Origin of the sequence: Novosphingobium sp. PC22D, assembly GCF_002556635.1 — a bacterium.
Classification (GTDB): domain Bacteria; phylum Pseudomonadota; class Alphaproteobacteria; order Sphingomonadales; family Sphingomonadaceae; genus Novosphingobium.
In genome coordinates this window covers 114,530-212,400 of the sequence record NZ_MWMO01000006.1, presented here as the reverse complement: position 1 = coordinate 212,400, position 97,871 = coordinate 114,530, and the positions used below count along the sequence as shown (strand labels likewise).

Genomic DNA, 97,871 nt, shown 5'->3' with positions numbered 1-97,871 from the left:
TTCCGCGCCGCCGGGAGAAGTCGACGAACCACACCGCAATCGGCACGGCGACGAAAAGTGAGATAAACAGCGAGCCCCATATCGCGCGCATCATCCTCTCCCAGGCGACGACGACATCGGGGTGCGAGGCGACCATACCGATGGGTGCGGGAATGACCTCTCCCGAGGGCAGGGTGAGGTTGATCACCTTGGCATTGGAGAACTCCATGAACTGCCATCCGGCAGCATAGATCCGCATGCCAATCATCTGAATTTCGTGTTCGTGAAGCCGCAGCGCCAGGACCACCGAAAGCACTGCGAGGAAGGTGAAGAACCAGACGAGAAACGGCAGCCGCGCGGAGGCGAACCACATCAGGAATTCGTGGGTGATGAGCTGCGATCCGCGCGTGAAATCACCGGCATTGCGCGGCATGTTGCCGCGCGCCGAATGGTGCTGAAGCTTGCCCGGGCGGCGGCGGTCGGACCAGGTGTCAGGCCGCGCCACAAAGCGCCTCCATCCGGGCCTCGGCTTCGGCGAGTAGTTCGCCATGTACATCGGCGTATTGGCGCTGGATGATGAGGTCGAGCGCGAGGAAGAGATACTCGAGCGAGAACTGCCGCCGCCGGTCGAGTTCGGAAGCTCCCGCGACGCCTTCGAGAAAATGCTCAAGAGCGATTCGCACGAGATTGGATCGGGAAGTCTTTTGCGCTTCGGCGACGGCCTTTGCCGCCTCGGCAATCGGCTGCGGCAGCCGCACCGAAATCAGAACCGTATCTGTCATCGCCAACCCCTTCGAAAAGGGCCTGGCGGGAATTGCGCGAGGAGGAATCTAGGCTATCGCCGGGAGGGTGGCAAGCGAAAGGTCAGGGGCCTTTCACGTATCACACCGTATGACGTCCGAAATGACGCAGATCTGCCGATCCGGATGCTTAGGGCCAAAATGTAATACGGACGAATACAAGATGCACCTGGCGTAAACATACCGGTTTCTGCCAATCATCAGACTGCACCGCAGTGTACGGTCTGCTACTTTCCCAATCAATCCCACCCATGCCGTCGCTCGCGGAGTTGTCTGGATTTACGAGGGTATGGGGAAGGGCCTTCATGGCACGATATGGCGCTGACGCCGGTGTATTTTACTTCGCCAATTGGTTACGAATTTGCACCTGGCGATGCGAGAAGGCTTGCCAGGGGCGCATGCCCGGGCAAGGTTCGCGCGCGGGAGGTTTCAGCACCACCCAGGAGTATGATCATGGCCAGAAAAGGAAGCCTTGAAGCCGAACGTCGAGCCATCGCAAAGGATCGCGACGCGCTGGCGGCGCGCGAAGCGAAACTGCGCGATAACGAGCAAAAGGCGAGCATCGAGCTGATGCGCAAGAGCCCGCTTGGCAAGGCGCCGTTCGAGCGGGTCGAAGCGTTCTTTGCAGCGCTCGGCAAGCTCGGGCTCGACGAGGCGGAAAAGCGCTTGTCGGCAAGCTGAAACCGGTCTCGGCAAGAGACCAGCGTCGCCGGGTACTCCCAAATTTCGCTGCCTGCCACTGCAGGCAGAAGGGGGTGCCCGGCGGCGCTTAGCATCCTGCAAAAGAAGAGGCCGGAGAGACCCACATCGGATCCCTCCGGCCCGTTGGAATAATGGCCCGTCAGAACGGACAGTCATCGTCCCAGTCGGCGTCCATCAGAACGCTCATGAAGCTGGCGGCGCGAGCAATGTTCTCCTCGTCGAAGTCGTCGGCCATCTGGCCCTGGACCGTATGGACGATCCGGTCGATGAGGTGCATCGGCAGCGCGTTGTAGTCGCCTTCCTCGATGACGCGGAACGACCCGTCTTCGTCCTCGATCACGTGGCAGTCGAAGAAGCTGTGCGCGGCGCGCATGGTTGCGGTGCGAATGGCAGCGTCGTAACCAAAGTGATCGAATTCCGGAATTTCGAAACGGGAAACGAGAGCGTTCATGAAAACCTCCTCTTGAGAGACGTTGAAAAGAGGTCTCGAGGCAGGATGATCGCGCTTGGCGCGGGTCACGGAACGGGCCGCAGGACCGCCGCGCCAGCGGGGGTGGGGGAGCCGATTTTTTCGGGTTCAAGGCGTAGCCGCAGGGGCCCGTGAAAATTGGGGGAACCGCCCTTCTTGACGCGTGCCAATGGCGGTCATCATGCTTGGAAGTCTGCGAGAAGGAATACCCCCTATCCATCCAGCCCGGCCGATGCGAGCCATGCCGTCCCGCCAGCAGGCCATGGGCCGTCACTGGCGGGGCCAGCATGCGAGCGAGCCGGGCAGGGGAGAGCTTCCAGCGGGCAGAAAAAAAGGGCATCCGGCGGTGAAGCCGGACACCCTTTTGCGAGAACCGTTGGTGCAATTCCGGGCCGCTCAGAACGGCGGGAGATCGTCTCCATTGGCGACCCGCTTTGCGGCTTGCTGGCCGCCGTGCGCTGCAGCCTTTGCCTGGCGCTGAACGGGTTCATTATCGGCACCCGCCTCGCGCACGATGTGCAAGGGAATACGTGCCTCGCGCAGCCGGTCGGCAAGGTTCGCCTGGATGCCGCCGCCGCTGCAGACGATCGCCTCGACCGGCTTGAACGCGAGCATCCGTGCATTACGCTGATAGGGTGCGGAAGCGCCGCGCGATGCATCGGGCTTGCACAGGATCACAGGCACGCCCTGACGCGATGCCCAGGAGGCGGCGATGACATCGGCGCCCTTGTTCTGCGCGGTGGTCGCCAGCACCATCGAGGGTATGCGTTCGTGCACCGCATCGAGATAATCGTGCACCTGGCCGATGTCGGCAAATTGCTGTCCGCCCGAGAACACCACGACCGGCCCCGAAGGCGCGAACTGCTCGCGGCGTTGTGCGCGCTGCGAGGCAAGGTAATCGCGCGCTTCGATCATCGAGGCATTGCTCTTGCATGAGACCCGCGAACCGCGCACCGGCGAGAAGGGACGGCCGGTTTCGACAAGATAGATCGAGGCGGCATGGTCGCGCATGCACTCCATCGCGTCGCGGCATTCGGCAAGGCTCCTGGCCTGCATGGTGAGGTCCTCGACGTCGGTGGCGTAGACCTCGGACGGATCGTATTCGCGAAGCTTCTCCTGGAGCTTTTTCGCCATGGCATCCTCGCGATCATCGAGGCGCTTGGCCACCACATGAAAGCTGTTGGCCACGCCCCAGGCGACTTCGCTGGCGAAGTCCTCCATGCGGGTGTCGCGAAACAGGTCGAAGACCGTTGCCAGCATCATCTCGATTGCGGCCTGTGCGGCATCCGGATCGGGCATTTCAGCCGAGCTGGGTTCGTCTGCGACCGAGAGCCGGGAGAGCTCGGTCTGTTCCATGAAGGCGCGGGCATAGTCGGGCGTTGCGATCTCTCGCGCATAGTGTTCGGCAAGGTCTGAAAAGTTCGAGAAACGTGTCGTCATGATGTCCTCCGAAGGATCTGTCTCTCTCATCACCGCGATGAAAGATGAGCCTTGAAGGACGCCGGAGTCAGGCAGTCACAGGACGGCGGGGCTTGGGCCACGCCGCCGCGAGCAGCGGGCGTGGGGGGAGCCGGTTTTGTGGCGCACAAGGCGCATGCCGCAGGGCACGCAAAATCGGGGGGCACCCGCGATCCTTGACGGCCGCCAGCTCCCAGGCGTCATGCTTTGGCGATGCCGATTTCGCTCGGCCACCGAGATGAGAGAGTGGGAAGGTTTTGCCCCCGAACCGCGCGCGCGTTCGGGGTGAACGGCAAAACACCGCATCGACTGCGACCCGCATTTCAGGCCTCCCCGCAGGGCACCTATGTGCCCGCTCGGGGAAGGCAGGCGGGATCGCCCTGGCCAGCGCCGACGACGGCGCGGCCAGCAACAAGGGACGGACCCCTTGCCGGAGCAAGTCAGTCGTCGCGCGGGCCCCGTGCTTGTCACGGGTGCGGGACGGCGACGGTGCCGGAGGCAAGAGTGCCGGCGGCCCAATGCGGGAAGCACCGCACCCGCAGGAGCGCGGCGACAGGCGCGCGGGACCGAGTGCGTCCGTATTGACAGGGCCGCTCCACTTTGACGAAGCAGACGCATGGAATTTGACGATCAGATGCGGCGGTTCTTCGGGACAGACGACCTCGGGAATGTTTCCCCCGAAGCGATGGCAAGCGGCATCGAGCGCATGCAGGTCGAGTTCGGGCTGGAGACCGACAAGGGCCGCAGGTTCGCAATGTGGTCGCTGCTCTACATGCTGGGTGCTGCACCGGACCTCGATACGGCCTTCGAGGACGCTGGCGACCGCGATGCGGCACGCCGGTTCATGGATCTGCTCGATGAGGTAAATGCCGGCGAGGACAATTGATTGCATACGGTGCAGATCGCGTTTGACGCGGATTTACCCTGCATTCGAAGGATTGTCGGGTTTAGCAGGGTAAACGCCGTATTCCAGGTGGGTCACCAATGCGACGTGGTCAGCATAACGGCATAATTGCGATATCTAGGCAGCTACACCAAGGATGAAGCGGGCATGCTCGCGGCGCAGCATCTCATATGGTGAAACGCAGGTTATCCCGAGCCCAATACACGCATTCGGGATCTTTATCTTGCGTACCGACTCCGAAGGCACCTCGTGGGTCACCACGATAAATTCGTGAGCCTTTGCGTGGGCGATAAGCCAGTAGTCTGCAACCTGGAGGAAGGTGGCGATTGCAGCTGGTTCGTAATTCTGTCCCGTCGCCCAGGCTGACACTTCGCCCAGGGCAGGCAAGACCGCATCATCCGGGGCGAGAAAGAACGGCCGGCCTCGCGCGGTTGCCCAGTCGGCAAGTTCGTCGCCCGCGCCTACCAATTCGTCACTGACTTTCTCGATGCTTGCGACAACGCCCGCTTGATTTTGCTCGACGAGCCAGTCCCAGAAGGCCGGGCAGAAGTCGAAACCGTAGTGAAGGTTCTTGCCCTGGATGAAGACATTGGCGTCCAGGAGGTAGCGGCTCAAGGCAACACCCCCACTTCTTGGCCGATATTGTTGAATGTCTCAGTCTTGGCGACACCCAGCATACGAAAGGCATCGCGATAGAGGGTTTGTCCTTCAAGTGTGCTTTCAACGAGCGCGCGCGCAAAGCGCCGACTGACGCGCGAAAGGGTTGTGCGATAGAAATTGCCGCCGCCGCCCCGCTCCGCAATAGCGCGCAACCGCGCTCGCTCTGCCGCCCAGGCAGCATCGAACGCGTCCCGCGTCAACCAATTCGCATCAAGCAGACGTCGCAGGATGACGAGACTGCTAACCTTGTATCGGCGTGTAAGACGGGAGATTGCATTCTCGAGCGGTTCGTCTGCAACCAGATCGGCGCGCAGCACAGCCAGCGGAACGAGAAGTTCTGCGGCAACGGCATTACACCAGACTTCCTCGCGTCGAAATCCAGCGACCGGTGCGGCACTGGCATTGGAGATGGCAGAAGCGCCGAGCCAGAGGTGCGCCAACTCGTGGGCAAGCGTGAACATCTGCGCAGACTTGCTGTCAGAGCCGTTGATGAAAACAAGCGGTGCCTGGGGATCGGCGAGGGCAAAGCCTCGGAATTCCTCAGGGTCGAGTCGCCGGTTGTTGTTGCTCAGAACAACTCCGCTAACCATGACCAACGCCCCGATGCTATCAGCGTGCCCGATGAACAGGCGCAAGGCGTCTTCCCAGGTTCGGCAAGCCGCTCGCGCTTCAAGATCGAATGCCAGTGCCTCGGCCATGCGAGCGGCGACTGCAGCGGGTCGCTCGTTCAGCTTGGCGCTGCCGACGAACGCCAGTTCAGGCAGACGCACCGTCCGGGCATAGTCCTTGAACCAACCCTGCCGTTCCTGGCACACGTAGACCATGTCGATGAGGTTTGGGCTCGGGCGGTGCACACCGCGACCGTCAATGGTCCGAAAATCCGGAATAGGCAGTTGTTCCTGTGGGGGAGCAGGCAAAAAGAGGTAACCTACCGGGACATGTACTGCAGCAGCGAAGGATTGCAGCTGCTTGATCGTGGGTTGAGCCTCACCAGATTCCCACAATGCCAGTTTTGGGAAGCGGTGATCCAGATCCTCAACGCTCAAGCCGGCACGCTCTCGCGCCCATGTGAAAAGCACTGGATGAACTGGCGCCCGCGTCATAGTGACTTAGTAGTCCTGCATCGGAGGCCACCGCAAGGCGGCATCGGATTGCATCGGATCACCTGATGACCGCGACGGTTACGCCGGCAGCGTCGGCGACCGTGCGCCACTGCTTGTCGGCAGTGAGGGCGGGAAGTGCGTCACGATGCGCGAGCGCCAGGCAAAAGCGATCGCCAAGCGACAGGCCTGCCTCAGCCGTCGCCGCGCGTAGCCGTCCGGCAATCGTGGCAAGCGCCTGATCGGCTTCGACGATCGCCATCGGCAAAGGCCTCAGCATGTCGTCGACCTGATCGGCTGGCATGCCTACGTGAATGAAGTGGCTGACGACCTCGGCGTAATTGACGCTCGACATCCGCGCGTCTGCGATGGTTTCAGCAACCTTGCCCGCGCCCGGCTCGTCACGGAGCAGGGCGAGCAAAGCCGATGCGTCGAGCACGACATCGCTCATTCGCCCGATTCCTCACGCCGACGGGCGAGAAAAGCGTCGACCGAAGCTTCGGCATTTTCTCCGGCATATTTCTTCGCCAGAGCCTGTGCGTGCGCGATCGACTGCGCGACAGTTCTCAAGATCACACCGTCTTCGGTTTCCTCGACGAGCAACGCGCCGCCGCCAGCAAGGCCGAGGCGCTTGCGGATATCGGCCGGAAGGCTCATCCGGCCATTGGGAGTGATCGTCACTTGCACCGTCATGGCGCTGCTCCTTATCAGCCCGCAAACGGTGCCAGATTGCACTCATAGGGCATTTTGCGAGATCTATGCCATAAAATCACCCCTGTGTCACGATCTTGCCGGCGCGCCACAACAGTCCGAATTGATAACATATCTTATGTTAAATAATACCAATGGGTTAGGTGATCGCCTGCGATGTTTCGCTGCGAGCACGGATGCGTTCTTTGAGCCCATCGAGTGGCTGAACCCGTCCTGCGGACATATCGTTGCGCGCCATTGCGAGAAGCTTGAGGAGCGCAGATGTTTCGATCGGGCGTGAGTTCCGCGGCGCCTTTGTCATCGATTTCCTGGCCTTCCTGTTCGCCATTTCAACACGTGGCCGCACCGCCTTGCTCGGCTCGGCACAAATTGCGCTTAAGCGCTTATCCTGTTATACGCCTATCTCTTCAAGAGGACCAAACCATGGGCGAAGAAGTCACACGATGGACCGTCAATGTCGATAGCCGCACGGATATCGACCTGCGCACATACCTTGCCCAGCGCGGCATGAAGAAGGGCGACTTGTCGAAGTTCATCGAAGATGCCGTGAAATGGCGTCTGTTCGATCTCACGGTCAACGAGGCCCGCGCAGCCTTTGCGGACACCGACCCCGCAGAACTCGACGTTTTGATCGACGAGGCCGTGGCGGCCGCGCGCTCCAACTGATCCTCAGCAACCTGATCGCCTGGGATCACCAGATTGCGCGTCATCATCGATACCAACGTTCTAGTGAGCGCACTGCTTTCCGAAAGCGCGCCGCCTGGCCGGTTGCTGGGGCATTGGCGGCAAGCACGCTTCCGGCTGCTGTCCAGCGCCGATCAGCTCGAAGAATTGCGGCGGGTCACTCGCTATCCGAAGATTCGCGCACGCCTTTCCCCTGCCCTGGCCGGGCGGCTCGTCAATGAGCTGAGCGGGCTTGCGGAAATGATCGAGAACCTGCCGAGCGTTGATGTCTCACGCGATCCCTGGGACAACTACTTGCTGGCAATGGCGCAAGTCGGCGAAGCAGATTACCTCGTGACGGGCGACAAGGCGGACCTGTTGAGCCTGCAACGCCATGGGCGAACGCACATCGTCACGGTGCGAAACCTTCTTGGTCTTTTGGGTCAGGCAATTGGTTGAACGGCTCAGGCGTTAAGCCGCAAACAGCTCACCCTGGCGCGGCATCCGCGACGCCGAAACCGCCGGCGCCGCTGCGGGCCTGCGCAGCAGGCGCAGCACTGCGGGCTTGACCACATAGACCGCATGGCGCCCGCCGCCGCGGTTCTTGTGATTGGTGGCGTAGCCCGCGTAGTGGCGCGTGACGAGCCCGGCGCGCACGAGATCGGACGTCGCCCGGCTGACATTGGCGCGGCCGACCGAGAGCACCTGTTCCTCGACCGCGGCCTCGATATGCGGATCGTCGATCTCCGGCCTGCCGGTCAACTCATCCTTGAGGCCCGCCTCGACGCGCTCGCGCAGCGCGGCGCGTCGCGCGGGTTGCTCGCTCATCGGCAGGAGCTGGGTGCACAGCCAGTCGCGTAGCAGGACCGGCTCCCCTTCCCCGGCGCTCGGCGGGCCGGCCACGAACGGACCCGCCTGCCCTCGCCCGTCGGCAATTTCAGCGATGAGTTGAAGAACCAGGAAGGCATAGCGCGGCCGGTTCGATGCCTCGGCCAGGACCGCGTAGATGCCTCCGACGCCTGAGATCTGTGCCAGTCGTTCCATGGATCAGTATTGAGCACAAAAGGTGAATCCTGTGAATCCCCCTTGAACCGGAATATGTCGTTTGTCGCTTGTGACACTTTGCCCGGGGCTGCGCATGGCGGCTGGATGAGCCATCCCCGCCCTCGCCCAGTCTATCCCGAATAACCGACAGAATTGGCCAAAAAGGGGTTCATCCGTCAGGAATGCCCGCCAGCCCCTCGCGAACCTGACACTCTATCCGCGGGCAAAGTGTCACGAATGACAGCGCTGGTCTCGCCGGGCCCGCTGGCCAAGAAAAAAGGGGCCAGCTTGCGCCAGCCCCCGTGGAAAGTTTGGGAGAGGATGCCTGAAAGGCACCGCCAATATGGGTTGCACCCTGCAATGCTGCAAGTGCGAAAACGTCGCGCGGCGTTGACTATTGCGCACAGAGGTGAAGCGGCGCTGCCCGATGGACAGCGCCGCCTCGCGGCCCGGCGTCAGAGGAACAGGACTTCCTCGGCGACGATCTCGACCGCGTAGCGCTCGATGCCTTCCTTGTCGGTCCACTTCGAGTAGTGGAGGCGGCCCTGGACTTCGACCAGATCGCCTTTCTTCTTGTGCCTGGCGACCGAGGCCCCGAGCCCGTTGAAGGCGGTGATGCGGTGAAATTCTGCGAGGGTTTCGGTGTAGCCCGCTTCGTTCTTGACCGTCTTGCCATCGACCAGCTTCGGGCGATCGGTGACCAGCGTGAAGCCGGTGATTTCGGTCTCGCCGGCACGGCGGGTTTCGGGCTGGCTGGCGATGCGGCCGATCAGGATGACGAGGTTCTTCATGGGTTTTCTCCTGCTTGAATTCGGCGGAACCGCCCGCCGATGAACACGATCGGCGGCGCGCAAAGGCCCGGGCTGCACCGAGCGCCAAGAATCACGCGGGCGTGAGGGAAACCGGCAAAAGCGAGGAGTGGTGCGGCAAGCCCGCCAGGGCTTCACGGTCCGCTGCTTTTCCGGTTGCCGGCCGGGACGGGCGCCGCAGGGTTCATCGGCATGCAAAGGGCGGGTTGCGCCAGTTCAGGCAGGTTGGATGACAGACATGCAGTTTCGTTTCTGATCGGGCACGCTCTTGCCTGCCCCTGCCCCCATGTGGACAGGATGATTCATGGCAGCGTGGTCGCTTGTATCGGCCTGGCGAGGCGCACGGGAGTAATGATCGGTGCGGCCAAAGCCCTCACCACTTCCCGTCGACTTTGCACGGGCGGCAGGCCGATGTCGCATCGAAGGACTGACTGGGCGGTCCGACCAGAAGCCTGCATGCCGACAAATCGACAGCGGAACAGTTCGAAGAAGCATCACGCCGTAGGGGTACTCGTCAGAGGCACTCCCATGAAGCCAGTAACGGCGGCATAGCTCCCGGCAGCACCGCTGCTGAAAGCAGGCCCCCTCCCCGGCATCAAACCAGCGAGACAAAGGGTCACGACTGCCCCACGCCCCCCTGGCCCCGATCGTAACCCGCAGGGCCGGCATCCATGCCGGCGAGCTTGGGCGGGCGGCGGCGCGCCAGCGTCGACGCGCGCCCTAGCGAGTAGAGCGGGTCGCCCCAAGCCCGCGCGGGGCGCGGGCTTGGGGTGCCCCTCCCCCTGCCCTGTCTTGATCCACATCCACGACATCAGCAGCCAGACCACAATATCTCCCGCTTCGCATTCCGCTCCTGCGGAGCCGCTGCACCGCAGGAGCCCCAGGAAGTGCCCCCGCGTCAGGCTCGACGCCCTGGCGGGCAAGGGATAGATTGCTGCAGACTGGGAAGTACCCCGGTGGCGATTCCCCGCATTGGGGCCCGACTGGAGTGAAACTGATGGCAAGCGATCCTTCCATGCCCAGCGCTCTTCAGGTCGCCGAGGCCGTAGCCAGGGTGCTCGGCGCAAAGCTCGTCGATCTATCGGCGGAGCGCATTGAACTGGACCGCGACGAAGCTGCGCTGTGTTTGGGGCTCGCCGAAGGCGTGATCGACAGCCTCAAGGCCGAAGGCGGTGACGCGGACAACGCGTGAACCGGCAGTCACCGAATCCCTCAATGGCACTGCCGCAGGCGCGGTTCACCGGGCTTGCCGGCAGGCCAGGGCGGGCATAGACTGAACCCTGCGGGTCCATGCGGGGCCTCGCATAACCGACAAAGGAGATGCGCGAGAGGTCGAACGGGCAGCGTCGATCGCGAGGAATTGGAGACACCACCCATGATCCAGCGATACCGTGTGCTCGGGCAAGTCATTCCCGAGGGAGAACGCCTGCAGCCCCTTCTGGCCGAAGCCTACGCACGCAAGATGCCGGTCCTGTGCGAATGCCGGCCGGGATGCGAACTGCCGCTCTACATAGCCCATCGCAATGACCGCTACGTGCTCGCGCGCTGGCCGGGCTCGGGCGCGCGCCATGCAACGGCCTGCGATCACTACGAGGCCCCCGATCACCTCACCGGCATGGGCCAGGTGCGCGGAAGCGCCGTGATCGACGACGAGAAGAGCGGCGAGACCAGCCTCAAGCTTGGGTTCCCGCTCTCGCGCGGTGCGGCACGGCTTGCGCCCGCTGCGCTCACCAACGACAAGCCGACGGTCAAATCGACCGGGCAGAAGCTCACCATGCGCGGGCTGCTGCATGTGCTGTGGGACCGCGCTGAGCTCACCCACTGGCATCCGAAGATGGCGGGCAAGCGTAGCTGGTTCGTCGTGCGCCGCGCGCTTGTCGAAGCCGCCACCGGCTGCAAGACGAAGCAGGAGGCGCTGCCCCATATGCTGTTCGTCCCTGAGACCTTCCGGCTCGAGGACAAGGAGGACATCCGCGCCCGCCGCCGCGCGGCGCTCGAGCGGGTCTACCGCTCACCCGACGAAATGATGGTGGTGATCGGCGAGATCAAGGAGATCGTGCCCGCCCATGGCGCCGAGCGCATCGTGCTGCGCCACGTGGGCGACATGCCCTTCGTAATGAACCCGGACATGGCCCGGCGGTTCCACAAGCGGTTCGCGGGCGAACTGGCGCTGTGGCAGGCACAGGACCGCGCCAGAGGCAGCGATGGCCATCTCGTCATTGCAGGCTCGTTCGCGCGCCGCCGACAGGGCACTTTCGATCTGGTCGAGGTCGCACTGATGCCGGTGACCGGCGAATGGATGCCCTACGAGACCAGCGACGAGCGCTACCTCATTGCCCGCGCGGTCACCGACAAGCGCCGGTTCGTGAAGGGCCTGCGCGTCAATCTCGATGCCGAGGCGCCAATCGCGAGCCTGGTGCTCAAGGACACCGGCGAGCAGGCCACCGCGATCCATATCCATGACCGCGACACCGAGGCCGGCGAACCGCTCGAGGCGCTGCTCGCGAGTGAGGGTGTGGCCCATGTGTTCTGGAAGGAAGGCGAAGCCCTGCCCCAACGCGTCGCCCGGCCACGCCGGGAGCCAGCGCCAAGGCGGGAGCAGGCGCTCGCCTGAGGCGCAATCAGTCGGGCTTGCCGCCCGGTCCGCGGCGCGGATGGAGGTCGAAACGGCGTCCGCCTGGCGGAGCGGCCCGAAGGGCGGCGAGCCGCGCTTCGACCCGGGCGGGATCGACGAGAACCTCGATGCGGTCGAGACTGACGATGGTCCAGACCGCCTCGTCGGGATGTCCATCCATATGGACCGACCATGCCAGCGGCAGCTTGTCGGGATAGAGCCAGAGCAGCAGCACCGGCAATGCCGCAAGGTTTGGCGCACCCTCCTCGTCGGCGATGACAAGCTGGCCTGCGGCATGATCGTAGCGGGCATTGAGCCCGAGCGGCAGCGGGTGGCCGACGATCCCGAGGATCGTGTCGCGCGCCTGAGGGCCGAACAGACCGTCGAGCTCGGGATCCGGCTGCGCTGCGGGGTCGGTGGCAAGGTCATGGAGGAAGACGAGCACGGCGACGAAGCGTGCGGCTTCCTCGCGGGTGCAGGCAAGCTCGAGCGTGAGCCGGACAGGAGGCATGGCAATGTCCTCGTGGCAAAGCCGGACGGCCCCCTGCTCCGCAGCAGGAAGTGCGAGGATCAAGGGAGCCAGCGGTCCGGATGGGAGGAAATGCGGCGGCGTGGCGGTGCCAGCCGCGAGCGGTCAGCAGCGCGTGCCGGTCAGGCGATGACCAGCGGCGGGACCGTGATCTCGGCGCGCGCCATCGCGCGCTTCAGCTCGCGCAGCCGCGTAAAGCTCCTGATCCAGGACGGCGGGAAGAGGAGGTATTCATCCTCGCTTGCCGTGTAATCGCGCATGGGTCCCGATCCGTCGAAGACGACAATCTCGGGCAGGAATGCGCCCAAACATCCTCCTGACCAGCGACGGAACACGAGGCCGTGCCGAATGCAGAAATCGTCAATGTCAGGAATCAGCCCGCCGTTGAGCTCGGTGCCATAAAGCTCGAGCGGTTCACCCGCGCCGATCGCCGCCGGATCGAACGGCTCGCCGTCCCATTCGACCCGCAGGTCGTAGCTGTCGGCAATGCCTGCGAATTCGGCAAGGGCCTCGCGCGGCATCGTGCCACCGATGGTGATGTGAACTGGGGCTCTGTCGCCCATGGCCGGGTCCTTTCACGTTCGGTTGATCCGACCGAGAAGACCCCCCTCCCCCTCCTTGTCCGGTTCAGGGAGGGGATGGCCGATGGCTAGCCTCTCCGGCATGCGGCGCCAGCCGCAGGACACGGCGCCCCGAAAGGTCAGTGCTGCGTGATGGGGTTCAGATGCACATCGGTGTCGAGCTTCAAGGCGTCGGGCCAGACTGCGGTCTTGAAGAAGTGCTCCTCGCGCTCAAACCCCTCGCCTGAGCGAACCTCTTCGAGCAGGCCCATCCAGCACAACGGGCGCAGCACGTGGATGAACAAGGCGGCCCTTGTGCGGACCGCGTCATGCAGGCCATCGGACTTGTCGGGCCCATAGAGCACCTCGCACAACCGATCCTTGTTCAATCCGCCCTGCGCCTCGACGTTGATGACATTGAGGAAGATGTCCCAGTTACCAAAGGGCCGGTCGCCGAAACGGGTGTAGCCGGTGTGATCGGTGGCGAAGAGCAATTGCGGGGCGGGCAGTGTCCACAATGCGGAAGTGTCTAAGCGCAATTGTCGCGCAAGCCGGGTCATGTGCAAAGCGCCCTGTCTGTGCCGCGCGAGCCTGGTGCTCAGCAACAGCTCGTGCATGATCGCCAGCGGCGGGAAGTCGTCTTCGTTGAGGACCTTGTTGACGGCGTAGAGGTCTTCGGTCGTGTACCCCGGCCATGCGAACGTCTCCGCCGCCCATTCGACGAAATAGCGCTTGAAGGCGCGCGATGGCGTCAAGCCGATCGGGCCGCTTGCTTCGATGTAGTCGAGGGTCAGGCACACCGCCCTCAACATCGGCGACAGGCGCTTCAAGGCCGCGGGATCAGATGGCTTGTGAAGGGGAGTCATCCGGGGAGTTATCAGGTAATTCAGCGGAATTTGGAATGGAAGGTTACGCCAACATTGTAGCCATTGACTGCCCGGGATCAATCTGTCGGAAGCGGTCGTAGGTTCAGCCTTTGCGAATGGCCGAGATCGGGTCGAATGCGAGTCATCAATCTGATTCGACTCCGAACCTGGAGAAATTGCTAGAGCCCTCTATAAGAACAGTTGGGGTACGGTCATCCCACAACTCTTCAGCCAAGATGGCTGCTCTTTATAGCGTTGCGCGCAACGGTCCGCTAGAAAGCCGCTCCACGGCGGCGCTAACGATCCGCGCGGCCTGCACCGCTTCATCGGCAGTGGTCGAGCGACCGAGGCTGAATCGGATCGAGCAGTCGGCTTCCTCGCTCGTGAGGCCGATTGCCCGGAGCACATGTGACGGCTCAGGGATTCCCGAGGCACAGGCCGATCCGGAAGAGGCGGCGAGCGTCGGCTGCAACGCCGCCAGAAGGTCGGCCGCTGTAACGGAGCGCAACAGCAGGTTGGCATTGCCGGGATGGCGAAGGCGAGTGTCGGGGCCGTTCGACACGGCCTCGCACCCCTCGGCGAGCAGCGTCTCGACGAACAAGTCGCGACAGGCGCGAACCCGATCCCTTTCCTCGCGCGCAGAAGTGCCGGACAGGAGTTCGGCGGCAGCGCCGAACCCCACGCACAGCGGAAGCGGGAGCGTGCCCGATCTCAGGCCATTTTGCTGACCGCCGCCATGAATGAGCGGAGTGAGACAAGGTTGAACGCCTCTGTGGACGACGAGCGCGCCGATACCACCCGGGCCATATATCTTGTGCGAGGAGAGCGAAATCAGATCTGCGTGATGCGCCAGGTCGCCGATGTCGATCGCGCACGGCGCTTGTGCGGCATCGCAATGAACCAAGGCGCCGGCCGCGCGTGCCAACGCCCCGATCCGATCCACGGCTTGGATCGTGCCGATCTCGTTGTTCACAGCCATGATCGAGACAAGCAGGACGTCCCCGTCCAGTTGCGCCGCAAGCGCGGCCTCATCGACACGGCCTTGCCGATCGACCTCGATGACGGCGACCTCCAAGCCGTGCCGCTGCGCCAGAACTCGTCCCGCCGCGAGGACGCTCTTATGCTCGATGGCGCTCAGTAGGACCCGGTGGCGGCCGCTGCGTTCGGCGTAGTCGGCGAGGCCGAGGAGCGCGAGATTGTTGGCTTCCGTCGCGCCGGAGGTGAAGATCACTTCGTCCGGATCGGCGCCGACGAGCGAGGCCACTTGCCGCGCCGCCGCTGCGATCGCCTCGGTGGCGCGCCAACCGATGACATGCTCGGATGCGTGCGGATTGCCGAAAGCATTGGTGAACGCAGCCGCCATTTTGACGAAAACCCGCGGATCGACCGGGGTCGTCGCCTGATGATCCAGATAGATAGTTTCGCCAACTTTCATAATATTTCAATACCTTAGCGTTTACACCCGATGCCGAAGGGCCGCGTCGCGCACAAGCCATCGTCTGGATGATGGCTCCAGCAGCAATTGACGCTACCACAAATATTGCGCTATCGTCACCTGGATGATCAATCCAGGCGGGGGCAATGGCAAGAGGGCCGCTATATCAGGACAGCTATACGCCGCAACTTTCGGGGCATGAGACCTTTCCGCTCCGGTACGGTTGGCTGAAGAAGGCCTATGACGCCGTCGCCGCCGCGGGCGGCGAGGCTGAGATTCGCAATGTCTTCGGGGACGATGCCATCGCCCGCTTCGGCGTCGGCAAGAACATGGTCGCTTCGATCCGGCATTGGGCGCAAGTCGCGGGAATATTGGTAGAATCGGCGGCCGCGAAAGCGGTGCGCGCCACGGCCCTCGGAGACCGCCTGTTCGGAATGCAAGGGCTTGATCCCTATATGGAAGACCCCGCGACGCTGTGGTTGATCCATTGGCAGCTCGCGGCGCAACCGACCAAGACGACCTGGTTCTGGGCGTTTAATCACTATCCGGGCGTCACGTTCGAGCGCGAGCAGCTCGTCAAAGGTGTCGAGCGGCTTGCGAAGGACCGGCAATGGGCGCGCGTCGCTGTCGCCACGGTCAAGAACGACGTGGCCTGTTTCATCCGGACCTACGTGGCGCAGCAACCGAGCACGCGCTCGGGCAATGACGATGCGCTGGAATGTCCGCTTTCCGAGCTCGGGCTGATACGCGCGCTCGGCAAACGGGACGGCTTTCGCTTTGTGCGTGGTGCCAAATCGTCGCTCGGCGACGGCGTGTTCGCTTATGCCCTTCTGGATTTCTGGTCGCGCCATACGACGGCTGCGACCCTTTCGCTCGAGGCAATCACGCACGAGCCCGGCAGTCCTGGGCGCGTCTTCCTGCTCGACGAGAACGACGTGGCCGACCGCCTGGCCGAACTCGCCGAGGTCACTGGCGGCAATTTCCGGTGGTCGGAGACCGCCGGACTGAAGCAGGTGGTCCGCGATCGGGAAATCGCACCGGAACTTGCACTCGCCTTCGCCGAGGCCGACTTCAGCGCGTCCCGCCGGAAGGAGGCGGCGTGATGTCGCTGCTCGAGCGCGTCAGGATCGGCCGGCGCTATCTGCGCTCGATCCGGATCGACACCGATCTTACCGATCCAAAGGCGCTGGAAGGTTTCATTTGCCCCCAAACATCGGCCGATGTGCTGATGACGATGGCCCGGCATGTCGCCGAGACTGGCCAGGGCGCGTTCACCTGGACAGGGCCCTACGGCAGCGGAAAATCCAGTCTCGTTGTGGCGTTGAGCGCCCTGCTCAATGGCAACGCGGCGCGGCGGCGCCAAGCCTCCTCGATTTTCAGCGGCGATGTCGCCGACAAGGTTCGTGCCGCGCTGCCGCCGGGGGCCAACGGGTGGCGCATTGTGCCTGTCGTTGGTCGGCGCGACGATCCCGTCGTCGTGATCGGTGAGGCGCTTCATGCCGCGGGTCTGGTCGCGCGTCAGCCAAGAGGAGGGTGGCGCGAGGGCGACGTCGTGCGTGCGCTGAAGGAGGCGGCCGCCGATCGCCGTGAGAAGCATGGCGGCGTGATCCTGTTCATCGACGAGATGGGCAAATTTCTCGAAGCAGCCGCCCAAGACGGCGCCGACCTCTATGTCTTCCAGCAACTCGCCGAGCTGGCGTCGCGCAGCGAGCGCCGCCTGCTCGTCGTCGGTATCCTGCACCAGGCCTTCGAGGAATATGCCAACCGGCTCTCGCAAGAGGGACGCGACGAATGGGCGAAGATCCAGGGCCGTTTCGTCGATCTCGCGATCAACACCGCCGGCGAGGAGCAGATTGATCTGATCTCGCGCGCGGTCGAGACCGATCGGGAGGCCTCGGAACCGGGCGCGTTTGCCACGACGGTCGCGGCCATGCTGCATCGGTCCCGCGCCGCTGATGCCGCGTCCCTGGCGCAGATGCTAGAAGGATGCTGGCCGCTCCATCCGGTCGTGGCCTGCTTGCTCGGTCCGATTTCACGCCGCCGCTTCGGCCAGAATCAGCGGAGCATCTTCGGTTTCCTCAATTCCGCCGAGCCGCACGGCTTTCAGGATTTCCTGAAAGGCGCAGAGGTAGGCGATCTCTACGAGCCGGCGCGGCTATGGGACTATCTCAGGGCCAATCTCGAACCCTCGATCCTGGCATCGCCCGATGGCCATCGCTGGGCGCTCGCCGCCGAGGCGCTCGAACGCTGCGAAGCGATCGGCGGCAGCGAACTGCATATCCGGCTGCTGAAAACGATCGCCGTCGTCGATCTGTTCAAAGAGCGGTCGGCCCTCGTGCCGAGCTTCGAGCTGCTTCGTACCTGCTTTGCTGACCTCGCCGAGCCGGTGCTGCGCACGGCGCTTGGTGAGCTCGAGCGCTGGTCGTTCACGATCTTCCGGAAATTCGTCGACGCGCACGCGATATTCGCCGGAAGCGATTTCGACGTCGACCAGGCCGTGCGCGCGGCGATGGAGGAAGAGCCCGAACTCGATTTTGCCGTTCTACGCGCGCTGGCCGGTCTGCAACCAGTGCTCGCCAAGAAGCACTATCACGAGACCGGCACGATGCGCTGGTTCGATCTGACGATCGCGCCCGTCAGCCAGCTCGTCGATCTCGCCTCCGCCTATCAGCCGGGTCCGGGAACGATCGGCAAGTTCGTTCTCGCCATCCCGACCGAGGGCGAGAACGAGGACTATGTCGCTGAGGGGTGCCGCGAAGCCGCGCGCCAGCGCGACGATTGCGACATCATCGCCGGGCTTTCGAAGCGGGCGTGGGCGGTTGTCACCTTGGCGCGCGAGCTGCTCGCTCTGGAGACGGTCCGCAGCACGCGGGCAGAGCTCGCCGGCGACTCCGTGGCCCGGCGCGAAGTGAATGCCCGCCTCACCGTGTTGCAAGGCCAGCTTGAGAATGAGCTGCACAATGCGTTCGACAGCGCGCTTTGGTATCGCAAGCATCACCAGCCCAAGTCGCTGCGTCAGCCGGATCTCAACGGGCTCGCCTCCGAGCTTGCCGATCGCCGCTTTTCGGAATGTCCGATCCTGCACAGCGAGCTGCTTAACCGGCACAAGCCTTCGGGAAGCGCGATTGCGGCCCAGAACATCCTCTTGCGTCGGATGGTCCTGAACGAAGGCGAGCCGCGTCTCGGCATCGTCGACTTCCCGGCCGAAGGCGGACTGTTGGCCTCACTGCTCGAAGGCACTGGTCTGTACCGGAGGGAATCCGACGTTTGGGCCTTCCACGCACCAGACGACGACCCGAGCCGGCTTGCGCCGATGTGGAAGGCGGCGATGCAGCGGATCAAGCGGCAGCGCAAGCGCCCGATCTCGATGGTCGAGGTCTATGACGTCTGGCGCGCGCCGCCCTATGGGGTGAAGGACGGGCTCATGCCCATCCTGGGCGTCGCTTTCGTCCTTTCTCAGCGCGAGAGCCTCGCCATCTACCGCGAGGGCGTGTTCTGCGCGCGCTTCGACGATGTCGATGTCGAGTATCTGGCCAAGGATGCCGCGACGATCCAGCTACGCTGGATGGATCTATCAGCCGTGTCGCGGCGGCTGCTGTCGGGCATGGCCGACGTGGTCCGCGCGCTCGACGAGGGCAATACGCTCGCCCATCTGCAACCGATCGACGTTGGACGCGGCCTCATCGGGATCTACGAAAAGCTGCCAGCCTGGACCAAGCGGACCGGGCGCTTGTCGGCCAATGCGATCAGGGTGCGCGATCTGTTCAAGCGCGCGCACGATCCCAACCAGTTCCTGTTCGACGATATTCCGGCGCTGGTCTCGGCGGACGGCAATGAATTGGTCGAAAAAGAGCTCGGCCCGATCGTCAACGGCTTGCGCGAGGGGCTGGAGGAGCTCGTCGGCGCCTATCCGTCCTTGATGCGCCGGTTGGCCGACATGATGCTCGCCGAACTTCAGGTTCCCAACACCTCGCCCCAAGCGCTCGCCGAGCTTCGGGACCGGGCGGAGAACATCCGGCAGGTCGCGGGGGACTTTCATGTCGAGGCGTTCGTCGGCCGGCTGTCGCAGTTCGACGGCCGTGACGAAGCGTTCGAGGCGATCGCCAGCCTCGCGGCAAGCAAGCCGCCACGCGACTGGGTCGATCCAGATCTGGATCGGGCCGCGGTCGAATTGGCCGACCTGGCGCAGCGCTTCCTGCGGTGCGAGACCTTCGCGCGCGTCAAGGGACGGCCCGAGAAACGGCACGCGATGGCGATCGTCATCGGCGTGAATGGGCGACCTGCCCCGCTCCTGGAGGAATTTCAGATTGCGGACGGCGACCGGGCGCAGGTGGATGCCATTATCCATCAAGTCGAAGTGGCGCTCGACGACGCTGACGAGAAGCGGCGCAATGTCATTCTGGCCGCGCTCGCGGAGCTCTCGGCGCGATACATGAGCGGCGAGACCGAGCAGCGACAGCCCGCCCGGGCTCTGGGAGGCGGCTGATGTGCGATACGGACGCCAAGAAGGCGGCGATCTGCTATTCGGAAAACTTCCAGCAGTTTCGCGCGCTCAACACGCAGATGAACCAGATCCCGGCGCTCGCCATGACGCTGACCGGCGGCCTCTGGTTCGGCGCTGGCGTTAGCGAGAATCTCGATACCGAGATTCGCTTCGCGCTGCTGATGCTCGCCGGGCTGAGCAATATGGCCCTGACCCTGGTCGTTGTGCGCATCCGCGACGTGCTCCAGAGCTATCTCGACCAGATCGAGGCGTTTCATCCGCCGAGCTTTGCCGGCGGCACGCCCAAGACGCCCCGCGCGCCGTGGCTCGGCAGCTACAGCATGATCACGATCTTCTGCGCGCTGATGCTGCTGGCCGCGGCATTCTCGTTCTTCGGGGCATTCTGGAAATATTGGCCGCTCGCTCTGTCGAGATGGTGGGGCGTGGCGGGTTTCGCCGCGTTGCTGCTCGGTCTCTATGTGATCATTTTCAGCCGGGCGCGCCGAAACGCAGGAGGATCGAGTGCCTAGTCGCGCGGCAGCGTTCCGGCACGAGGGCGACGGCACGATCGCCTACTATGATCGCACGGCCGAAGCCTACGCAAAGGCAACGCTCGATGTCGACATGGCGCCGATCTACCGGCGCTTCCTCGCCCATGTTCCGCCTGCCGGCGAGATATTGGACGCCGGCTCGGGCTCAGGACGCGATACGCTGGCCTTCCTCGATCTCGGCTATCGGGTGCAGGCGTTCGATGCCTCTGCCGAGCTTTGCGCGCTTTCGAGCGCGCTGACCGGCGTAGCGACCCGCCATCTTCGTTTCCAGGATCTGGACGACGAGAATGCGTTCGATGGCGTTTGGGCATGCGCATCGCTGCTCCATGTCGCCGAGGTAGAGCTCGACGATGCGATCGACCGCTTGATCAGGGCGCTACGCCCGGGCGGCGCGCTCTATATGTCGTTCAAGCTCGGGCGGGGCGAGCGCGTCACCGATGATGGCCGGATGTTCACCGATATGGACGAGCCGCGGCTGCGGGCGATTTTCCGCGAGTTGCCACAGGCCCGTCTCGACGATGTCTGGATCTCGGGCGGCGAGGGAACCTTGAAAGGACGCGCGGACTGGCTGAACGCCATCGCGATCAAGTGGGAAGGCGACGGCGGGTTGTGAGCGGGGAGGTAAAGCACGTTCTGGGGCTTTCCGGCGGCAGGGACAGCGCTGCCCTTGCTGTCTATATGCGCCAGCACCATCCCGAGCTCGAAATCGAGTATTTCTTTACCGATACGGGCAAGGAGCTCCCTGAGGTCTATGAATATCTCGGCCGGCTCGAAGGCTTTCTCGGCAAGGCCATCCTGCGGCTCAACCCCGACCGCGACTTCGACTTCTGGCTCAAGCAGTACAATGATTTCCTGCCGTCGCCGCAGACCCGCTGGTGTACCCGGCAGCTCAAGCTTCGCCCCTTCGAGCGCTGGCTGAAGCCCATGCTCGAGGAGGGGCAAACGATCTACAGCTATGTCGCGATCCGCTCGGACGAGGAATATCGCGAGGGCTATAGCTCGAAACATGAGCGCCTGCTGGTCCGGCTCCCGTTCCGGGAGGCCGGTATCGACAAGGCCGGCGTGCTGGAGCTGCTCGAGGCCGCGGGACTGGGACTGCCCAAATATTACGAATGGCGCACGCGCAGCGGGTGCTCCTTCTGCTTCTATCAGCAGAAGATCGAATGGGTGCGGCTGATGGAACAGCACCCCGACCGCTTCGAGGAAGCCAAAGCTTATGAGAAGAACGCCATCGAGCATGGATCGCCTTTCACCTGGAGTCATGGCGAATCGCTCGATGAGTTGCAGCGACCCGAGCGTATCGAGGAGATCAGGCGAGACCATGCGGCGCGCATTGCCCGGCAGCGCGCGAAGCTGAGGCCGAACCCCTTGCGGCCCGACTATGAGCCGATCGACATCGACGATCTCTACGGGCAGGCGAAAGTCTGTGTGGCCTGCCACAAATGAGCGGGGCCGCGGCCATGAGCGGCATGGCGGCAACGCGATTGCGCGACGCTCTTGAGCCGGCACGGCCGCTCTATGTCCAGCCTGCCGACCCGATGGCGAGCGAAGTCCTGATGCCCGCCCTTCGGGCGACGCGGTCGCTGGATATGATGATGGGCTATTTCGCCAGCGCGTCCTTCGCCGAGATTGCGCCTGGGCTTGCCGTGTTCCTACGCAACGAGACCGCGCCCTTGCGCCTCATCGTCAGTCCGTTCCTGACAGCTGGCGACTTCGATACGCTGACGCAGGACCAGGAAGCGCTGGCGGCATTTGCGCAACGGATCCTGGTCGACGAGGTGCCCGACGAGAATCTGTTGGTCCGGCACACGCTCGAATGCCTCGCTTGGTTGATCTCGCAGGAGCGCCTAGTGCTGCAGATCGCAGTGATGCGCGATGCGCTGTTTCATCCGAAGGTCTGGCTGTTCCAGGATGGCGACGATCGCGCTGCGCTGCACGGTTCGACCAATCTCACGGGACGTGCGCTCACCAAGAATAAGGAGCAATTGACGCTCAGCCGTGACTGGAAGGGTGAGGAACCGCGATTTCATGTCGACCGCTTGCGGCAGGAATTCGATGAGATGTGGGCCGGCGGCGACGCCGATTGTCTGGTGCTCTCGCTGCCCGACGCCGTGCAGCGCAAGATCGTCAAGAACTACAAGACCGAGACGATGCCCGACGAGCTGGAACTCTCGCATCTCTGGCGCAAGGCGCAGGGCATCGAAAAGCCTGTGGACCTCGACCAGCCCGTCAAGGGCAACGCGCTCTCGATCCCGTCCTATCTCAACTATGAGACGGGCGATTTCGCGCACCAAGGCGCGGCCGTCAAAGCCTGGGAGGGCGCCGGTCGCCGCGGCATCCTCGAAATGGCAACGGGCGCAGGCAAGACCATCACATCGATGATTTGCGCCTCGCGGCTTCAGGACGAGGTCGGGAAGCTGCTCGTCGTCGTTTCCGCCCCTTATCGGCCGCTCATCGAACAATGGTGCGGCGAGATTCGGGAATTCGGGGTTGAACCGATCAACCTCCCGGCGGCGGGTGGACCGCTCGCGCGCGATCGCGAGATCAAGCAGGCCGGTCGGCGGCTGCGCCGTGGCGGCTCATGCGCGGAAATCCTGGTGGTCAGCAACGATACGCTTTGCACCGAGGAGTTCATCGCGGCGATCTCGGGGCTGTCCGTGCCCAAGCTGTTCATCGCCGACGAGTGCCACAATCTCGGGGCCGAATCCTTCACCCAAAACCCGCCGGAATGCTTCGACTATCGCCTCGGCCTCTCGGCGACGCCGGTGCGGCAGTATGACGACGAAGGCACGGCCGCGCTCATCGCGTATTTTGGGGAGATTTGCTACGCATTCACGCTGGAGCAGGCGATCGGCAAATGCCTGACCGAATATGACTACCATGTCCATTTCGTCGAGCTGACCGACGCCGAGATGGCGGAATGGTACGATCTGACGGCGAAGATTTCCGCGCAGGCCTGGAAGATCAAGAGAGGGGAGAGCGACCCCTATTTGGATAATCTGCTCCGGCAGCGGCGCCTGATCCTCGAGACCGCGGATGACAAGATCGACCTTCTCGCCCGTCTGCTCGACGCCGAGGTGCCTCGTTCGTTGCAGTACACGCTGATCTACGCGACGGATAAGCAGCCGGCGCAGCTCGGGGCCGTGAATGCGCTGCTCGAGAAGCGCGGCGTGCTGTTCCACCAATTGACGCAGGAGGAGACGCAGAGTCGTGAGAAGACGGCGCGAATCCTTGCCGATTTTCAGGAAGGAACGACACAAGTCCTGACTGCCAAGCGCGTTCTCGACGAAGGCGTTAATATACCTCAAATCAAATTGGCCTATATCTTGGCCAGTACTACAGTGAAACGGCAATGGGTGCAGAGACGGGGGCGCTTGCTCAGGACCTGTAAGGCGATCGGCAAGACTCACGCCGTCATCCACGATTTTGTTGTCCTTCCCCCGGGAATGGCGACGACATCGGACGGAGAGTCGCTTGATCAGGACGCGAGGAAGCTAGTACGCTCCGAGCTCGAGCGGGTTTGGGAGTTTGCGCGCCTTAGCCGAAACGGGCCGGCCACCGACGGTCCTTATGAGGCGGTAGAGCATCTCCAGGCCATCGCTAACGTATGGGGGGTCGAAGATGGCCTATAATGACAAGAAGATCTTGGAGGTCTTGCTCGGCGAGCTGAAAGCCGTGCCTGATCGCTGCGACGGCTACCAGGACGAGTTGGCCGAACTGCTCGGAGACGTTCTCCAAGCCGAACGGGACCATGCCATCGCGCGCACGAACGTCGTCAAGAAAATTGGCGACCAGGTCAACACCGTGGCCATGTTTCTGCATCGCACACGGGCGAAAGAGGGCGGAGATCAGGCAGAATGAAGCTACTCCGCGTTCGGGTCGAGAATTTCCGGCTCCTCAAGGACATCCAGATCGAATTCGCGGTCGAAACGGAGTCCAATCTCACCGTCATCCGGGCCGCGAACGAAAGCGGCAAGACCACCTTGCTCATGGCGTTGCAATGGGGGCTATTCGGCGATGAAGCGCTCCCAGATCGGGGACGGAACTTCCGGCTCAGCCCGATGGACGCGGCGACGGGCACGCGAACCAGCGTGAATGTGTCGGTCGAAGTCGATTACGAGGTTCCTACGAAGACCGGACCGCGCCGCTACCGCCTGCTGCGCTATGTCACCGAGACAGTGAAAGGCGGCGAATTCGAGCGAGGATCAGCGAACGTCAAGTTGTTCCAGTTGAACGCAACCGGAACGCCGCCGGTCGACAATCCCGAGGCCCATATCCGGCCCCATCTGCCGCGCGAGCTACGCGAGGTCTTCTTCACCGACGGCGATCGCGCGCTCAGCTTCATCGAGGGAAACCGCGGCGATCAGATGAAGCGGGTCGAGGGCGCGATCCGGTCGCTGCTCGGCCTCGGGGTCGTCGAGGAAGCGCTAGCGCATACGCGCAAGGTCAGCGCCGAGCTCAATCAGAAGGTCCGCGCCGACGCCGGCGCGCAACGCGAGCTGAAGACCGTCTCGGAGAAACTCACGGCCTTGCAGGAGCAAACGCCCGAACTCGAACGCCAGCATAAGGAGGCGAAAGAGGCACGCCTCAAATTGGAGGATCTTGCCGAGGCGGGCGGATCGCCGGCTGTCGGACGCGCTGCGCAAGGGCAATCGCGAAGAACTCGAAGCCGAACGGAAAAAGGCTGCGGCGGGCAAGATCGCGGCCGAGAAAGATGCGGGCCAAGCGGCGCGTGATCATGCCAATTTGTTCAAGAGCATTCTGCTAGGAAAGGCGCTCCTCGCCGAGCCGTTCGAGAAGGCGAAGGCGGTGCTCGACAAGCTGCATGAGCAGGGTAAGATTCCCGGTGAGACGATCCCTGTCCTCGATGATCGGCTGAATCAACCCCGCTGTATCTGCGGCGAGAGCCTCGATCCGAACGATCCCGAGGGCCAGCAGCGACGCGCAAACATTCAGAAGCTGATCGACGACAGCCGGGCCTCGGACGCCATCCAGGAAAAGGTGACGGCGCTCTATTATGGCGCACAAGATCTGCTGCGGCCGATCGAGGGCGATGGCTGGTCGGGCGAGTTCAGCGCTGTGTTCGAGCGGCGGCAGCGCGCCAACAAGCGCCACCGTGATCTGGGCGAGCAGGAGGCGGCTATCGATGCCAAGATCGCCGCGCTTCCAGACGTCGATATCCAGCAGCTTAAGGCGACCCGTGATCGTTATCGGGAGCAGGCGAAGGACGCTCACGGCAAGGAAGTCAAATATGACGGCTTCCTCGATACCAATCGCAAGGACATCGAGGCGGCCGAGGAGCTGCGGAAGAAGCTGCTCCAGCATGACGAACGCGGCGCGAAGATCAGCGCCGAACTGGAGGTCGCGCACGACCTGCAACAGATATTGACCAACGCGCTCGAGACGATGAAGACGACCGAGCTGCACAAGGTCGGTGAGCGAATGAACACGCTGTTCCTCGACATGATCGGCGCCGATCCCTCGCAGCGCTCGATCATCGCCCGGGCGGAGATCACGCCGGATTTCCGGATCGTCGTATTCGGTCGCTTCGATAATCCGTTGGACCCGTCCCAGGATCTCAACGGAGCGTCACGGCGTGCCTTGACCATCGCCTTCATTCTGGCGCTGACCAAGGTCAGCGAAGTGGAGGCGCCCAACGTCATCGACACGCCGCTCGGCATGATGAGCGGCTATGTGAAACGCGAGGTGCTGCGCTTAGCGGCTGAGCAGAGCTCGCAGCTCATCCTCTTCCTCACCCATTCGGAGATCACCGGCTGCGAGGACATTCTCGATGAACGCGCCGGACGCATCTACACGCTGACCAATCCGGCGCACTATCCCAAGATCCTCGTCAACGACCCGGGCGTGAACGACATCGGCGTGCTGCTGTGCGACTGCGACCACCGCGATCATTGTGAGCAGTGCGAGCGCCGCGAGGAGCGGCGCGAGTCCGAAGCCGTAGCGGTGGAGGCCTGAAATGAACGCTTTTGCGCCTGTAGACGTCTATCTGCCCGAGAAGTACCAGGACTATTTCCACACTTATTGCCTGACCCGGACGGAAGGTTCCAGGAACAATCCTGAGGACAGCCCCTTCCCGCGCATGGTCGATATGTGGTTCATGGCCCTCTGCCTGGCCGTGAAAGAGAAGATCAAGCCGGACTTTGATCACAAGGGGCCGACTTACAAGGCCATCAATGGTGACGTCTTCGGGAGCGATCTCTGGCGCTCCAACGCACTCATGCTGCTTGCCATCGCCCATACCGATGATGTCCAGGTGACAGATAAGCCGCACGAGATGATGCGCGTGGCCAACGCCTATGCGATCGCCGGCCTGCCGCGCCTGATCACGATCCTGGAAGAACGTGGCGGCGACACCGCCCTCGATTTTCTCTCGGACGTCATAGAGGATATGCTCGATGATTGAGCGCCCTGATTGCCCCTATGCGTTAGCGGGGCTTCCCGGATCGACTGTCCTGCTCGACGAGCGGCAGCGCGACGTCCCATGAAGGTCCAGCAACGGCTCTGGACGATCGAGAAACTCATCGGCCTGAAAGATCGAATAAACCTCAACCCGATTTGGCAGCGCGGTCCTGCGTGGAAGACCTCGCGCCGTGTTCTGCTCATCGATTCCATTCTCCGTGAGATGGATGTTCCCAAGATTTATCTTCGCAAGCTGCCTGCCGGTAGCCTCTACGGTCATGAGGCCGTGGATGGGCAACAGCGGCTGCGCGCAATCTGGGACTTCGCGGCCCCTGCCGACGGTGAAGCCGGATTCGCACTGAGCGGCGCCGGCGCGCTGGAGCCGATCAACGGGCATGTCATCAACGGCAAGACTTTCGCGGAGCTCGATGCCTTCCTCCAGCAGCAGTTTCGCGGCTTCAAAATCGGCGTGGGGGAAATTGTCAGCGCAACCAATGACGAAATTACTACCCTGTTCGCGCGACTGCAGATGGGCATGCCGCTCAATCCTGCGGAGCTGCGCAACGCCGCTCTGGGGCCGATGCGCAACATCATCCAGCTTACCGCGACGTCGCATGAGTTCTTTGGCAACGCTAAAATCAACAACGATCGTTCCAAGTATTTCGACTACGCCGGCCATGCGTTCGCGGTGGCGGCCTGGAACGGATCGCGCGACATCAAGTCGACCGATTTGCGAGCATTGCAGACCGAATATGCTGTAGCGGATATGGAGGACATCCTCGCCTTGTCCTCGAAGGTCGGCGACGCCCTGAATGTCCTGGCTGAGATCGATCAACACACGCGATTCCGCATCACGCGCAAATGGATCTACGTCGACCTGCTTTGGGTAATCATGCAACTCCACGAGCAGGGGAAGTCAATCGACGTGGAGAAGATCACCGCCAAATATAACTATTTCGAAGAGCGGCGCAGAAAATATACCTCCGAACCCGACTTGCTGCTCAACTCGCGGCGGCGGGATGCCGCGCCGAATGACCGCGCGCTCTACGAATATATCTATGCCTTCCGCGCCGACGGCGCGTCCAAGACCAACTTGCAGAAGCGCAACAAGGCGTTGAGAAAGTTCCTCCGGAACGTGGAGGTTGATTGATGTCGTTCGATCCCAGAGATCTGCCGCCAGCGCTGGTCGACGAATATCGGAAGAACCGGTGCGGGCTCCTCGTGGGCGCTGGGGCGTCAGTGGGAGCAAACCTGCCGCAATGGGCGGACCTCTTGCGTGAGATGATCGCCACCGCAAAGTCCAATGTGCCGATCTCCGATGCGAAGGCCGCGGAATATGAAACCCTGATTGACACGGGAAAATATTTGATGGCGGCCTCGGGCCTGAAGGCGGATCTCGGAAGCTTTTTTGGAGACTTCATCCGACGCGTATTCGTGGAGTCGAAACCCGTCCCCACCAAGTTACACGACGCATTTCTCAGGCTCAATCGTCTTCAGTTCGTCCTGACGACCAACTATGATACGCTGTTGGAGCGGGCTTGGCGGACCATTGATGCCGACGTCACGGTCTGCACCTTTCGCGATATTGGCGAGGTTCGGCGAAGCCTGTCCCGACGCGAGTTCTTCATTCTCAAGGCGCATGGCGATGCCACGCGCGCTGGCGATGGCATCATCCTGACAGAACAGGATTACCGGCAGATCCTGTTTAAGGAGCCCGCTTATCAGAACATGCTCGCGACGATGTTCTCCATGTACACGGTGATCTTCGTTGGCGCATCCATGAGCGACCCTGAAATCAATCTAATGCTCAACTATATCGCCGGTACCTTTGCGCCAGACGCGGGGCCGACACACTATGCCCTCCTGACCAAGGAGAAGATCACCGAGGTCGAGAAGGAACGGTGGTTCAAGGATTTCAAGATCCGGGTGATCCCAGTCAGTTCCGCCAGCGAATATGCCGAGATCGAGGAATTTGTGGAACTGCTCGCCGTAGAAGGTGCCGCAGGCGCCGCCTAGAATAGGGTTGATCCACTCGACTAGACGCATTTGGGAAGAGGCCGATCGCAGTAGCAACCAAGTCAAGCTTCATACTTCGCGGTGCGCCTGACCGGCGTCGATGAACCTACGTCAGCTTAGGCCTGCATAGATTCGATAGGAGCCATTCCGGATCGTCTGAAATGCAAACCCCTCGCCCCATCGGAATTCTCCAAAGCCTTCTCTGCAAATGAAGAGGCGGAACGCCGGGCGGGGGGTGCGCCGACGTTCCGCCTCGGGCCGCGTGGGGCGGGTGCGGCCTTTGCATGGGGACGGGGACCCGCAGTTGGGTCCCCGTCCTTTCGGAGGAGCGGTTAACGCTTAAGCGTCGACCATCGGCGGCAGGGTGCCTTCGTCTTCGCTGGTGCCGCTGTCCTTGGCGCTGCCACGACCGCGCTTCGCCGGGGGCGTCGCGGTGCTGTCGCCGAGACCGTCGCCGGAGCTGTCGGCATCGGAACCGGCATCATCGCCAGCGAACATGTCGCCTTCGCCGTATTCGGCGGTGCCGAGCTGGTTATTGCGGCGACGCGGGCGCTGCCAGGCGACCGCCATGGTGCCGTCCTCGCGAGGGAACACGGCGATGTAGAGCGGCTGCGTCATCGACGGATCGTCGATCTTGCCCTGGTAGAAGATCTCGCCGGTCGCGTTCGAGGCAAGTTCGAACAGGGCGCCGACGATGACCCAGCGACGCTGGTCGTTGAGCGCGACGATTTCGTACTTGGGCGCGCGCGGGTTGGTGGAGCTCACCGGCCGCAGGCCGATGGTGCGGGTGATGGTGAGCGTTTCGACGGAGCCGATCAGCTGGCCATTCGCGTTCTTGCGGATTTCACCGATATTCATGGGGACGTTCTCCTTGAAGGATTGATTGCGACCGGACCCCTTGTCCGATCACCCTTCTTCCATCCCCCTTCCCTCCCGGCCGTCAGGCCGAGACCTGCGGGCCTTGCCCGCAGCACTTCCTGGGAGAGGCACGGAGAGATCACCGGGAACCGCCCCGCCCTGCCCCCAGCAATCCGGCAATCAGCGTGCTGATTGGCCGGGTCTGATCGTGAGGGTTGCGGAGCCGGTCGATCTCGAGGCGCGAAGCAAGCCCCTCGGGCACCTCGGCATAGTCCCGGACGATCGACAGCAACGCGGAAGCGCTCGGGATTTCCCGGAAGGTGGTGCCGCGCCACAGGCGCACGTCGGGATCGGGCTCGCCGTCACTTGCGGCGAACATGGTGACGAAGAAGGTATCGAGCCCGGGGTCCCAGCCCAGGGCAACCTCGAAGAGGTCGGCGTGGTGGGAAAGCGGCTTGAGCGAATAGCGCGACATCCGGATCAGTAATCGGTTGCGAGCATCACTGTGACCACACGGTAGCTGGTCTGCGCATCCCACGGTGTTTCGGCACCCCACTGGAACGTGCCGTCGTTCTCATAGACATCGACTTTCCAGAAGATCTTGCGATCGAGGAAGGTCACGACGCCGAAGTCCCTCTCGCCGTTGGGGTCGTTGCCAGGGTCGATCGGGGTTTCACGAACGAGGCGAAGCAGGGCGGCCTGGTTCTGGAACTGGCGCACCTGTGCGACGGCGGGATCGTCCGCGTCGCCGGCAAGCAGGTCGACGAGATTGCGGGTGAACACCATGCGGGAGTTCGCAAGCGTTCCGGCGCGCGCGGCATCGTTGAGTCGGGCGATCTCTTCGGCGCGGGACTGTTCGGCGGAAAGGCAGGATGCCTGGGCAGGCTGGGCCATTGAAAAATGCTCCTCTTGCGATTGATCGCACAGCCCGATCCCCCTCCCCTCCTTGCCGGCGCTTGCCGGGTCAGGCGGGAACGGGCTCGTCATCGTTGCTGGAGATGACGACGCGGGTGACAATGCGCGCAGGCGAAGCGCGGCTTGCGAGGACAACGCGGAACGGCTGCAGGGGATTGCCGGTCTTCACCACGGCTGTGTCGGCAGCCATGCGTTCGGCGACCTGGCTCGCGACACGGTTGGCGTTCTCGATACTGCACAGCCGCGCGCGCTTGGGCGAGCGGGTGGTCACGGCGGGTTCGCTCATGACACGTAAGGATCTGCTGGAGGCGGGACGATAGTCCAGGCACGGCTCATCAGGTTCGTGATCCGCACGCCCACGCCATCACTCATGCGGCACAGCCGCGTCTTCTTGCCTGAAGCAACCACGCGGAATGTTCGTTCGCTGTGTCCATCGGTGAACGTCAGTGCTTCTGCGAGTACCAGCGTGTCGCCAGGCCGGGGCTTGCGGCGCGAGGTCAGCGCCAGACGCTGGCGGCAATGCTCGCGCCACTGCGCGGCGTGTTCGTTCCGTGGCGGATCGAGCAGATCGAGGATCGAGGCCGGACAGTCGTACCGATAAGGGCCCATGGATTCTTCCATGTCCTTGTAGGCGAAGACGTAACCGTCACGCGCCTTCGGGTTCCAGCGGATGAGGCAGATCGCCGCGAAGACGAGTGAGGTGCCATCGGCCTCATAGCTCTGGCAGGCAGCATACCATGCGCCCGAACGGACCGAGGACTTGAGGACCCGCAGACCCGTGGTCCGCCCCTTGTCCAGGTCAGGCGGGAATGTGAACTGGGCATCGAGATATGCCTTGGGCGTGGCATGGGGCGCCATGCCCGATGCGGTCATCGAGAGCCAACCCATCGGGGCCTCCTATACGAGTTCGGTTTGTCGGGGTTCGAGTTCGAGGCGGGTCTCGCGAACCACGGTCGCGCGGAAGCGGACCGGATCGGCCAGCACCGCGACGTCGCAATAATGGTTGCGCTCGCCGATATAGTCCTGCCGTCCCTTGCAGCGGCGGAACATCACCTCACGGCCTGCGCCCATGCAGTAGAGCGCGACCTGGACATAGATTGTGTCGGCGTGAAGCGTGATCTCGCCCGAGACGGCGATGCCGCCCGGATTGGCGCGCAGATCATAATCGTCGGGACCAAGCCCCAGCTGCCGTGCGGCAATCCTGAGCGCCGAACGGGCTTCGCGCTGGAACACGCGTTTGGCTTCCGGGTCGTAGCCCACGCCCCGCCGGGCGAGCGCCACCAGCGCGGGCTTCGACTTCAGCTCGTCGATCCGCTCGATGCACTGGCGGCGCAGCGGCGCATCTTCGGCGAAGGTCGCATCGGGCGCGTGCCCAAGCGCAATGCGACCGACATGGCGGGCAAGCAGAATGGTCGCCGGATCACGCGCCGGGTCAATCCCGGCATTGCGCGCGTCCTGCATTGCATCGATCACTGCCTGGGTCGCGGTCGGTATCGTTGCCAGCCCATCGGGCTGGAGCGCCCGGCGGTAGCGGAAATCGAGATCGTAGTTCATCGCATGGCTCCCTTGCGCCGGAAAGGCGCATGGGTTGCCCACCCCCTCTCCTTCCCGCTCGCCGTGCGAGCGAAGCTGGTGAGAGGAGCGATGTGCTCGCTGCGCTCAGGCCGCCTTGCGCTCGGGTTCGGCAAGCGCGGGATCGAACTGGCGCAGCCACTGGACCGCCTGCTCGGCCTTGGCCGCGGCGTGGAGGATCGCGGTCTTGTCGCCGCGCATGATCCTGACCCAGTGATCGATGTATGAAGCGTGGCTGTCGTGCAGCTCGTTCGGCAGGCCGTATTCGGCGCAAAGGATCGCCTGCGCCAGGCTCGCCACAACTTCCTCGAAAGCATACGCCTGATCGCCGAAGCGCTTGCCGAACTGGCGATTGAGCCGCTTGGCGTGGCCTGAGGCGTGAGATAGCTCATGGCATCGGGTCGAGAAATACGCCTCGATCGAATGGAACGCCTGTGGCTGCGGCAGCGTCACCGTGTCGGTCGCAGGCGTGTAATGCGCGCTGCCGCCTCCATGGACGACCCGGATCGGAATTGCATCGAGGAAGTCACGCACGCCGGCAGACAGTTCGCCGATGGCTTTGGGGTCCGGTGGCTCCGGGTAGTAATGCGCGGGCAAACTATCGATCTGGCTCGCATTGAACACGTGGTTCCACTTCATGAACCTGATGGTCTTTTCGGTGGTCTCGCCGGTCTGCCGGTCGGTGTCCGTCTTGTGAGCGGTGCTGTAGAAGACGCTGTAGGAACCGCTCTCGCCCTTCCGAACCTGCCCGCCAAGTTCGGCGGCTTGTCTATATGTCATCCAGTAGGGACTGGCGTAACCGCAAGCCTCGGCCACCGCCCATAGGAAAAACGTGTTGATCCCCGTGTAGGGAACCCCGTTGTGGCGCAGTGGGCGGGTACTGGTCGCCGACCAGGGCTTGAGCCAAGGCGCGGTGCCCGCGGCGATCTTCTCGAGGATTAGGTCGGTGATGACCTGCGCGACATCGGGCCGGGGTTTGCGGGTCATGGCCGTGCCTCCCCGGCAGTGGCAAGCAGTTTGAGGTCGGTCCCTTCGCCTGACCATGTAAGCTGCAGCGTGCGCCCTTTGGGTATCCGCCAGGCCACGCGGTCGGCAAAGGCCATGCGGATTCCGGCGAGGGTTGCGGCGTCCTCGCCTTCAAGAATGCCATGCGCGCGCACGGCAGCATCGTGACGGAAGCGTGTTTCCTGAGTGTCGTAGCTGTCCGCATCGGAGTCGTCCGAAGGGCTGAATGCCGCATCGATGATGAGTTCGGTAAGATCGCCCGGGTCGAGCGAGGATGTGCAGGTGAGCGCGATCCGCGTATAGTCGGGATCGCTCCAGGCATCGTCGTTTTCGAGGATGGCAAAGTCGCTCGGCACCGCAAGACGGCGGTCATGCTGATCGGCAAGCTCGAGCGTGATCCTGTCGGGACGGAAGGTCAGCCCGTCATCGTCCGAGCGGGTCTGGAAGCCATCGTCCTGGCTGAAGGACTCCCCGGTGCGGATGTAGCACGAAAGCGCATCGTACCAGTGATAGCCGGCGAACTGGCGCAGGGGCGTGTAGAAGGTCAGCGGCTGGGCGCCCGCCAGACAATGCGGCTCGCCGTCGACACCGCCGCGCGAGAAGGCGAGCGCGCGTTCAAAGGTGACCGAATCGTAGGAGTCCGCTTCGTCGTAGATCGCCGCATTGGCCGCGAGCGGCTCGAACTTCGGAATATCGCGATAGGTGTCACGCGCATGGACCGTGTGCAGCGGCGGCAACTCGCGGGAGGCTTCGGGATAGTCTTCGTCGTTGACCTTCGCTTCCAGCCAGTCCTCGAAACTGAGACGATGGAAGGGCTCGGCGCGGATGGTTGCGAAGATCGCCTCGCGGCACTGGGTCACAAGGCGTTCGAGCGCGGCGTTGCGGTAGATTTCCTTGCGCGCGGGCAGCACCAGCACGAGGTCGGGTGCATCGAGAATATCGACCCGGGCGCTCCACTGCGCGTGATGGACCTCCTTAATCTGTGGCAGTACGTGGATCAGCGTCACACCGTGGAAATTGACCGTCGGCATTTGGCCTACATGGCGTTGCCGGAACACACCGATCCGCACACGGTCGCGCTCGATGACCGAATGCGCGCCTTCAAGGAAGTCCGCGCTTGGCAGGCCCTCGCCGTTGTAGCTGACAGGCAGCGGATAGAATCGTGCAGCTGCGGCTACTGCGCGTTCGAGCTTGCCATCGGGGAACGCTGCGAAGTGGAACGCGATCTGCGTTCCGGGCGGGCCATCCCAGGGCAGGACATCTATGTCTGCCTCGCCGGTCCAGGCGTCGCCTGATATGGCCAGCGAGAAGGCGCCCGCTGCGCTGGTAGAACTGACCACCGTGTCCAGCCCTGCCAGGCTGAAGAAGCCCATGCCGGCCGGATCCTCACGGGTCTGGCATTCATCCGACCAGTCTGACTGGCCGAGTGAGACGAGATCGGCAGGATTGGCGATGCCGGCCCCGTCATCGGTGACGGTGATAATGCAGGCGTCGCCGATATGCTCGGTGGTGACGGCAACAAAAGTGGCACCGGCGCGGCGGGCATTCTGGAACAGCTCGTTGAAGATGTCGTCGAGGGTTCCGTTGAATATGCGAGTAACCTTGGAAATCACTTGCGGCGAAACGCGTGCCCGCAGCTTTGTCTGAATGGTCATGGGAAGAAGTCCTGTTGTGGCGCGACAGGCATGACGCCGCAGGCCCCGAAAGGCCTGCGGCGGCGTTGCGTGAAGGGATGGGATCAGGCGTCGACGGTCTCGCGCGGCGCGGCTGCGTCGGGTTCGCCGTGGTCTTCCGAAGCGGCGTCTGGTGCCGCTTCCGGCTCAGTGGGATCGGACACATCGTCCTGCGGTTTGGCTTCGCCATCTTCGGGCTCCGCCTCCCCTTCCTCGGATTCTCCGAGCACCCGGAAGCGCATCGCTTCGGGCACCCAGGCCAGCGCCGCCTGCTTGACCTCGGGCGCGACGATGGTCTCACCGGCGAACAGCTTCTCGCAGGATGCCGATAGGTCGCCCTTCTTCGCGCCCATGAAGCTTGCGGCCATGGTCGGCCCGCCCACTTCGGTGACGTGCGCGAGCAGTGTCTGCTTGCTCACCCGGTCAAAGTAGTTGGCCGAGGTGGGCCGCCAGTGATTGGCAACGTTGATCTCCATCAGCGATGCCAGGTGATCATGGAGTTCGATCGGTTCGGGGCCGGACTGACCGGGTTTGCGCGCCACGCCCATGCTCGCTTCGAGCGTGCGGGCAACGCACCAGGCCAGCCATGCGGCCTTGGCTTCGTCATCGAGCGCGCTGAATGCGGTGAACCTCTCGACGGTACGCTCGTGTTCGGTCCAGGCGGTATCGAGCGTCTCACGCATGTCAGCCATCAGCGTGTGCGCGGGGGACTCCGGATAGCTGGCAAGGTAGAGCGAGGGCGAAGGCGCGCGGATCGTGGTGCCGAGCGCCTGTGCGCCGTAGGTCAGCCCGGCATCGGCAATCGCGAAGATCATGTAGTCGAGCGCGATCGCCGGGTTGGCGGCGAGGTTGACCGAGAGGATATCGCGGCGCTGCACGGCTAGCTCCTCGACCAGCTTCTGCGACAGCGGCTTGGGGGCCGATCCGGCATCGCCGCTCTCGCCGGGCGAACCGCCGTCGCCAGTGGCATCGCTGCCGCGCGCCTTGCGCTTTTCGAGCGGCTTGTCGCTGTAGAGGCCGTGGGCGATGGCGGGGTCGCCATTCTCGCGCACGATGACGAAGCAGCCGAGATTGGCCTTCATCTCCTCGGGGATCACCGGGGGTTTGTCGTGAAGAGCATCGTATGCTTCGGTCGCTGCTTCCCAGCGTGACTGGAAGTCTGCAGCCGCGGTCTCGTCGTCTTCGTCGAGTCCCTCGCTTTCGGCTTCGAGGGCGGAGATCGTCTCGAGCAGGCGGTCGGCTTCGGCCTGTTCTTCTTCGGTCAGCGGTGCGGGTTCGAGATGGACCTGGTGGAGATCTTCGGTCGCCGCGTAAGGGACCCGGCTTTCAAGTACTGGCCGCACCCAGGCATAGCCCGAGGTCTCGGCGACCTCAGTGGCAAAGGCCTGGAGTTTCTCGCCGGCGATGCGTTGGGCAATCTCGGCATCGATCCAGGTCTCGTTCGAATCCTCGGTGAAGAGGTCGCGTTCGATCCGGCCACCGGCAGCGAGGTATTCGGTTTCGCCAGCCAGCCTTGCCATTGGCGAGGACGAGCGCACCGCGCTGTGGGTGATCATGCGCCGGATCGAATCGGGCTGGTTGCCCTGCCAGGAATCGGCCAGTTCGTTCCACACCATCATCTGGCGCTCGTGATTGGGCGTAGTCGCGTAGGCCTTGGCGACATCGAGCGTGATCTGGCCTTCCTCGAGCGCAGCGAAGATCGGATCGGCAAGGTCAGCCAGGCGCAGACGGCCTTCGATGAACCGGCGGGTCCGGCCGAACCGCTTGGCGATCGCGTCGAGGTCGCTGCCCTCGTTGACGAAGTGTTTGTAGGCGCGGATCTCGTCGGTCGGGGTCATATCGAGGCGGATGACGTTCTCGATCAGCGAGAGTTCGGATTGCTCGGCGCTGTCGGTGTCGATGACCTTGCACGGAACTTCGTGGGTCTTGGCCACTTTGCCCGCTTCGAGGAGCGCGTTCAGCGCGCGGAGCCGCCGACCGCCGGCGGTGACGTCGAAGAACCCGCGCCTTTTGGCGGGCACCACGATCAGGTTCTGCAGCAGGCCCTTGGCCTCGATGTTGGCGGCAAGCTCCTCGATGAAGAGGTTGCTGTCGTTCTTGCGGACATTTGCCTCGGACAAGCGCAGCTTGCCGAGCGGGATCATCTGGATATCGTTCACGGGAGGGCTCCTCATGGCCGGAATGGATCGAGCCGAACGGCTCAACCCCTTCAATCCCCCTCCCCTTTCGACACTTCAGGAACGAAATGGACGCCCGGGTGGAAGCAACGCGGGCGGTGCAGGTGATTTTCAGGTTGTGCGGTGGATAGCCCCCGATAGCGCAGTCGTCACATCGTCAGGGAAGTTCGAAAAGCCGGAAGGTCCCGTCCGGGAAGACCTCAAGGACATGATTGACCATCACATCTGCAGGGACCCCGCATTTTGTGAGGTATCCAAGGGCTTCCTGCAAAAGGCGAAGGGCCTCATCTCGGCGAACGCTAGGCAGGATGATAAGACCGGGGTGTATCTCCTCGCGTGACACCAGCTTGCGGAAATCGATGGCGTTCTCGGTGACGATGACCCGCTCTTCGGCAAGGCAGCGGGAAAGGACAACGTGATCAGGCTCGCCGAGGCGGCCCATGTCTCTTGGATGCATTGCACTATGCTCGCCCGTTTCGTTGAGAACGCGGGCGAGCAGTGGAGACAGGCACTCGTCGATAAAAAGGTTCAAGCCGCTTTCGCCCAGGGCCGCCCGCCGGGCCGCCCCACCAGCGGATGGGTCCGGGCATAGAGCGCGGCAGTCTCAATTGCCTCGCGGCTCAGGTGTTGATTGTCATCGAGAATATCCTCGACGCTATCACCCCCTTCGAGCCTGCCAAGAACCGAATAGACTGTCATGCGCGTGCCGCGCAGCACCGGAGTGCCGCCCATGATTTCTGGGTCGGTGACAATGTGGTCTTCGCGCGCCTTGCTGTAGCGCTCGGCACGTTCGGCGAGATCGGAACCGACGAGCGCGGGAATATCGACGACGACTGCGGGCGCGATTTCGAGCGGCTCGCTCGTCATGCTCGCCACCGGACGTTCGGAGAGCCTGCGAACAAGATCGCGCTTGGTGGCAAGCGAAAGCGTGACCGGCAGGCGCGTGACAATCGCCGCGTAGGGCACCGCGTGGAGCGGCAGCATACGCCGCCGCCCGCGTGCCTTAGCGCGAACCCCGGCAAGGACCCGCTCTTCGATCGCCTTGTCAACAGACCGCACGGATACATCGGCAAGAGCCGCCACTTCCCGGGAAGAAAACTGGCCAGTCATTTAATTACTCCCTAGCTAGGGGATAGATATATGCATTAGGCGAAGTTTGCAAGGGGCAAGGACGCAGGGCTTTGCTTTGGTCGTGGCCATTTCAGCAAGGAGGTTCCCCACCCAATCGGCCAACGACAGCCGCCAGCACCGCCTCCGCCTTCTCTAACGGCACGAACACGCGCGTCTTGTAGGCGATGATCTCGGTGAAGCAGCCGATGGCCTTGAGCCCGGCGATCCGGCCGGGTTCGACATCGGCGATCTCGATCCGCCGCGCGCCGTTTACGCGTGAGGTGCGAATCGTGAAATTCTTCGGATGCGGCGCTTTCCAGCTGCAACCACCAAGGATAGCCTGAACGATCTTGCCGGGATCGACCTGGGCCTTGCGAGAAACTCCAAGCCGCTCGAGCGTGGCATCGACGAACAGGTCGTGGACGTGGCGGCCGAGCCAGGAGGCGCCGGTCTGATCGACGATGCGGTTGACCGTGAGGTCTTCCTTGGGAAGCGCCCCCCAGATCGGCAGCAGCAGGCCGGTTGCGAGAAAGACCGTCTCGGTAACCAGCTGGTTCTCGTCGGCGGCGTATTGGTCCTGCCAGCGCGCTTCGAAGTCGTCCCGGGCAATGTCTTCCCACGCGGATTCGGCGAGCCGCTCGGCGAGGATATATTCGCTGCGCAAGGGGCGGACGAGCTCGAAGCGGCGGATGTAATTGCCCTCCTCGTCCATGTGCGAGGGCGCGGAAACGCACAGCGCGACCTTGTCCGAACGCGCGTTGTGCAGGAACCGCGGTTTGTCGTGGTGCGCCGCGATCGCCATGACGCGTTCGAGCGAGGTGAGCTTGCGGCGCTGGGTGAGCGAGAGTTCAAGCAGGTGCGAAGTCGCCCCGGTGACCGGATCGGTACGGATCACCGTGTCGGACAGGACCCCGCAGCCTTCGACCGCGATGGACTCGACGCCGATGTCGAAGGTACCCGCCTCGCGGGCCGCAGCGACCCGGGTTTCGACAAGGGTGAGAAACTCGTCGAAGATCGCATTCTGCACTGCGATCTTCATCGCGAGGATGCGGTTAAGCCAGCGCTGGATCGGCGGCAGGTCTTCGCGCAGCACGCCGTCGCGGTCGGTCAATTCGAGCCCGCTGATTGTCTCGAACTCCTGCAGGCTGGTGCTCTTGAGCTTGCCCGTGGCGAGGAGGCCATACCAGTCGTGCAAGGCGTGCTTGGCGTAGATGCTTTCGAGGTTGTCGGAAGCATCGAACATGCCCTGCCCTCCGGTCTGTCGCTGACCGCGCGTCAGCGCGCCAAGCGCGTCGAGGCGCCTGGCGATGGTGCTGGTAAACCGCGCCTCGCCCTTGCAGTCGGTGGTGACCGGGCGGAACAGCGGCGGACAGGCCTGATGAGTACGATGCGTGCGCCCGAGACCCTGGATCGCCCGGTCTGCGCGCCATCCCGGTTCAAGCAGGAAGTGGACACGGCGCTGCTGATTCTTGACGTCAAGACTGGCGTGATAGCTGCGCCCGGTGCCGCCAGCGTCGGAGAACACGAGGATGCGCTTGGCTCCGGTCATGAATGCACTGGTCTCGGCAAGGTTGGTGCGCGGCGAGCGGCTTTCGAGGCGCTGCTGACCGGAGCCGTCGCGAACCAGACGTTTGCTGCGCCCGGTTACTTCGGCGACCGCCGTGACGCCGTAGTGCTCAAGCAAGGCATCAAGCGCGGTCGGGATCGGCGGCATGGCGCAGATATATTCGAGCAGTTCGTCGCGTTTCGCCTCGGCCTCAGGATTGATGACGAGGTTGCCAGCGTCGTCATACATCGGGCGTGAGCGAACATCGCCGAGTTCGTCCACATATTCCTCCATCTGCCGGGTCGGAAAGGCGCGGTTCAAATAATCGCAAATCGCCTCCCTCGGAGACAAATCGAGGTCGAGGGCTTCGCGGTCGTCAGGATCGAGTTCGTTCAGCCGCCGGTTGAGGATCGATTCCGCCGTGCTGACCAGCTGCACGACCACGCTCTCATCCTGTGCCAGATGCTCGTCGATCGCAGGATAGATCGAAGGCAGCTTCATCGAGAGCAGCACCTGGCTGAAGAAGCGCTGCTTGGTGCCTTCGAACCGGCTGCGCGCCGCCGCCTTGGCGCCGCTGTTCAAGGTGCGGTCTTCGAGCCCATCGACAATTCCGGTGAGTTCGAGCGCGACTTCGAGATTCTGGTGAATGATCGTCCAGGCTTGCGAATAGGTATCGTATATCGCGATCTGCTCGGGGGTGAGTTCGTGGCGCAGGATGTCGTATTCGATGCCAGCAAAGCTCAGTGCCCGGGCCAAATAAAGCCCCGAAGCCTTGAGGTCGCGCGCCACCAGCTCCATTGCAGCAATGCCGCCGTCGCGAATCTCGCTGATGAATTGCTCGCGGGTGGCAAAGGCCGTCCCCGGCCCCCACAGGCCGAGCCGCACGGCATAGGCAAGGTTGTTGACGTCCGAAGCGCCGGTCGCCGAAGCGTAGAGCACGCGGGCGCGCGGCAGGATGTTTTGCAGCAGCACTCCGGCGATCCCCTGGAGCGAGCCCTCCTTCTGGCCAAGCGCCCCTTCCCCACCGGCAACGCCGCCCATTTCATGGGCCTCGTCGAAGACGATCACGCCTTCGAAGTCCGCCCCTGCCCAGTGCACGATCTGGTCAAGACGCGTGTCCTCGACGCGCGATGAGCGCAGCGTACCATAAGGCACGAACAGGATACCTTCGGGCGCGGTGATTTCTTTGCCGATCTTCCAGCGCGAGATGTCGAGGATGTCGGCAGGCAGCCCGCCGATCGCCGACCAGTCGCGCTGCGCGTCCTCGAGCAAGGGTGCATTCTTCGAAATCCAGATATGACGGCGATTGCCCTTGAGCCACTGATCGAGAATGCAGGCTGCCGCTTGCCTGCCCTTCCCCGCCCCGGTGCCATCGCCGAGGAAGAAACCAGTGCGATAGAGCTGGCCGTCGGGATCTTCCTTGAGCGCCACCTCGCCGGCGGGATGGCTGAACCGGCCCTGCAGGTCGCGCGACCAGGCCTCGCCTGCATAGATCACGGTTTCGAGTTGGGCTGCCGAAAGCAAGCGCGCTGTGACCGTTCGTTCGGGCAACTGCGGCACATATCGGGGCTTTGGCGCGGCGATCGAGGCCATGGCAGCAGATTCGACGAGATGGGTGGGGTGTTCGCCCGCTTCGGGAAGCACGATGCGAGAGGGCCGGTAATCGGCATAGACCCCGCGCTGCTCGCCCATCGGCGCTGGGTCGCCCAGCACCTCGTAGGCGACTGGCCTCACTTCGTTGGTCTGGGCAGCACGAATAACGACGGGGCGCGCCGGTCCGGACTTCACCGAACGGAAGAATCCGAGTTTGTTCGCACGGGGCACAGTGGATTGCTGAGCTTCGCGCAGCGGCATGCGCGGGGGAACCGTAGCGATCGCCGCAAGCAGCTCGCCCGCTGACTGGCGGTTGATCGTCGAGACCGCGCCATCGCCCACTACCTTGTCGATCACTAGCATACGCACCGCGATACCGGTGCCGTGTTTGGCATAGCCACCCTTGTCGAGGCGAAGCGAAAGCGCGACGCGCGCGCCTTGCAGCGTATGACGGAATGCCTCGCACCCTCGCGCGGTTGGCGCGAACCAGTCGGGCATGATCGCGACGATCCGGCCGCCGGGGCGCAGGAAGTCGAGCGCCGAGCGCAGGTGCCGGGCTGCCGTGTTCGGATCTTCGCCTCGCGACTGCGAGACTGAGAACGGTGGGTTCATGAGTATGACGCTGGGACGTTGCGCTCCGACGAGCAACGCCGTCAGCTTCGCGCAATCGTGGCGGGTAACCGGAACGCCCGGGAACAGGCCTTCGAGCAGGTCGGCTCGGGTCGGTTCGAGCTCGTTGAGCAGAAGCCTATCGACATGAGAATTGGCCAGCATCGCCAGGATGCCGGTCCCCGCGCTCGGTTCGAGCAGGACATCGTCCGGTGAAAGCTGCGCGAGGTGAACCGCGAGCATGGCCAGCGCCGGCGGGGTCGAGAACTGCTGGAAGGCGATCTGGTTCTCGCTGCGAACGGTATGGGTCGGAAGCTCGCGTGACAGGGCTTCGAGCGCGCGGATGGCAGCGAGAGCGTCACAGCCGCGGATCAGCTCCGGCACGGCGAGCACCACAGCCGCTTCAAGCGCCTCGAAACTGTCGCGTTGCTGCCAGAATCCGTCTGCGTCGGAGCCACCGCTGGCCTCGCTCATCGCTTCGCTGAGCGCAGCGCGGTCGATGGGAATGGCCAACAACAGTTTGGCGGCAAGCGTGCGGGCGGCGGAAAGGATGGCATCGGCGCGCGAGATCGTGATGGTCATGGAGCGGGTCCCCTCAAGGCAATGGGCCGGACTGGCCCATTCCTTCCGCCCCCCTCCCCTCACCGCTTCAGCAGATCGGCCCAGTCGTTCGCGGCGTGCGGAGGCCAGCGGGTCTCGATGGCAAGACCGGGGCGAGAATAGGCCACAAGGGCGCGGATCGCTGCGCGATGCCCTTCCGCATCGTTGTCGGCGAGCAGGATCAGGCGTTCGACTTGTCGCGGAATGGTGAGTTGATGAAACCGCTTGGCGCCCATGCTTGCCCAGGCCTTGATGCCGACAAGAGCGGTGAAGGCCGCCGCGGTCTCGAAGCCCTCGCATAGCCCGAGAACATTTCCATGTATGCCGTTGGTCCATGCGGATCCGATGGCTCGGCCAAGGCAGAGTTTGGCAGTACTGCTGCGAGTTCTTGGATCGAGGAATATCCGCTGGATCGCAGCAAGGTCACCGTCGCGGCGCATCCCGACCAGCAACGCCGGTTCGAATCGAGCCAAGGCCCCCTGCCCTCTCGGACACCGTGGATGGAAACGCAGGTCCTGGAGTACGCCGCCGATGCCACGAACTTGGCGGACATAGCATTCGGCCAGCGAGCCCTCGATGGGACGACCCTCGCGCCAGATTTTGAGGAAGGCGTTTCCCGACCTTGCAGGAGCTCGCTCGATCTTGGCCGGATTAAAATGCGGTATGCGTGTGATTCGGCCAATGGCCCGCAACACGTCCGAGCGGTCGCAACCTGCATGGCAAGTGACGAGAATTGCGCGATCACCCTGCCGAATCGACAGCGAAGGCGTTCGGTCGGCATGGGCCGGACAAAGACACATGGCGGTGTTCCCGGACCAGGTGCCGCCAAGTCGGCTAACCAGCGCTTTCAGCTCGGATGTGGGTCTGTTGCAAACGAGGGTCATGCAATCGAAGCACGATCCCCCTCCCCTCACCCCGCTTCAGGATCGAATCCCGGCTGGACTGAATGAGATTATGGCTATAGGAGAAAGAAAACGTTCAAGTCTATTTGCTGGGACCAAAATGCATTCAGAAGTCGAGCGCATAGCAGAAATGGCGCAAACTGGCGAACGCATGATCGAAAGACTGCGACGCCAAGCATTCCTGCCCGAATCGCGCAAGGAGCTTACCGTTCGATTCGGGATCGCAGAAGCCGCGAGCCTGCTTGGCTGTTCAACGAATCGTATCCGCATGGCCGAAGACGATGGGCGACTGCCTCCTCCCCCGCCAACAGAGAATGGGCGGCGCCCCGGATACGGGATCAATGATCTGCTTAACATGCGCGAAGTCCTTGGCGCATCTCCGGCGCGCGCTCCGCTCGATAACCCGGCGATTATTGCTGTCCAGAATTTCAAGGGCGGTGTCGGCAAATCCACGGTAACGACCCACCTTGCGCATTATTTCGCGGTCCAGGGATATCGCGTCCTCGTGGTTGATTGTGACAGCCAGGCGACGACAACGACGTTGTTCGGCTTCAATCCGCATTTCAATATCACGCGAGAGCAGACGCTCTATCCATACCTCTCAATCGATCCTACCCAGACCGACCTTCTCTATGCCGTGCAGAAGACGCCCTGGCCCAACGTTGATCTGATCCCGTCCAATCTCGAACTCTTCGACGTCGAGTATGAACTGGCCGCATCGGGTGCCGATGGTGGCAGTGTGCTAGCCTCTCGCTTCCGCAAGTTGAAACAGGGCTTGCAGGACCTCGCTAGGGATTACGATGTCGTGATCCTCGACCCGCCTCCGGCACTTGGGACCATTTCGCTCGCGGTAATGCAGGCGGCCAATTCACTGATCGTGCCGCTGGCAGCCACGACGCCAGATTTCTGCTCTACCGTGCAGTTCCTTTCGATGATGGATCAGGTGACCGGGCAACTGGCGGAAGCGGGAATCGTCGTCGATTACGATTTCGTCCGGCTCCTGTGCTCAAAGTTCGACAGCAACGATCCGAGCCACGCGATGGTAAGGCAGATCATGGAGCAGACCTTCGGCCCTGCCCTGCTCCCCGTTCCAATACTCGAAAGCGCGGAAATCAGCCATGCCGCATTGCGCATGATGACGGTTTACGAACTTGAGCGCCCAATCGGCACGGCACGAACGCACAAGCGCTGCAAAGGCAATCTCGATGAAGCCCTCGCCCAGGTCGAAGTTCTCGTGCGTAAAGGCTGGGGTGTTGCCTCACCTGCCAGCGAGCAGGAGGTGATCAATGCATAAGCCGATATCTGTTCCATGCTGCAATGTTCATGATTTGTTCGCTGCAGTGGCACTCGGCGAAGGAGCGATCTGATGGCGAAAAAGCAAAGCGACTACCTCGCCAGTCTTCTGGCTGAGGATGAGGCGGAAGCGGAAGCGCCAAAGAGCGACACGCAGGATGCAGCGATCCCCCTTCCCTCTCGCGGTGAGCCGACGCGCGCCAGTGCGCGTGCAGGCCTTTCGCTCCTCGGACGCGAGAATGCGCTGTCGCGGGTTGCAACGGGCGAAGTCCGGCAAGTCACACAACTGCTTTTGGATCCGGCGCGTGTGCGGGTCTGGGTTGGAAATGCGCGAATTCAAGCGAAGCTCACTGAGGAGAATTGCCGCGATCTCATCGATTCGATCGTAGCAGAAGGTGGGCAGAAGGTTCCCGCCGTTGTTCGCCACATCAAGGATGATCCGGCCCACGACTATGAGCTGATCGCAGGAACCCGGCGCCACTTCGCCATCTCCTGGCTTCGGGCACATTCGTACCCGGACATGAGGTTGCTCGCGCAGGTTGCCGAACTCGACGATGAGGCAGCTTTCCGCCTCGCCGATATCGAGAACAGGGCCCGCAAGGACATCTCGGACATCGAGAGGGCGCGGAACTACGCTGCAGCACTCGAATTGCACTATGGCGGCAAGGCCGTCCGCATGGCTGAGCGGCTCAATCTCTCAAAGGGCTGGCTTTCGAAGATGTTGAAAGCAGCCACGATCTCTGACGATGTGCTTGTTGCATTTGCCAACCTGCACGAGCTGACGCTCAATCCTGCTTACAAGCTGGCCGCCGCTCTTGACGACAGTGCGCGCGCGACCGCCATTCGAAAGGAGGCCAAGGCAATCGCTAGCGAGAACCAGGCGGCAGTAGACATTGGCACCCCTCCCCTCCCCGGCGCAGCAACCTTGCGTCGGCTCATGGCTGCAAATGCCGTGAAGGCTCCAGCACCGGTCGATTTGCGTATGGAGATTGCCGGACCGCACGGTAGGCCTGTGGTGGCCGTGAAGGCGGTCAACCGGCAGGGGATCACCCTGCACCTGCCGATGGCAAGCGGTGCAAGCGACGATGCTGTCGCCGAGGCAGTTCTGAAGGTTCTGGAAAGCCTTCGAGAGAACGGGATTTCGGTGAAATAGTGGACGGCGCGTCTGCTTTGGTCGGCGCAAGTGCCCGGAAGTTTCCTCGAGGAAACTTCTCGTGAGTCGCGCCCGCAAGCAAGCCGTGGGCGAGCAGTTCGATTTGTTTCTGCCGTATATCGCCGATCTCAACTTCCGCGATCAGCGGGAGATGATGGAGCGTCCGTTCTTCAGCCTGGCAAAGTCGAAGCGCATCAAGCCAATTGACTATAACAGCCCGGATGGGAAGCTGTGGGTCCATGTCAGCGCCAATCCTGATTATGGCATGGCCACGATCTGGGATGCGGACATCCTGATCTATTGCGCAAGCATGCTGGCCGACATGGCAAGGCGAGGGCAGAACGATATACCTCGTAAGCTCCATATCATGCCTTATGATTTGCTCCGGGCTATCGGGCGGCCAACGACTGGGCGAGCATATGAGCTGCTTGGCCAGGCTCTCGACAGGCTCGTATCCACAACGATCAAGACCAACATCCGCGCTGAGAATCGTCGCGAGGCAACGTTCAGCTGGCTCGATGGCTGGACGCAGCTAGTCGACGAACGCACCGAACGTTCCAAAGGCATGACGCTTGAGCTCTCGAACTGGTTCTATGAAGGCGTGCTCATGAAAGGCGGCGTGCTTGCCATCGACCGTGCCTATTTCAGCATCAGTGGCGGGCGTGAGCGCTGGCTTTACAAGGTAGCGCGCAAACATGCCGGCGGGGCAGGGGGGGGAGGCTTTGCCATCTCCATGCCGGTACTGTTCGAAAAGAGCGGCGCGGAAGGGGCCTACCGTCGGTTCAAGTTTGAGCTGCTGAAGCTTGCCGAGAAGAACGCCTTGCCAGGCTACGAATTGGTCGTCGAACAGTCCGCAAGAGGAGAACCACTCCTCCGGATGCTCCGTAACGACGCGAAAGGTGAAGGGTTGACGGTATCTGCCGAAGACATCGCCGAGGGTCGATCCGCGTTCGAACAGCTCGCAGGCAATGCAATGGCAGGGGAGGGCGCGACAACCGAACAGGCCGAGAAAGTTTCCTCAAGGAAACCTCCCGAGCCGGTGAAGCCTCCGAGAGATGAAGAAGAGGTTCTGGTCGACGCTCGCTCGTTGATCAAAAGCACCGTCGCCGGGCTCTCCGACGCCGCCACACGCGGCTTCATGACGGATGATACGATTGAGCTCCTCCGCCGCGAATGCCCGGGCTGGGACCTCTATAATCTGCATGCCGAGTTCGAAGCCTGGGTGAACGCTTCAGCCGAGCGAAGCCCGGTCAATTGGCAAAAAGCCTTCATAGGTTGGGTGAAGCGACATCACGAAAAGCACCGGCACGAATTGCGCGGCTGAGGCACTCGGGCCGCCGAGCGGAGCCAACGCAGCAGTGTCGATTGCCCCAGCAAACCGGTCAAATTTCAGGTCATCGCCAGTCTGCGTTCCCGAAGTGTCGTGTCGAGAGAACCTGGCGCTAAACCCGGAGTAGACCATTCAGCTCCCAAGCACCCAATTGAATCACTTTGTGACGACCTCCGGCAAAACTGATTCAAAAATTCGTGCAAGCCTGCGGCATTGCGTAGCCTTTCGACACTTCAGGAACACAAAGCAGTCTATCAACGACACTCCGGGAACCAACAACCGACACATCGGGAACAGCACTCCCGACACAACGGGAACGGATTGTCGATACAACAGGAACGGTTCGATGCGACCGACTCGCGGATTTCTGGGGCAAACGCGCCAATTCCGCGCCATCTAACCTTCTAACAGTAAGATTTAACCCCTCTAACCCATCAGAGAAGTTCAATTTCATTGATTTGATCAGTGGAAAGGCGGGAGCGGCCAGGACATACTAACAAACCACGCAAACTGCCTACCGCGTGCGATCGAGCAAACGGTCGATCTCATCCATTGCCGCATCGAACTCGGAAAGCAGAGGGGAGGGCAGGGCACTCGACTTCTCACCGCTCACTTGGCTCGCTCTTTCATGCTCGCCAGTGGCTTCCAGCAAGACCTTACCCTTGACCGTCTCGACCCGGGCCATCCCCGCATCGACCAAGGCGTCACGGACCGCATACGTGCCTCGCCGCGTAATCCCGAATGCCACACCCATCTGCTCGAGCCCCAGCGGAGCAAACCCCGCAAGCAACATCCAGACCTGCGGAGCGCGCGCCGACGAACGCAGATGGCCAAGACTGTCGTGCATGCGCATCGCCTGCCTGCGGGCGGTCTCGGCAACCTCAATCAGCCCCTGAACACTTGCTGCCAGCCTCTCGGCCATCGCGATCCGCCGCGAGCAGGAGCCAAGCTGCGGCCCAAGCGCTTCCGCGGTCACCGCACCGGGGCAGGGGAGGGGGACCCGCCAGGTGCAACAGGACGCCAACAGACGGCCCAGAAGCGCATCCAATGCCCAGAGCGGAGTGCGGATACCCGCACGCTCGATCGCGACGTCACGGCCCAGCAGCGGGAGCACAGCGGCACCGCGTTCAACCGGCGCGAACAGCGCCGATTTCCGTAGACGCCGGTTAAGCTGCTCGAGCGAGGCGAACGGCAAGGACGAGGCAGAGGGGAGGGGGCACTCGCCGATCAACGTGCGCGCGGCCTCAAGCGCCTTGGTGGGAAGCCCTGCAGCGTCATTGTCGCTGCCGTCGGCCGTAAACTTCGCGGCGGCAGATACCGTCCGGGCTGCATTGCTCAACGGCTTCCAGGGATGATGGCCCAATTCGGCGAGCAGGGTGCGGACGATGGCATGCGCGGGGCAGGCGGTGAGGGGGGTCTCCTGCGGGGCGCGACTGAGCCCTGCGAACCAGTGATCGAAGCGCATTTCGGCATCGGTGAACCCCGATTGCAGCAGCGCGGTGATCAGTGTCTTGCGGAGCAAGTGCATGCAAAACAACGTCTTTTCGTCATCTGAGAGGCCCGCGACCAGTCCGTCGAGCCGTCCCAGAACAAGCGCGCAGGACGCCTCGGCCAGCGCGGCCTCTTCGCCGGAAGCGTCGTCATCAAGAGCAAATTCTGCGAGCGGATCCATGCCTGATGTGTAGTGAAGTGCCAAACGCTGCACAAGTGCTGGGACGTCCTGCAAATGCACATGTGATAATTGCACTTATCGCATGTTGCTTATCTATAAGAAAGACGGCAGAATCACTTGGCGATGGCCCCCGAAACCGCCCTTGATGACGATGACCAGCAAACGGGCGAAGCGCTGGCGCTCTCGCGCGAACTGGCGCTTGTGGCGCGCCAGCCGGGCACTGGCCCCAGCCCGGACCTGCTTGCCGCCTATGCCCGTGCTGCCGCGCCCAACACCTTGCGCGCGTTTCGGTCCGACGTGATGGCGTTCGACGCATGGTGTCGGGGCAGGGGAGAGAAGACCGTTCCCGCCACGCCCCAAGCAATCGCCGATTGGCTTACGGTGCGGGCAGGCGAGGGGGCGGCGCCTGCCTCGCTGTCGCGTTACAAGGCCTCGGTCGCAAGGCTGCATCGCCTCTGCGGCCTTGCCGATCCCACTGCTGACGAACTGGTGCGGCTCACGCTTGCTGCGCACCGGCGCGAGAATGGGATAACCCAGAAGCAGGCACGCCCACTGCGGTTTCGGGGGGCGGTCAAGGATCCGCTCGCGGACAGCCCACGCGGGCTCAACGTCAAGGCAGTACTGGCATCGCTCGGCGAGAGTCTCACCGACCTGCGCGACAAAGCGTTGCTCAGCCTCGCCTATGACACGGGCCTTCGCGCCAGTGAGCTGGTCGCGGTGCGAGTAGATGACATAGGCGAGGCAATCGATGTTGATGCACGGCTGCTCAGGGTTCTCCGCTCGAAGGGCGACCAGGAAGGCGAGGGGGCCACTGCCTATCTGTCTCCACGGACCGTACGTGCTCTTGCAGACTGGCTCCAGGCTGCCGGGATAGGCGAGGGGCCGGTGTTCCGGCGGGTGATCGTGCGGCGCTATGCGGCCAAGCCGGCGCGCAAGGCCGGCAATTGTGCGAACCGGGGATGGAACGCACGCTGGGAGCCCGAACGGTTTGCAGCGAAAGCCGCAATGGGCGCGCGAGTCGAATACAATGTGGGGGAGGGCGCGCTCCATCCGGGATCGGTCACGCCGCTGCTGCGCGCCATGTTGCGCCGGGCATTCGAGGCTGGCGCGTTCGCCGATTTGGATGCGACGACGTTCGAAAAGCAGGTACACGAGGTCAGCGCGCACTCGACGCGTGTGGGGGTCAACCAAGACTACTTTGCGGCCGGCGAAGACCTCGCTGGGATCATGGACGCGATGCGCTGGAAAAGCCCGAGGATGCCATTGCTCTACAACCGCAACCTCGCCGCCGAACAGGGTGCGGCGGGGCGATTGCTGAAGCGCATGAACTGAGGATGGGGTTGTAAGCCGAGCCTCGATACGTGAATGTTCTGACGAGACTGGGCCGTGCCCCGGGCGATGCGATTTCGGCGGCGTTTTGGAGTCGCCGACGGTCGGCCTCTGCAGTGCGGAGCAGGGGTTAATTTTCTTCGATCCTATGCCGACAGATATCGTCTGTGCTGCCGGAGGTTCAATCTCGCAAGAGCATTGGCCGTGGAATTGCTAGCAAGTGCACATCTCGCAATCGTTTACGGAATCGTCCGGCTGGCACCTTGGTGCAAAAAAGTTCTATGCACGGATGCGAGCGATTGTGGATATTCGCGCGGCAGTGACCGGCAGTAGCAAGGCTGATAGCATGGTGAAACTCCGTGTCGCATTCCGTGAGAAATCCCATGCGCCTTCATTTCGTGGCTGCAATCTTCACCTTAGTGTTTCTGATCTCATGTAGCCAGCATGAGCGGCGAGGCAGTGCGACCTCAACCGGTACCGACGAAGCGGAGACCATCTCTCACGACCTTGGCCCGTTCTTTTATGCTGAGACCGAAATGTATGACAATATGAGAGCGGCTATCGGGACCAGTTCAGGGGACAATTGGGTAAGGATGATGATCGCGCATCATGAGGGAGGTGCGGCGCTGTCGCGCATTGTTCTTAGGGAGAATCCTTCTTCATGCATTGCTGATCTGGCTAGAGAGACCATGAGAGTTCAAGTGGATGCTGTCGGCGTCCTCCGGGCGTTGGAGCGCGAAGGCCCGCTTGACATGGAAAGTGCCTTCATCTTTCTAAAGCCAATTCAAGCAATGCACGACGCGACAATGAGCGTGAATGGTGCCAATGCTTCGGAAATCTGGTTGCGAAAGATGATCGCACATCATCGTGGAGCGATTGCAATGTCCGAGGTTCTTTTGAAGCAGCCCGCTGTTCCCCGGGAGACGGTCAATGCTGTCCGAAGGGTCCGCAGCGCGCAACTGAATGACCTGGTGGTTCTTGAGCGGGCACTTGCCGAGCCGGAACTAATTGACAAATCAGATGGCAGGGACGCTACCACGACTGTTCATGTGCGGACTTGCCCCAGCAAGGCGCGCGGATGACGCGAATAGGCATGACCCCGACCGAAACTCGTACCGGGCTGGCGCCCTCGGTGGGGGCGCAAGCGGAGTTCTCGCGCGATCGGGGAAGCGATTGATGCGTCCGGCGAGCGCCTTGGTAGCCTACCTGGTCCACGAGACCCGTTGATCGACAATGGGCTGTCATGTGCAGTCCGGTCGCCAACTGAAGATCGCAGGCAATGGGAAGTCACCACGGCGATGCCCATTCTGCCCGAGCGGGAGGCAGCGTAACTTGTTTGCATACCGCCATGATCGTGCCCGATCTCGGAATTAAGGGTGTCCTGATCGAGGGGAGTGCGAGACTCGGATCTTATTCAAGGGCGGTGTGATCCGAAACGGCAACCGCAACGACGAGCGCCAGCGCGGCGTCTTCGATGCGCCTTTGCGCTTTGATTACGCGTTCGCCCGTATGGTGCGGCCAAAGCGCAGCTTCATGCTCGAGGCTGCAGAGAGGCACCGCCGGGGGCTTCGACTAATGGGCATCACCTGATGCCGCCCGTTTCACCGCTGGAGAGTTTCAATGTACCAGAAAATTCTGGTGGCTTATGATGGATTGAAGTTCAGTCAGACTGCCTTAAGACACGGGTCCGACCTCGCAAGTCTCTGTAAGTCGGAATTGCATCTGCTGGGAATAATCGCGACAACGGGCAGTAGCGGGCTTGCCGAGGCATATGGAGAAATCGATGTCTGGGGGATGGAGCGTGAAGAGCTCGAACAAGCCCTCGACATGGCCGCCTTGGAATCTGACAGGCAGGGGGTGAACGCCATCATCCGCATACGGCAAGGCGATCCCGGGCGTGAGATTATTGCCTATGCCCATGAAATACATGCTGACCTTGTCGTTCTGGGCCATTCAGAGAAGGGCATGATCGAGCGTTGGTTTGACGGATCGGTTGGCGGCGACTTACTCAGACACCTTCCAGGCAACCTGCTCATCGCGAAGACATAGCATTGGCGCCGGTTGCGAGGGTCACTGTGCGCGGCCAACGTTACAGTATCATCACCATCCGGCCATCGACTTTCCCCGCCTTGAGGTCACCGAACACCTGGTTGATGTCATCGAGTTGCGTCTTGTGTATGTGGGCGCGGACCTTTCCCTCCACCGCAAACTCAATGGCTTCGGCGAGATCCTTGCGCGTGCCAACGATCGAGCCGCGGATCGTGATGCGCTTCAACACCACATCGAAGATCGGCGTCGGGAATGTCCCTGGCGGGAGGCCGGTCAGGCTCACGGTTCCCTTGCGGCGCACCATCTGCAGTGCCTGCGCGAAGGCGGGAACCGAGACGGCCGTCACCAGGACGCCATGCGCGCCGCCGCCGGTCTCCTTGACGATCCTGGCAGGCGTATCGGGCGCTTGCGCGTTCACGGCCAACTCGGCGCCGAGCGAACGGGCGAGGGCGAGCTTCTCTTCGGTCACGTCGAGGGCGACGACATGCAGACCCATTGCCTTGGCATACTGGATCGCAATATGACCAAGCCCGCCGACGCCGGAAATGGCGATCCACTCGCCCGGCTTCGCTTCGGTCTCCTTGATGCCCTTATACGTTGTCACGCCTGCGCAGAGAATGGGTGCCAGCTCTGCAAAGTCGGCATTATCTGGCAGCCGTCCCACAAACGGTGCCGCGCCGATGACATATTCGGCAAAACTGCCATTCACCGTGTAGCCGCTCATATGCTGCGATTCGCAGAGCGTCTCCCAGCCGATCTCGCAGTACTCGCACTGACGGCAGGCATCGTGGAGCCAAGCCACACCGACCGCATCGCCTTCCTTCAACCCAACGACGCCAGGTCCGAGCGCTGCCACGATCCCGGCACCCTCGTGTCCTGGGATGAAAGGCGGAGTCGGCTTCACCGGCCAGTCGCCGTTTGCTGCATGAAGGTCGGTATGACACACGCCCGTGGCGATTACCTTCACCAGCACTTCGCCGGGTCCGGGCGTCGGAATGGGGATTTCCTCGATCTTCAGAGGCTCACCGAAGGCGTGTACCACAGCCGCTCTCATTGTCTTCACCATGGTCGTGTCTCCATATCTGGTACTGATCGGAGCCGCAGGTCGAGACGTCCCTTGCCTTTGGCATTCTTACCCTTTGCGATTCGGTTGAAGTCGGCGAACCTCATTGAGCCACTCCCACACTTGCCGCGAGTGCCGCGACACCCGGCAATTTCCGTCCCTCAAGCCATTCCAGAAAGGCGCCGCCGGCGGTTGAAACGTAGCTGAAGTCGCCTGCGACGCCGGCATGTGTCAGCGCCGAAACCGTATCGCCGCCGCCGGCGACGGAAAGCAGGTCACCTGCTTTGGTGCGCGCCGCGACAAGCCTCGCGATGGTCGTCGTGCCATGGTCGAAGGGGGGCGTCTCGAATGCGCCGACCGGGCCGTTCCAAACCAGCGTGTTCACCGTGTGCAGATGCTGTTCGAAATCGGCGATCGTGTCAGGACCGACGTCGAGGATCATGTCGTCGGCTGCCACCTCACGCGCCGGAACCGTGCGATGCGGCGCCCCCGCTTCGAATACCTTCGCCACCACGACATCAGTTGGCAGAATCAGAAACGAGCCGGTTTTGGTCACGAGACTAACGATGCGCTTGGCCGTTTCGAGCTGATCAGCTTCATAAAGCGATTTGCCGACATCGATACCTTCTGCCGCCAGGAAAGTATTGGCCATCGCCCCGCCTATGACCAGGATGTCGACCTTTTTTAGCAGGTTTTCGATCAGGGCGATCTTGGTCGACACCTTAGCGCCACCGATGATGGCCAAGACTGGCCGGTTGGGCTGGTCCAGCGCCCTATGCAGATGGAGGAGTTCGTCCTGCATCGCTCGTCCGGCCGCCGAAGGCAGAATGTGTGCCACACCTTCGGTCGAACCATGTGCACGGTGCGCAGCCGAAAAGGCATCGTTCACATAGAGATCGCCGAGTTCGGCCAGCGCTCGCGCAAAATCCGGATCATTCGCTTCCTCGCCAGCATGGAAGCGGGTATTTTCGAGCAGGACGACATCGCCATCTTTCAGCTTCGATACGGCGGCCTTCGCCACATCGCCGATGCAATCATTACCGAATGCCACGGTGCGGCCGATGGCTCGGGAGAGCGCGGGGGCAATGGGCTTCAGCGACAGCTCCGGCACGGGTCTGCCCCTGGGGCGGCCGAAATGGGACAGTACGATGACGCGTGCACCCCTTTCGGCAAGCTCCCGGATTGTGGGCACCTGCCGGTCGATCCGGGCCGTGTCGGTGATCCTGCCGTCGTGGACCGGTACATTCAGATCGGCGCGCACAAGTACACGCTTGCCCTTCACATCAAGGTCGTCGAGAGTGGGGTACTGATCGGCCATGTTCGGTGATCGCTCTGGTTATCTTGGCGGTGACGGGAGTCGTCCGTGAATAGGCATCCAATAATGGACAGTGGTCCTCTCGCGTCTTTGACGAAGGTTAAAGAAGAGCGGGCGCTGTCCCATCCCGGCAGGTCGCGCCGAATAGATCCAGGGGCGGTACCTGTTTTTGCGGCAAGCAGCCCTTGTTGTGTCTCACAGGCCAGTGACGCCGTGTCCGGTATGCCGACAAGGGTTTGCCGACAAGGGTTTCAAAGAAGCAAAGCCGTGGTTTGGTGGGCACGCACGAGTACTCCGGAATCTTCCAGCCGATCGGCGGACATGCGCCCGCGAACTTCCGCGACCGAAGTGGCCCCATGCCCCTGCGTCCACTCGGTGAGCCCCTTGACCAGCCGGGCCAGATGTTCCGGTCCGTGGCGCAGCAGCGCCGAGGTTGTCTGAACCGCATCCGCGCCCGCGAGCAGGTATTTTAGAATCTCTTGAACTCCCTCGACGCCTCCGCTCGCAACGAGACTGAGCGGCGTCTTGCCGGCCAGCAAGGCAATCCACCTGAGTCGAAGACGAATCTCCCTTTTTTGCGACAGCTCCAGATTCGGCTGGAACGTCATTGTCTCGAGATCGATGTCGGGCTCATAGAGCCGGTTGAACAGGACGATGCCGTTTGCTCCGGCCTCGGCCAGGCTGGCGGCCAGGTGAGGCAATGCGGTGAAGTAGGGACTGAGCTTCACGGCGATGGGAATGTGGACTGCAGCACGGACGTCGCGCACGGTCTCGATCAATCGCCCCTCGACATCGGCCGAGGTTTCAGTGGGATCGGTCGGAACATGGTGGAAATTGAACTCGAGCGCCGCAGCCCCCGCCGCCTGCAGATCCGCTGCGATGCCGACCCAGCCCTCCCGCGTCGTGGCGCTCAGGCTGGCGACCAGCGGCACTGCCACGGCCTCTGCACCGCGCCGGATTGTCTCTACATGTGCCGCCAACGGATTGCGGCATCCGCACCGGGGCGGGAGATAGCTTGTGACCTCCGGATGGCTTTCCGCGCCGACCACGGCGATGGCCTCCAGCGCCTCTTCCTCGCCGACGAGTTCTTCCTCGTACAGCGAGGCGGTCACGATCGCTGCCGCCCCGGCATCCTCGAGGCGCTTGATGCCGTCGAGCGTCGCTGACAAGGGCGACGCGCCGGCGATCACAGGGTGCGCGAGGTCGAGGCTGAGATAGGTCGTCCCGAGCGTCATTGCGCCGCCTCCCCGGTCTTGTTTCCATTGTGGGGAGCGACGCTTTCCTCCTGCCAGAAGGGATGGAACCGCGTCCCATCTCGCGCGGCGATGTCCTCGTAGAGCCGGTAGCGCTCGTCGACCGCCGCCTGGGCCTGGCGCAGCAACAGCCGGGCCTCTTCGGGCCGGGTCTGCGTCAGGATCCGGTAGCGGAGCTCCTGGTAAGCGAAGTCCTCGAGCGGCAACCGGGGCCGGGTACTGTCGAGGCGGAAGGGGTTCATGCCCGCCTGGCGCATGCGCGGGTCATAGCGGAACAGCGGCCAGTATCCGCTGGCGACCGCCCGCCGCTGCTGCTTCATGCCGTCGCGCAAATTGAGCTTCAGCCCATGCGCGATGCATTGGCTGTAGGCGAGGATGAGCGACGGCCCTTCGTATTCCTCCGCGTCACGCAGGGCCTGGATGGTCTGCTCCGGGCTGCCGGCAAGCGCGATCTGGGCGACGTAGACGTAGCCGGACGCGATCGCCTGCAACGCCAGGTCCTTGCGCGGCGTGCGCTTGCCGGCCGCGGCGAACTTGGCGGCGGCCCCGACCGGGGTCGCCTTTGAGGCCTGGCCGCCGGTGTTGGAATAGACCTCTGTGTCCAGCACCAGGACATTGACGTCGCGCGGCTGGGCGAGGACGTGGTCGAGGCCGCCCGCGCCGATGTCGTAGGCCCAGCCGTCGCCGCCGACGATCCACAGGCTGCGGCGCACGAGGTACTCGGACAGGGCAAGGAGGTTGCGCGCCAGGCCATCGGTCGCGTCGGCCAGCGCACGGCGAAGCTTCTCGACCCGCGTCCGCTGCGCCACGATCTCGCTGTCTGTGCGCTGAGGAGCGTTAAGGATCTCTTCCGCGAGGCGGGTACCAATGCGGTCGGCGAGCGTGCGGACCAAGGAGCGCGCCATCTCCACCTGCTGATCGACAGCGAGCCGCATGCCATATCCGAACTCGGCATTGTCCTCGAACAGGCTGTTGTTCCACGCCGGGCCGCGCCCGTCGGGGGCGGACCGCCAGGGCAGCGCCGGCAGGTTGCCGCCATAGATCGACGTGCAGCCCGTCGCGTTGGCGATCTGCAGGCGGTCGCCGAACAGCTGCGACAAGAGCTTGAGATAGGGCGTCTCGCCGCAGCCGGCGCAGGCGCCGGAGAACTCGAACAGCGGCCGCACGAACTGCAGCCCCCGTGAGAGATGCAGGTCCACGTCCTGGCGGGCGTGCTCCGGCAGGGTATCGAAGAAGGCGAGGTTGCGCCGGCCCGGCTCGATCTGCGGCTGCCGCTCACTGAGATTGATGGCCTTGACGCTCGCGTCGAGCGGGTCGTGGGCCGGGCAGTGGTCGACACAGAGGCCGCAGCCAGTGCAGTCCTCAACCGCGATCTGCAGGGTGAAATTCTTGTCCGGGTAGCCGCGCGCATTGACGGGCGCGGAGAGAAAGCCCTCCGGGGCGCCCTCCAGCAGGGCGCCGTCATAGGACTTGGCGCGAATGACGCTGTGCGGGCAGACGATGCTGCACTGCCCGCACTGGATGCAGAGGTCCGGATTCCAAACCGGCACCTCGAAGGCGATGTTCCGCTTCTCGTACTGCGTCGTACCGCCTTCGTAGCTGCCGTCCACCGGGATGGCGCTGACCGGTATTTCGTCGCCGCGGCCAGCGAACTGCAGCGCTGCGATGCGTCTCATCTGGTCCGGCGCATCGGGTGGCACGAAGACATGCAGTTCTTCGGTCGAGGTCACTGAGCTGGGGACAGTCACTTCGTGAAGGTGATCGAGCCCCGAGTCGACGGCAGCGAAGTTCTTCTCCAGGATCGCGCGGCCCTTGTCGCCATACGTCTTTTCGATCGCAGCGCGGATGCGGCGGACGCCTTCCTCACGCGGCAGCACGCCGCTGATCGCGAAGAAGCATGTCTGCAGGATGGTGTTGACCCGCGGGCCCAGCCCCAGGCGCTGCGCGACCCCGCTCGCATCGATGACGAAGAGCCTCAGGTGTTTATCGAGGATGTGCTGCTGCACCGGCCGGCGCAAATGGTCCCAGAGCTCGGCCGGATCGTAAGGTGCGTTGATGAGGAGTGTCGCTCCCTCGCGGGCATGGCGCAGGACATTGAGCTTGTCGAGGAACTCGAACTTGTGCACGCCGATGAAGTCGGCCGATGAGAGCAGATAGGGCGCCGCGATCGGCGTGTTGCCGAAGCGCAGGTGGCTAACGGTCTCGGCGCCGGATTTGTGGCTGTCATAGACAAAATACCCTTGCGCGTAGCGCTCCGGGTCCTCCGCGAGGATCTTCACGCTGTTCTTGTTGGCTCCGACCGTTCCGTCCGCGCCGAGACCGAAGAACAGCGCTCGGGTCGTGCCCGGGGGCTCGATCTCGAAGCCTGTCTCAACCGGGAGGCTGGTGCCGCAGACGTCGTCGTTGATGCCGATGGTGAAGCCGGTGCGAGGGTCATTGCTCTCGAGGTGGTCGAACACGGCCTTGGCCATCGCCGGGGTGAAATCTTTGGAGGAGAGGCCGTAGCGCCCGCCGACCACCAGCGGCAGGTCCTTGCGGGCGCCGCGGGCGAAAGCGTCGGCCAGGGTTTGCGCCACATCGAGGCAGAGCGGCTCCGCCGGCGCGCCCGGCTCCTTGGTGCGGTCGAGCACGGCGACCTTGCGCACGCTCGCCGGTAGCGCGTCCAGAAAGTCCCCGGCAGCCCATGGCCGGTAGAGCAGAACCTGCAGTACGCCGACCCGCTCGCCCTGGGCGGTCAGGTGGGCGACGGTTGCGCGCAGGGTCTCGGCCGCCGAACCCATCACCACGACCGCACGCTCGGCCTCGGGATGGCCGTCATAGCGGAAAATGCGATAGTGCCGGCCGGTGAGGTTGGCGAAACGGTCCATGGCGCGCTGAACGATGGCAGGCGTTGCCAGGTAGAACGGGTTCACCGTCTCGCGGGCCTGGAAGAAGGTGTCCGGGTTGTGGGCGGTGCCGCGCGTTACCGGCCGCTCCGGGCTCAGCGCCCGCTGGCGGTGCGCGCGCACCAGTTCGTCGTCGATCATTGCCCGGATATCATCGTCCGACAGCATCGTGACCGTGTTGACCTCGTGCGAGGTGCGGAACCCGTCCATGAAATGAAGGAAGGGAACGCGGGATTCGAGCGTGGCCGCCTGCGCCACCAGCGCCAGGTCATGCGCCTCCTGCACCGATGCGGCGCCGAGCACGGCAAAGCCGGTGCCACGCACGGCCATGACGTCGGAATGGTCGCCGAAAATCGAGAGCGCCTGGGTGGCGACCGACCGCGCCGCCACATGGAAGACGGTGGGCGTGAGCTCGCCCGCGATCTTGAACATGTTCGGCATCATCAGGAGCAGGCCCTGTGAAGCGGTGAACGTCGTGGTCAGTGCGCCCGCCTGGAGCGAACCATGCACGGCGCCGGCAGCGCCACCTTCTGCCTGCATCTCCTGCACGATCGGCACCGCGCTCCAGAGGTTTTTCCGCCCTTCCGCCGACCATTCGTCGGCGAGTTCGGCCATCGGCGAGGCTGGTGTGATCGGGAAGATCGCGCAGACGTCATTGACGCGATAGGCGACATGCGCGACCGCCGCATTGCCGTCCAAAGTCATCCGTTCCATGGGCGCTTCCTCTTTCCAGGGCCCTATACACGTAGGCGGAAGCGATGCGGTGCGAGCGGCTCGTCGGTCGGCCCAAGTGGCGCATCCGCCGGCACGGGTTCGGGCTGCATCTCGATGGCGTGGCAGGGGCACTGCTCGAAGCAGATCCCGCAGCCGGTGCAGAGATCGGGCTCGACACGGTAGCCGTGCCCGCGGCCGAGACGCAGGATCGCCTGCTCCGGACAAGCCGCGAAGCAGTTGTCGCATTCGAAGCAATTGCCGCAGGAGAGGCACCGACCCGCTTCGAACCGCGCCTCCGGTTCGCTCAACCCCTGTACGACCTCGTCGAAGGTTGTCCGTGCCGCCAAGGGTCGTTGCGCCTCGCTGCTCCGGGCCGCCTCCAGAAACACGGGCAAGTCGAGCATATCGAAGGTCACGGTCGGATGTTTTGCCGGCCGCTCATGGCGGACGCCTTGCAGCCAGGCGTCGATGTGGCGTGCCGCGCGCTTGCCATGGCCAACCGAAATGGTGACCGATTGCTCGCCTGGCACCATGTCGCCACCGGCGAAGATGCCCGGGTGGCCGGTCATCATGTCGGGACCGACCTTGACCGCACCATTCGCCGTGAACTCGATGCCAGGCACCCGGCCAAGAAAGCCGCTGTCAGTTTCCTGGCCAAGCGCCAGCACGATGGCGTCGGCGGTGAGCGTCTCGAACCGCCCCGTCGGCTGTGGCCGACCGTTCTCGTCGAGCTCCATCGTCTCGACGGTCAGGTCGGGGCCGACGATCTCCTTGATCGTTGTCAGCCACTTGATCTTGACGCCTTCCTCGACAGCTTCGTCGGCCTCGAAGGCGTGTGCCGGCATGTGGGCGCGGTCGCGCCGGTAGACGATCAGCGCCTCCTCGGCGCCGAGGCGCTTCACCGTGCGCGCCGCATCCATGGCTGTGTTGCCACCGCCATAGACGACGACGCGGCGTCCGAGACGCGGCGCCTCGCCGGCGGCAACGTTGTGCAGGAGCGAGACGGCGTCGAGCACCCGAACCGCGTCACGAGCAGGAATATCGACATGCTTGCCGATGCCGGCGCCAATCGCGATGAAGACCGCATCGAAGCCGCCGGCCGTCTTCTCGGCCAGCACGTCCTCGACCCTGTGATTGAGTACGATCTTGACGCCCATGGCCTCGATCCGCCCGATCTCGCGCAGAAGGTCGGCGCGCGGCAGCCGATAGGCCGGGATGCCGAAATGCATCATGCCGCCGGGAAGGGGCCCTGCTTCGTAGATCTCTACTGTGTGGCCGAGGCGGGCGAGGTGATAGGCAGCCGAAAGCCCGCTGGGGCCCGCGCCGATGACGAGCACCCGCTTGCCGCTCGATTCCGCATCGACGGGATAAGGCCAGCCCTCGGCGGTCGCCCGATCGCCGAGAAAGCGCTCAACCGCGTGAATGCCGACGGCCCCATCGAGCTCGACGCGGTTGCAGCTCGTCTCACACGGGTGGTAGCAGACCCGTCCGTGGACTGCCGGCAGCGGGTTGTCCCGCACCAGCGCCTCCCACGCCGCACGGTATTTGCCCGCTTGCGCCAGATCGAGCCAGGCTTGGATGTTCTCGCCGGCGGGGCAAGCCGCGTTGCAGGGCGGCAGATGGTCGATCCATTGCGGGAGCTGTTGTCGCGTCGCTCCTGTCCCGACGGCCACGGCGTGCGTGCGGGTTGCGTCGGGTTGCCTCAACATTGATGCATCCTCCACTCTCTATGACGCGCCATTTTCCATTCGCTCCTCATCGATCCGCTTGGCAGCCGATGCCGAAGCATATGGGGATGAGGATGAACCCGTATCTTCGAGCCCACACTAAATTTCCGCGGCGGACGCCTTCAAATGCACTCCGACAGAATCAAGCCAAGCGCGGCGGTGTTGTCTTTGATCCGCGTTAAAGACCCACGTCGCAAACAGTGGAAATCTTAATTCGGTAACTGGAGAAACATTCGAGAGGTTAAAATGGATCTTTTTCGCGTCGAGGCCGAAGAGGAAAAACAAGGCGAGCAAAAAAGCACGGGCACGTGGCTTATCGCGGCGGGCAGCTTGTTTGGGGCTATGTCTCTCGTACCGGAGAGCTGTGCCGTCAAATCGGTCAATGTGCAGCTCGACACGGCTTGGGGGCCTGAACGGGTTATCGGGTGGATGCCGAGCCGGCCCGTCTTGAACAGAAGCGGCGGGCTGCCCTGTTAGGTGACAGTCCATGGGCAGGGCGTGGTCTAATTACCAGTCCGGATGAAACAAGCGCTCACGTCCGACCGCCCTGCCAATACAGGAAGCGCGTGCCAACGCTGCAAGTCCGGCATGTTGTGACGATTGACGGGAACACGCGAGGTGCACGAGTGGTCAATCCGGCTATCTCTGACCCGAGATCGATCGGATCGGAAAATCTAGAGCGGCGTTTCGCGGAGAAGTGCGCTTGTTCCCGGACGACTCGGGGCGTCACTGCCAAGCGTCTTCCAAGAGATCTTGTGGAGCACAGATGCAGCTCTTCCCATGTGCAGCGGCTACCGCCGCCCACAGTCGAAATTGGCATCGCTTGGCGCAAAGTGTCCTTGACTGAGGTTAAACATCGACACTTCGGCATCCGGGTCGCGGCGTCCGAGACTAGGTAGCGCAGTTGACTCCGCAGCCCATCTTCTTTTGCGAAGGGGATCGGCCTCTGTGAGCGGAGGTCCATCTCTGAGACAGAGCGCGCCAGCACGCCTTGGCGCTTCAGTTCCCCGCGAGACGCCAGCCCCTTAACATTCATCAAAGACCGCCCCATCTGGCGACTGCTAAATTCGCTTCAGGTTATGCATGGCAGCGACTCTACGCGTCGGAGAACTTTGGTGGGCAAGCAGCATTGGCAGGACTGGATCAATGGGCTGCTCGGCTTGTGGATCTTCGGCTCGCCCTGGCTCCTGTCGCACTCGATGGTCACCGAGGTACCGGTGGCAGGCGGGATTCTCGGCATGTGGAATCTTTCGGTTGTCGGTCTCGCGGTTGTCGTGATCTGCGCGATCGCGCTTTACCGGTTCAACACTTTGGCTGAATGGATAAACCTTCTCTCGGGCGCGTGGCTGGTGGTGTCACCATTGGCTTTAGGCTTTAGCGCGTCGGCCGCTCTCACCTGGAATTCGGTGGTCTCCGGCTCGCTGATCGTAATCTTCGCTGGGTGGTGCCTTTACGATGCGCGAAATTCCAGACTGTAGATGTACCCCATGGTTCAATCAGGAAGCTATCCGAGTAGCGGATTGTCCGGATTTTGGTGGGGTGCCCAAGGTTTTGGGGCTGATGATGGGCGCTATCTTCACGCATCATAGCGAGCCTCGCGCGACCGACCAGAGCGATATTCGGCTTCCACTGGGAGCGCTTCGGGCCACGCCGTCAGGCCGCTTGTCGACATCCCCCGGCCAGGTCGCCTTGGGCGCGCGCTTCGCTTCGTCCGGATCCCGTCCACGATTGCAGCAATTCCTGATCGATTCCCGCTAGGTCCATCAGCTTGTCGGGTTCCAGGATGCTGAGGCGCCGGTAACTGAATTTGAGGATTCCCTCCTTCCCGAGATCCCGCAGCACCCGGTTGACGTGAACGCCGGTCAAGCCTGTCGCATCCCCGATATGCTCCTGCGTCACTGGCAAATGCATTTCCTCGATCTGGTACCCAGGCCATCCTGCCCGGGAACGGACAAACAACTCAAGCAGTAGGCGGGCAATCCGTTCGTGTGCCGAACGCCGGCCGACACTGGTGAGGTGATCGAATGACAGGCTGCGTTCCCGCGCCATCAGCAAGGCGAGCCGCAGACCTAGGTCTGGTTGGCGCTGCGACAAATGGCCCAGAGCATTGTGCGGAATGACGCAGACCACCGCATCCGTCAGCGCTTGCGCACCGAAGGATATTGTCGCGCCGAGCGGTGAATGAAAACCGAGTACGGCACCGGGTAATGCGAAATCGAGAATCTGCCGCCGTCCATCGGCCAGGATTGTGTAGCGGAACATCCACCCATCGACGAGATTGAAGATCGCGTCACAAGGTTCGCCGAGGTTGAGGAGATCCTGACCCGCCTTGAGGTGTCGGTCATTGGTCCGGTACCCGGAAATAAACTCCACCGTGCTATCGCTGTAGCCGGAGCAAAGACCGTCAACGCGGGCCTGGCACGTTTCGCAATCGACGCGAGCGCTTCTGGGCGCCTTCATGATATTCGCCATTGCTGCGTCTCCCCGCATTGAATCCAACCCGAATATTGGCATAGCCGATGCGTCTCATTGAGAGGGCCGGTCACCCCTCGAGGTAGAGAGGGGCTCGCGCCCAATGTTGACCACCTTCAGGCAACCCAACATCCAAAGACGCAGTGACGGCAGAACGATTACAGTGATTCTTTAGCGAGTTCGCCAAGGGGGGGGTACGCAAAGAGCGGTCAATAGATTGCATCCATGGCCGCATCTGACACCGCCACAGTCACGAGAATGAGTCTGCCATCCCGGTCCGAACCGAGGGTCCTCATCGTCATCCCCGGTCTCGCCGAGGGCATCGCGCGGTTACCCTGTTGACGCATCAAAAGCGAAGTAGCCGAGCCCTTGAGCCCGTCCGCACCCGCTTCCAAGATCTTGATCGACACACGGAAGTTTAACCCAAGGCAAAGATTTGGTCCGACGTCGCGGGCATATTTTAGTTAATCAATTGGGGACAGCGCGTGCTGGCGAAGGCATCCGTGGGTCGGGCAGAAACACAGGTCCGAAGCATGATCGTGGACCGATCGAAACGGACGTGGCGTTTTCACACGAAGAAGACTGAGATGCGGCAGATGGAGCATCAGTCCGGACCTTTGGGTGCCGCTTGCATGACCGATGAAGGGCAGTGGCAATGGAATGGCTTTTACAGAACTGGTTTTGGGTACTAGTCGGTGTCGCCTTTGTTGCCTTGCATATGTTCGGGCATGGTGGTCACGGCGGTCACGGCGGTCACGGAGGGCATCGCGGCGACCGCTCTGACGGTCGGAGTACCGATCACGGATCAGCGGAACGGCGCGACGCGGATGGATCTTCGGCGCATCGGCATTAGGAGACGCGCGCCGGACGCAGGTCTTCGCCCCCCGAGGAACTAATTGGAGCGCGCGATGTTGAACACGAAACTGGTCGCTTGGTCATTGGGCATCTGGACAACCATCACGTTTTTGGTTTGCGTGATTTACGGACTGGTCACGCCGCAAAGCCTGCGCATGAGCGGATTTCTGGAAATGATGCTGCCCGCCTTCAAATGGCTCACCTGGTGGGGTTTTCTGCTCGGCCTGGTCGAGGCCTTCCTCTATGGTGTCTACGCCGGTCTCGTCTTTTGTCCGATTTACAATTTTCTGCACAGAAGATGGGGCCCGCGGCCAACAATGATGCCGCTTGGTGCATCGTCCAAAAATTGAGCCTGTTGGGACGCCCTGTTCTTCCCGGTCGCGATTGCGTCATATGGTAATTCCACCAGCAAATTTCCGACCTGCGAGGCCGATGACGTTGGCGCTGTTCAATTGGGGCTGGTTCAAACGGCTCCGAATACAGCGGGGGACGGGGGCTCTGTTGCGGCGAGGACTAAGTATAGTTCACATGAACCAAGCTCGATTTCGAGCATATGTCGATGAACTCCGGGATCGCACTGACCAGAGTTCGGAGAGCATCACCGAGATTGAACAAGTAAAGCTGGTCGAGACGATCCGCGCAAGCAGCCAAAAATCAATCTGTTCGACGTCGGGATTGCAGCGCGTTGCGTGTATGGTCTGGCGCGACCGCCTTGAATCCGCATCAATACGAAGAGTTCTGCGATAGGAGAATGAATTATGGCATCACAGCAAGGAAAGATCCGGGTCGCGCTGAACGGTTACGGTGTAATCGGCAAGCGAGTCGCTGACGCCGTTGCGAGCCAGCACGACATGGAACTTGTCGGCATCGCCGACATCGAGACAGACTGGCGGATGAGGACGGCTCTTAGGAAGGGATTCAGGCTCTTTGCGTCGCTCGAGGATCGCGGCGAAGCCATGAAGAGGGCGGGCTTGGACGTGTCCGGCACGCTCGACGACCTCCTGAACGAGACCGACGTGGTGGTCGACTGCACTCCGAAGCCGATCGGAGCGCAGAATGCCGAGCATTACCGTACGCGGGGAGTGAAGTTCATCGTACAGGGCGGCGAGAAGCACGAGGTGACCGGGCATTCGTTCGTAGCGGAGGCGAGCTATGAAAGCGCACTGGGGCAGAGAGCCACCCGGGTTGTCTCCTGCAATACCACCTCTATCGTGCGCACCTTGACGGCTCTCAAGCACGCCGGCCTCCTGAAAAGGGCAAGGGGTACCGTCATGCGGCGCGCGACAGACCCATGGGAAAGCCACAAAGGCGGGATAATGAACACTCTCGTTCCAGAAAATGAAATACCGAGCCATCAAGGCCCGGATGCCCGGACGGTCGACCCCGAGCTTGATGTCGTGACGATCGCCGTGAAGGTGCCCGAAACCATCGCGCATCTGCACAGCTGGTCCGTGCAGTTGACGCGCAACGCGTCAAAGGAAGAGATTATCGACGCATTCCGCCAGTCTTCGCGCATTGCGCTCATTCGGATGAGCGATGGTTTGACGGCGCTTAACACAGTCAAGGAATTGATGGCCGACGTCGGACGGCCGCGCGAAAACCTCTACGAAGTTGCGCTATGGGAAGACCTGGTGACGGTGCAGGGCGATGAGGTCTTCTATGCCTACATGGTCGATAATCAGGCGATCGTAATTCCCGAGACCATCGACGCGATCCGTGCACTTACCGGTCGTGAACGCGACGCAAGCGCTTCAATCGCCTTGACCAACGCCGCGCTGGGTATCGGCGCACTGTTGTCCTGAGACCTCACGCTTCGCACATTGCAAGGCTGCACTTCCCATGGGCCTTGCAGGCGTTGCGCCAGAAACTTTCTGGTGCGCTTCTGGCACCCTTCGATAGGGCAACTGCCAGGTGGCCAGTTCAGCGCCCGGCCTGGTGTCTATCTCAATGTGGCGCAGCCTTGTCAATTCCTTCGCGGAGACGGCGATAAGGACCAAGATGCAGATCTACGCCATTTGGGGATGAAAGGTAATTCGATTCAAGCCGGCTGAACCAGCATCTGCCCGGCGGTCGTCGAAGACGGTGGCAAACCGCAAATTTTTGACCAACATGCCTCGGCCCTCAGTCCAGACACCAAAGTGCGGGCATCAAGGATCAAACTGAGCGTTTCACGCTACTGGTCAGCGCAGGTGCCATCCGGCTGCGCCTATGCCGCAGGAAGATCATCAAAGCCGATCACAAGCTCGTCGACCGCGAGCGCGCCGGAGCCCAACCTGATGTCGATCCCCGCCGCCCGGAGTTTCTGGGCTGCGGGACCGCCGATGAAACCCAGGATGAGCCGATGAACACCGGTTTTCAGGATCTGATCACACATTGCGTCGGGCGTGTCATCCTCCCTTGCGCGGAACTCGCGAGAGCCGTTATCGGGATCGATGATGAGGAGGCCGTCGCATTTGCTAAAGAACGGGCACAGCACGGTTCCTTCATGCGAATGCGTGACCAACAATGCCGTCCGGGCCGACGGTTCTGGACGAGTCAAAGCCGAGCGTGACATCCCTTCCTCGCTTGCCAAATATTCCCGGTTTGGAAGAACAGAGATGAGACGAGTCTCAAGCTGCAATCCTTAATCCCGATCAAATTGGATCATGGGTGCCGTGGCAGCGACGTACAGGCCTCCAGGATCGGCCATTGCCGGCATGGTGGCTGGCACCTTCTCTCGAGCGAATGTGCCGGCGGGTCGTACCGGCAGGCCTCAACTTGGTCGTTCGCGCCGTTCGGGCAGCCGCTATTCCTGCGCCTTGCCGACCCTGAGCAAATCCTTGAACTCCATCGGGAATGGAAAGACGATCGTGGAACTGCGCTCACCTGCGATGACGTTGAGCGTGGAGAGATAGCGTAGTTGCATTGCTTCGGGCTGGCGTCCAAGGATCTCTGCCGCCTCAAGCAGTTTCTGCGCGGCTTGATGCTCGCCTTCGGCATTAATGACCTTGGCGCGCCGCTCGCGCTCCGCTTCGGCCTGGCGCGCGATCGCACGAACCATCGATTCGTCGATGTCGACGTGCTTGATCTCGACATTCGAGACCTTGATGCCCCAGGCATCGGTCTGGCCATCGAGTATTGCCCGGATGTCCGTGTTCAGTTTGTCGCGCTCAGCGAGCATCTCATCAAGATCGTGCTTGCCGAGGACAGAGCGCAGCGTGGTCTGAGCGAGTTGGCTCATGGCGTAGATATACTGCTCCACCTGGATGATGGCGCGCTCCGCGTCGACCACATGGAAATAGATGACGGCATTGACGTGAATTGAGACATTGTCACGCGAAATAAGGTCCTGGGTTGGCACGTCGAGGACAATTGTCCGCAAGTCAACGCGGGCCAACGTCTGTATGAACGGAAAGACGAGGATCAGCCCCGGGCCTTTGACGCCGGTGAAGCGGCCGAGGGTAAAGACCACAGCTCGTTCATATTCGCGCAGGATACGGATCGCGCTCGCCAAATACACTGCGACGATGGCGATTCCCACGATCCAGACGATAGAGTTGCCTGTCAGGGCGATCGAATCGGCTGTCATCATTTGCTCCTTCTGCAAATTGCCCAGGGGGCGGTCAGTGCCGTATGGGGCCATGTGAGCTAATGCCGGTACGGGGAGGAATCTTTGATGGAGGTTGAACTCCGGAACTTTGCGCGATCACTTTCTGAGCCTGTCTCCCCTTTGGTTTTGGTGGCGAATTTGGCCGAGCAGCAAGGGAGGCCTTCCCTTTCGTCCCGCATTTTCACATAGATCACATCAGTGGATTGGAGGCGCCGAGACCCGGTCGGGAGATGTGCCATCCGATGGGCAAGGCCACTGCTTTGATCTGCTGCGGGAAAATCTTCGATTGGTGCGCCGTGAGGTTCCCGCAAGGTTCGCTGCGCGGCAGCTTGGGGCAGCTCGGAGTGCAAGTTGTGGTCAGCGCTGCCGATCCATACGAGTTGGCGGCGATACAATAACCTCTGTCCGGTTCGCGCACATTTGGCATGCTGCTGAAAGACCCGCTGTCGTTGTCAGCAAGACAGGCGCAAAGCCGCCCCCGATCGTCCGCATATTCGTCGTCTGTCCTTGGTACAGCCTCGCTGCAACCAGGAGAATACGCCCTTCGTAAGTGTAGAGGCGCACATCGATCTTGCGCCGCTGCTTCTCGCCGTCGAATTCGATAAGGCGCTCGCTTGGAGCGACATAGGCCTGCGCCACATAGTCGCCCTGGCAAATCTCCTGCCAGACCGTTCTCGTCAGTTTGTCTCCGCGATAGGCGGCCCGGCTGCCGAAACCCGACGAGGGCTTGAAAAAGAATTGCTTTCGATTGCTCCAGAAGCGATCGGTGCGATCGGGCGTGACACGTTCGGTGGCTGGAACGCCTGCGGATAGAATCCGGATCAGGGCCGGATCTACCCCCCATTCAGCAAGCAAGGTTGAATCGGAAAGGAGCGTCAAATTGCGTTTGTCGGCAAACAAAGCGTGGTTGTGGGGATTGGGCGTCACGACAACCGAAGCATCATCATAAGCTGCGCGCAGCGCCGCATGTTCGGGTTGTTCGAGCGAAAAATCCGTCAATCGGTTGTAAACGAGATCGATACGCGTACCGCTTCGCCGAAGGCAGCCGTCGCGATATTCCAGTTCTGACGGGTCGGCGATCCAAACCTCGTGGCCATGACGCTGCAGTAACCGCTGCATCAGGAGAAATTCCGGGTAGAGATATTGTTCTCCCGGACGATCATCGACGATCGCGATCGTCGCGGGAGATCCGGTCTCGTGCTGGTGACGCCATTCTTTTGCGAACATCTCGGCAATATCCGTGTCGAAAGCCGTCATATCCATAAATTCCGGGGTGATAGCATCACTACAGCAAGAACGTTGGGCGCGCGCGAGCGCGGCATTCAGGATGGCCCCGCCGGCATTGGTGTTGATTTCAATGAGCGCCGGCCCGTTGCGTCCGAGGTGAAAATCATATCCCATGAAAACCCCTCTCGGTCCGAAGTCGCGCACAGCGCCCGCCGGCGTCCAGGCAAGTACCGCCGCGCCATAGGCGGGATGACGAATAACGGCCTCGATCGCCTCGACAATGCGCTGCATTTGGACGAGTTCGGCCGCGTCAAGAAATACTGCGACATCGGCGAAAAGATGGGGGCGCGACTCGATCAACCTGCTGTAAAACGCGGCATCGCCCGTCTCCTGTATCAGAGCCGCGGCTAAGGCTGCTCGATCCAGCGTCATGCAAACGCAGCCGACGTTCAGCGGCGCGGATGGCACAAGCGAGGGTTCCGAGTTCCTTGTCATTCTTATAAGATCCTCTGTCCGGGATGAACTGATGCCAGATCAGTCCCTTCGGGTTAAGTTGCCATGGCGGCTTCTCCCCGGCCAGCGGAGGCGGCCTGTTTGTCCTGGTGGGACTCCTGCCCGAAACGTGGTAGTTTGTTGATCAGTCCGCCATCTCCGCTTCGTGTGCGACTGACGTTTTTTTGCAGTATGTGCATCGGTGCCGTTCCTCAGCTGTCGCCGTCCGCCGGGGATACCCGGTCAGGCCAGTCCCGATGCCGACGAGATGTTCGCGGGCATGGCGGGTATCTGCCGGCTAACGCCACCGGGAAGACTGCAGCAGCCGAACTGTAATTTTAATGTGAGCTGCGCGTCTATTCATAGGCTTCTGGTCATGCCCTTCGTCTCGTGCTTTGGATTGGAGCATCATCGGAGGACATGTCAGGTACCGAGGAGGTTAGGTGATCTCGCGTATATCATTGCCGCCCAGGCGATGGTTGCTGCTTGGACGTCTGAAATCGACATTTTCCTGCCCGGAAGGAGGTTCCGATGCCACATTTCCAAACCAATGGCAGCTCAGGCCGCGCACCGATCCGAGCCTTCTTTCCCGATAGTTTGCCACCCATGAGAAGGGCTGAAAAGCAGCGCTCCGAGATTCTGGCCTGCCTCGACGATGATCCAAACTGCCACGTCGTTGCCCGACATGCGCTGGCGCTGGCGGCCATCTTCGGTTTGCCGGTAACATTTGCGCACGTTTCAGAATCGAAGCGCAACGCCGAATTGCCTGCCGATCCTCTTGATTGGCGCCTTCACCTGAACGAATGCGGCGAGCGGCTTGACCGGATCATCACTGAGGTACGCGGCCCGGAGATGGACATCGGCCGGTTGCTGCTAACCGGGTCCCCCGCACAGCAGCTCAACGGCTGGGCGCAGGACCATGCCGGGGCACTGCTCGCATTGGCGACGCGCAGCTATGAGACAGAGGGCTCCACGGGACTGGGTAGCACCGTGCAGAAAATTCTCGATCGGGCCTTGGCTTCGCTGCTGCTGATTCCCGGCGAGGCTGATGGCGCCGAGACGGTAGCCTATCGAAGGCTGGTCCTTCCGCTCGATGGTTCTCCGCAAGCGGAAAGCGTGCTGCCGGTCGCCGTAAGCATAGCGCGCGCGCAAGGAGCCGAACTGATCCTGACCCATGTCGTTGCCAAAGCCGAAACCATCGACCATGGTCTGCCTCATGCGGGTTCTGGCGAGCTATGCAGCAGGCTCAAGGATCATAATGAGGCGCGTGCGCGCAGCTATCTGGAAAGACTGCGGACACGGCTCTTGAACGAAGGCCTTGCCGTCCGGGCCGTCGTGGAATCAGATGGTGATCCCCGTAATCGGCTGCGTCGTCTTGCCATTCAGCACGATGCGGACCTGCTCGTCGTCTCATCGCATGGCCACAGCAACCTCAGCGATGTCGCATGCGGCAGTGTCACTGAATATCTCGCGAAACACGCTCCGTGCCCGGTGCTGATCATTCGCCCAAATTTCCATATAAACGCGGCAGAACGTATTCTTGAGGGCCCGAGTCTCGTGTCTTCGGGACGCAGTCAACTCGCGCAATAGTGGCAGACGTTTCACCGGAATCCGTGGCGCTCCTTCACGCGGCTGAGGAACTTAGCCAGACACACCGCATCTCGACTGCCAGCCCGCGACCGATTCCGGCCTGGTCCCAGGTTGGCGCGGTCGCTCAATGGCTGCATGATGCGCGTCTGGCATGCACGACCGCTGCTCCCGAAGCGAGCAAGGCTGCCGAATGGCTGTTGGACAACGACTATCAGGTGCACCGTGCGCTGCGGCAGATAGAACAGGATCTCCCCGCAAGCTTCTACGAGCGGTTGCCTGCTTTGGCTGACGATGGGGGCGCAGCCTCGCCACGTGTGTTTGTCCTCGCGCATCACCTGCTGCGTCTCACACGAATGCAGATCTCCTCGGGGACTCTGGTCCGATTTCTGCAGAGCTATCAGCGAAAGTCACCGCTATCGATTGCCGAACTGTGGGCCTTTCCCACGATGCTTCGTATCGCCTGCGTCGAGATTCTCGTTTCCACGCTCACGCAAATATTTTGCGATTGCCTGACCGTGCCGTTTCGCCCGTCACACTGGGCGACCGAACCGCATGCGCTCGAGGCGACGGAGCAGGTCGGGCGCGCGATCGCCAATCTTGGGCTCATCGAAGCGATTTCCTGGGAGGATTTCTTCGATCAGGTCAGCTGCGTCGAAGACATTCTCCGAACCGATCCGTCAGGCTTCTATGAGCGAATGGATTTCGAGAGCCGCGACCGGTATCGGCGCGTCGTCGAGGAACTTGCGCGCTATGCTGCGAAGGGTGAAGCCGAGGTTGCGCGGGGCGCAGTCGATGCGGCGAAGTCGGCGCAAGCCGAGCTGCCGCAACGTCACGTCGGCTATTGGCTTGTCGGGGACGGGCGCGCTGTGTTCCGGCGCCAACTTGGCGCGCGTCTCCCCTTGGCTAAGCGCTGGCGAAATGCAGCGCTTCAAAATCCCGGCCTGTTTTACTTCTCGGCGCTCGTCGTTTTCTGGGCTGGCGCCCTGTTTCTGCCCGCGTCTTACCTGTGGTGGATCGATTCCAGACTTCCTGGCTGGCTCGGCGGTCTCTCCCTGACGCTCATTCCGGCGTCGGTGCTGGCAATCACTCTGCTTCACTGGGCGATCACGCGGATTTTCCCGCCGCGCGTGCTCAACAAGCTCGATTGCAGCGAGGGGTTGCCGGGAGATTGTCCGACCTTGATCGTCATTCCGACGATTGTTGCGCGTGCGTCCGAGGTGCCAGTCTTCATTGAACAGATGGAGACTCATTGGCTCTCTAATCTTGATCCGATGCTGCAAATTGTTCTGCTGGCCGATCTCGCTGACGCTGATACGGAGCACACCCCCCTCGATGACGACATCGAACAGGCGCTCAGCGAGGGGGTCCGCGCGCTCAACGCGCGATACGCGGGCACTGGCGGCGGTCCGTTCCACCTGCTGCTGCGACCCAGGCGCTATAATCCGGCCGAGGGCTGCTGGCTCGCCTGGGAGCGGAAGCGCGGGAAGCTCGAACAGTTCAACCGCATGCTGGTGGACGGCGACTCTTCGGCTTTTTCCCTTCATGTTGGCGATCGTCCCGTTCCCACGGGCGTGCGGTTCGTCGTTACCGTCGATGGTGACACGATCCTGCCGGCCGGATCGGTGTCCAAGCTGGTCGGCGCGCTTGCGCACCCGCTCAACCGGGCGCAGATAGACCCCGCAACCGGTGCGATCACCAGCGGCTATTCGATCATCCAGCCGCGGGTGGAAATATCGCCGCAGAGTGGCTCGCGAACGCTGTTTGCGCGTCTGTTCACGGGTGATACGTCGATCGATATCTACAGCCGCGCGGTCTCGGACGTCTATCAGGATCTGTTCGGGGCCGGAATCTTTGTCGGGAAAGGTATATACGATGTAGAGGCCTTTCACCGTAGCGTTGACGCTCGCGTTCCCGAGAATGCCATTCTCAGCCATGATCTGTTTGAGGGTGCGCACGGCCGGGTTGCGCTTGCGACCGATATCGTTCTCTACGAAGGGTTCCCGCGCAGCTATCTTGAATATGCGCGCCGGCTGCACCGTTGGATTCGCGGAGACTGGCAGCTCTTGCCATGGCTTGCTCCCAAGGTTCCAACGGCTGAGGGGACAAAGGTCGCAAACCGCCTCTCGGGCATTGATCGCTGGAAGATCGCCGACAATCTTCGCCGTAGCCTTGTGGCACCAGCCACATTTCTTCTTGCCCTGGCGGGGTGGCTGGTGCTTCCGGGGCAAGCCTGGTTCTGGACATTGCTTGTCTTCTTCACACCGGCCGGACAGCTATTCGCCGATCTGGTCAGCGGGCTCGCGCGCGGACAGCGGCGCGGGTCGGCGCACGGGCTGCTTCCGCAACTTCGTGACCAGGCGGGGCGCTGGCTTCTGGCCATCGTCTATCTGCCTCACGAAGCTCTCTTGTCGCTACGGGCGATCGGGCTCACGCTCTGGCGGCTGCTTGTCACCCGTCGCAAACTGCTCGAATGGACGACTGCAGCCCATGAGGCGGCGCGTCTGCGCGCGCACCGCACCCGGGCGCGAATTTGGCGCCAGATGTGGCTCGGCCCGACGGTCAGCGTTGGACTTGCCATGGGATTGGTGGTGATGCGGCCGGACACACTCCTGTCGGCACTCCCGCTCCTCATCATCTGGATAGTTGCGCCCGAAATCACCTGGTTCATTGGACAGCAGCGCCAGGAGGAGCGCGAGCCGATTTCACCTGGCGACACAATCTTTCTTCGGATGCTCGCGCGCAGGACCTGGTTTTATTTCGAGACTTTTGCCGGTCCCGAGGACAATTGGCTGCCGCCTGACAATTATCAAGGCGCTCCTCACGAGGAGCTAGCCCATCGCACATCTCCGACCAATATCGGGATGCTGCTTCTTTCGACTGCAACGGCCTGGGATCTCGGTTACCTGGGACGAACAGAACTGGCTGCCAGGACCGCGAACCTGTTTGGATCGCTCGCCCGCATGGAGCGCTATCGCGGTCATTTCTATAACTGGTATGATACCAGAACGTTGGCGCCGCTGGAGCCACGCTACGTCTCGACCGTCGACAGCGGAAATCTCGCAGTTTGCCTAGTTGCCTATGCGGAGGCGCTGCATAATGCGTGCGAGGGAAACCGCCTCGAAGCCCAACGCTGGGACGGCCTCGTCGATGTGCTCGACCTGCTCGACGAAACGGCCGCGGGATGGAACGGCGAGGCTTTGCGGCAATGGACAAGTGACATCCGCGCCCGCATCATGTCACTGAAACAGGCGCCGGAAAGCTGGACCAACGGGCTTCGCGAACTTTGCGAGACTCGCATTCCGCAACTCGAGCACGCCCTGGCCAAAGTGATCGAGGCTGCGTCTTCACCGCCAATGGATGTGTTGCGCGACATGCACGGATTTCTCGACAGGCTTCGCTATCAGTCACGCTCTATGTGGAACGATGCTGAAACAAGCGCGCCCCCTGCCAATGACCTGATTCATCTCGCAGACCAGGCGCGCGAATTGGCCTATGCCATGGAATTCAAGCCTCTTTTTGACGAAGATCGGCGCCTCTTCCGGATCGGATATAATGCGAGTTCCGGCCGAGCCGATCTACATTATTACGATCTCCTTGCATCGGAAGCCCGTCTTGCCAGCTTTTTCGCGATCGCCAAGGGTGATGTGCCCGTTGAACACTGGTTTCATCTTGGTCGTGCCCTGACGCGGGCAGACGGCGGACTTCTGCTGATCTCCTGGAACGGCTCGATGTTCGAATATCTGATGCCGCGCATGTTGCTCAGTTCGAGAACACACACGCTGCTCGGCGAGAGTGAACGGCGCGCCGTTGAAATCCAGCGACGCTATGGGGAGAGCCACCGACTTCCTTGGGGCATTTCCGAGTCCGCATATTCCGCGCGAGATCCCGAGCATCACTATCGGTACCAGGCCTTCGGAGTGCCCGCGCTTGGTCTGAAGCGGGGACTTGGTCGCGATATGGTAATTGCTCCTTATGCGTCGGCTCTTGGGTTGCCCGTCGCGCCAACTCAAGCTGTGGCCAATCTGAAAGAGCTCGTCCGGCTTGGCGCCAGCGGCCGCTACGGTCTTTTCGAAGCGCTCGATTTCACGTCTGATCGAGTGTCGCAGGGCAAATTCACCGCTGTCCATGCCTACATGGCACACCACCAGGGAATGATTCTGAGTTCCATTGGCAATGTGTTGCTCGACGATATTCTTGTGCACCGCTTCACTGCGGATCCGAGAATGCGGACGGTCTCGCTGCTGCTCAGCGAGCGCGTTCCGCACGAAATTTCTGCGGAGATGGAGCGGCTCGAGGAACGCGACCGTCCCCTTGGACGAGGGGCGCCGCTGCGGATTCCCGCAGCCTGGACGTCACCGCCGGCCAGTGCCTTTCCGCAGGTCCACCTGCTGGGGAATGGTCCCCTGTCGAGCTGGATCTCGGAAGCCGGCGGCGGGGGCCTGCGCTGGCACCACAACGCGCTCACGCGTTTCGTCGCCGATGGCACGCGGGATGCCAACGGCTATTGGATCTATCTGGCCGACGATGAGAGCGGGGCCTTGTGGTCGGCGGCGCGACAGCCCACGGGCGCGCTGCCCGAGGAGTACCGCGTCACCTTTCATCCCCATATGGCGGAATTTCACCGACGCGATCACGGGATTGCGCTAAACCTCGAGGTGGCGGTCATCGCGGGCGACGACATCGAGGTTCGGCGCCTCACGCTTGTCAATGAAAGTCCCCAAGCGCGAGGATTGCGTGTGACGAGCTACGGCGAAGTCGTCCTCGGTGCGCCAATGGATGACGAGCGGCACCCCGCCTTCAGCAAGCTATTCGTTGGCAGCGAATATCTCGCCCACTTGGGCGGTTTGTTGTTCCGCCGGCGCGCCCGTGCGCCACATGAGACACCGCCCCTGCTTCTGCACTTCGCGGTCGATGCTCAAGGTCCGGTCCAGCCGTTGGGCTATGAATCGGACCGCAATCGGTTTATTGGCCGAAACGGAGATATGCGCTTCCCGCCGGGCGCGCGGATGGCTCTTTCGAACAGTTCGGGTTGGACTTTGGACCCGATCATGGCGCTGCAACTCGGGGTTAAACTACAGCCCTATGAGACGCGCGAACTCTGCTTCCTGACTGTGGCAGCCGCAACCAGAGAGGGCGCGGTTGACCTGGCGGAACGCTATTCGACCCTGGCAGCGGTCAACTGGGCATTGCACGACGCCCTTGGAGCGAACGCGCGCGCCCTTGAGCGTGTCCAGATTGAGTCCGCCAGCCTGCCGGCGCTACAGGCGCTCGCGTCGCTCCTTGTCTATCCGCATGGAGCGCTGCGCGGTGATGCCGCCACGCTCAACGCCAACCGCTTTGGGCAATCACACCTGTGGGGAATGGCTCTGTCCGGCGACCTCCCGATCTTGTTGTTGCGAACCACAGGGACCGGCGGCTTGCTGGCGCAACAACTGATCGGCGGCCATCAGCTATGGCGACGCCATGGGCTTCAGGTCGATCTTGTGATCCTTCAGACTGGTGGGTCGGCTTATGTCGAGCCGATCCGGGACGACGTTGTTGCTCTGCTCCGGCAGATCGGTGCAACGGAAATGCTTGGCCGCAAAGGCGGCATTCACCTTCTCTTTCGTGACCAGATCGGACCGGACCAAGTGAAACTGCTGGAGAGCGCTGCCTGCGTTATCCTTGATGAGGAGAGGGGGGCACTGGAGGACCAGCTGTTTCCGGCGTTTGAGGCGCCCCCATCGCTGCCGCGCTTTTCGGCAGCGCTTCCGTTCGATCGGACTGCCGTTGATGTGCTGGAACGCCCTAAGGATCTTCGCTTCGACAATGGGTTCGGCGGTTTCACGCCGGATGGACGAGAATATGTCATCCACCTCGATCCTGGTGAAGCCACGCCCGCACCTTGGTGCAATGTCCTCGCCAACGATGAGTTCGGCACACTGGTCAGCGAAGCCGGTGGGGGCTTCAGTTGGGCGATCAACAGCGGTGAGAACCGCCTGACGCCCTGGACAAACGATCCCGTGTCGGACCCGCCTGTCGAGACCCTCTATCTGCGTGATGAAGAAACCGCCTCGGTCTGGACCGTGACGCCTGCGCCCGCAGGGCATTCGTCGGCTTGTCAGGTGCGGCATGGAGCCGGCTACACGCGATGGACGCAGAAGTCGCACGGGCTGGACCAGGAAATGCTGGTGTTCGTTCCCTTGGAGGCTCCGGTGAAAATCGTCCGGTTGCGGCTCTGCAACCTTGAGAACCGGCACCGGCGTCTGACCTCGACCTACTATGCCGAATGGCTGCTGGGAGCGCTCCCAAGCATCGCACGGCCCCATATCGTGTGTGATTATGATCCAGCCGCGCAGGCGCTTCTGGCCATGAATCGCTGGAATGAGGATTTCGCGGAACGGGTTGCGTTTCTCACCTCAAGCCGGCCTCCCCATGGGTACACATGCGATCGTCGCGAATTTCTCGGGCCGGAGGGCGACCCATCTGACCCGGACGCACTGCGACGCTGGGGCTTGAGCGGCAAGCTCGTGGCGGGAGGCGATCCGTGTGGCGCCTATCAGGTTCATCTGGAGCTCGCTCCTGGCGCGAGCGAGGAAGTCATCTTCGTCCTGGGGCAAGGAGCAGATCACGCCTCGGCAAGACAACTGGCACGGCGCTGGAGCTCGTCTCATGCGGCCGAGCAGGCCCTGCAAACGCTTGAGCGTCACTGGAACGGCATCCTGGGTGCTGTCGAAGTGTCCACGCCCGACCCAGCCTTCGATCTCATGGTCAATCGCTGGCTTATTTATCAGAGCCTGTCGTCGCGTGTGCTCGCCCGAACCGGTTTCTATCAGTCCAGCGGTGCAATCGGCTTTCGCGATCAGCTGCAGGACGTGCTGGCGCTGCTCCACATCGAGCCAGAACGAACCCGCGCGCATATCCTCCAATGCGCCGGGCATCAGTTCACGCAGGGCGACGTCCTCCATTGGTGGCACCCGCCCTCGGATCGAGGGGTGCGGACACGTTGTTCTGACGACCTCATTTGGCTGCCCTATGCGGTCGGCACCTATGTGCAGGCCACGGGCGATCTCACCATCCTCGATGAAGAGATTCCCTTCCTGGATGCGCCGCCGCTCAAACCTGAGGAGGAAAACCGCTACGCTCGCTTTGATGCAGCGGGCACCCTGCGGCCGCTGATTGATCATTGCGAACGGGCCCTGGAGCATGGGTTGACTGCAGGTTCCAACGGGTTGCCGCTCATGGGCGCCGGTGATTGGAATGACGGAATGGACAGATTGGGTCGCGAGGGCCGTGGCGAGAGCATCTGGCTCGCTTGGTTCGGCTCGGTCACTGCGGACCTGTTTGCCGATGTCAGCAGGCGCGCCGGACGAGGAATGAGCGCATTGCGTTGGGCCGAGCGGGCGCGGGAACTGCGAGAACGTGCCGAAGAAGCTGGATGGGACGGCGCATGGTATCGGCGCGCCTATGATGACGAAGGACATCCGCTCGGTTCGGCGACCAATGACGAGTGCCGGATTGATTCCATTTCTCAGTCCTGGGCGGCCTTTGCGGGTGCTGAACCAGAGCGCGTGCGGCAGGCATTGGACGCTGCGTGGCGGGAACTGGTGAGTTCGGAACACAAGCTGGCGCGCCTCCTCTGGCCGGCTTTCGACAAGGGCGCGCGCGATCCGGGTTATATCAAGGCCTATCCGCCGGGCATTCGCGAAAACGGGGGGCAATATTCGCATGCCGCCGCCTGGCTTGGCATGGCGTTTGCCGAACAAGGGGAGTCCGACAAGGCGTTCGCCATCTTCGATATGATCAATCCCGTTCGACGCTCCGACGAGAAGGCAAAGGCGGAACGCTATGCGCTCGAGCCCTATGTCGTCGCGGGCGATATCTCTGCCGCCGATCCCCATAGCGGGCGCGGCGGCTGGAGCTGGTATACCGGGGCGGCAGGATGGGCGTGGCGTCTAGCTGTCGAGGGCATTCTGGGCTTGAGACTTGTCGATGGCCACCTGACGATTGCACCGTCCATTCCTCCCTCGTGGGGCGGCTTCCGAGCCGTTTTGCGCGGTCCCGCCGGCACGATTTCGGTGCACGTCGACGATCCCGATCATCTGGGGCGTGGAAACGTGGAACTCACCGTCAATGGCGTGCGCCGGGGGACAGACGGTATCCCATTCCCGACAGATGGCGCTGAGATCGAAGTCAGGGCGCGACTGGCGACTTGAGAATACCGCGCCGGCCGATCCTGTGACCGCGCCTTTGTCGTGCAGCGCGGAGCAGGTGCAATCTGTTGGAGTCAGCAACGGGAAGTCCTGGCGACAAGGAAGGCAAGAGGCTTCACCGGATCGCAGGAGACAAATGGAGACAACAAATGAAAGCAGCCAGTGAACAGCGCCCGCCACTCACGATCTCGGCCTCGCCGAGGTGCTATTGCGGCGTTGTTTCGATCGAAGTCAAAGCGGGGCAAACATGAGTATTGCCGCGCAACTGCTGCTCGGCGCACTGGTGGTGGCGGTGACGATGATCGCGCAGGCGGGCTTTGTTGCCGCGGCCTTCGCCGCATCAGACCACCTCGTGCCCCCGCGCCTTCGGAGTAGCCGGCTGGCAAGCATGCTGATGCTCGCGGCCGCAACGATCTGGATGCTGGCCGCACTGACCTTCGCGGCATGGTTGTGGGCCGGTCTGTTCCTGTGGCTCGGCGCTTTCGGCTCGCTTGAGCCGGCGCTCTATTTCGCCACCGTGTCACTCACGACATTGGGTTTTGGAGACGTCGTTCTTGCTGAGGATGTCCGGCTCCTGTCTGCGGTTGTCGCCGCCAACGGCCTGATCATGTTCGGCCTCAGTACGGCGTTCCTGATCGAATTTGTCAGCGATGTGCGCGAGGAGGAGGAAGAGCGGATCATTGAAAAGGGTCCGTAGAGGGAGGAGGGTCCGAATTTCGGAACGCCCTCACAGAACAGAATAATTTTCGCGTCACCAACACCTTTCCTCACACTGGAGAGCCGACAGCCGCCACGGGACAAAATGCGGAGGCTCTCGAGGCGAAGCCGTCACAGGCGCCCGGATCGGGCAATCGCGCGCGAGAGGCGCAGCGTATACCATAGCGCGAGGAAATAGCCGACCAGAGCGAGCAGGGGCATGCCCAGGATGCGCGGGCCGATGCTATGCTGCATGAGCAGCGACGAGGCAATGTATAGTCCGAGGGTTACGAGAGCCAGCGCAAGCCGGTTGCCCGTGCGTTCCAGACCGGCTTCGGTTCGCTCGATCTGCGGCAGATGAATCTGAAGCGCGGGATGAAACCCCTCCCGCCGGACCTCGGAAAGCCACGCCGCAGCGGCGCCTGGCAGGTCATAAACCGCAAGGCCAGCCTCAAATCTCAGTCGCGAAAGCGCTGCATGTGACGGACCCTCGGCCAGGGCCATGATTGCAGCGTTGCCCCTTTCAATGAGGGTATCGAGAACATTCATCGCCGGGTCGAGCGTATGCAATGCATGCTCGACAAGAAACAGGGCTCGCATGAGGACAATCAGATAATGGGGCAACAGTACAGACTCCCTGTTACCCAGCCGCGAAATACGAAGGAACAGGTCCGCCATCGACCATTGCCGCATCGGAAGCGACGCGTATTCGGTCAGGAGCTCCTCTAAGCCGTGGACGATTGCCTGCCGTTCACCGGAGATCCGTAGCAGTCCGAGTTCGACTGCCGCATCTAGCATCCAGTCGGCATCCTGATGAATAAAGGCTTGAACGAACAGCGCCAGCCGCCGCCGCGTCGCATGGTCGAGCTGGCCGGTCAGTCCGAAATCATGAAAGCAGATTGTTCCAGCGTCCATGAAGAAGAGGTTCCCGGGATGGGGATCGCCATGGAAGAAACCCAATACGAAGATCTGGTGCAGATAGATTTCTACGAGGTTGGCGGCGTAGCGAGGCCCAGAGCCGGCCAGGGCCGCATCGGAGAGCAGGCGGCCTGAGGAGAATTCCTGGACAAGCACGGTTTCGGAGATGAGGTCATCGATAACTTCGGGGACGTGGACCGTTTCCCAATCCGCAAATGCATCGGCGAAACGGCGAACGGCTCGTGCTTCGAGCCGGAAGTCGGTCTCGCGGCGCAGATTTGTCCAGATCTCATGCGCCAGGCGCACTGGCTCGAAGCGCGCGATTCTGGAGGACAGGGCGCACAGCAGGCGCAGCAGCCCTATCAGCGCGCGCATGTCACGATCGATCTGCGACCTTATCCGCGGGCGTCGCACCTTGATGATCGCTTCGCGGCCGTCCGGCATTTGGGCACGGTGCACCTGCGCGATCGATGCGGCGGCGAGCGGGGTCTCGTCAAATGAACTGAACAGGTCGTGGATTGGCTTGCCGAGGCCAGTCTCGATCTCATGCCTGGCGGCGGCCTGCGGGAATGGCCTGGCGTCCGCCTGAAGCTTGCTCAGCGCCGCAATGTACCGGTCGGGCAAAAGGTCGCGGCGCAGGCTGAGCCCCTGGCCGACCTTGATAAAGGTCGGGCCCAGGCGCTCAAGGGTCGCGCGCAGCCGATCAGGCAGCGTCGAACGGTTGTCCGTGCCGCTTCGGAGTCGTTCGTAAACAGCAACGATCAGGAGACCGAACACCGCTCCGCCGATGCGCAAGAACCTTGCAGCTAGCATTATCGATGCCCGCCTCTTCGTTCGCCACCATGGCCGCCTAAACGCGCCCCTTCAAATCGGTGCGCGCAAATCCATGCTTTGCTCGGGGCAAAGGTCGCGTCCAGGTCAAGTGCTCATAGACACTCGCCCAGTAGAGGCCGAATGCGCCGCCGAACAACAATTCCTCGAGCGGTATTCCGACAGGCAGCAGCCCCGAAAGTGCCGGCAAGTTCCAGACATGTTCGATGTAGCCCTGTGCGCTGAACCGAAGGCCAATCATGAAGATTGCGTAGAAGGCGAGGAAAAGCAGACCGCCATAGAGCGTCTTGGCACCAAGATCCGGGCGGCACAGAACTGCGGCTCCAGCCCCGGCCGCCATGGCGATCACAGCCGGGTAGATTGGATTCCACCCCAGCGTGAGCAGCGGCAGGAAGACCACAACCGGCACTGCCAGCGCGAAGCGATGGAACCGGTGCGGGCCATGCGGCGAAACCGGGCGTGTGACCCGCCGTGCCGCCAGATTATAGAGCACCGCGCCGATCCCGCCGATGCTGAATGAAAAGATGATGCTCTCCAGATCAAAGCCGGTCCTTTGTGCGAGATCGAAGAGGCTCGGTGGAGACCAATAGGCCGGCACGAACAGCGGCTCGCTCAAACCGAAGGGCGCGGTACCGAGCGCAGCCCGCAGCATCAGCGTCCTGTGCTCACGAAATGAGCCGTAGATGACGATAAATGCCAGGAGAAAGGCCAGTGCCCAAAATAGCCAGATGTAGTGATAGCCGGTCACGCGCGTTGCCGGAATTGCAACGGTGCGTCTACCGGTTCGCTGCGATCGTAATCGGTGATGTAGTCGCGGGTCAGGGGGACCGCGTCCCGGCGATGGGCCAGTTGCAGCTGGAACACCATCAGCGGCCCGTGGCGGAACAGCATTTCGCAGGCCGCAAGGTAAAATTCCCACATACGGCAGAAACGTTCGTCATAGAGTTCAGCCGCTTCGGCGCGCCGTGCCTGGAACCGTTCGTGCCAGTGCCTCAGCGTATCGGCATAATGCACCCGCAGGATCTCGATGTCGGTGATCCACAAGCCCGACTTTTCGACGGCTGCCACCACCTCCGACAATGCCGGGATATACCCGCCGGGGAAGATATATTTGCTTATCCAGGGATCGGCGCCTCCGGGCGGCTCCATGCGCCCGATCGAGTGGATGAGCGCAACGCCATCGGGTTTGAGTGTGCGTGCCACCGATTTGAAGAAGGTGGAATAATCCGGCGGTCCGACATGTTCGAACATTCCGACCGAGACGACCCGGTCGTAAAGACCCATCTCCTCACGATAATCCCGGAGTTCGAACCGGACCTGGCGGGAGAGGCCCGCCGCCTCGGCGCGCGCGCGTGCAGCCGCGAGCTGTTCGGTCGAGAGCGTGACGCCCGTTACATTCGCCTTCGCCGCCTGCGCAAGCTCAAGCGCGAGCCCGCCCCAGCCCGAACCGATATCGAGCACCTCGCATCCGGGCTCGAGCAGCAGCTTTGCGGCCAGATGCCGTTTCTTGGCCGCCTGTGCTTCCTCGAGCGTCTCGTCCCCGGAGGGGAAATAGGCGCAGGAATATTGGCGATCGGAATCGAGAAACAGATCATAGAGCGCGCCCGAGAGATCATAGTGATGCGCGACGTTGGCGCGCGCGCGGCGGTGATGGTTGCGCGGGCCTCGGTTGCGGCCGGTCCTCGCCCGCAGGCGCTGGATCGGATGGCGATCGAACGCCTCCAGCCCGTCGATCGCCAGATGGAGAAGGTCGTGAAGCGAGCCACGCTCCAGCGTCAGCGCGCCCTCCATATAGGCCTCTCCGAACGCGAGCGAGGGATTGAGCGCGAGGCGCAGAGGCAGCTTCGGGTCGCGCAGGCGCACGGCCACTTGGGGGCCGGGACGATGGCCGAGGAATTCATGCGATCGTCCACGATGATCGATGACGGTCAACTGCCCCGTTCGGATCATGGAGTGAAGCAACCGCGAAAGTAACGGAAAGGAACGCGCTGTTCCCGGTGACGAAACGAAGTTCTGCATCAGTGATCATCCTTCCCAGCCAAGACGAGGCCTAGTCACAGACGGCGGACGAGAGGATTCCTTACACATTCGCCGCGGCAGATCGTCAGGGGGCTTCGCGCAGCTGGCGCAATCGCTGGGCATCGCTGCACTGGCAATCCAGGAACCCGTGGATGACACAGATGTGGCACATCTGTTCGAGCCGCTGTTTGAGCGCCTGGCGCGCGCGATGCAGCCGGACCGTGACATTGTTGAGCGTGATCCCGAGACTAACGGCAACCCTGTCCCGGGGCTCGCCGAGCAAATCGACACGCCAGATGACCGCGGCATATTCCGCCTTGAGTGTCGGCAGCAGCTTGTAGAGGCATTGACAGACCGCGTCGTCGATCTCCTCGTCGGGTTCGATCAGCGTTTCGGCCATATTGGCGAGCACAACGGGATCCACGCCATGCTCGCGCCGCCGCCGTGTTGCCGCCGCGCGCTGATGGTCGACGATCGTTGTCGCAAGCACCCGTCCGAGCCAGCCGCGAACCGTGCGGACATCGCGCAGATCGCCCGAGCGTTCGAGCGCTTTCAGGATGAAACGCTGCAACACTTCCTCAGCCTCGTCATGACTGTGGAGACGACGGCGCAGGAACTTGAGGAGATCGCGGCGGCTTTCCACCAGTGCCCTTCTGACCGCCGCGACCATTTCGGACGGCTCTGCTGCTTTGTGTCGTGCGTCTTTTGCGGGGTCATCAACCATCAAGAACCTCCATTTGTTAGACGGCGGAGCGCGCCAAACATTACGCACAAATGCGAGAAGCTGTTCGCTGTAATGTTAGGCGCGAGCCATCGTCCTAACCAACGCAGGCCGGTATTTTACCGGCGGCGGGCGAGCGGCCTCGGGATCCGCTCGCCACACGGCAAGATCCCCGATGCAAAGAGGCCTTCGATGAAGTTTCTACCCGCCATCCTCACGGCCATGGCCGTTACCCTCGTCCCGGTGGGCGCCTACGCCCAATCCACACAGAGCCATACGCCAGGTATCGGCCACAGCGTCTTCATGCGCGGGACCGTTGTGCGCGCGGCGGGCAACGACCTTGTCGTCTGCATCGGTAGCGCCGATGGTGCCGAGCCCGGTCAGGAGCTGACAGTCTATCGCGTATCCGAGCATCCGCATGGGCCCAAAGGGCCACCGAGCTATCGGCGGACCGAGGTCGGTACTGTGCGGATACAGCAGATCATCGACGAGCATTTTGCAAATGCCACTGTGACGTCGGGAACGGTCGAGCGCCACGATATCGTCGAATTGCGGCGGCCCTGACACCGCCTCGGACGGTTGCGAAGCCGGCTTGGAGAGCAGGGTCGCGATCGCGCTAAATTGACAAAGGTTGATACTGGCAAGGAGACAATCATGAACGCGGAGCCCGTCTATATTCTCGGTTTTGACGACCCGGCGGCCGGCGATGTCGCCACGGTCGGGGGCAAGAATGCGTCTCTTTCGAATATGGTGCGGACCATGCGCAGCGCCGGCCTTGCTGTCCCCGACGGGTTCGCCACGACAGCGCACGCCTTTCGCGACTATATTGATGCCAACGGCATCGAATCGTCTTTGCGAGCGCAGATTGCCGCCTTCAAGTCGGGAAGGTCGCCACTGCATGAAACAGGCGAGGCGATTCGTCGCCTGTTCCTGGAAGGCGAGTTTCCGACAGCGATGGCCGAGGCGATTCGCGAGGCCTATCAGGGTCTCTCACGCGCCGCAGGCGTCCATGAGCTGGGCGTGGCTGTGCGCAGCAGCGCGACGGCCGAAGACCTGCCGGATGCCAGCTTCGCCGGCCAGCAGGAGACATTCCTCAATGTTCGCGGCGAACGCGAACTCCTCGATGCCTGCCGCCGCTGCTTTGCATCGCTGTTTACCGATCGCGCGATCAGCTACCGTGAGGCGAAGAACTTCGATCATTTGAAGGTCGCTTTGTCGATCGGCGTGCAGCGCATGGTCCGTTCCGACCTCGCCGGATCCGGTGTCATGTTCTCGATCGACACGGAGACGGGCTTTCCGAGAACGGTCGTGGTCAGCGCCGCCTGGGGGCTGGGCGAGACCGTCGTTCAGGGAAGCGTGAATCCCGACAAATATCTGGTCTTCAAACCGCTGCTCGATGAGCTGCGGGTGCGCCCGATCATCGAGCGCACATTGGGCGAGAAAGAACGCAAGCTTGTCTATGCACGGGGCGGCAGCGCGCGCACCGTGCTTCGCGATACGACGAGGCGGGAGCGCGAGTCCTTTGTACTCGACGATGAAGAAGTGCTCCAGCTGGCGCGTTGGGCCATGCTCATCGAAGATCATTACGGCCGGCCAATGGACATGGAATGGGCCAAGGACGGCGAGACGGACGAATTGTTCATTGTCCAGGCGCGTCCCGAGACGGTGCAGTCCAGCCGCCAGACCGCCAGGTTGAGAACCTATCGCCTGAAGGAGAAGGGCAAGACGTTGCTCACCGGCTCGGCGATCGGTGAGGCGATCGCGACCGGTGCGGTATGCATCATTCGCAGCCCTGCCGATATCGACCGTTTCAGGGACGGTGCGATCCTCGTGACCGAGATGACCGATCCCGACTGGGTGCCGGTCATGAAGCGCGCTGCGGGCATTGTCACCGATCATGGCGGTACGACGAGCCACGCGGCGATCGTCAGCCGCGAACTCGGTGTGCCGGCGATCGTTGGCACCGGTAACGGCACCGATGTGCTGAGCGAAGGCCAGGCGATAACCTTGTCCTGCGCAGAAGGCGATCGTGGCCACGTTTACGAGGGCGCGCTCGCCTTCGATGCCGAAGATATTGATCTTGCCGCGATACCCGATACCCGCACCGCGATCATGGTGAACCTTGCAAGTCCGGCGGCCGCATTGCGCTGGTGGCGTCTGCCGGCAAAGGGCGTCGGGCTAGCCCGTATGGAGTTCATCGTCAGCAATGCGATCAAGGCGCATCCGATGGCCTTGCTGCACCCCGAGCGCGTCACCGACGCTTCCGAGCTGCGCCAGATTCGCGCGCTGACCTCGGGGTTTGCCAATCCGGCCGAATTCTTCATCGAGACGCTCGCACTTGGCATCGCCAAGATCGCCGCGGTTTACCACCCATATCCCGTGATCGTGCGGTTGAGCGACTTCAAGACGAATGAGTATGCCCATCTCCTGGGCGGAGCCGCCTTCGAGCCGAGCGAAGAAAATCCGATGCTTGGGTTCCGGGGCGCCTCGCGCTATTATGATGAACGCTATCGCGAAGGCTTTGCGCTTGAATGTCGCGCGCTGAAACGTGTTCGCGAGGACATCGGCTTTCGCAATGTCATCGTCATGGTGCCTTTCTGCCGGACACCCGCAGAGGCGGATCGTGTGCTGGAAGTGATGGCGGAAAATGGGCTCGCTCGGGGCGCCGCAGACCTCGAAGTCTACATGATGTGCGAGATCCCGTCGAACGTCATCCTTGCCGAGCAGTTCGCGACGCGTTTCGACGGGTTTTCGATCGGCAGCAACGATCTGACCCAGTTGACGCTTGGCGTCGACCGCGACTCGGGCGATCTTGCACCGTTGTTCGATGAACGAAGTGAAGCAGTCACCCGCTTGATCGACGAGGCCATCGTCAAGGCCCATGATGCCGGAATCAAGGTCGGCATCTGCGGACAGGCTCCCAGCAACTATCCCGAGTTCGCGGCTTTTCTCGTGCAGGAGGGTATCGATTCAATCTCGCTCAATCCGGACAGCTTCGTGGCGACGATCCGCCATGTCGCCGAGGTCGAGCGAGCACTCGCGTCCGGAAGCCGAACCGACACTGCGACCCGCAGCACTGAAACCGCGCAATAGAATGAGGCCATGACCCTCTGCGGGCGAACTCACCCTGCGCTGCCCAACGACAGCGTGGCGATCTGGATCGTGCAGCAGTTTGCGGATCGAATCCCACAGACGCGGGTGTCTGGGGAGCAAGCGTCCGCCATGCCGACGATGAAGGTATATTGACGTGAATCGCACACGAGCTCGACCGCGCAGGATTCCCGGCAAGCAATACAGCCGGTGGAGCGACGGTGCGAACCATGCTGTGGAGGCGTTGCGGTCCCGGATTTTCGATTTCGCGTGGGCGCTATGGACAGCGCTGTTCGCGCCAGTGATTCCGCTCTTGTGGTTTGCTGGCTCGCCGCCACGGCTTGTCCGCAAGTTCACGCGGATCTGGGCGCGGGGCGTGCTTGTCGAACTCGCCTGGATCGTCGGGCTCAACTGTGTCGAACAAGGGCGCGGCCACATTCCGCATGAACCCTGCCTCATCATCTGCAACCATCAGTCGACCTGGGAGACGCTGGCGGCGCTCGTGCTGTTTCCCGATGTCGCGATTATCGCAAAACGAGAGCTGTTGCGAATCCCGGTGCTGGGTTGGTTCCTGCGCCGGTCGCCGATGATCATCATAGATCGGTCCGATGGCGCGGCGGCGCTTCGGACAATGATAGAGGAGGGCGCTGCCGCGCTCGCCGCCGGGCGATCGGTGCTGATCTTTCCGGAAGGAACGCGCAGATGTCCGAGCGAACCGATCCAATTCAAGCGCGGCGTCGATCTGCTCTACAAGAGGTTGGGCGCGCCGGCTTTGCCTGTCGTAGTCGATTCGGGGAAGTTCTGGGGTGTCGCTTCTCGTCGCAAACGGCGGGGCACGATTACGGTGACCTATCTTTCCGTCATCCCGGCCGGGTTGAGCCTGGCCGATTTCGCTCGCTACGGCGAGCAGCAGATGCAGGCGGTGCATGCGGCTGCAACGCCGGTCGAATAGGGTCGATGCATGTTACTCTTTCTTCGCTGGGAGCGGTCCGCCGATTTAGAGAAGCGGACTGAGCAAACGGGCGACATTCTCGACAGTCTTCGCGAGCAACGGACGCTGACTCCATTGCTCCGGTGCCAGGCGCTCGCCTCTCGCGATATTGAGCGCCTGTTCCGCCTGAAGGCCCGCAGTCGCGGTCCTATCGTAGATGATCAAGCTGGCTTCACCGTTCAACAGGAAGGAACGTATATCGATATTGCTTGAACCGATAACGGCGATTTCGTCGTCGATCGTGAGGTGCTTGGCATGGAGAAAGCCATCATCGAATAGGTGAATGGCGACTCCGGCCCGCAGCAGTTCATCATAATAGGAACGCTGCGCAAGACCGACCAAGGGGTGATCGGCAATACGCGATAATATAAGTCTAACCTCGACGCCGCGCAGGACTGCTGTTTGCAGCGCCTTCAACAAGGCCTCGTCGGGAATGAAATAGGGTGTGGTGATCGCGATGCGGTGACGAGCGCCATGGACGAGCGCGACGATCAGCCGTTCTGCACCGGATATGGGGTAATCGGGACCGCTGGGTAACAGTTGGGCAACGGCTCCGGCGCGTGGATGGTGATGGGGGAAGAGCGCTGGACTGTCCAGTACGCGCCCTGTCTCGAGAAACCAGTCGGCGACAAACACGGCCTGGAATTCGAGTACGACCGGCCCGCTGGTTCGCGCTACAAGTTCGCTGTTGACGAGACCCGGAGAGAACTCCGCCGCTATCAGATTCTGAGAGCCGATGTAGCCGTAGCGCCCGTCGATGATGACGATCTTGCGGTGATTGCGCAGGTCGACCCGCGTTGAGCGCCGCTGGAAGAAGGTGACGGGAAGTGCACGTTCAATCTCGACGCCGCCCGATGCGAGGCGCCGTCTCAGGCGGCGCGCCCAGGGACGCGAGCCCAGAGCGTCGATCAATACCCGGCATGCGACGCCGCGTTCAGCCGCCCGCAGCAGCGCATCGACTACTCGCCCGCCGGTGAGATCGTCGGCAAACATATACATCAGGATGTGAATATGGTCGGCGGCGTTCTCGATGTCGGCGACCAGTCGGTCTACCATGCCGTCATAGTCCGATAGAAATTCAACACTATTGCTACCGAGCGTCGGGAACTGGCCAAGCTGTTCGATCAGAAGCGCGGCCGGCAAGAATCGTTCCGGCAAGTCCGGCCGACAGCAATGCTGTGAATGTTTGATTTCGCGCGAGGCTCTGGCGAGGAGATCTTGGGCAGCGTCGAAGCGCCGCCTCCGCCACCGTGGATAGGTGGGGCGTCCGATTATCAGATAGAGAACGAGCGCCGGGATCGGCAGGAAGAAGACGAGAAGCAGCCAGCCGCGCGCGGCTTCGGGCGAGCGCCGGAACGGCACGACCACCAGCATTATAATCCGAATTGCCCATTCGACCGCGAAGTAGCCAAGGCCGAGAGGGTCGATAGCACCGAGATTTGTCACGGTCAGTTCCCTTTCATCGGGGCCCATGCCAAACGGCTCTGGTCAAATCTCCCTCGGGCGATGTTACGCAATTCGTCAATCTGGAGCGAGATTCTCGCCGGCAGCGGCGCCCTGCGGGAAAGCTCGACGGATACGCGACATCGTCAGAGCGCGGAAGTTGGTTGCTCGGCGACGGAACGCCAGCTGCGTTGACGATAACGCCATAGGTAAGGAGAGCGTCGAGCGCCCTCCCTTGGTTCAGCGTTATCGCTGGCGCGGCCACGGACCTCTCCTGTGTTCCGACGGCGGCGGCCAGTCGAACCGCGAGAGGCCGGTCTCCCTCTTTGACCGCGATAATGGCGCCTTCCCGGCCAAGCATGACGGCCACGCCACAAGCCGCGTCGCCGGCACTCGGGCTGGGAGGCATAGTCACAATCGAATTCACAAGCGCGGTCTCAGTTGTCTTTGCCACGTTATCCGGCAGACTTCTCCGCTACGGGCCCATCGGTTACGTTGGTGGCCGTATCGGTGCCTGGCTCGCGAGCTTTCCACCAGATCATCGCCAAAAGATAGAGGGACATCAGCGCGCCGCCAAAGCAAAAGACCGAAATATAAGCAAAACGGAAAAAGAGATTGGTCACCAAAAATACGAATGCGACCAGAAGTCCAAATATCCGAACCTCGGGGCGCGAAGCGAGAAGCAGAGGCAAAATGACCGCGGTGAAATAGATGACGACGGTAAGCTCGCGGGCGACAAGAAAATCGAACAGCATGATTCCGCCATAGGAAATCGCATGCGGAAGAAATGTCACGGACATCCAGTCTTCATGCACAAAATAGGGCAGGTATTGTCCACCGCCGAGGACCGCGCCCAAGACGGTAAAGCCGAGATAAAGCGGTTTGCGGTGGCCCGGTTCGAGAAAGAAGATTGCCGAGGGCACCCAGACCGGCCAGGCCAGCCAGGAGAAGAACATGTACGCAAGCGTGAAACGTTGGACCGCCGCGAGATCGCTTGCAGAGCCGGACGTCCAGACCAGGCCTTCGAACAACTGCTGGATGCCGAACAGGAAGGGCAGGGCGCAGATTCCGAGATAACGGCGATCTGTCCGGAATGCGATATAGCTGCTCGCGAGCCCGGCTGGCAGGAGCACGGCAGCGGCTGCAAAGCTGGCTTCGGCTGAGAAGCACATGTCAGCCCTGCTTCGCTGTCGGCGGGAAGGCCAAACTGGAGCAAGCCCTTGCGGCGGGGATCGCCATTGCCGGGAGAAGATGGTCGACCGCGTTCGTGGCGAGACCATTGTGAGGTGGCCACGACGCATGGCTTCGGTCTTGCCGGGCTACAACGCTCCCGCTGGTCGGAACCAGCCGGCGAACGTGCGCGCTGCCCCGACAGAGCCAGGTCAATCGGATCGCCCTCATCACGGCGCGATAAGACCCTGTCCCAGCGCAGCATTGTCATAGAGGAAGACGGCGTTCGGATCCGGCAGGCCATGATCGGCGTGTGACGCTTCGCCGAGACGGCTCAGCAAATCGCTGATCAGCGAAAGTCGCGTGTGATGTTTGTCGTCGGCTCGAACCACGGTCCACGGTGCGGCGATGCTGTGCGTGCGCGCAAGCATTTCGTTGCGAGCCGTGCTGTAAGCGTCCCAGCGCTTTGTGGCTTCATCGTCAACCGGGCTGATCTTCCACTGCTTGAGGGGATCCTTCCGTCTTGCCGCAAGGCGCTTTTTCTGCTCCGACTTCGAGATATCGAGATAATATTTGACCAATGTGATGCCGCAATGAGCTAGAAGCTGCTCGAACATCGGCACGGTCGCCATGAATTCCTCATACTCGGCGTCTGTACAATATCCCATTACCCGCTCGACGCCAGCGCGGTTATACCAGCTGCGGTTGAACAGAACGATCTCTCCTGCAGCCGGGAGATGACTCGTCCAGCGCTGGAAATACCAGGATCTGCGATCATGGTCCGAAGGTGGACCCAGCGCGACCACGCGCGTTTCGCGTGGGCTGAGATGCTTGACGATTCGTTTGATCGTCCCGTCTTTGCCTGCCGCATCCCTTCCTTCGAAAATGATCAGCAATTTGCGGCCATCGGCGATGATCTGCCGCTGCAGGGCGCTGAGCCCGACCTGGAGCGCACGAAGCTGCTCGGCATAGGAGTGCTTCTCCTTTTCATTCGTGCTCATCTGCACCTCTTCACTTTCAGGCTCTGCGCGGACTTCTTCGGTCCGTCCTTCGCGATAACAAGTCGACCCATAACAATCGTCCCCGCCAAGGGCATTCGTGCTCTCAGGATGGCGGGTTGGAATGATGGGTGGACGAGAACTTCGACCATCGCGGGATAAAGCCGGGAACCCGTTTCATGTACGCGCGGTATTCTTCGCCGAAAGTCGCGAGCGCTTCGCGCTCTTCGTTTCGCGCCAAGCGGACATACATGAAGGTGAGGACCGGGAACATCGCGAGGGTCAGCACGGTCGGCCATTGGAACAGGAACCCGAGCATGATGAGAATGAACCCGTCATATTGCGGATGCCGCACATAGGAATAAATGCCTTCTGTCGCGAGGAGATTGTTCTTTTGCGCGCGGTAGAGGCGGGCCCACCCGCTCGAAATAAGCCAGAAGCCGCCTCCGATCAGAACGAAGCTCGCAATATGAAATGGCCCGAAATGGGGGTTGGCCTGCCACCCGAACAGTTCTTCGAGGAGGTGTCCGGCGTCATGCGAGAACCAGTTCACCTCCGGATAGCGGCTCTGGAGCCACCCCGAGAGCAGATAGATGGTCAGCGGGAAGCCATACATTTCCGCGAACAGAGCAACGAGAAAGGCGCTGAAGGCGCTGAACGAGCGCCAGTCACGCTTTGTTTGCGGCTTGAAGAAGCTGAATGCGAAAAAGATGAAGATCGCGGCATTCACGAATGCCAGACCCCAGAGCCCATATGCGGGTGCTTCGCTGTGCATGGTCTGGTCTCCGGATCAGTGGCGGTGGGAGCCGGAACCGGCTGGCGGGTCATTTGCCGTGTCGGTGCCGGGCCGGCTCCTTCCATGATCGAGGTGGTCGTGTCCGCCATGCCCGCCATGCATGAACATATGCAACAGCGGACAGGCCAGCAGTAGTAGCGCCCACGGAAGAATTCCGAGCATATGCGCCCGGTGTTCGGCCAGAAGGAAGAATGCCGCGATTCCGGCAAAGGCGACAAAGGCGAGCGCGATGCGCCAGGTCGAACCGTTGGTCCTCGCGCCCATTGACCGATCATGTCTCTCGTAGTCCATATCTTGCACCCCATTCAGGCCATCAGTTGATGATCCGCTTCAACCAAAAAGACGCATGATTCACGTCCCCATTACAGTAGTCGTCGGTATGCGGTTCAGATTTCGAGCGCACTAGCAATTGTGGGGCCACCGCCATCGATCGGACCGGCTTCATTCCTGGCCCGGGTTGTCGGGAACGCCTGTCAAACATTAGGATTATCATTCGAATTCCAAGATTCGCACCATCTCGCCCCTTTCCTATTGTAGTCTCTCCTCGTTCGGCCGGCCACAGGGGTCACTTGGCTTGGGCCTGTGACTGGCACGCTGCACGAGAAGGATGCCGCCGAGGATCAGAATGGCGCCTCCGGCCTGTGTCCATGTCAGCCGTTCGCCGAACAGAGCCGTGCCGATCGCCAGGCCGATGATCGGCACCAGGAAGGTGAAGGCATTTGCCTGGGTGAGGCCAACCTGTTCCAGGGCTGTGAACCACAGCCAAAATGCGGCGGACGTGCCCAAAATGGCCAGGGTGAATAATATGGCGGCAAACTGTGCTGTCCAGGAAATCGAAGTCCAATCTTCGCTCGCTGATGATAGGAGCGCCAGAGGAATTGCCCCGATCGCCAGTTGGAAGCCCATTGCCATGACCGCGTCGGTTTGACCCGTGAGACGCTTGATGCCGATATTGCCTAGCGCAACCCCTGTCGCCGCGAGGCCGACATAGGCGATGCCAAAACGGTAATTGGGCATATTGTTTGAAGCGACTGCAGGCCAGGCGATAGCGACAACGCCAAGCAGGCCCAGGACAAGTCCCGCCTTGCCCCAAGAGCTAAGCCGTTCCTGCAAGATGCTGTGGGCGAGAAGCGCGGTCAAAAGCGGCTGCGTATTCGCGATGACAGTAGCAATACCGGGTGAAACATATTCGGCGGCATGGAACATTCCCAGGAACCCAAGGGAAGTTGCACCTAGACCCGAAGCAACGATCAAGATCCAGATACGAATATCGTGGGGGAGGGGCCGGCCCAGGAAAATGCCCAGCAGAATGAGGCTCAGTCCCGCGATTGCAGCGCGCATGGCCGCAAAGGCAACATGAGGCGCCAGGTCAAGACCAATGGTGATGAGCGGGAAGCACCCCGCCCAGAGCAGCATCACGGCAAGGAGTCTGGTGATCGAACCGGCAGTCAAATTTCGTCTGCCCAGGGCGCTTCACGCTCCGGCGAACTCCAGCGTAAAATCATGCGATTGGCAAGTTGCCGCGAGCATGTGGGATGGCGAATGGTCCCAAGCCTCACACCGATGGACTCTTTTCCCGGTCCGGTTCGCGCTCGCGGTTCCCATCGGACAGGCTTTGAATCTGACCTTCGCCTCCATCCATCCGCCGTGGCCTCGATGTGGTCAACGCCTCGAAGCCGGAAATTACATCGAAAAGTTCCTCGTCGATGCCCGTCTGGCGCAACTGCTGGAACGCGCTATTCAACTGCGCCAGCATCTCACTGATGTTCTTGTCGGCTCGCTCCATGGCCGCCAGTCTGCTCGCATTCTCGCTAGCGAGGGATTCGGCACAGGCCCGAAAGAGCGAGATGAACAAATATTCGCGGATGAGTGCGCCGGTAGTCTCAGGTCCGGTGCCCACGATCTGGGGCAAGTTTCCTGTTGGCCAGCGCATACTTGCGACATCGTCTTGCCACTGGGCGTCGAGTGGCAGCAAACGCTGACCAACCGGTTCGAATAGGGCTCCGGCCATGGGCCGGTTATGGAACACCCAAAGGCTGGTTTGCGCAGAGTCAGCCTGAAGCCCTTCGCTTTCAAACAGAAGCTGTGCGACAAAGGCAGTGATACCCTGGACAGAATTGGGAACAGCAAGAAGGCCAACCGGCGGTAGGCCCGCATCCGCGAGACGAGCATGAACACGCTCGCCTATAGCCCAGACCTGAGCTTTGCCAGTCAGAGCATCAAGTGTCTTGATCGCATGATCGGCGACAATATCGTTAAACCTCCCGACCAGTCCTTGGTCAGATCCGAATACGACAGCGCCAACCGCATCGGCCTGATCGGTTTCATTTCTCTCCGCTATCGGGGACGCTACCCGGTTTTCCCGAAACCAGGCGCCCAATCCCAATTCCACGGTTCGATTATAGTCGGCCAGCGCATGGACCGATCTTTCATATTGGCCAATGTTCGACGCGGCCAAGGCTTTCATTGTCCGGACGACGGATTGGAGATCGCTGGCATTGTTGATTTTTCGCCGCAGGCTCTCGATGGTATCGCTCATGATCGTTCTCGTCCGCCTGCCACAGGCCGCGATGAAGTGTTCTGCAGTTCTAGGGTGCCGGGCGATCCTGCGGTAATCTGGGCCTTCGGCGCGGCTTGGAAAGGCGCGACGGCCGCTCTGGCAATTTCAACGATAGTCGAGCGATCCTCGTCGCTGAGCTTGCCGGCGCTTTCAAATCGTTCGCGCACTTGAGCGGGTATGTGCACGGCCGCCTTCTGGACGGCGAGCTCGGCATCGGGCATCTGCTCGAGCGCGACGGTATCGAAGAGCTTGGCGGTTGCCGCAAGCAAGACAGCGATTTGCGCCGGCACCGGCACTGGCGCGCCTTCCCCCTGCTGCAGGCACGCGCGGATACGCTGTCCATGTTCGATCGTCTTGCGGGTGGCTTCATCCAATCGGGCACCAAAGCGGGCAAAGGTCTCGAGTTCCTCGAACTGCGCATAGGCAAGCTTGAGATCGCCTGCGACGGCGCGGTAGGCGGAACGCTGTGCCTTGCCGCCGACGCGCGAAACCGATTTGCCGACGTCGACAGCGGGCAGGATGCCCAATTCGAACAGCGACGGCGAGAGATATATCTGCCCATCGGTGATCGAAATGAGATTGGTCGGAATGTAGGCGGAGATGTTCTGTGCTTCGGTTTCAATGATGGGCAGGGCGGTGATCGACCCGCCTCCGAGTTCTTCGCGCAAATGGGTTGCTCGTTCGAGCAATCGTGCGTGAATGTAGAAGATGTCGCCGGGAAAGGCCTCGCGGCCGGGCGGGCGCCGCAACAGAAGGGACAATTCGCGATAGGCGCGCGCATGTTGCGTGAGATCGTCATAAACGATGAGAACATCGCGGCCCTGCTCCATGAAATGCTCTGCGATACTGGTCGCGGCATATGGGGCGATAAAGGCGAGACCGGGCGGGTCATTGCCTTCGGTGACGACAACGACAGTGTAGTCGAGCGCGCCCGCTTCACGCAGGGTCGCTACCGCTTTGGCGACGGCGGACGCGCGCTGGCCAATCGCACAATAGACGCACAGCACGTTCTGGTCGCGCTGGTTGAGGATAGTGTCGATAGCGATGGCGGTCTTGCCGGTCTGGCGGTCGCCGAGAATCAACTCGCGCTGGCCGCGCCCTATCGGAATGAGCGCATCGATGACCTTGATCCCGGTTTGCAGAGGGATCGTCACAGCTGCGCGATCCATGATGTGCGGTGCCGTGCGCTCAATAGGCAAACGGTCGCTGGCGACGACCGGTCCGTTGCCATCGAGTGGCCGGCCAAGGGGGTCGATAACGCGGCCCAGCAGGCCTTCGCCCACGGCAACATCCATGACTCGGCTTGTTCGCTCGACCTCATCGCCCGCGTTCAAATGAGAATACGCGCCGAGCAGAACGACGCCGGTTTCACTGTCATCAACATTGAATGCCATGCCGAGCACGTCGCCGGGAAAGCGTATCAGCTCCTCGAAGCCGACTTCGGGGAGCCCGGAGACCTTGGCGACCCCGGTCGCAATACTGGTGATGGTTCCCACCTCTCTTGGTGCCAGCTGCGGTGCGAATACCTTCCGCGTCTGACCGATTCCTGCAAATGCAGAGTCGAATGCACTTTGTAGGGTTTCGGACCTGGCTGTCATTGGCGTTGCGTTTCGGGTTTTGGTTTATCGGCCTTTGATCCGGCTTTGGGCGTTGTCGGCGGTCCGGTTGCGGTATCAACCAGATCCTTGTCTTGATGAAGGCTGGCAACCACCTTTTCCATCGCAGTGAGGTAGTCCGCGATGGACCAGGCTATCTTTTGTCCATTCGTGATTAATTCGATTCCGCTCACCAGGCTTGGCGCGGTCTCGAACCGCAAGGGAATATCGGCCGAGAACGTCTCCGTGAGCGCTTGCTCAATCGTAGCACGTTGCTCGCCCGACAAGCCGTAGGCGCTGCGGACGAGCACGGGCTCGGACGCAGCTTCGAGCGTCTGAGCGAGGGTCTCTTTTGTTCCGCCTTTCATCGTGCGCACCTGTTGGACGAACATTTCGGTCATACGCTCTTCAAGGCTGACCGCGGCGAGATCTTTCAGCGTCTTCCGCGCGATGGCGAACACTTCCTGTTGGGTTTTACGGCGTATGGCGTCATTGAGATTGTCGGCTTCG

The 97,871-nt window shown here is 62.0% G+C and carries 82 protein-coding genes and 1 pseudogene (1 of these 83 cut by a window edge); 33 read left to right on the top strand and 50 right to left on the bottom strand.

Annotated elements, in window-relative coordinates; translation table 11 throughout:
• Together B2G71_RS11975 and B2G71_RS11970 are read right to left on the bottom strand one after the other, a co-directional pair.
• Positions 1-484: pseudogene (locus B2G71_RS11975) on the bottom strand (conjugal transfer protein TraD); the annotation flags it as partial.
• Positions 471-761: a ribbon-helix-helix protein, CopG family gene (locus B2G71_RS11970; RefSeq protein WP_098105993.1), complete on the bottom strand. Its 291-nt coding sequence runs from the start codon at positions 759-761 to the stop codon at positions 471-473. The pseudogene B2G71_RS11975 and the gene B2G71_RS11970, both read right to left, overlap by 14 nt.
• A gap of 333 nt (positions 762-1,094) precedes the next feature.
• On the opposite strand from B2G71_RS11970, the gene B2G71_RS24510 reads away from it, so the two are divergent.
• A complete protein-coding gene (locus B2G71_RS24510) occupies positions 1,095-1,460 on the top strand; it encodes a hypothetical protein (RefSeq protein ID WP_240530129.1) in 366 nt (121 codons plus the stop codon).
• Between the two features lie 160 nt (positions 1,461-1,620).
• Here the strand turns inward: B2G71_RS24510 and B2G71_RS11960 are convergent, their stop codons facing one another.
• Together B2G71_RS11960 and B2G71_RS11955 are read right to left on the bottom strand one after the other, a co-directional pair.
• Positions 1,621-1,932: a hypothetical protein gene (locus B2G71_RS11960; RefSeq protein ID WP_098105992.1), complete on the bottom strand. Its 312-nt coding sequence runs from the start codon at positions 1,930-1,932 to the stop codon at positions 1,621-1,623.
• Positions 1,933-2,346: 414 nt separating this feature from the next.
• Positions 2,347-3,390, bottom strand: a complete 1,044-nt coding sequence (locus B2G71_RS11955; RefSeq protein ID WP_098105991.1) for a DUF2493 domain-containing protein — start codon at positions 3,388-3,390, stop codon at positions 2,347-2,349.
• 634 nt (positions 3,391-4,024) lie between these two features.
• Between B2G71_RS11955 and B2G71_RS11950 the strand changes: the two genes are divergently transcribed.
• A complete protein-coding gene (locus B2G71_RS11950; protein WP_098105990.1) occupies positions 4,025-4,294 on the top strand; it encodes a hypothetical protein in 270 nt (89 codons plus the stop codon).
• A 135-nt stretch (positions 4,295-4,429) separates the two neighbouring features.
• Here B2G71_RS11950 and B2G71_RS11945 read toward each other — a convergent pair whose 3' ends face one another.
• The 4 genes from B2G71_RS11945 to B2G71_RS11930 all read right to left on the bottom strand — a co-directional run bounded on the left by B2G71_RS11945 (position 4,430) and on the right by B2G71_RS11930 (position 6,765).
• Positions 4,430-4,927 (bottom strand): DUF4411 family protein, encoded by a 498-nt coding sequence (locus tag B2G71_RS11945; protein ID WP_098105989.1) that lies wholly within the window; start codon positions 4,925-4,927, stop codon positions 4,430-4,432.
• Positions 4,924-6,018 carry an ImmA/IrrE family metallo-endopeptidase gene (locus B2G71_RS11940; protein ID WP_240530128.1) on the bottom strand — a complete coding sequence of 365 codons (1,095 nt, stop codon included), beginning with the start codon at positions 6,016-6,018 and terminating at the stop codon, positions 4,924-4,926. The genes B2G71_RS11945 and B2G71_RS11940 overlap by 4 nt, the downstream gene beginning before the upstream one ends.
• Before the next feature lie 115 nt (positions 6,019-6,133).
• Positions 6,134-6,523 carry a type II toxin-antitoxin system VapC family toxin gene (locus tag B2G71_RS11935; RefSeq protein ID WP_098105987.1) on the bottom strand — a complete coding sequence of 130 codons (390 nt, stop codon included), beginning with the start codon at positions 6,521-6,523 and terminating at the stop codon, positions 6,134-6,136.
• On the bottom strand, positions 6,520-6,765 hold the full coding sequence (locus B2G71_RS11930) for an AbrB/MazE/SpoVT family DNA-binding domain-containing protein (RefSeq protein ID WP_098105986.1): 246 nt from the start codon (positions 6,763-6,765) through the stop codon (positions 6,520-6,522). The genes B2G71_RS11935 and B2G71_RS11930 overlap by 4 nt, the downstream gene beginning before the upstream one ends.
• A 441-nt stretch (positions 6,766-7,206) precedes the next feature.
• On the opposite strand from B2G71_RS11930, the gene B2G71_RS11925 reads away from it, so the two are divergent.
• Positions 7,207-7,449 (top strand): ribbon-helix-helix domain-containing protein, encoded by a 243-nt coding sequence (locus B2G71_RS11925; RefSeq protein ID WP_098105985.1) that lies wholly within the window; start codon positions 7,207-7,209, stop codon positions 7,447-7,449.
• A gap of 33 nt (positions 7,450-7,482) precedes the next feature.
• A complete protein-coding gene (locus B2G71_RS11920; RefSeq protein ID WP_098105984.1) occupies positions 7,483-7,905 on the top strand; it encodes a putative toxin-antitoxin system toxin component, PIN family in 423 nt (140 codons plus the stop codon).
• A 12-nt stretch (positions 7,906-7,917) separates the two neighbouring features.
• On the opposite strand, the gene B2G71_RS11915 is transcribed toward B2G71_RS11920, so the two are convergent.
• Positions 7,918-8,490 (bottom strand): hypothetical protein, encoded by a 573-nt coding sequence (locus B2G71_RS11915; RefSeq protein ID WP_098105983.1) that lies wholly within the window; start codon positions 8,488-8,490, stop codon positions 7,918-7,920.
• A 455-nt stretch (positions 8,491-8,945) separates the two neighbouring features.
• Positions 8,946-9,281: a single-stranded DNA-binding protein gene (locus B2G71_RS11910; RefSeq protein WP_098105982.1), complete on the bottom strand. Its 336-nt coding sequence runs from the start codon at positions 9,279-9,281 to the stop codon at positions 8,946-8,948.
• A gap of 1,015 nt (positions 9,282-10,296) precedes the next feature.
• Here B2G71_RS11910 and B2G71_RS11905 point away from each other — a divergent pair.
• Together B2G71_RS11905 and B2G71_RS11900 are read left to right on the top strand one after the other, a co-directional pair.
• Complete coding sequence (locus B2G71_RS11905; protein ID WP_098105981.1) at positions 10,297-10,491, top strand: hypothetical protein; 195 nt, start codon at positions 10,297-10,299, stop codon at positions 10,489-10,491.
• Positions 10,492-10,674: 183 nt separating this feature from the next.
• Positions 10,675-11,913 carry a DUF1173 domain-containing protein gene (locus B2G71_RS11900; protein WP_098105980.1) on the top strand — a complete coding sequence of 413 codons (1,239 nt, stop codon included), beginning with the start codon at positions 10,675-10,677 and terminating at the stop codon, positions 11,911-11,913.
• 7 nt (positions 11,914-11,920) lie between these two features.
• Here the strand turns inward: B2G71_RS11900 and B2G71_RS11895 are convergent, their stop codons facing one another.
• From B2G71_RS11895 to B2G71_RS11880, 4 genes are all read right to left on the bottom strand, one after another.
• Positions 11,921-12,424, bottom strand: coding sequence for a hypothetical protein (locus B2G71_RS11895; RefSeq protein ID WP_098105979.1), 504 nt, complete (start codon positions 12,422-12,424; stop codon positions 11,921-11,923).
• A 140-nt stretch (positions 12,425-12,564) separates the two neighbouring features.
• Positions 12,565-13,005 carry a hypothetical protein gene (locus B2G71_RS11890; protein ID WP_098105978.1) on the bottom strand — a complete coding sequence of 147 codons (441 nt, stop codon included), beginning with the start codon at positions 13,003-13,005 and terminating at the stop codon, positions 12,565-12,567.
• A 137-nt stretch (positions 13,006-13,142) separates the two neighbouring features.
• Positions 13,143-13,832, bottom strand: coding sequence for a hypothetical protein (locus B2G71_RS11885; RefSeq protein ID WP_206049385.1), 690 nt, complete (start codon positions 13,830-13,832; stop codon positions 13,143-13,145).
• A 283-nt stretch (positions 13,833-14,115) separates the two neighbouring features.
• A complete protein-coding gene (locus tag B2G71_RS11880; RefSeq protein ID WP_098105976.1) occupies positions 14,116-15,303 on the bottom strand; it encodes a cysteine desulfurase family protein in 1,188 nt (395 codons plus the stop codon).
• 146 nt (positions 15,304-15,449) lie between these two features.
• Here B2G71_RS11880 and B2G71_RS11875 point away from each other — a divergent pair, with 146 nt between their 5' ends.
• From B2G71_RS11875 to B2G71_RS11825, 11 genes are all read left to right on the top strand, one after another.
• Complete coding sequence (locus tag B2G71_RS11875; RefSeq protein WP_098105975.1) at positions 15,450-16,406, top strand: DUF4007 family protein; 957 nt, start codon at positions 15,450-15,452, stop codon at positions 16,404-16,406.
• Positions 16,406-19,789 (top strand): ATP-binding protein, encoded by a 3,384-nt coding sequence (locus B2G71_RS11870; protein WP_098105974.1) that lies wholly within the window; start codon positions 16,406-16,408, stop codon positions 19,787-19,789. The genes B2G71_RS11875 and B2G71_RS11870 overlap by 1 nt, the downstream gene beginning before the upstream one ends.
• Complete coding sequence (locus B2G71_RS11865; protein WP_098105973.1) at positions 19,789-20,316, top strand: hypothetical protein; 528 nt, start codon at positions 19,789-19,791, stop codon at positions 20,314-20,316. Before B2G71_RS11870 ends, B2G71_RS11865 begins: the two co-directional genes overlap by 1 nt.
• Before the next feature lie 94 nt (positions 20,317-20,410).
• Positions 20,411-20,950, top strand: a complete 540-nt coding sequence (locus B2G71_RS11860) for a class I SAM-dependent methyltransferase (protein WP_098106012.1) — start codon at positions 20,411-20,413, stop codon at positions 20,948-20,950.
• On the top strand, positions 20,947-21,783 hold the full coding sequence (locus tag B2G71_RS11855; protein WP_098105972.1) for a phosphoadenosine phosphosulfate reductase family protein: 837 nt from the start codon (positions 20,947-20,949) through the stop codon (positions 21,781-21,783). The genes B2G71_RS11860 and B2G71_RS11855 overlap by 4 nt, the downstream gene beginning before the upstream one ends.
• 14 nt (positions 21,784-21,797) lie before the next feature.
• Positions 21,798-23,969: a DEAD/DEAH box helicase family protein gene (locus B2G71_RS11850; RefSeq protein ID WP_168176348.1), complete on the top strand. Its 2,172-nt coding sequence runs from the start codon at positions 21,798-21,800 to the stop codon at positions 23,967-23,969.
• A complete protein-coding gene (locus tag B2G71_RS11845; RefSeq protein ID WP_098105970.1) occupies positions 23,959-24,198 on the top strand; it encodes a hypothetical protein in 240 nt (79 codons plus the stop codon). Before B2G71_RS11850 ends, B2G71_RS11845 begins: the two co-directional genes overlap by 11 nt.
• Entirely contained in the window at positions 24,195-25,073 is an 879-nt protein-coding gene (locus tag B2G71_RS11840) for an ATP-binding protein (protein WP_098105969.1), read from the top strand. Before B2G71_RS11845 ends, B2G71_RS11840 begins: the two co-directional genes overlap by 4 nt.
• A 1,241-nt stretch (positions 25,074-26,314) precedes the next feature.
• On the top strand, positions 26,315-26,761 hold the full coding sequence (locus B2G71_RS11835; RefSeq protein WP_141521561.1) for a hypothetical protein: 447 nt from the start codon (positions 26,315-26,317) through the stop codon (positions 26,759-26,761).
• Between the two features lie 78 nt (positions 26,762-26,839).
• A complete protein-coding gene (locus tag B2G71_RS11830) occupies positions 26,840-27,907 on the top strand; it encodes a DUF262 domain-containing protein (protein WP_098105967.1) in 1,068 nt (355 codons plus the stop codon).
• A complete protein-coding gene (locus B2G71_RS11825; protein ID WP_098105966.1) occupies positions 27,907-28,773 on the top strand; it encodes an SIR2 family protein in 867 nt (288 codons plus the stop codon). The genes B2G71_RS11830 and B2G71_RS11825 overlap by 1 nt, the downstream gene beginning before the upstream one ends.
• 339 nt (positions 28,774-29,112) lie before the next feature.
• Here B2G71_RS11825 and B2G71_RS11820 read toward each other — a convergent pair whose 3' ends face one another.
• The 13 genes from B2G71_RS11820 to B2G71_RS11760 form a co-directional block, all read right to left on the bottom strand.
• Positions 29,113-29,631 carry a DUF736 domain-containing protein gene (locus tag B2G71_RS11820; RefSeq protein ID WP_098105965.1) on the bottom strand — a complete coding sequence of 173 codons (519 nt, stop codon included), beginning with the start codon at positions 29,629-29,631 and terminating at the stop codon, positions 29,113-29,115.
• Positions 29,632-29,770: 139 nt separating this feature from the next.
• Positions 29,771-30,106 carry a hypothetical protein gene (locus tag B2G71_RS11815; protein WP_206049383.1) on the bottom strand — a complete coding sequence of 112 codons (336 nt, stop codon included), beginning with the start codon at positions 30,104-30,106 and terminating at the stop codon, positions 29,771-29,773.
• A gap of 5 nt (positions 30,107-30,111) precedes the next feature.
• Complete coding sequence (locus B2G71_RS11810; protein WP_240530127.1) at positions 30,112-30,618, bottom strand: DUF3768 domain-containing protein; 507 nt, start codon at positions 30,616-30,618, stop codon at positions 30,112-30,114.
• On the bottom strand, positions 30,596-30,832 hold the full coding sequence (locus B2G71_RS11805; RefSeq protein WP_098105963.1) for a hypothetical protein: 237 nt from the start codon (positions 30,830-30,832) through the stop codon (positions 30,596-30,598). The genes B2G71_RS11810 and B2G71_RS11805 overlap by 23 nt, the downstream gene beginning before the upstream one ends.
• Positions 30,829-31,434 carry a hypothetical protein gene (locus tag B2G71_RS24505; protein ID WP_240530126.1) on the bottom strand — a complete coding sequence of 202 codons (606 nt, stop codon included), beginning with the start codon at positions 31,432-31,434 and terminating at the stop codon, positions 30,829-30,831. Before B2G71_RS24505 ends, B2G71_RS11805 begins: the two co-directional genes overlap by 4 nt.
• A 9-nt stretch (positions 31,435-31,443) precedes the next feature.
• Positions 31,444-32,100: a hypothetical protein gene (locus B2G71_RS11795; protein WP_098105962.1), complete on the bottom strand. Its 657-nt coding sequence runs from the start codon at positions 32,098-32,100 to the stop codon at positions 31,444-31,446.
• A gap of 105 nt (positions 32,101-32,205) precedes the next feature.
• The gene (locus B2G71_RS11790; RefSeq protein ID WP_098105961.1) at positions 32,206-33,105 is read right to left on the bottom strand and encodes a zincin-like metallopeptidase domain-containing protein; all 900 of its coding nucleotides are present in this window, start codon (positions 33,103-33,105) and stop codon (positions 32,206-32,208) included.
• A complete protein-coding gene (locus B2G71_RS11785; protein WP_098105960.1) occupies positions 33,102-34,778 on the bottom strand; it encodes an ATP-binding protein in 1,677 nt (558 codons plus the stop codon). The genes B2G71_RS11790 and B2G71_RS11785 overlap by 4 nt, the downstream gene beginning before the upstream one ends.
• Before the next feature lie 83 nt (positions 34,779-34,861).
• Complete coding sequence (locus B2G71_RS11780; RefSeq protein WP_098105959.1) at positions 34,862-36,955, bottom strand: ParB/RepB/Spo0J family partition protein; 2,094 nt, start codon at positions 36,953-36,955, stop codon at positions 34,862-34,864.
• A 175-nt stretch (positions 36,956-37,130) separates the two neighbouring features.
• Positions 37,131-37,505 carry a DUF5615 family PIN-like protein gene (locus tag B2G71_RS11775; RefSeq protein WP_098105958.1) on the bottom strand — a complete coding sequence of 125 codons (375 nt, stop codon included), beginning with the start codon at positions 37,503-37,505 and terminating at the stop codon, positions 37,131-37,133.
• Complete coding sequence (locus B2G71_RS11770) at positions 37,502-37,957, bottom strand: DUF433 domain-containing protein (RefSeq protein WP_168176347.1); 456 nt, start codon at positions 37,955-37,957, stop codon at positions 37,502-37,504. Before B2G71_RS11770 ends, B2G71_RS11775 begins: the two co-directional genes overlap by 4 nt.
• Before the next feature lie 217 nt (positions 37,958-38,174).
• Positions 38,175-42,413 carry a strawberry notch family protein gene (locus tag B2G71_RS11765; protein WP_098105956.1) on the bottom strand — a complete coding sequence of 1,413 codons (4,239 nt, stop codon included), beginning with the start codon at positions 42,411-42,413 and terminating at the stop codon, positions 38,175-38,177.
• A gap of 59 nt (positions 42,414-42,472) precedes the next feature.
• The gene (locus B2G71_RS11760; protein ID WP_098105955.1) at positions 42,473-43,315 is read right to left on the bottom strand and encodes a toprim domain-containing protein; all 843 of its coding nucleotides are present in this window, start codon (positions 43,313-43,315) and stop codon (positions 42,473-42,475) included.
• A 118-nt stretch (positions 43,316-43,433) separates the two neighbouring features.
• On the opposite strand from B2G71_RS11760, the gene B2G71_RS11755 reads away from it, so the two are divergent.
• The 3 genes from B2G71_RS11755 to B2G71_RS11745 all read left to right on the top strand — a co-directional run bounded on the left by B2G71_RS11755 (position 43,434) and on the right by B2G71_RS11745 (position 47,103).
• Positions 43,434-44,627: an AAA family ATPase gene (locus B2G71_RS11755; protein WP_047824590.1), complete on the top strand. Its 1,194-nt coding sequence runs from the start codon at positions 43,434-43,436 to the stop codon at positions 44,625-44,627.
• Between the two features lie 72 nt (positions 44,628-44,699).
• Positions 44,700-45,779: a ParB/RepB/Spo0J family partition protein gene (locus B2G71_RS11750; RefSeq protein ID WP_098105954.1), complete on the top strand. Its 1,080-nt coding sequence runs from the start codon at positions 44,700-44,702 to the stop codon at positions 45,777-45,779.
• Positions 45,780-45,840: 61 nt separating this feature from the next.
• Entirely contained in the window at positions 45,841-47,103 is a 1,263-nt protein-coding gene (locus B2G71_RS11745) for a replication initiator protein A (RefSeq protein WP_206049381.1), read from the top strand.
• A 520-nt stretch (positions 47,104-47,623) separates the two neighbouring features.
• Here the strand turns inward: B2G71_RS11745 and B2G71_RS11740 are convergent.
• Positions 47,624-48,781, bottom strand: a complete 1,158-nt coding sequence (locus B2G71_RS11740; RefSeq protein WP_098105953.1) for a hypothetical protein — start codon at positions 48,779-48,781, stop codon at positions 47,624-47,626.
• A gap of 123 nt (positions 48,782-48,904) precedes the next feature.
• On the opposite strand from B2G71_RS11740, the gene B2G71_RS11735 reads away from it, so the two are divergent.
• The 3 genes from B2G71_RS11735 to B2G71_RS11725 all read left to right on the top strand — a co-directional run bounded on the left by B2G71_RS11735 (position 48,905) and on the right by B2G71_RS11725 (position 52,159).
• On the top strand, positions 48,905-50,113 hold the full coding sequence (locus B2G71_RS11735; protein WP_098106009.1) for a tyrosine-type recombinase/integrase: 1,209 nt from the start codon (positions 48,905-48,907) through the stop codon (positions 50,111-50,113).
• A gap of 380 nt (positions 50,114-50,493) precedes the next feature.
• Positions 50,494-51,192, top strand: a complete 699-nt coding sequence (locus B2G71_RS24105) for a DUF305 domain-containing protein (RefSeq protein WP_168176346.1) — start codon at positions 50,494-50,496, stop codon at positions 51,190-51,192.
• 538 nt (positions 51,193-51,730) lie between these two features.
• A complete protein-coding gene (locus B2G71_RS11725) occupies positions 51,731-52,159 on the top strand; it encodes a universal stress protein (protein WP_098105952.1) in 429 nt (142 codons plus the stop codon).
• A gap of 40 nt (positions 52,160-52,199) precedes the next feature.
• Here the strand turns inward: B2G71_RS11725 and adhP are convergent, their stop codons facing one another.
• From adhP to B2G71_RS11700, 5 genes are all read right to left on the bottom strand, one after another.
• Positions 52,200-53,225 (bottom strand): alcohol dehydrogenase AdhP, encoded by a 1,026-nt coding sequence (gene adhP / locus B2G71_RS11720; protein WP_098105951.1) that lies wholly within the window; start codon positions 53,223-53,225, stop codon positions 52,200-52,202.
• Between the two features lie 100 nt (positions 53,226-53,325).
• Complete coding sequence (locus tag B2G71_RS11715; RefSeq protein ID WP_098105950.1) at positions 53,326-54,540, bottom strand: phosphoglycerate kinase; 1,215 nt, start codon at positions 54,538-54,540, stop codon at positions 53,326-53,328.
• Between the two features lie 248 nt (positions 54,541-54,788).
• The gene (locus B2G71_RS11710) at positions 54,789-55,772 is read right to left on the bottom strand and encodes a dihydroorotate dehydrogenase-like protein (RefSeq protein ID WP_098105949.1); all 984 of its coding nucleotides are present in this window, start codon (positions 55,770-55,772) and stop codon (positions 54,789-54,791) included.
• Entirely contained in the window at positions 55,769-59,389 is a 3,621-nt protein-coding gene (gene nifJ / locus B2G71_RS11705) for a pyruvate:ferredoxin (flavodoxin) oxidoreductase (protein WP_098105948.1), read from the bottom strand. Before nifJ ends, B2G71_RS11710 begins: the two co-directional genes overlap by 4 nt.
• Positions 59,390-59,412: 23 nt before the next feature.
• The gene (locus tag B2G71_RS11700; RefSeq protein WP_168176345.1) at positions 59,413-61,098 is read right to left on the bottom strand and encodes an NAD(P)-binding protein; all 1,686 of its coding nucleotides are present in this window, start codon (positions 61,096-61,098) and stop codon (positions 59,413-59,415) included.
• A 264-nt stretch (positions 61,099-61,362) separates the two neighbouring features.
• Here B2G71_RS11700 and B2G71_RS11695 point away from each other — a divergent pair, with 264 nt between their 5' ends.
• A complete protein-coding gene (locus B2G71_RS11695; protein ID WP_098105947.1) occupies positions 61,363-61,593 on the top strand; it encodes a hypothetical protein in 231 nt (76 codons plus the stop codon).
• A gap of 638 nt (positions 61,594-62,231) precedes the next feature.
• On the top strand, positions 62,232-62,594 hold the full coding sequence (locus B2G71_RS11690) for an SPW repeat protein (RefSeq protein WP_168176344.1): 363 nt from the start codon (positions 62,232-62,234) through the stop codon (positions 62,592-62,594).
• A gap of 175 nt (positions 62,595-62,769) precedes the next feature.
• Here B2G71_RS11690 and B2G71_RS11685 read toward each other — a convergent pair whose 3' ends face one another.
• Complete coding sequence (locus tag B2G71_RS11685) at positions 62,770-63,588, bottom strand: Crp/Fnr family transcriptional regulator (protein ID WP_240530125.1); 819 nt, start codon at positions 63,586-63,588, stop codon at positions 62,770-62,772.
• A 908-nt stretch (positions 63,589-64,496) separates the two neighbouring features.
• Here B2G71_RS11685 and B2G71_RS11670 point away from each other — a divergent pair.
• Positions 64,497-64,793, top strand: a complete 297-nt coding sequence (locus B2G71_RS11670) for a DUF5676 family membrane protein (protein WP_098105943.1) — start codon at positions 64,497-64,499, stop codon at positions 64,791-64,793.
• A gap of 408 nt (positions 64,794-65,201) precedes the next feature.
• The gene (locus B2G71_RS11665; protein WP_098105942.1) at positions 65,202-66,245 is read left to right on the top strand and encodes a type II glyceraldehyde-3-phosphate dehydrogenase; all 1,044 of its coding nucleotides are present in this window, start codon (positions 65,202-65,204) and stop codon (positions 66,243-66,245) included.
• A gap of 404 nt (positions 66,246-66,649) precedes the next feature.
• Here the strand turns inward: B2G71_RS11665 and B2G71_RS11660 are convergent, their stop codons facing one another.
• The 3 genes from B2G71_RS11660 to B2G71_RS11650 form a co-directional block, all read right to left on the bottom strand.
• Entirely contained in the window at positions 66,650-67,063 is a 414-nt protein-coding gene (locus B2G71_RS11660; protein ID WP_141521560.1) for a NifB/NifX family molybdenum-iron cluster-binding protein, read from the bottom strand.
• A 165-nt stretch (positions 67,064-67,228) separates the two neighbouring features.
• Positions 67,229-68,011, bottom strand: coding sequence for a slipin family protein (locus B2G71_RS11655; RefSeq protein ID WP_098106006.1), 783 nt, complete (start codon positions 68,009-68,011; stop codon positions 67,229-67,231).
• A gap of 378 nt (positions 68,012-68,389) precedes the next feature.
• On the bottom strand, positions 68,390-69,754 hold the full coding sequence (locus B2G71_RS11650) for a hypothetical protein (protein ID WP_206049379.1): 1,365 nt from the start codon (positions 69,752-69,754) through the stop codon (positions 68,390-68,392).
• A gap of 528 nt (positions 69,755-70,282) precedes the next feature.
• Between B2G71_RS11650 and B2G71_RS11645 the strand changes: the two genes are divergently transcribed.
• The 3 genes from B2G71_RS11645 (at position 70,283) to B2G71_RS11635 (ending at position 80,230) form a co-directional block, all read left to right on the top strand.
• Positions 70,283-71,341: a universal stress protein gene (locus tag B2G71_RS11645; RefSeq protein WP_098105940.1), complete on the top strand. Its 1,059-nt coding sequence runs from the start codon at positions 70,283-70,285 to the stop codon at positions 71,339-71,341.
• 197 nt (positions 71,342-71,538) lie between these two features.
• A complete protein-coding gene (locus B2G71_RS11640) occupies positions 71,539-79,536 on the top strand; it encodes a glucoamylase family protein (protein ID WP_240530124.1) in 7,998 nt (2,665 codons plus the stop codon).
• Positions 79,537-79,780: 244 nt separating this feature from the next.
• A complete protein-coding gene (locus B2G71_RS11635) occupies positions 79,781-80,230 on the top strand; it encodes an ion channel (RefSeq protein WP_098105939.1) in 450 nt (149 codons plus the stop codon).
• Between the two features lie 131 nt (positions 80,231-80,361).
• Here B2G71_RS11635 and B2G71_RS11630 read toward each other — a convergent pair whose 3' ends face one another.
• From B2G71_RS11630 to B2G71_RS11615, 4 genes are all read right to left on the bottom strand, one after another.
• Positions 80,362-81,960 (bottom strand): AarF/UbiB family protein, encoded by a 1,599-nt coding sequence (locus tag B2G71_RS11630; RefSeq protein ID WP_098105938.1) that lies wholly within the window; start codon positions 81,958-81,960, stop codon positions 80,362-80,364.
• A 37-nt stretch (positions 81,961-81,997) separates the two neighbouring features.
• Positions 81,998-82,726: a lycopene cyclase domain-containing protein gene (locus B2G71_RS11625; RefSeq protein WP_098105937.1), complete on the bottom strand. Its 729-nt coding sequence runs from the start codon at positions 82,724-82,726 to the stop codon at positions 81,998-82,000.
• Positions 82,723-83,928 (bottom strand): cyclopropane-fatty-acyl-phospholipid synthase family protein, encoded by a 1,206-nt coding sequence (locus B2G71_RS11620; RefSeq protein ID WP_098105936.1) that lies wholly within the window; start codon positions 83,926-83,928, stop codon positions 82,723-82,725. The genes B2G71_RS11625 and B2G71_RS11620 overlap by 4 nt, the downstream gene beginning before the upstream one ends.
• A 154-nt stretch (positions 83,929-84,082) precedes the next feature.
• Complete coding sequence (locus B2G71_RS11615) at positions 84,083-84,721, bottom strand: RNA polymerase sigma factor (RefSeq protein ID WP_098105935.1); 639 nt, start codon at positions 84,719-84,721, stop codon at positions 84,083-84,085.
• 189 nt (positions 84,722-84,910) lie between these two features.
• Here B2G71_RS11615 and B2G71_RS11610 point away from each other — a divergent pair, with 189 nt between their 5' ends.
• The 3 genes from B2G71_RS11610 to B2G71_RS11600 all read left to right on the top strand — a co-directional run bounded on the left by B2G71_RS11610 (position 84,911) and on the right by B2G71_RS11600 (position 88,760).
• Positions 84,911-85,282 (top strand): hypothetical protein, encoded by a 372-nt coding sequence (locus tag B2G71_RS11610; RefSeq protein WP_229710113.1) that lies wholly within the window; start codon positions 84,911-84,913, stop codon positions 85,280-85,282.
• A 90-nt stretch (positions 85,283-85,372) separates the two neighbouring features.
• Entirely contained in the window at positions 85,373-87,811 is a 2,439-nt protein-coding gene (gene ppsA, locus B2G71_RS11605) for a phosphoenolpyruvate synthase (protein WP_098105934.1), read from the top strand.
• A 154-nt stretch (positions 87,812-87,965) separates the two neighbouring features.
• Positions 87,966-88,760: a lysophospholipid acyltransferase family protein gene (locus B2G71_RS11600; protein ID WP_240530123.1), complete on the top strand. Its 795-nt coding sequence runs from the start codon at positions 87,966-87,968 to the stop codon at positions 88,758-88,760.
• 45 nt (positions 88,761-88,805) lie between these two features.
• Here B2G71_RS11600 and cls read toward each other — a convergent pair whose 3' ends face one another.
• From cls to B2G71_RS11555, 9 genes are all read right to left on the bottom strand, one after another.
• Positions 88,806-90,272, bottom strand: coding sequence for a cardiolipin synthase (cls, locus tag B2G71_RS11595; protein ID WP_098105932.1), 1,467 nt, complete (start codon positions 90,270-90,272; stop codon positions 88,806-88,808).
• A gap of 425 nt (positions 90,273-90,697) precedes the next feature.
• Positions 90,698-91,414: a DUF6629 family protein gene (locus tag B2G71_RS11590; RefSeq protein WP_098105931.1), complete on the bottom strand. Its 717-nt coding sequence runs from the start codon at positions 91,412-91,414 to the stop codon at positions 90,698-90,700.
• Between the two features lie 228 nt (positions 91,415-91,642).
• Positions 91,643-92,413, bottom strand: a complete 771-nt coding sequence (gene ppk2 / locus B2G71_RS11585; protein WP_098105930.1) for a polyphosphate kinase 2 — start codon at positions 92,411-92,413, stop codon at positions 91,643-91,645.
• A 103-nt stretch (positions 92,414-92,516) separates the two neighbouring features.
• Positions 92,517-93,185: an isoprenylcysteine carboxylmethyltransferase family protein gene (locus B2G71_RS11580; protein ID WP_098105929.1), complete on the bottom strand. Its 669-nt coding sequence runs from the start codon at positions 93,183-93,185 to the stop codon at positions 92,517-92,519.
• 15 nt (positions 93,186-93,200) lie between these two features.
• Complete coding sequence (locus tag B2G71_RS11575; protein WP_206049389.1) at positions 93,201-93,470, bottom strand: DUF2933 domain-containing protein; 270 nt, start codon at positions 93,468-93,470, stop codon at positions 93,201-93,203.
• Positions 93,471-93,734: 264 nt separating this feature from the next.
• Positions 93,735-94,622, bottom strand: a complete 888-nt coding sequence (locus tag B2G71_RS11570; RefSeq protein ID WP_098105927.1) for a DMT family transporter — start codon at positions 94,620-94,622, stop codon at positions 93,735-93,737.
• Between the two features lie 139 nt (positions 94,623-94,761).
• On the bottom strand, positions 94,762-95,745 hold the full coding sequence (locus tag B2G71_RS11565) for a F0F1 ATP synthase subunit gamma (RefSeq protein ID WP_098105926.1): 984 nt from the start codon (positions 95,743-95,745) through the stop codon (positions 94,762-94,764).
• A complete protein-coding gene (locus tag B2G71_RS11560; protein ID WP_098105925.1) occupies positions 95,742-97,364 on the bottom strand; it encodes an alternate F1F0 ATPase, F1 subunit alpha in 1,623 nt (540 codons plus the stop codon). Before B2G71_RS11560 ends, B2G71_RS11565 begins: the two co-directional genes overlap by 4 nt.
• Positions 97,361-97,871 carry the 3' portion of a F0F1 ATP synthase subunit delta gene (locus tag B2G71_RS11555; protein WP_098105924.1) on the bottom strand. 335 nt of this gene lie beyond the right edge of the window, so 511 of the gene's 846 nt are visible here — the last part of the coding sequence; its start codon lies beyond the right edge, outside the window; it ends in the stop codon at positions 97,361-97,363. Before B2G71_RS11555 ends, B2G71_RS11560 begins: the two co-directional genes overlap by 4 nt.

Coding starts and splice junctions, on each gene's coding strand:
- B2G71_RS11845 (WP_098105970.1), top strand. CDS start 23,959: ATGGCCTATAATGACAAGAAGATCTTGGAGGTCTTGCTCGGCGAGCTG.
- B2G71_RS11890 (WP_098105978.1), bottom strand. CDS start 13,005: ATGGGCGACAGAGCCCCAGTTCACATCACCATCGGTGGCACGATGCCG.
- B2G71_RS11930 (WP_098105986.1), bottom strand. CDS start 6,765: ATGACGGTGCAAGTGACGATCACTCCCAATGGCCGGATGAGCCTTCCG.
- B2G71_RS11565 (WP_098105926.1), bottom strand. CDS start 95,745: ATGAGCGATACCATCGAGAGCCTGCGGCGAAAAATCAACAATGCCAGC.
- B2G71_RS11875 (WP_098105975.1), top strand. CDS start 15,450: ATGGCAAGAGGGCCGCTATATCAGGACAGCTATACGCCGCAACTTTCG.
- B2G71_RS11915 (WP_098105983.1), bottom strand. CDS start 8,490: ATGGAACGACTGGCACAGATCTCAGGCGTCGGAGGCATCTACGCGGTC.
- B2G71_RS11575 (WP_206049389.1), bottom strand. CDS start 93,470: ATGGGCGCGAGGACCAACGGTTCGACCTGGCGCATCGCGCTCGCCTTT.
- B2G71_RS11710 (WP_098105949.1), bottom strand. CDS start 55,772: ATGACGCTCGGGACGACCTATCTCAGCCTCGACCTCGCGCACCCTGTG.
- B2G71_RS11715 (WP_098105950.1), bottom strand. CDS start 54,540: ATGGCCGATCAGTACCCCACTCTCGACGACCTTGATGTGAAGGGCAAG.
- B2G71_RS11900 (WP_098105980.1), top strand. CDS start 10,675: ATGATCCAGCGATACCGTGTGCTCGGGCAAGTCATTCCCGAGGGAGAA.
- B2G71_RS11805 (WP_098105963.1), bottom strand. CDS start 30,832: ATGAGCGAACCCGCCGTGACCACCCGCTCGCCCAAGCGCGCGCGGCTG.
- B2G71_RS11635 (WP_098105939.1), top strand. CDS start 79,781: ATGAGTATTGCCGCGCAACTGCTGCTCGGCGCACTGGTGGTGGCGGTG.
- B2G71_RS11865 (WP_098105973.1), top strand. CDS start 19,789: ATGTGCGATACGGACGCCAAGAAGGCGGCGATCTGCTATTCGGAAAAC.
- B2G71_RS11665 (WP_098105942.1), top strand. CDS start 65,202: ATGGCATCACAGCAAGGAAAGATCCGGGTCGCGCTGAACGGTTACGGT.
- B2G71_RS11670 (WP_098105943.1), top strand. CDS start 64,497: ATGTTGAACACGAAACTGGTCGCTTGGTCATTGGGCATCTGGACAACC.
- B2G71_RS11925 (WP_098105985.1), top strand. CDS start 7,207: ATGGGCGAAGAAGTCACACGATGGACCGTCAATGTCGATAGCCGCACG.
- B2G71_RS11905 (WP_098105981.1), top strand. CDS start 10,297: ATGGCAAGCGATCCTTCCATGCCCAGCGCTCTTCAGGTCGCCGAGGCC.
- B2G71_RS11570 (WP_098105927.1), bottom strand. CDS start 94,622: ATGCTGCTCTGGGCGGGGTGCTTCCCGCTCATCACCATTGGTCTTGAC.
- B2G71_RS11650 (WP_206049379.1), bottom strand. CDS start 69,754: ATGACAAGGAACTCGGAACCCTCGCTTGTGCCATCCGCGCCGCTGAAC.
- B2G71_RS11770 (WP_168176347.1), bottom strand. CDS start 37,957: ATGCTGCCGCTCCACGCGGTGCCCTACGCGGCGATTGTCACGCGCCTG.
- B2G71_RS11935 (WP_098105987.1), bottom strand. CDS start 6,523: ATGAGCGATGTCGTGCTCGACGCATCGGCTTTGCTCGCCCTGCTCCGT.
- B2G71_RS11840 (WP_098105969.1), top strand. CDS start 24,195: ATGAAGCTACTCCGCGTTCGGGTCGAGAATTTCCGGCTCCTCAAGGAC.
- B2G71_RS11795 (WP_098105962.1), bottom strand. CDS start 32,100: ATGAACTACGATCTCGATTTCCGCTACCGCCGGGCGCTCCAGCCCGAT.
- B2G71_RS11750 (WP_098105954.1), top strand. CDS start 44,700: ATGGCGAAAAAGCAAAGCGACTACCTCGCCAGTCTTCTGGCTGAGGAT.
- B2G71_RS11610 (WP_229710113.1), top strand. CDS start 84,911: ATGAAGTTTCTACCCGCCATCCTCACGGCCATGGCCGTTACCCTCGTC.
- ppsA (WP_098105934.1), top strand. CDS start 85,373: ATGAACGCGGAGCCCGTCTATATTCTCGGTTTTGACGACCCGGCGGCC.
- B2G71_RS11580 (WP_098105929.1), bottom strand. CDS start 93,185: ATGCACAGCGAAGCACCCGCATATGGGCTCTGGGGTCTGGCATTCGTG.
- B2G71_RS11910 (WP_098105982.1), bottom strand. CDS start 9,281: ATGAAGAACCTCGTCATCCTGATCGGCCGCATCGCCAGCCAGCCCGAA.
- B2G71_RS11950 (WP_098105990.1), top strand. CDS start 4,025: ATGGAATTTGACGATCAGATGCGGCGGTTCTTCGGGACAGACGACCTC.
- B2G71_RS11700 (WP_168176345.1), bottom strand. CDS start 61,098: ATGTTGAGGCAACCCGACGCAACCCGCACGCACGCCGTGGCCGTCGGG.
- B2G71_RS11835 (WP_141521561.1), top strand. CDS start 26,315: ATGAACGCTTTTGCGCCTGTAGACGTCTATCTGCCCGAGAAGTACCAG.
- B2G71_RS11830 (WP_098105967.1), top strand. CDS start 26,840: ATGAAGGTCCAGCAACGGCTCTGGACGATCGAGAAACTCATCGGCCTG.
- B2G71_RS11725 (WP_098105952.1), top strand. CDS start 51,731: ATGTACCAGAAAATTCTGGTGGCTTATGATGGATTGAAGTTCAGTCAG.
- B2G71_RS24510 (WP_240530129.1), top strand. CDS start 1,095: ATGGCGCTGACGCCGGTGTATTTTACTTCGCCAATTGGTTACGAATTT.
- B2G71_RS11645 (WP_098105940.1), top strand. CDS start 70,283: ATGCCACATTTCCAAACCAATGGCAGCTCAGGCCGCGCACCGATCCGA.
- B2G71_RS11695 (WP_098105947.1), top strand. CDS start 61,363: ATGGATCTTTTTCGCGTCGAGGCCGAAGAGGAAAAACAAGGCGAGCAA.
- B2G71_RS11760 (WP_098105955.1), bottom strand. CDS start 43,315: ATGACCCTCGTTTGCAACAGACCCACATCCGAGCTGAAAGCGCTGGTT.
- B2G71_RS11880 (WP_098105976.1), bottom strand. CDS start 15,303: ATGAAAGTTGGCGAAACTATCTATCTGGATCATCAGGCGACGACCCCG.
- B2G71_RS11870 (WP_098105974.1), top strand. CDS start 16,406: ATGTCGCTGCTCGAGCGCGTCAGGATCGGCCGGCGCTATCTGCGCTCG.
- B2G71_RS11970 (WP_098105993.1), bottom strand. CDS start 761: ATGACAGATACGGTTCTGATTTCGGTGCGGCTGCCGCAGCCGATTGCC.
- B2G71_RS11590 (WP_098105931.1), bottom strand. CDS start 91,414: ATGTGCTTCTCAGCCGAAGCCAGCTTTGCAGCCGCTGCCGTGCTCCTG.
- B2G71_RS11655 (WP_098106006.1), bottom strand. CDS start 68,011: ATGACAGCCGATTCGATCGCCCTGACAGGCAACTCTATCGTCTGGATC.
- B2G71_RS11785 (WP_098105960.1), bottom strand. CDS start 34,778: ATGACCATTCAGACAAAGCTGCGGGCACGCGTTTCGCCGCAAGTGATT.
- B2G71_RS11735 (WP_098106009.1), top strand. CDS start 48,905: ATGGCCCCCGAAACCGCCCTTGATGACGATGACCAGCAAACGGGCGAA.
- B2G71_RS11825 (WP_098105966.1), top strand. CDS start 27,907: ATGTCGTTCGATCCCAGAGATCTGCCGCCAGCGCTGGTCGACGAATAT.
- B2G71_RS11960 (WP_098105992.1), bottom strand. CDS start 1,932: ATGAACGCTCTCGTTTCCCGTTTCGAAATTCCGGAATTCGATCACTTT.
- B2G71_RS11560 (WP_098105925.1), bottom strand. CDS start 97,364: ATGACAGCCAGGTCCGAAACCCTACAAAGTGCATTCGACTCTGCATTT.
- B2G71_RS11790 (WP_098105961.1), bottom strand. CDS start 33,105: ATGACCCGCAAACCCCGGCCCGATGTCGCGCAGGTCATCACCGACCTA.
- B2G71_RS11685 (WP_240530125.1), bottom strand. CDS start 63,588: ATGGCGAATATCATGAAGGCGCCCAGAAGCGCTCGCGTCGATTGCGAA.
- B2G71_RS11765 (WP_098105956.1), bottom strand. CDS start 42,413: ATGACCATCACGATCTCGCGCGCCGATGCCATCCTTTCCGCCGCCCGC.
- B2G71_RS11810 (WP_240530127.1), bottom strand. CDS start 30,618: ATGACGAGCCCGTTCCCGCCTGACCCGGCAAGCGCCGGCAAGGAGGGG.
- cls (WP_098105932.1), bottom strand. CDS start 90,272: ATGGGCCCCGATGAAAGGGAACTGACCGTGACAAATCTCGGTGCTATC.
- B2G71_RS11740 (WP_098105953.1), bottom strand. CDS start 48,781: ATGGATCCGCTCGCAGAATTTGCTCTTGATGACGACGCTTCCGGCGAA.
- adhP (WP_098105951.1), bottom strand. CDS start 53,225: ATGGTGAAGACAATGAGAGCGGCTGTGGTACACGCCTTCGGTGAGCCT.
- nifJ (WP_098105948.1), bottom strand. CDS start 59,389: ATGGAACGGATGACTTTGGACGGCAATGCGGCGGTCGCGCATGTCGCC.
- B2G71_RS11860 (WP_098106012.1), top strand. CDS start 20,411: ATGGCGCCGATCTACCGGCGCTTCCTCGCCCATGTTCCGCCTGCCGGC.
- B2G71_RS24505 (WP_240530126.1), bottom strand. CDS start 31,434: ATGGGTTGGCTCTCGATGACCGCATCGGGCATGGCGCCCCATGCCACG.
- B2G71_RS11815 (WP_206049383.1), bottom strand. CDS start 30,106: ATGTCGCGCTATTCGCTCAAGCCGCTTTCCCACCACGCCGACCTCTTC.
- B2G71_RS11630 (WP_098105938.1), bottom strand. CDS start 81,960: ATGCTAGCTGCAAGGTTCTTGCGCATCGGCGGAGCGGTGTTCGGTCTC.
- B2G71_RS11755 (WP_047824590.1), top strand. CDS start 43,434: ATGCATTCAGAAGTCGAGCGCATAGCAGAAATGGCGCAAACTGGCGAA.
- B2G71_RS11895 (WP_098105979.1), bottom strand. CDS start 12,424: ATGCCTCCTGTCCGGCTCACGCTCGAGCTTGCCTGCACCCGCGAGGAA.
- B2G71_RS11820 (WP_098105965.1), bottom strand. CDS start 29,631: ATGAATATCGGTGAAATCCGCAAGAACGCGAATGGCCAGCTGATCGGC.
- B2G71_RS24105 (WP_168176346.1), top strand. CDS start 50,494: ATGCGCCTTCATTTCGTGGCTGCAATCTTCACCTTAGTGTTTCTGATC.
- ppk2 (WP_098105930.1), bottom strand. CDS start 92,413: ATGAGCACGAATGAAAAGGAGAAGCACTCCTATGCCGAGCAGCTTCGT.
- B2G71_RS11615 (WP_098105935.1), bottom strand. CDS start 84,721: ATGGTTGATGACCCCGCAAAAGACGCACGACACAAAGCAGCAGAGCCG.
- B2G71_RS11955 (WP_098105991.1), bottom strand. CDS start 3,390: ATGACGACACGTTTCTCGAACTTTTCAGACCTTGCCGAACACTATGCG.
- B2G71_RS11850 (WP_168176348.1), top strand. CDS start 21,798: ATGAGCGGCATGGCGGCAACGCGATTGCGCGACGCTCTTGAGCCGGCA.
- B2G71_RS11620 (WP_098105936.1), bottom strand. CDS start 83,928: ATGATCCGAACGGGGCAGTTGACCGTCATCGATCATCGTGGACGATCG.